Origin of the sequence: Streptomyces griseobrunneus (assembly GCF_046713465.1) — a bacterium.
In the GTDB taxonomy this organism is placed as follows: Bacteria; Actinomycetota; Actinomycetes; order Streptomycetales; family Streptomycetaceae; genus Streptomyces; species Streptomyces microflavus.
Window position 1 is genome coordinate 958,774 of the sequence record NZ_CP177080.1, and the last position, 111,849, is coordinate 1,070,622.

Genomic DNA, 111,849 nt, shown 5'->3' on the forward strand with positions numbered 1-111,849 from the left:
GACGCGTCTGCGGCGCGTAGTCGACGGCCCTGACGAACTCGTCGACGCTGAACCCGATCTCCTCCGGCAGGACCGGCAGACCGTGGCGGCGCAGTATCGATGCCATCAGGAGGGACTCCTGGCGGGCACCGCGCAGATGCATGGCGAAGCAGGCGCCGAGGCCGACCTGCTCGCCGTGGCTCGCCGCCCGCTGGGGGTACAGCAGGTCGAAGGCGTGGTTGATCTCGTGGCAGGCGCCGGACGCCGGACGGGAGTCGCCCGCGACCGACATCGAGATGCCGGTGAGCACGAGCCCCTCGGCCAGCACCTTGAGGAAGGCGTCGTCGCCGACCCCGCCGGGGTGGCGCAGCACGGCCTCGCCGGCCTGGCGGGCCATCGCGGCGGCCAGGCCGTCGATCTCCTCGCCGTTGACCTCGTGGGCCAGCTCCCAGTCGGCGACGCAGGAGATGTTCGAGATCGCGTCGCCGATGCCGGAGCGGACGTAGCGGGCGGGCGCCTCACGGATCACGTCGAGGTCGATGACCACGGCGATCGGGGTGGGCACCCCGTAGGAGCCGCGCCCGTTGTCGTTGTCCAGGGTGGCGACCGGTGAGCACAGGCCGTCGTGCGAGAGGTTCGTCGCGACGGCGACCATGGGCAGCCCGACCCGCGCCGCGGCGTACTTCGCCACGTCGATGATCTTGCCGCCGCCGAGGCCCACCACCGCGTCGTACCGGTTGCCCTTGATGCCGTCGGCGAGCTTCACCGCGGAGTCGATCGTGCCGTCGGAGACGGCGTACCAGTCGGCACCCGGCAGGACCGGGGCGAGCCTCTCCCGCAGGGCGCGCCCGGAGCCGTCGCTGATCGCGATGGCGAGCTTGCCCGAGGAGGAGATCCGCTGATCGGCCAGGAGACCCGCCAGATCGTCCATGGCGCCGCGCCGGATGTCGACGACGACCGGGGACGGAATGAGCCGGGTCAGTACTGGCACGCGATCTCCCGGCCCTTCTTGAGGTCGTCGTGGTTGTCGATCTCGACCCAGGTCACGGTGCCGATGGGGGCCACGTCGACGGTGAAGCCGCGGTTGACGAGCTCCTGGTAGCCGTCCTCGTAGTAGAGGTCGGGGTCGCGCTCGAAGGTGGTCTTCAGCGCGTCCGCGAGCTCCTCGGCGGCCTCGGCCTCGATGAGGGTGACGCCGATGTACTCACCGGTCGCGGTGGCCGGGTCCATCAGCTTGGTGATGCGCTGGACGCCCTTGCCCTCCTCGGTGATGACCTTCATCTCCTCGTCGGCGAGGCTCTTCTCGGCGTCCAGGGCGAGGATGATCTTCTGGCCCTTGCCGCGGGCGTCCAGGAGGGTCTTCTCGACGGAGACCGGGTGCACGGTGTCGCCGTTGGCGAGGATCACACCGCGCTTGATGACGTCACGGGCGCACCAGAGGGAGTAGGCGTTGTTCCACTCCTCGGCCTTGTCGTTGTCGATGAGCGTGAGGGTGACGCCGTACGTCGCCTCCAGCTCGGCCTTGCGCGCATAGACGGCTTCCTTGCGGTAGCCGACGACGATCGCGACCTCGGTGAGCCCGACCGCCGCGAAGTTGGCCAGCGTGAGGTCGAGGACCGTCTTGTCGCCGTCGACAGGGACGAGCGCCTTGGGGAGCGTGTCCGTGTAGGGGCGCAGACGTCGTCCTGCACCGGCTGCCAGTACGAGGCCGATCATGCGAGTTCTCCTTCGTCGTGTACGGCGGGGGCCGAGGAGGACACCCAGAAGCGGATGGACTCCACGAGCACCACCAGAGCCACGGCCACCGCGAGGGCGGTGAGAGCCGTGGTGAAACCTGAGGTGTGGGTGAGTACGGCGGCGAGGACGGCCACCAGCGCGGTGCGGCCCTCGTGTCCACCGATCGTCCGCACCAGCCACTGGGGCGGCGCGCCGGTGCCTCCGCGGATGCGGTACACCGTGTCGTAGTGATGGTAGGCGACGGCCGAAACGAGCCCGAAGGCTGCCGGAACGGCGTGCGGGACGTCGCTGCGGGCCGCCAGCACGAGGACCGTGACGTACTCCGCGGCCCGGAACAGCGGCGGCACCAGCCAGTCGAGCGCGCCCTTGAGCGGGCGGGCGACGGCGAGGCCGGAGAGGACCACGTACACCGCGGCGGCGGCGACGGTGAGCCGGCTGCCGTACGGGAGGAAGAGGGCGGCGCCGACCATCACGAGGGTGCCGAGCAGGGCGACCACCGGGGCCGTGAAAGCGCCCCGGAGTCCCGGTGCGACCGCCGCGACGGCCTGGGCGAGCGGGCCGGAGTCGGCGAGGTCCGCCAGGGCCTGCGCGGCGCGGTCGGTGCGGCTCGCCCTGCGGGTCAGCGAGCGCAGGAGGCGGCCCGCCGTGGTGTAGCAGGCGGCGAGGGCGCAGCCGACGAGCAGGGCGTAGAAGACGATGCGGGGGGTGGTGAACGCGGTGAGCACCGCGATCATGGCCCAGCGCTCGCCGATCGGCAGCACGATCATCCGGCGCGCCCAGACCGTCCAGCCGACGCTGTCGAGCTTGTCGGAGAGGGCGGCGGTGGGGCTGGTGTTGGCGACCGCGTCGTGGTTGGCCTCGTTGAACGAGAAGTCCACGACATGGCGGCAGGCCTGTAGGACCATCGCGCCGAGCGCCAGGACCCAGACGTCATCGCCGCCGCGGACGGCGCCGATGGCGAGCCCGGCGTAGTACGCGTACTCCTTGGCCCGGTCGAAGGTGGCGTCCAGCCAGGCGCCCATCGTGGAGTACTGCAGCGAGTAGCGGGCGAGCTGCCCGTCGGTGCAGTCCAGCACGAAGGAGACCAGGAGCAGGATCCCGGCGGCGACATAGCCGCCCCGGGTGCCGGTGGCCGCGCAGCCGGCCGCGATGAGCGCGGTGATCAGCGAGGCGGTGGTGACCTGGTTCGGGGTGAGGTTGCGGCGGGCGCACCAGCGCGCGATGTAGCGGGAGTAGGGGCTGATCGCGAAGGTGGTGAAGAAGCCGTCGTGCGCCTTGACCGCGCTCCGCAGCCGTACCGCCTCGTCGTCGACCGAGGCGACGGCGGCCGCCGCTGCGGCCTCCTGCTCCGGGTCGGTCGGGACGGCCGCGACCAGCGAACCGAGGGCGGGGCGCTGTACGGCGGTGCCCTCGGCCTCCAGTGCGACCGCGATGCGGCCGGGGACGGTGCGGTCCTCGGGTGCGGGGTCGGTGTCCGGGTCGACGACGGGGGCGCCCGCGCCGACGGCGGCCGCGGTGCGGTGCAGCGCGCGCAGCAGGGCCCCGCGGGCCTCGGGCCGGGCGGTGAGCGCGCCGGGGACGGTGGCGGCGGGGAAGCGCGGGTCGGTCAGTCCGAGCCGCAGTGCGTGGACGTGGCCCACGAAGCGCGGGTCGACGAGGGCGACCCGGCGGCCGGCCGGGACGGCGGCGAGGAGTGCTGCGGCGTCACCTGCGTCGACGGCGGTGAGCACGTCGAAGCCCAGGGACCTCAGATCGTCCGTGAGCGACGAGCCGGGTGCCGGCGTACCGGTGAGGATGGCGGTCGACAGACGAACTCACTCCTTGGCACTGACGGTGGACGACACACGGCAGCACGGCCACGAGACGGGCCGGCGGCGTGTCGGCTGAGGCTATCGGATGAACGGAAGGCCGAGTTCACCACCCGTTTGTGCGCCGTTCGGGTGGACCTGATCGGGCCGGTTCCGTCTCCGGTCATCATGATCGATCGGTGCCCCGGCCCACAAACCGCCGGTCGGGCGGGGTGGACGCGAGCCTTAGGCTGACGGCCATGACATGGCTGATCACAGGCGGGGCGGGATACATCGGGGCACATGTGGCGCGGGCCATGGCCGGGGCGGGAGAGCGGGTCGTGGTGCTCGACGACGGCTCGACGGGTGTCGTGGACCGGCTGCCGGACTCCGTCACGCTGGTGGAGGGCTCGGCCTCGGACCGGGCGCTGCTGGACCGGGTGCTGGCCGGTCACGCGGTGAGCGGTGTGGTGCATCTCGCGGCGAAGAAGCAGGTCGGCGAGTCCGTGGAGAAGCCGCTGCTGTACTACCGGGAGAACATCGCCGGGCTGGGCGTGCTGCTGGAGGCCGTGGTCGCTGCGGGTGTGCGGCGCTTCCTCTTCTCGTCGTCGGCGGCGGTGTACGGCGTACCGGATGTGGAGCTCATCACCGAGGAGACGCCCTGCCTGCCGATCAACCCGTACGGCGAGACCAAGCTCGCCGGGGAGTGGCTGGTGCGGGCGACGGGGAAGGCGCACGGGCTCTCCACCGCCTGTCTGCGGTACTTCAACGTCGCGGGTGCGGCCGGGCCCGAGCTGGCCGACACCGGGGTCTTCAACATCGTCCCGATGATCTTCGACCGGCTGACGCGCGGTGAGGCGCCCCGGATCTTCGGGGACGACTACCCGACGCCCGACGGCACTTGTGTCCGTGACTACATCCACGTCGCCGACCTGGCCGACGCCCACCTCGCCGTGGCCCGGAAGCTGGCGGTGCGCGAGGGCGGCGATCTGACGCTGAACATCGGCCGGGGCGAGGGCGTCTCGGTACGGGAGCTGGTCGACGTGATCGGGGAGGTGTCCGGGCACCCCGTGGAGCCGGTCGTGGAACCGCGCCGCGCGGGGGACGCGGCGAAGGCCGTGGCGTCGGACGCCCGGATGGTCCGGGAGCTGGGGTGGACGGCCCGCCGGGACGTCCGCTCGATGGTGGAGTCGGCCTGGGAGGGCTGGTGCCTGCGCCACCCCGAGGCCCGCGCCGGGGCTCGTCCGTGATCACGGCCGGCCTTCGCTCCGAGCAGCGTCCGTGATCACCTGAGGGCTCTGACCTGCGGAACGTTTCCGCAGGTCAGAGCAGACGACAACGGTGTTCAGTGCCGTGTTGCCCGATACCCCCCACCCGTAGTTCACTGGCCCTGGTCGGGCGGTTTCGCCCCGGCGCCGTCGCACGGACCTGGAGGCGTTTCCCATGGGGGCTGGCCACGATCACGGGCACACACACGGCGGGCCGCCCCCGACGGGCACCGCGGCCGCCGCGTACCGGGGCAGGCTCCGGGTCGCTCTGGGGATCACGCTGAGCGTGATGGTCATGGAGATCGTCGGCGGGGTGCTCTCCGACTCGCTGGCCCTGATCGCGGACGCCGCCCACATGGCCACCGACGCCCTGGGGCTCGGGATGGCGCTGCTCGCCATCCACTTCGCCAACCGGCCCGCCGGGCCGAACCGCACGTTCGGCTTCGCCCGCGCCGAGATCCTGGCGGCGCTCGCCAACTGTCTGTTGCTGCTGGGGGTCGGCGGCTACCTGGTCTTCGAAGCGGTCGAGCGGTTCATCACCCCGGCCGAGACGAAGGGCGGCCTGGCCATCGCGTTCGCCGCCGTCGGTCTGGTGGCCAACATCGTCTCGCTCTCCCTGCTGACCCGCGGGCAGAAGGACAGCCTCAACGTGCGGGGCGCCTATCTGGAGGTGCTGGCCGACACCCTGGGCTCGCTCGCCGTGATCATCTCGGCGGGCGTCATCATGGCGACCGGCTGGCAGGCCGCCGACCCGATCGCCTCCCTGGTGATCGGCCTGATGATCGTCCCCCGGACGGTGAAGCTGCTGCGGGAGACCCTGAACGTGCTGCTGGAGGCGGCGCCCAAGGGCGTGGACATGGCGGAGGTACGGGCCCACATCACGGCGCTCCCCGGTGTGCTGGACGTCCACGACCTGCACGCCTGGACGATCACCTCGGGGATGCCGGTGCTCTCCGCGCATGTGGTGGTGCGCCAGGAGATGCTCGACTCGATAGGGCACGAGAAGGTGCTGCACGAGCTGCAGGGGTGCCTCGGGGACCACTTCGACGTGGAGCACTGCACCTTCCAGCTGGAGCCGAGCGGTCACGCGGAGCACGAGGCGCGTCTCTGCCACTGAGCGCCACCGGGCGGGGCGCGGCGGCGGTGCTAGGGTGATTTCGCTGAGACGTTCGAGTCTCGCGGTGGACGGCCCCGGTGGACCGGGACCCTTTCGAGAGGAGCTGAGGTTGATGACGGTCGCGACGACGCCTTCCCGGCGCGGCAATCGGTCCTTCCTCATCTCCCGGGTTTCCGGCTAGGTCCACCTCTTTTTTCCCCGGATCGGGCCGGAGCCCTCACACCCAAGGGTTCCCACGTTGACCGACCACACCGACGCCTCGCGCACCGAGGCGTTCTTCACCCTGCACCACCGTCTTCCCCGGCAGAGCGCCGGCTCCGACGCGACCACGCGCCGGCTGCTCGCTCCAGCCGGTCCCCTGCGCGACCGTCCGCGCGTCCTCGACCTGGGCTGCGGCCCCGGCCGTGCCGCCCTGCTGCTCGCCGCCGAGGCGGGCGCCGAGGTGACCGCGGTCGACCTGCACCAGCCGTTCCTGGACGAGCTGCGCGAGGCGGCCGAGGCGCGCGGCCTGGGCGACCGTATCCGTACGGTCCGCGCCGACATGGGCGACCTCACCGGCCGGGAGTTCCCGGCCGGCTCCTTCGACCTGGTCTGGGCCGAGGGGTCCGCGTACTGCATCGGGTTCGCCACCGCCGTACGCGACTGGCAGCGGCTGCTCGCCCCGGGCGGCGCGATGATGATCTCCGAGTGCGTCTGGACCACGGACACGCCGTCGGCCGGGGCGCGCGGCTTCTGGGACCGCAACGGCTCCCTGCGCACCCTGCCGGAGACCACCGCGGTGGCCGTCGCCGCGGGCTGCACGGTCGCGGAGGTCCTGGTCCAGCCCGACAGCGACTGGGACGAGTACTACGTCCCGCTCGCCGAGCGGGTCCGGAGCGCCGACCCGACGGCTCCCGGCATGGAGTGGGCGCTCGCGGCCACCCGTGAGGAGCTGGCGGTGCGGCGTGATCACGGCGCGGAGTACGGCTATGCCGCGTACGTACTGCGCCCGGCCGATCCCCGCTGGGCCACCCGGCCGGAGACGGCGGCGGACCGGGAGGCCGTGCACGCGGTCAACACGGCCGCGTTCCCGACCCGGGAGGAGGCCGACCTCGTGGACGCGCTCCGGGCCGACGCCGATGCCTGGCTGCCGGGTCTCTCGTACGTCGCCGAGGCGCCGGACGGTTCCCTGGCGGCGTACGCGCTGCTGACCCGGTGCCGGGTCGGTGACGCCCCGGCGCTCGCGCTGGCCCCGGTGGCCACCTCGCCCGCACATCAGCGGCAGGGGGCCGGGCAGGCCGTGGTGCGGGCGGTGCTCGATGCGGCCCGGGTGCGCGGCGAGGCCCTGGTGGTGGTGCTCGGGCATCCCGGTTACTACCCGCGCTTCGGCTTCGGACCGGCCTCCCGCCACGGGATCCGGCCGGGATTCGAGGTGCCGGACGAGGCGATGATGGCGCTGGTGCTCGACGGTTCCGTCCCGGTTCCCGCGGGCATGATCCGTTATCCGGCGGCCTTCGGGGTCTGACGCCCCGTCCGCCCCGCCGCGCTCACGGGCGCGGCGGGGCGGACATGCCCGGACCCGCAGTGCGGACAAGCGGCTTTTTTACGGCAGACTTGACCGGACTCCAGGGGTCCGACGCACGAGGCCGGGGACCACAGACAAGGATGGGTATGCCGACCACACCAGCCACCGCGACGCACAGCTCGTCGAACGGCACCGCAGAAGCGATCATGCTCGAACTGGTCGACGAGAACGGCACCACCATCGGCACCGCGGAGAAGCTGGCGGCCCACCAGGCCCCCGGGCAGCTGCACCGCGCGTTCTCCGTCTTCCTCTTCGACGAGCAGGGACGGCTGCTGCTCCAGCGCAGAGCGCTCGGCAAGTACCACTCCCCCGGTGTCTGGTCGAACACGTGCTGCGGGCACCCCTACCCGGGCGAGGCGCCCTTCGCGGCGGCCGCGCGGCGTACGTACGAGGAGCTGGGGATCGCGCCCTCGCTGCTCGCCGAGGCGGGCACGGTCCGCTACAACCACCCGGACCCGGCCTCGGGCCTGGTGGAGCAGGAGTTCAACCACCTGTTCGTGGGGATGGCGCAGGAGGAGCTGAAGCCGGACCCGGAGGAGGTCGGCGGGACGGCCTTCGTGACGGCGACGGAGCTCGCGGAGCGGCATGCGCAGGCGCCGTTCTCCGCGTGGTTCATGACGGTGCTGGACGCGGCGCGGCCGGCGATCCGTGAACTGACGGGGCCGTCCGCAGGCTGGTGACCCCCTCTGCGGACCGTGTACGGGGCGGTCAGAGCTGCGTCTTCAACGGCAGCGCCGCCCAGATGATCTTGCCGCCGCTCGCGGTGTGCTCCACGTCGCAGGTCCCGCCCGCCTCCGCGGTGATCTCCTTGACCAGCAGCAGCCCGCGTCCGCCGGTCTGCGCGTAGTCCGTCTCCAGGGCCGTGGGCCGGTAGGGGTGGTTGTCCTCGACCGACACCCTGACCCAGTCGGCACCGATGGCCACCTCGACCGCCAGTTCGGGCGAGAGCAGCGCCGCGTGCTTGACGGCGTTGGTGACCAGCTCCGAGACGATCAGCAGCAGACCCTGGAGGATGTCCTCCTCGATCGGCACGCCCTGGCGGCCCAGGAGGTCGCGCACGGCGTGCCGGGCCTGGGGCACGGACACTTCGACGGCGGGGGCGGTGAAGCGCCACACCCCCTCGTAGGACACGGGATCGGCAGGGGCACTCCCGAGGCTCTCCATCGTCCGGCACCAGCTCTCACTCGCACTGCACTGACCGTCGAGTAAAGAGTGTTGGGAATGGCTTGGTCCATACCGTGCCACTGATCGGAAATAGCTGTGTATCGGCGCTATTTGACCGAAGGTGCACGATGACGCCAGGTGGTGGACTACTTCTGCCCGTCTTCCGGGGCCTTGGGCGGACTGTCCGTAGCCGGGCCGGGTGCATCGAGCCGATCCGAGACCATGCTGACGATGCGGCGCCCGCCGATCCCGACGGCGATGAGCCCGAGGCCGTCGAAGAGCAGGGCCAGCGAGAAGAAGGTGCCCAGAACGTACAGGCTGCTGTGCGGCCAGTCGAACAGCACCAGCAGGCCCAGCAGCAGCCCGAAGGCCCCTTGCAGCAGCGTCCACCCCATCTGCGGACCTCGGACGACGACGCTGCCGACCAGCCGGAACACCCCGCCCGTCAGGAAGAGCAGCGCGGCGAACATGGTCAGCGCCTCCGCGGTGCCCTCCGGGTGGCGGATCACCACCACTCCCGCGGCGAGGTTCAGGGCGGCGACCACGACACCCAGCCAGAAGTAGTTGGTGCCGCGCGACTCGATCGCGTGCGCCAGGCCGACGACACCTCCGATCAGCAGCAGCCAGCCGAAGAGCAGCATCGAGGTGAGGGTGGCGACGCCGGTGTAGATCAGGCCGACGATCCCCGCGATCACCAGCAGCGTGCCGAGCAGGGCGAGCCAGCTGAAACTGCGGGTGAGCTTCCTGCCCTCGGCGGAGGTTCCGCGTCTCCCGCCCTGGGCGGTGCGTCCGTGCTCCCTGCCCTCGGCGGTGGGTCCGTTCATCGACAGCTCCTCACGGTGCGTGTCCGCTTCGCGACCCCTTCTTGATCATAGGTTCGAACCCTGCGGATAGCATCCGGCGCATGGACCGTACGGAACCCCAGCTGCTCTGCTCCGTCGACGGCGGTGTCGCCACCGTCGTGATCAGCCACCCCGCCAAGCGCAACGCCATGACCGCCGCGATGTGGCGGAGCCTGCCCGAGCTGCTGCAGAGGCTGGCCGCCGACCCGGCGGTCCGGGTGCTGGTGCTGACGGGGGCCGGGGACACCTTCTGCGCCGGGGCGGACATCTCCACGCTGCGGGAGACCGCGGGGGACGCCCAGGCCCTCGCGGTGGCGGCCGAGGAGGCGCTGGCCGCCTTCCCCCGGCCGACGCTCGCCGCCGTGCGGGGCTACTGCGTGGGTGGCGGCAGCCAGCTCGCGGCCGCCTGCGATCTGCGGTTCGCCCAGGAGGGCGCCCTGTTCGGCGTCACCCCGGCCAAGCTCGGCATCGTCTACCCGTCCTCCTCCACCCGGCGGCTGGTCGCCCTCGTCGGCCCGGCCGCGGCCAAACACCTGCTCTTCTCCGGCGAGCTGATCGACACGGAGCGGGCCCTGCGCACCGGCCTGGTGGACGAGGTGCTGCCGGCCGGCGGCCTGGACGGGCGGGTGGCGGCGTACGCGGGGGTGCTGGCCTCGCGCTCCCAGCTGACGCAGGCGGCGGCGAAGGAGTTCGCGGCGGGGCGGCGGGACCGGGACGCGCACTGGGCTGGCCAGGCGCGCTCCAGCGGCGACACCGCGGAGGGGGTCGCCGCCTTCCTGGAGCGGCGGGCGCCGCACTTCACGTACACCACCCCCGCCGAGGGCCCTACCGGGTGACGTGGCGGCTCCTGGCCCGCCACTCCTCGACCAGCGCCGCCGGGGCCTTCTCGGGGGACCCGCAGTCGTAGGGCGGCTGCGGGTCGTACTCGGTCAGCAGCTGCACCGAGCGCGCGGTGTCGTCGCCCGCGATCCGGCCGAGCAGGGTGAGGCCCATGTCGATGCCGGAGGAGACGCCGGCGGCCGTGACGTACTTGCCGTCGAACACCACCCGCTCCCCCGTCGGCTCGGCGCCGAACTCCTTCAGGGCCTCCAGCGCCAGCCAGTGGGAGGTGGCCCGCCGGCCCGTCAGCAGCCCGGCCGCCGCCAGCAGCAGGGAGCCGGTGCAGACGGAGGTCGTCCAGGTGGTGGTGGCGTCGGCCGTGCGCACCCAGCCGAGGAGCGTCCCGTTCTCCATCTGGTCGCCCTGTCCCGGACCGCCCGGCACGATCACCAGATCGGGTGACGGGACCTCGGCGAGGGTCTTGTGGGCGACGAGCTGGAGGCTGCCGCTGTCGTTGGTCACGGGACCGGTCCGTTCGGCGACGAAGACGACCTCGGCGCCGGGGGTGCGGCTGAGGATCTCGTAGGGCCCCACGGCGTCCAGGGCGGTGAAGCGGTCGAAGAGCGGGATGGCGATCTGCACGGGGCTGCCTCTCGGTCGGTACGGCGGTGGCTTCGGGTGCGGTCAGTCGGCAGCGGGGCCCACGGAGGCGGGCGTACGGAAACGGCGGCGGTACTCGGCCGGTGCCGTGGCGAGCACCTTCACGAAGGCCCGGCGCATGGCTTCCGGCGTCCCGTAGCCGCTGGCGCGGGCGATCCGCTCGACGGGGTCGGAGGTGTCCTCCAGGAGCCTGCGGGCGTGTTCCAGACGTACGCGGTCGACGTACCGCCCCGGGGTCGTACCGGTCTCCGCCCGGAACGCGCGGGCGAAGTGCCGGGGCGAGAGCCGGGCGCGGGCCGCGAGGGAGTCCACGGCGAGGTCCGCGTCGGGGTGCTGGGTGATCCAGTGCTGGACCTCGCGCAAGGGTTCGCGCCGTGCCGTCTGAGCACTGAGCTGGGCGCTGAACTGGGCCTGGTTGCCGGGGCGGCGCAGGAAGACCACCAGGTGGCGGGCGACGGTCAGGGCGAGGTCCCGGCCGTGGTCCTCCTCGACCAGGGCGAGCGCCAGGTCGATGCCCGCGGTGACACCCGCCGAAGTGGCCAGCCGCCCGTCCCGTACGAAGATCGGGTCGGGGTCGACCTGGACGGCCGGGAAGTCGTGGGCGAGCTGTGCGCAGTAGTTCCAGTGGGTCGTCACCCGGTGTCCGTCCAGGAGGCCCGCCTCGGCCAGCAGCAGGGCCCCGGTGCACACGGAGACCAGCCGCTCGGCCCGCGGCGCGTGGACCCGCAGCCAGGCGGTCAGCTCCGGGTGGGAGGAGCGGGTGCCTTGCCCGCCGGGGACCAGCAGGATGTGCGGTACGGGGGCCTCGGCGAGGCTGCTGTCGGGCATCAGGGTCAGCCCGCTGGAGGCCCGGACAGGTCCGCCGTCGAGCGAGGCGGTGCGCAGGGTGTAGGAGACGCCCGGCGCCCGGGAGGCCCCTGCGAAGACCTCCATCGGGCCGGTCGCGTCGAGGCTCTGGACGCCGTCGAAGAGGACGACGAGCACGGTTCGCTGGATCACGTCCGCCATCCTGGGCGGCGGGCGGTGGTGGCCGCAATGACGAATATCCCTCCTTTCCTGCCATCACCGTGTTCCCCGCGCTCGACCGCTCCCCGGGGTTCCCGCCGTACCGACCAGTCGGTAACGTGCGGGTATGAGTACTCTTCCGGCCCGCGCGGAACGCCGCTGTCACAACGCCGTCAACCCGCTGCACTCGTGCCTCTTCTTCTCCCCCGACCTGGGCACCGAGCTGGGCAAGCTCGGCGTCGAGGACCCGAGCGCCGTCTACTTCGCCACCCGGGCCGCCGCGTTCGGACCGGTGGGGGCGGGCACCGTCACCGCCACGTTCTACAACTTCAACCCCGCCCTGGTGGCAGAGCATGTGCCGGCCGTCTGGTCCGTGGCCTCGCCCGAGCAGGTTCTCGGGGCCCGGCTGCGGGCGGCGGACGCGACGCTGCGGCGGCTGCTCGGCGAGGAGATCATCGCCTCCGACGAGATGGCGGAGGCGGCCCGGCTCGCGCTGCGCGCCACCGAGGCCTGCACCCCGCACGCCCGGCCGCTGTACGCGGCGCACGCGGAGCTGCCGGTGCCCGACGAGCCGCACCTGGCGTTCTGGCACGCGGCGACCCTGCTGCGCGAGCACCGCGGTGACGCGCACCTCGCCGCCCTGCTCGCCGCCGGCCTGGACCCGGTGGAGTCGCTCGTCAGCCACACGGCCACCGGCAAGGGCATGGCGATCCGCTGGATCCTGTCCTCCCGGGGCTGGCGCCGCACCGACTGGGAGGCGGCCTCCGACCGGCTGCGGGAGCGCGGGCTGCTCGTCGCGGGCGAGGAGCCGGCGCTGACCGACGCGGGGACGGCGCTGCGCGCGGAGGTGGAGGAGGCGACTGACCGGATGGACACGGCCCCGTACGAACACCTGGGCGCGGAAGGCGTGGAGCGGCTCACCGAGCTGGGGCGCGGCTTCCTGTTCACGGCGGCCGCGGCGGGCGCGTTCCCGGACGAGGCGACCGGCCGGGGCTGATCCCCGCCGGTCCGGGGCTCCCGCATGTGGTGCGGGGGCTCCGGGCGTGTTCCCCGAGGTCGCGCGACATGGGCCCCGGCCACCCGGCAGAATGCAGGCGAAGGGGATGCCCCCGGTAAGAGCGTGCTCATCGCAACACGGGCACGGCCAGCACAGCCAGTACGAGAAGGCGAGTCGGGAAAACCGTGACGACGTCCATCGAAGGCAGGATCGCCGAGGAGCTCGGCGTACGTGAGCGACAGGTCAGGGCGGCCGTCGAGCTGCTCGACGGCGGTTCCACCGTGCCGTTCATCGCGCGCTACCGCAAAGAGGCGACCGAATCGCTCGACGATGCGCAGTTGCGCACGCTGGAGGAGCGGCTGCGGTATCTGCGGGAGCTGGAGGAGCGGCGTACGTCGATCCTGGAATCCGTACGCGAACAGGGCAAGCTCGACGAGGCGCTGGAGGCCGCGATCCGGGGTGCCGAGACCAAGGCGCGCCTGGAGGACATCTACCTGCCGTTCAAGCCGAAGCGGCGGACGAAGGCCCAGATCGCCCGGGAGGCGGGGCTCGAACCGCTGGCGGACGGCCTGCTCGGCGACCCGTCGGCCGATCCGCTCGCCGCCGCGGCCGCGTTCGTGGACGGCGACAAGGGCGTGGCGGACGCCGCCGCGGCCCTGGACGGCGCGCGCTCGATCCTCACCGAGCGGTTCTCCGAGGACGCCGACCTGACGGGCGAGCTGCGCGAGCGCATGTGGACCCGCGGCCGGCTGGCGGCGAAGGTGCGCGAGGGCCAGGAGGAGGCGGGCGCCAAGTTCGCCGACTACTTCGACTTCGCGGAGCCGTTCACCGCGCTGCCCTCGCACCGGGTGCTCGCGATGCTGCGGGGCGAGAAGGAGAACGTGCTCGACCTGGCCCTGGAGCCGGAGGAGCCGGAGGCCGCCGAGAAGCCGGGCCCCTCCACGTACGAGAACATGATCGCCCGTCGCTTCGAGATCGCCGACCGGGGCCGCCCCGGTGACAAGTGGCTGGCGGACACGGCGCGTTGGGCGTGGCGGACCCGGATCCAGGTGCACCTCGGCATCGACCTGCGGCTGCGGTTGCGCACGGCGGCGGAGGACGAGGCGGTACGCGTCTTCGCCTCCAACCTGCGCGATCTGCTGCTGGCCGCCCCGGCCGGCACGCGGGCCACCCTGGGCCTGGACCCCGGTTTCCGTACGGGGGTGAAGGTCGCCGTCGTCGACGCCACCGGCAAGGTGGTGGCCACCGATGTGATCCACCCGCATGTGCCCGCCAACAAGTGGGACCAGGCACTGGCCAAGCTCGCGCACCTCGCGAAGGAGCACGCGGTCGACCTGATCGCGATCGGCAACGGCACGGCGTCCCGCGAGACGGACAAGCTCGCCGGTGAACTGATCGACAAGCACCCGGAGTTGGAGCTCACCAAGGTGATGGTCTCGGAGGCGGGCGCCTCGGTGTACTCCGCCTCCGCCTTCGCCTCGCAGGAACTGCCCGACATGGACGTGTCGTTGCGCGGCGCGGTCTCGATCGCGCGGCGGCTGCAGGACCCGCTGGCCGAGCTGGTGAAGATCGACCCGAAGTCGATCGGCGTCGGCCAGTACCAGCACGACCTGTCCGAGGTGAAGCTGTCGCGTTCGCTGGACGCGGTCGTCGAGGACTGTGTGAACGGGGTCGGTGTGGACGTCAACACCGCCTCCGCGCCGCTGCTTTCGCGGGTCTCGGGGATCAGTTCCGGGCTCGCCGAGAACATCGTCACGCACCGCGACACCAACGGCCCCTTCCGCTCCCGCAAGGCGCTCAAGGACGTGGCGCGGCTGGGCCCGAAGGCGTACGAGCAGTGCGCGGGCTTCCTGCGCATCCGCGGCGGCGACGACCCGCTGGACGGTTCCAGCGTGCACCCCGAGGCGTACCCGGTGGTGCGGCGGATGGGGAAGACGGCGGGTGGCGAGGTCGCCTCGCTGATCGGCAACGCGGAGGCTCTGCGGTCGCTGCGGGCGGCGGACTTCGTGGACGACATGTTCGGTCTGCCGACCGTGACGGACATCCTCAAGGAGCTGGAGAAGCCGGGCCGCGACCCCCGTCCGGCGTTCCGAACGGCGACCTTCAAGGAGGGTGTCGAGAAGCTCGGCGACCTGGAGCCCGGCATGGTGCTGGAGGGCGTCGTGACGAATGTGGCGGCGTTCGGCGCGTTCGTCGACATCGGCGTCCACCAGGACGGTCTGGTGCATGTGTCGGCACTGTCGAAGACGTTCGTGAAGGACCCGCGCGATGTCGTGAAGCCCGGGGACATCGTGAAGGTCAAGGTCATGGATGTCGACATTCCACGCAAGCGGATCTCGCTGTCGCTGCGGCTGGACGACGAGCCGGGCGCGGGCGGCGGGTCCGGCGGCGGGCAGCAGGGCCGTGGTGAGCGGGGCGTCCGCCCGCCGAAGCAGCGGCAGAGCCAGGGCCAGGGGTCCGGTGGTGGACAGGCCCGTCAGGGCGGTCAGGGTGGCGGCCGGGACCGGCGCGGCGGCTCCGGTGGCGGTGGGTCCCGGCAGGGGCAGGGCGCTCCGGCTCCGGCTCCGGCGAACAGTGCGATGGCCGACGCGCTGCGGCGGGCCGGGCTGACCGACCCGAAGCAGGGCCGGGGGCGCTGAGGCGGAAAGGCGGTGGGGGCGGGTCGCCGCGTGCGGCCCGCCCCCGCCTGCGTGACTCCGCTCAGACTTCCTTGACCTGGCCGTCCGCGACTTCGACGCGGCGCGTGGTGCGGACCGCTTCGAGCATCCGCCGGTCGTGGGTGACCAGCAGCAGCGTGCCCGTGTAGCTCTCCAGGGCCGCCTCCAACTGCTCGATGGCGGGCAGGTCCAGATGGTTGGTCGGCTCGTCGAGCACCAGGAGGTTGACGCCCCGGCCCTGCAGCAGGGCGAGGGCGGCGCGGGTGCGTTCGCCCGGGGAGAGGCTGGTGGCCGGGCGCATCACATGGTCGGCGCGCAGGCCGAACTTGGCGAGCAGCGTGCGGACTTCGGCCGGTTCCGTGTCGGGCACGGCCGCGCAGAAGGCCTCCAGCAGCGACTGGGAGCCGAGGAAGAGCCTGCGGGCCTGGTCCACCTCGCCGACCACGACGCCCGAACCGAGGGTGGCGTGGCCGGAGTCGAGCGGGAGCCGCTCCAACAGGGCGGCGAGCAGGGTGGACTTGCCAGCGCCGTTGGCGCCGGTGATGGCGACCCGGTCGGCCCAGTCGATCTGGAGCGAGGCGGGGCCGAAGGAGAAGTCGCCGCGCACCACGCGGGCTTCGCGCAGGGTCGCGACGACCGAGCCGGAGCGGGGGGCGGTGGCGATCTCCATCCGCAGCTCCCACTCCTTGCGCGGCTCCTCGACGGTGTCGAGGCGCTCGATCATGCGCTGGGTCTGCCGGGCCTTCGCCGCCTGCTTCTCGCTCGCCTCGCTGCGGGCGTTGCGGCCGAGCTTGTCGCCGTCGGTGGCCTTGCGGCGGGCGTTCTTGACGCCCTTGTCCATCCAGGACCGCTGCATATGGCCGCGCGCTTCCAGGGCGGCCTTCTTGTCTGCGTACTCCTCGAAGCCCTCGCGGGCGTGCCGGCGCGCGGTCTCGCGCTCCTCCAGGTAGGCCGCGTAGCCACCGCCGTAGAGGTTGATCTGCTGCTGGGCGAGGTCGAGCTCCAGCACCTTGGTGACCGTGCGCATCAGGAACTCGCGGTCGTGGCTGATGACGACGGTGCCGGCCCGCAGCCCCGAGACGAAGCGCTCAAGGCGCTCCAGGCCGTCGAGGTCGAGGTCGTTGGTGGGCTCGTCCAGCAGGAAGACGTCGTAACGGGAGAGCAGCAGCGAGGCGAGTCCGGCGCGGGCGGCCTGGCCGCCGGAGAGCGCCGTCATGGGCAGGTCCAGGCTCACGGTGAGGCCCAGCTCGGCGGCGACCTGCGCGGCCCGCTCCTCCAGGTCCGCGCCGCCGAGGGCGAGCCAGCGCTCCAGGGTCTCGGAGTACGCGTCGTCGGCGCCCGGGGCTCCCGCGACCAGGCCCTCCGTCGCCTCGTCCATGGCGCGCTGGGCGTCGGCGACCCCGGTGCGGCGGGCGAGGAAGGCGGCCACGGTCTCGCCCTCCCGCCGCTCGGGCTCCTGCGGGAGGTGGCCGACGGTGGCGGTGGGCGGGGAGAGCCGCAGCTCGCCCTCCTCCGGGCGGTCGAGTCCGGCGAGCAGGCGGAGCAGGGACGATTTACCGGCGCCGTTGACTCCGACGAGACCGATCACGTCTCCGGGTGCGACGACGAGGTCGAGTCCGGCGAAGAGTGTGCGGTCGCCGTGTCCGGCGGCGAGGTCCTTGGCGACGAGGGTGGCAGTCATCAGGGTGCCGATCCTAGTCTCCGGCTCTCCGTGCTCTTCGCCCTGTGCCCCTGGCCTCCGGTTTCCGGCGTCCGTTAGCGTCCGTGCAGCGACGGGCGTGTTCCGTGCGGCGACGGGCGTGTACCGAGGGACGGGAGTGACCGTGATGACGGATGTGATCGTGGTGGGCGGTGGGGTCGTCGGGCTCACCACCGCTGTGACCCTGGCGGAGCGCGGGCTGCGGGTGCGCGTCTGGTCGCGCGATCCGGCCGGGGCGACGACGTCGGCGGTGGCGGGGGCGCTGTGGTGGCCGTACCGGATCGAGCCGGCGGAGCGGGTCGGCGACTGGTCGCTGGAGACGCTCGCGGTGTACGAGGAGCTGGCGGCCGGGCCCGGCGGAACCGGCGTACGGCTGGTGGCGGGGGTGCACGGCGGTGAGCGGTTCGCGGCGCTGGGGGCGTGGGCGGCGGAGCTGAAGGGTGCGGTGGAGGTGGCGGAGGGGCTGCGGGTGGTGCTGCCGCTGCTGGACATGCCGGTGCACCTGGCGTGGCTGGAGCGGCGGCTGGTGGCGGCGGGCGGTGCGGTGGAGCGGCGCGCGGTGGCCGGGTTCGAGGAAGCGGCGGCGCAGAGTCCGGTGGTGGTGAACTGCACGGGTCTGGGGGCGCGCGAGCTGGTGCCGGACGCGGGGGTGCGGCCGGTGCGGGGACAACTGGTCGTGGTGGAGAACCCGGGGATCACGGAGTGGTTCACCGAGGCGGATCCGGCGTCCGCCGCGACGACGTACTTCTTCCCGCAGCCGGCCGGCCTGGTGCTGGGCGGCACGGCGGAGGCGGACGACGAGCGCCGGGAGCCCGATCCGGGGACTGCGCGGGAGATCGTGGCGCGGTGCGCGCGGGTCCGGCCGGAGATCGCGGGCGCCCGGGTGCTGGGGCACCGGGTGGGGCTGCGGCCGGTGCGGGAGGCCGGGGTGCGGATCGAGGCGGAGGCCCTGCCGGGCGGGGGGCTGCTGGTGCACAACTACGGGCACGGCGGCGCGGGCGTGACCGTGGCCTGGGGCTGCGCGCGGGCGGCGGCCGCCCTGGTGGGCTGAGCCGCCGCCGTACGTGCGAGGTGCTTCCCGGGAACCCGGGTTCCCGGAACCCCGGGATCAGTCCTGTGGGCGCTTCCCGGCCGGGTCCTCCTTGTGGCGTTCGTCCGTGGTGACCGTCGTGCCGGGGCCGATACGGATCTCGAAGTCGCCGTCGTACTTGGCGTGCCCCTCGATCACCGCGGACTCGACCGCCTCCACGCCGAACTCCTGGCGGACGATCTGCGGGTCCTTGCGCAGGTCCCGCATCAGGGCCACGCACATGCCGATCATCACGATGACGAAGGGGGCGGCGACCAGGATCGTGAGGTTCTGGAGCCCCTCCAGCGCGTTCTCCTTGCCGTCACCGATGAGCAGCATGACGGCGGCCACGGCCCCGGTCACGACACCCCAGAAGATGACGACCCACTTCGCCGGTTCGAGGACGCCCCTCTGCGAGAGCGTGCCCATGACGATCGAGGCGGCGTCGGCACCGGAGACGAAGAAGATGCCGACGAGGATCATCACCAGGATGCTCGTCACGGTGGCGATCGGGAACTCCTGGAGGACGCCGAACAGCTGCGCCTCGGGCGTGTCGGCGCCGGTGAGCTTGCCCGCCTCGTCCAGCTTCATGGCCGTGCCGCCGAAGACGGCGAACCAGATCAGGCTGACCGTGCTGGGCACCAGGATGACGCCGCCGACGAACTGGCGGATCGTGCGGCCGCGGCTGATCCGGGCGATGAACATGCCGACGAAGGGCGTCCAGGAGATCCACCAGGCCCAGTAGAAGACGGTCCAGCCGCCGAGCCAGTCGGCCACCTCACCGCCGCCGGTCGCCTCGGTGCGGCCGGCGAGCTGTCCGAGGTCGCTGATGTAGGCGCCCAGCGAGGTGGGCACCAGGTCGAGCACGAAGATCGTGGGACCGGCGATGAAGACGAACACGACCAGCAGCAGGGCCAGCACCATGTTGATGTTGGAGAGCCACTGGATGCCCTTCTCCACACCGGACACCGCGGAGGCGACGAAGCCGACCGTCAGCACGGCGATGATCGCGACGAGGAGGCCGGTGCCGGCCTTCTCCAGCCAGTCCAGCTCCTGGATCCCGCTGCCGATCTGGAGCGCGCCGAGGCCCAGCGAGGCCGCCGAGCCGAAGAGGGTCGCGAAGATGGCCAGGATGTCGATGACGCGGCCGACGCCTCCGTACGCGTGACGCTTGCCGATCAGCGGCTCGAAGACCGCGCTGATCGTCTGCCGCCTGCGCATCCGGTAGGCGCTGTAGGCGATGGCGAGGCCGACCACCGCGTAGATCGCCCAGGGGTGCAGCGTCCAGTGGAAGAGGGTGGTGGCCATCGCCGTCTGCATGGCCTCGGCCGAGTCGGCGGGGTCGGTGCCGGGCGGCGGGGTACGGAAGTGGGCCAGGGGCTCGCTCACGCCCCAGAACATCAGCCCGATGCCCATACCGGCGCTGAACATCATCGCGACCCAGGAGATGGTCCGGAACTCCGGCGCCTCGCCCTCCTGGCCGAGGCAGATCTTCCCGTAGCGGCTGATGGCCAGCCAGAGGGCGAAGATGACGAAGCCCGAGGCGGCGAGCATGAAGGCCCAGCCACCGTTGTGGATCAGCCCGGTGAGCAGCTTGCCGGAGGCGGTCTCCAGCGATGAGGTGGAGGTAGCGCCCCAGATGACGAAGGCGAGGGTGAGGACCGCCGTGACGCCGAAGACCACCCGGTCGGTGGTCGGGGCCCGCGTGCTGACCGGTGCGGGGGGCAGGTCTGCCGTGACCGACAGTTCCTCCCGGTCCCCCGCCGGCTGGTCGTCCTGGGACACAAATGGCACCTTTCACCGAGTCCGAAAAACGCTCTCTGTAGGCAGTACCACACCTGCCCACGATCTCGAAGGATCAACAAGCGGTATCGGCTTGACCGTATGTGAGGGAATATGTCGCCCGTTGGTCGAGGAGCAGCGGAATCAAGTTTCTGGCCGACTGACGCAGGGGCACAAACCCGCCATCTCCATTCCGCTGCGACCGGACGCCGTGCAGGGCGAGCTCGTCCTGCACGGCGGCGTACTGGGAGGGGTCCAGCCGGTAGCCGCACGGCGGGTCGGTGAGGATCTCGGCGGGCTCGGCCGGATCGTTGTCGGCGCCTCCCAGATATACGGGGCCGCGGTCGGCGAACCCGGTCAGGCGCGAGAGCGCGGTGGCCGCCCGGATGCGGGCGCGCTGTTCCTCCGTGAAGTCGAAGAGACCGCCGAGCGCCGTCTGCTGGGAGTGGACCCTGCGGCGGTGGTTGAGGGCCGGATCGGCCTTCTCGGACTCGCTCAGGGCGTCGATGCGTGACTCGATGAGGAGGCCGACCGCGTGCTTGAGGCCGGAGGTGTTGCGCAGGATGCGTTCCTGGCCGTCCCCTGCGGTCTGCTTGATGGGGTCGCCGGAGACCGGATCGGTCCAGATTCCGTAGTGGCCGCTGGTGTAACCGCCCTCGGTCGCGGCGGGCCGTACGTACTGCTCCGAGAGGGTCCGCGAGACGTCGTGGACGCCGCGCGCGACGTTCAGGTTGCGGGGCCACAGGACGAAGAGGTCCTTGTCGTAGTACGGCGGCGTGGCACCGTACTCGTGCAAGTCGTAGATGACATCCGGCCGTTCGTCGCGGACGACGGCCGCGATCGCCCTGCCCTCCGCGGTCTTCAGGGCGATGTGGTCCCGGTTGACGTCGACGCCGTCGGCGTTGCCCCGGGTGTCGGCCGCGCGTCCGTCCGGGTTGGCGGTGGGCAGCACCAGCACCGTCGTACGGGAGAGGAAGGCGCGGGTGGCGCGGTCCTCGGCGAAGGCCAGGTCGCGCAGGGTGGTCAGACAGGCCTCGCGCCCGGCGGGCTCGTCCCCGTGCTGACTGCAGATCAGCAGGACCGTGGTGGCGGCGGGACGCTGCTTGCCGATGCGTACGAGCTGGAGCGGGCGGCCCTCCTTCGTGGTGCCGACGCGGTCCACGGCGACCCGGTCGCTCCCCCGGTCCACCGCTCCGAGGAAGGCCCGTTCCTCCCCCAGCCCGGTCCAGCGCGCCCCGTCGCTCGTCTCGAACCCGGTGCGCGGCGGGTGGGGCGCGGCCTCGGCGGGTGCGATGGCGAAGGGGACGGCCAGCGCGGCCAGCAGCCCGGCCACGACCGCGCTCCGGCGTCGGACCGCGGGGCCACGGCGGCGTACACCGGAGGGCGGGCGTCCGGGCTGTGCGACCGGTCCGAGCCACGGGTGCGGGCTGAGCATGCGGAGCGCGCGGGTGATGCGAGGGGTCATCAGCGGCTGCCTCCCGGAGTACGACCGGCGTGCGCGCTGAGCACGAGCGGGGCACGGGCGGAGCGCGAGTGGGGGTGCGCGCGGCGGACACCGCGTTGCACGCCGGTCTGTCGGTGGAGCGGACGTTACCCGGGTGAACTCCTGTGCAACAGGGGGCGATCACTACCGGTCGTGACGAGGGCATGGCGATCGTGTGACAGGAATGCCCGGAATCGACCGCCCTGCGCTGCGGGCTGCTTAGCCTTTTTCCTGACCGGCCGGAACCACCCTCCGACCGGTCCCGCGACCGGGCGGACCCATCCCCCGGTTGCACGACCGGACGGAACCATCCCCCGCCCGGTTGCACGACCGGGCGGCAACGACCTCCGCCCGGTCGACCGTCCCGACGACTTGGAGTATGCGTGCACCGCAGATTCATCGTCCCCAGCGCTCTCGCGGCCACCCTTCTGCTGGCGATCCCGGCATCGGCCTCCTCAGGCACCGCGGGCGCCCCGGGTATCGGCGACCCCTACTACCCGGCCAGCGGAAACGGTGGCTACGACGTCTCCCACTACGACCTGCGGCTGACCTACCAGCCGGCGACCGACCTGCTGGAGGGCACCGCGACGATCCTCGCCACCACCACACAGGATCTGACCCGCTTCAACCTCGACTTCGGGCTCGCCGTTTCCGAGGTGCGGGTCAACGGTAAGAAGGCCTCCTACACCAAGAGCGGTACCCAGGAGCTGGAGATCACCCCGGCGGGCCCCCTGGCGAAGGGCAAGGACGTCTCGGTGGTCGTCCGGTACGCCGGGAAGCCCTCCGAGCTGAAGATCAACGGCTGGACCGCCTGGGCGCGGACCCCGGACGGCGGCGTCGCCGCGCAGGAGCCGGAGTCGGCGGTCTGGTGGTACCCGAGCAACGACCACCCGCTCGACAAGGCCACGTACGACATCTCGGTCTCCGTGCCGGACGGCACGCAGGCGATCAGCAACGGGGTGCTCGTCTCGCAGAGCTCCAAGCTGGGCCGGACGCGCTTCAACTGGCGCTCCGACAAGCCGCAGGCCACGTACCTCTCGACGCTCGCGGTCGGGAAGTTCGACATCACGACCGACAGGACGGCCGACGGCCTGCCGGTGCTGAACGCGTACAGCAAGGATCTCGGCCCCAACGCGGGTGCCGCCCGCGCCAGCATCGAGCGGACCACCGAGGTCGCGGAGTGGCTGACGGAGGTCTTCGGTCCGTATCCGTTCAACGCGCTCGGCGGCTATGTGCCCAATGTGACGAGCGGGTTCGCGCTGGAGACCCAGACGCGGCCGTTCTACAGCCCGCGGCAGTTCGCGAACGGCGCCAACGTGTCGGTCGTCGTCCATGAGATCGCGCACCAGTGGTACGGCAACAGCGTGTCGGTCGACGGATGGAAGGACATCTGGATCAACGAGGGCTTCGCCCGCTACAGCCAGTGGCTCTGGTCGGAGAAGGAGGGCGAGGGCACCGCGCAGCAGCTGGCGGACTACGTCTACGCCCTGCACCCGGCCGACGACCCGTTCTGGAAGGTGAAGCCGGGTGACCCGGGTCCGGACAACCAGTTCGACATCGCCGTCTACGACCGGGGGGCGCTGGCGCTCCAGGCGCTGCGCAACAAGGTCGGCGACGAGACCTTCTTCGCCCTGCTGAAGGGGTGGCCGACCGAGAAGGCGCACTCCAACGCGACCGTGGGTGACTTCCTGCGGTACGCGGAGCGGATCTCGGGCAGCCCGCTGGCGACGCTCTTCGACACCTGGCTGTACCAGCCGAAGCGGCCCGCGCTCCCGGCGGCGTCTGCTGACGGGCTCGCCAAGGGCGCGCTGTCGTCCCGGGCGGCGGCGGTCGGTCCGGAGCGGCCGGCGTCCTGGAAGAAGATCGCGGCGACGAACACGATCCACGACCACGGGGAGCACGGGGACGGGGAGCACAGCGGTCACGGTCACCGCTGACCGTCGGACGCGCTGAATCGGGGGGCGTCGGACGGTGAGGTTCAGCCGTTCCGACGGCCCCCGGTGGCGTGCGCGGCGCGGGCCGCCCGTGCCATCGGCAGGTACCGCAGCCGCTCCGGGAGTACGGGGACGACGGCACGCAGCACCGCGCAGAGCCGCCGCAGCCGCTTCTCCTGGGCCGCCGTCCACGGCAGGCCGATCGCGGCGCGGGCGTCCGGCGGCATGAGTCCGATGGTGACGAAGCGGCGGAAGCGGGCCAGCGGCGGAAGCAGCACCGGCCACAGCGCCCGCAGGACCATCCGCAGGAGCAGGGGGCCGCGGTCCGGCGGCGGCACGGGCTGGTCGACGTCGACGAGTTCACGCACCACGGTCGTCGCCTCGATCTCCCCGGCGAGCATCTTCTCCCAGTACGGCCAGAACTCCTCGATCGTCTGCGGCATGTCCCGGTCGTGGATGCCGAGGATCCGGCCGACCTGGAGCCACTCCGCGTACAGGGCGCGCTCCTGCGCCGGGCTCATCGGCCGGATCAGATAGCGCGCCGCGTGCCGGTAGACGGGGAAGCCGGTGGCGTGCACCCAGGCGTAGTTGGCGGGCGTCAGCGCGTGGTAGGCGCGGCCCCGGGTGTCCGTGCCCTGGATGGTGCGGTGGAGCCGGCGCAGCCTGCGGCCCTCCTCGGCGGCCTCCGCGCCGCCGTACACCCAGAGCTGGAGCGAGCGCAGGGAGCGTTCGCCGCGCCCCCAGGGGTCGGTACGGAAGACGGAGTGCTCGTCGACGCCCGCACCGACAGCCGGGTGGGCGACCTGGAGGGTGAGAGCGGCGGGCAGCATGAGCAGGGCCCGGACATCCCCGGACAGGCTCCACAGGACGCCGCCGGGCGGGGGCGGCAGGGGGTTCACCGCGTCCTTCGCGCTGCTCATCAGGTGCTCCCGGCCGTCCGGCGGGCCTGCCGTACGCTGCCCGTCCCATCCCCCATGATCCCTCGCGGGCGGGAGGCCGTGTTGGCGGGGTCCCTGGCGGCCGGTGCCCCGGTCAGTCGTGGTCGTACACCGTCACGGGCACGCCTTCCCCTGTCAGGCGCCCCTGGACGATCGGCTCGACGCGCGACCACTTGCCGCCCGCGAGGCCGCAGCCTATGCGCGGCATGTGCACCGAGGCCCCGAGCTCGCCCGCCCGGACGGCCACCGCGCTGAGAGCCGTGTCGATGGCCTCGTACCGCACGGGCACACCCTTGCTGCCGGTGCGCATCCCCCGCTGGCCGACCATGTTGGCCACCCAGAGAGACGGGCCGACCTGCACGAACTGGGCCGCCCCCAGGGCGAAGTCGTTGCCCGCGCGATCCCGGTGCCAGCGGCGGTAGGCGGCCTCGGGCTCGGGCCAGCGGCGGGAGAGGGCCAGGACGAAGCCCTTGCCCCAGCCGCCCAGGTCGTTGCAGACGTGCGCTATCACCTTGACGCCCTTGCCCTGCGGCGCGGTGGCGTCCCCCCGTACATACGTGATCCCCGACATGGCTTCACCGTACGGCCCGGCACTGACAGCGGGCCGGGGTGGACGGCGGGGCGTCGGTGCCGGAGACTTTCACAGTAGTGGTGAGACAGCGGCACTGTCCGATACGAGGGTTCGACTGCGGGGAGCAGAGATGGCGACGGGGACCGACGGGCCCACGCTCACGGTGGACGAGCTGGCGGCGCGTGCCGGGGTCACCGTGCGTACCGTGCGGTTCTACAGCACCCGGGGTCTGCTGCCGCCCCCGGTCATCGGGCCGCGCCGGGTCGGGCACTACGGGGCCGATCATCTCTCCCGGCTGGCGCTGATCGAGGAGCTCCAGCACCAGGGCATGACGCTCGCCGCCATCGAACGCTATCTGGAGCAGCTGCCGCCCGACCTGAGCGCCCACGATCTGGCGATCCACCGGGCGCTGGTGGCGTCCTGGGCGCCGGACACGGCGGAGGACATGTCGTGGGCGGAGCTGGAGAAGCGGGCGGGGCGGGTGCTGGCGGAGCCGGATGTGGAGCGGCTGGCGGCGATGGGGGTGCTGGTGCGGCCGCAGGAGGAGGGCGGGGCGTACCGGGTGGACCTCGGGCTGCTGCGGCTCGGGGTGGAGCTGCTGGACGTGCCGATCGCACACGAGGCGATCCTGGCGGCGCGGACCGTGCTGCTGGAGCACACCCGTTCCGCGGCGCAGGAGTTGACGCGGCTGTTCCGGGACGAGGTGTGGAGCCCGTACCGGGAGCGCGAAGGGGATCCGGAGCATGTGGCGGCGATGAAGTCGCTGTCGGCACATATGCAACCGATCGTGGTGCAGGCCCTGGTGACGGCGTTTCAGCGGTCGTTGAAGGAGGAGCTGCGGAGCGCGTTCACCGCCGAGTGACGGTCAACGCGCTCCGGAACAGTCTCAGTCGTGGAAGGTCTCGCCCTTCCCGGCCTTCTCCACCAGCAGCGCGGGCGGCAGGAAACGGTCGCCGTAGCGCTCGGCGAGTTCCCGGGCGCGGGCCACGAAGCCGGGCAGGCCGCCCTCGTACCCGTTGATGTACTGGAGCACGCCACCGGTCCACGGCGGGAAGCCGATGCCCATGATGGAGCCGATGTTGGCGTCGGCGACGGAGATGAGGACGTTCTCCTCCAGGCAGCGGACGCTGTCCAGCGCCTCGGAGAAGAGCATCCGCTCCTTCATGTCCTCGAAGGGTACGTTCGCGTCCGGCTTGGTGAAGTGCTCGCGCAGGCCGGGCCAGAGGCCGGCGCGCTTGCCGTCCTCGTCGTAGTCGTAGAAGCCCGCTCCCCCGCTGCGGCCGGGGCGGCCGAACTCGTCGACCATCCGGTCGATGACCTCGTCGGAGGGGTGGCCGGGCCAGGTGCCGCCGGCCTCCTCCACCGCCCGCTTGGTCTCGATGCGGATCTTGCGCGGCAGGGTCAGGGTCAGCTCGTCCATCAGGGAGAGCACCTTGGCCGGGTAGCCGGACTGGGCTGCGGCCTGCTCGATCGAGGCGGGCTCGACGCCCTCGCCGACCATGGCGACGCCCTCGTTGATGAACTGGCCGATGACGCGCGAGGTGAAGAAGCCGCGCGAGTCGTTGACGACGATCGGCGTCTTCTTGATCCGGCGCACCAGGTCGAAGGCGCGGGCCAGGGCCTCGTCGCCGGTCCGCTCGCCCTTGATGATCTCGACCAGGGGCATTTTGTCGACCGGGGAGAAGAAGTGCAGGCCGATGAAGTCGGCGGGGCGCGTGACGCCTTCGGCGAGGGCCGTGATCGGGAGGGTGGAGGTGTTGGAGCAGAGCAGGGCGTCGGGCTCGATGATGTCCTGGATCTCCTGGAACACCTTGTGCTTGAGCGCGGTGTCCTCGAAGACGGCCTCGATCACCGCGTCGCAGCCCGCGAGGTCGGCCGGGTCGCCGGTCGGGGTGATCCGGGCCAGCAGCTCGTCGCGCTTCGCCTCCGTCGTACGGCCCCGGGAGACCGCCTTGGCCAGCAGCTTCTCGCTGTACGCCTTGCCCTTGGCGGCCGCCTCGGTGGAGACGTCCTTGAGGACGACGTCGATCCCGGCCTTGGCGCAGGAGTAGGCGATGCCCGCGCCCATCATCCCGGCGCCGAGTACGGCGACCTTGCGGACCGGGCGCTCGGGGATGTCCTTGGGGCGGTTGGCACCGGAGTTGACGGCCTGGAGGTCGAAGAAGAACGCCTGGATCATGTTCTTGGAGACCTGGCCGGTGACGAGCTCGGTGAAGTACCGGGCCTCGATGGTCAGGGCGGTCTCGAAGTCGACCTGGGAGCCCTCGACGGCCGCCGCCAGGATGTTGCGCGGCGCGGGCATGGGCGCGCCCGCGATCTGCTTCTTCAAGTTGGCGGGGAACGCGGGCAGGTTGGCCGCGAACTTGGGGTTGGAGGGGGTGCCGCCCGGGATGCGGTAGCCCTTGACGTCCCAGGGCTGCTGGGACTCGGGGTTGGCGTCGATGAAGGCGCGGGCCTTCTCGATCATCTCCTCGCGGGTGGCGGCGACTTCGTGGATCAGGCCGTTCTCCAGGGCACGCCGCGGGGTGTACTGGGTGCCCTGGAGAAGCACCTTGAGCAGCGCGTCCGCGATACCCATGAGGCGTACGGTACGGGTGACGCCGCCGCCCGCCGGAAGCAGGCCGAGGGTGACCTCGGGCAGGCCGATGCGGGAGCCGGGGGCGTCGAGGGCGACGCGGTGGTGGGAGGCGAGTGCGATCTCGTAACCGCCGCCGAGGGCCGCCCCGTTGATGGCGGCGACTACGGGCTTGCCGAGGGTCTCGATGCGGCGCAGTGAGCGCTTGATCTCGGTTCCGGTGTCGAAGGCGGCCTGGGCGTTCTCGGGGCCGACCTTGATCATGTCCTTGAGGTCGCCGCCCGCGAAGAAGGTCTTCTTGGCGGAGGTGTAGATGATGCCGCGGATGGAGTCCTTCTCGGCCTCGGCGCGGTCCGCGATGGCCGCGATGGAGTCCTTGAATGCCTGGTTCATCGTGTTGGCGGACTGGTTGGGGTCGTCCAGGACGAGGGTGACGACGCCGGTCTCGTCCTGTTCCCAGCGGATGGTGGTGCTCTCGGTCATGTCGGTGTCTTCTCCGTAAGAAGGGGTGGCCGGGGCAGGACGGTCAGATGCGTTCGACGACGGTCGCGACGCCCATGCCGCCGCCGACGCAGAGGGTGACCAGGCCGAACTGCTGGTCGCGGCGCTCCAGTTCGTCGATGACGGTGCCGAGGATCATCGCGCCGGTCGCGCCGAGGGGGTGGCCGAGCGCGATGGCACCGCCGTTGACGTTGACCTTGTCCAGGGTCAGGCCCATGTCCTTGACGAAGCGCAGGACGACCCCGGCGAAGGCCTCGTTGATCTCCACCAGGTCGATGTCGTCGATGGTGAGCCCGGCCTTGGCGAGCGCCTTGCGGGTGGCGGGGGCCGGGCCGGTGAGCATGATGGTGGGCTCGGAGCCGGAGACGGCCGCGGAGACGATGCGGGCGCGCGGGGTGAGTCCGTAACGCTCACCGACCTCCTTCGAGCCGATGGCGACGAGGGCGGCGCCGTCGACGATGCCGGAGGAGTTGCCCGCGTGGTGGACGTGGTCGATCTTCTCGACCCAGTGGTACTTCTGCAGCGCCACCGCGTCGAAGCCGCCCACGTCACCGATGGCGGCGAAGGACGGCTTGAGGCCGGCGAGGGAGTCGGCGGTGGTGCCGGGGCGCAGGTGCTCGTCGTGGTCGAGGACGACGAGGCCGTTGCGGTCCTTGACCGGGACGACGGAGCGGGCGAAGCGGCCGTCCTTCCAGGCCGCGGCGGCGCGCTCCTGGGAGAGGGCGGCGTACTCGTCCACATCGCGGCGGCTGAAGCCCTCGATGGTGGCGATGAGGTCGGCGCCGATGCCCTGCGGGGCGAAGCCGGTCTCGAAGCTGGTCATCGGGTCCATCGCCCAGGCCCCGCCGTCCGAGCCCATCGGCACCCGGGACATCGACTCGACGCCCCCGGCGAGCACGAGGTCCTCCCAGCCCGAACGGACCTTGGCGGCGGCCAGGTTGACCGCTTCCAGGCCCGAGGCACAGAAGCGGTTCTCCTGGACCCCGGCGACGGAGTCCGGCAGGCCCGCGGCGATGGCGGCGATGCGGGCGATGTCGGAGCCCTGGTCCCCGAGCGGGCTGACGACCCCGAGGACGATGTCGTCGATGGCGGCCGGGTCCAGGTCCGGGAAGCGGCTCTGGATCTCGTGGATGAGGCCGACGACCAGGTCGATCGGCTTGGTGCCGTGCAGGGCGCCGTTGGCCTTGCCGCGGCCGCGCGGGGTGCGGATCGCGTCGTAGACGAATGCTTCGGTACTCAAGACAGCTGCCTTTCGAGGGTGGTTGGGAGGAGGCGAAGAGGTGTTCAGGCGAGCAGCGAGCGGCCGATGATCTCCTTCATGATCTCGGTCGTGCCGCCGTAGATGGTCTGGATACGGCCGTCGGTGAACGCCTTGGCGACCTTGTACTCGCTCATGTAGCCGTAGCCGCCGTGGAGTTGGAGGCAGCGGTCGGCGACGCGCTTCTGCAGTTCGGTGGCCCACCACTTGGCCATGGAGGCGTGGACGGCGTCGAGGACGCCGTCGGAGTGGTCGACGATGCACCGGTCCAGGAAGGTCCGGGTGACGGCGCACTCGGTGGCCATCTCCGCGATCTCGAACCGGATGTGCTGGAGCTTGGAGAGCGGGCGCCCGAAGGCCTCGCGCTCCTTGACGTACCGCGTGGTGATCTCCAGCAGGTGTTCGGCGGCGGCGATCCCGGCGACCGCTATGCCCATGCGCTCCTGGGCCAGGTTGGTCATCAGGTGGATGAACGCGCCGTCGAGTTCACCGAGGAGGTTCTCCTTGGGGACGCGGACGTCGTTGAAGAACAACTCGGCGGTGTCCTGCGACTTCTGGCCGATCTTGTCGAGGTTGCGGCCGCGCTCGAAGCCCTCGGCCCCTCGCTCCACGACGATGAGCGAGAGCCCCTTGGCGCCGCCGTCCGGGGTGGTCTTGGCGACGACGATCACCAGGTCGGCGAGGATACCGTTGGAGATGAAGGTCTTCGAGCCGTTGAGCAGCCAGTGGTCGCCCTTGTCCTCGGCGGTGGTGCGGATGGCCTGGAGGTCGGAGCCGGCGCCCGGCTCGGTCATGGCGATGGCGGTGATGGTCTCGCCGCTGCAGAACCCGGGCAGCCAGCGGCGCTTCTGGTCCTCGGTGGCGAGGCCGGTGAGGTAGGGGCCGATGATGTCGTTGTGCAGGCCGATCGCGAGTCCGGGCGCCCCGGCCCGGGTGAACTCCTCGGCGAGGACGGCGCTGTAGCGGAAGTCGGTGGAGCCGCCGCCCCCGTACTCCTCGGGTACGGCGAGGCCGAGCAGCCCGGCGCGTCCGGCGGCGAGCCAGGCGTCGCGGGAGACGATGCCGTCCCGCTCCCACTGCTCGTAGTACGGGAGCACCTCCTTGGCCAGGAAGGCCCGGACGGTCTCGCGGAACGCGTCGTGCTCCTCGGTGAAGATCTGGCGTTGCACGGGGTCTCCTAGTCGTGAGGGTGGGGCCGGAGCCCCGGTACGTCCCAGTCGGCGGCGACCGCGTCCGTGTCGGCGCCCGGCCGCGCGGGGCCGCTGCGGACGGAGACGGGGGTGGCGGAAAAGCGCGGGGCCGGGGCGGGCTGGGTGATGCCGCCGTGCTCGACGAAGGTGGAGCGGGCGGCGAGGTGCGGGTGGTGGGGCGCCTCACGGAGGGAGAGCACGGGGGCCACGCAGGCGTCGGTGCCGTCGAACACCTCGGTCCACTCCGCCCGCGTACGGGTCGCGAAGCGCTCGGCGACAGCGGCGCGCAGCTCGTCCCAGCGGGCGAGGTCCCACCGGTCGGGGAAGTCGTCCGCGATGCCGAGGAGGCCGGCGAACTCGGCGTAGAACTGCCCTTCCAGCGGGCCGACCGCCATGTGGCCGCCGTCGGAGGTGGCGTAGGTGCCGTAGAAGGGGCAGCCGCCGTCCAGCAGGTTGGCGCCGCGCCGGTCCTGCCAGCTCCCGGCGGCCAGCATGCCGTGGATCATCGAGGCGAGGTGGGCGGCGCCGTCGACGATCGCCGCGTCCACCACCTGGCCCGCGCCGCCGGGGGTGCGGGCGTGCTGGAGGGCGGCGAGGACCCCGACGACGAGGTAGAGCGAGCCGCCCGCGTAGTCGCCGACCAGGTTGGCGGGGACCACGGGCGGCTCGTCCGGCTTGCCGATCATGGAGAGGGTGCCGGTGAGCGCGAGGTACGCGATGTCGTGCCCGGCCCGCTCGGCGAGCGGCCCGTCCTGGCCCCAGCCGGTCATCCGCCCGTAGACCAGCTTCGGGTTGCGGGCGAGGCAGGCGTCGGGCCCGACGCCGAGCCGTTCGGCGACGCCGGGGCGGTAGCCCTCGATCAGGATGTCGGCGCGTTCGACCAGGTCGAGGACGCGGCCGGCGCCGCCCTCGTCCTTGAGGTCGACGAGGACGGAGCGCTTGTTGCGGTTGGTGATGTCGTACGCGGGGTCGATGCCGAGCGCCGGGCCGCCGGGCCGGTCGACGCGTACGACATCGGCTCCGAGGTCCGCCAGGAGCATCGCCGCGAACGGTCCGGGGCCGATGCCCGCCAGCTCGACGACACGGACACCGGTCAGCGGACCGTGCCCGGGCCTTGGGCCTTTCGCCATCTGTGAGCCCCCATGGGTGTGACACAACCGATGTAACATCAACGATGCTAAGAACGCTCCCCCCTCGGCACAACCCCCCGGGCCGAGCAAGCGCTTAGTTTCTCCCCCGCGATCCTCTCGCATCCCGGCCGGACCTTCCATGCGCGGGCAGGACGCCCCGCCCGGCCGCACACCGGCCGGCCCCCTCCGCTAGCCTGCCTGCCACGTCTCCACCCGTCCCCGTGCCCGGAGGTACTCGTGAACAGCCAGAACGGGGCGGCACGCCCCCTGGACGTCGTCCTTTTCGGTGCCACCGGCTTCGTGGGGGTGCTCACGGCCGAGTACCTGGCGGCACACGCCCCCGAAGGGCTGCGCTGGGCGCTGGCCGGCCGCAGCCGCGCCAAGCTGGAACGGCTGCGTGAACGGCTCACCGCGATCGAACCGGGCTGCGCCGGGCTGCCAGTGCTGGAGACCGACGCGGACGACGAGGACGCGCTGCGCGAACTCGCCTCCTCCGCACGGGTGGTGGCCACGACGGTGGGCCCGTACATCCTGTACGGCGAGAAGCTCGTCGCGGCCTGTGCCGAGGCGGGGACGGACTACCTGGACCTCACCGGCGAGGCCGAGTTCATCGACCGGACCTTTGTGCGCCACGACGCGCGGGCCCGGGAGACGGGCGCCCGCATCGTGCACGCCTGCGGCTTCGACTCCGTACCCCATGACCTCGGGGCGTACTTCACGGTCAAGCAGCTGCCGGAGGGCGTGCCCCTGACCGTCGACGGCTTCGTCCGCAGCAACGCCGTGTTCTCCGGCGGTACGTTCGCCTCGGCGCTCACCGCGATGGGACGCGGGCCGCAGATGCTGCGGGCCGCCCGGGAGCGGCGGCTGTACGAGCCCCGCCAGGTGGGCCGCCGGGTCCGCACCCCCGCCGGCTCCCCGCACTTCAACGGGGCCACGGGCACCTGGGCGCTGCCGCTGCCGACCGTGGACCCGGCGATCGTGGGCCGCTCGGCACGGGCGCTGGAGCGGTACGGCCCCGACTTCCGCTACCGCCACTTCGCCTCGGTCAAGACCCTGCCGATGGCCCTCGGCGGCCCGGCGGCCGTAGGTGCGCTGGTCGCCGCCGCGCAGATCGAAGGCGTACGGGAGTGGCTGATGGGGCGGTACGAGGCGGGGCAGGGGCCGGACGCGGAGCGCCGCAGGCGGAGCTGGTTCACCATCCGCTTCGTCGGGGAGGGCGGCGGCCGGCGGGTCTTCACCGAGGTGTCCGGCGGCGATCCGGGCTACGACGAGACGGCCAAGATCCTCGCCGAGTCGGCCCTGTGCCTCGCCCTGGACAAGCTCCCGGAGACCTCCGGCCAGGTCACCACGGCGACGGCGATGGGCGATGCCCTGCTGGAGCGCCTGACGGCGGCGGGGCTGCGCTTCCGGGTGGCGGCGGTGCGGTGAAGGATTGCCGGGGCGGGGCGGTGAGCGGGCTCCGCTAGAAGATCCAGCCGGCCAGCGTGTAGAGCATCGCGCCCAGCCAGACGAGGCCGACGACCCCGCCGAGGGCCATACCGAGGGCCATGCGGCGCTGGGCGGGGTCGAAGGGCGCGGGACGGACGGCTGCGCGAGTGGCGTTCATGTGTTCAGCCTGCCCAGCAAGATCGCTTTATGCCATCCGTACAGATACTCAGTCGAATCCGGCAGACAGCGGTGCCCCTCAGGCGGTCGCTTCCCGCAGGGTCTGCCGGCACAGGGCGTCCGCCCGGCGGGTGCTCTCGGGCTGGCGGAAGCGGCGGGCCAGGCGCAGGGTGTGGGCGCAGGCGTTGTCGAGGCTGATCCGGTGGCCGACGGAGACGAAGACCGGGTTGGTGTTCTCCTGGGTGCGCAGCGCCCGGCCCACCACCTCTTCGCCGTCCACCAGCGGGGAGAAGTCACCGCGCCGGGGGCCGGGGGCTTCGTACGAAAAGGTGAACGGGTTCTTGCCGACGCCGATCACGGGCAGTCCGGTGAGCACGCCCAGGTGGCTGGCGAGCCCGAAACGGCGCGGGTGGGCGAGGCCGTAGCCGTCGCAGATGACGACGCCGGGGTCGACGCCCAGCGACTCCAGGGCTTCCAGCACGGTGGGCATCTCGCGGAAGGCCAGCAGCCCGGGGACGTAGGGGAAGGTGATCTTTCCGACCGCGGTGGCCTCGTCCACGGTCTCCAGTGTCTCGGCGTCCAGCACCACGGCCGCCGCGACGACGACATCCTTCTCGTCGTCGTACGCCACGTCGACCCCGGTCACCCGGCCGGTTCCGGGCGGCGGCCCCGGCTCGTCCAGCACCACCAGGCCGCGCAGGCGGTCCTGGATCGCCCGGCCCTCGGCTTCGTCTGCGGGGGTCTCATGGGCGGGAGTGGGCTGCGTAGTCATGACCAGCAGCTTAGGCGGTTTCGGGGCACCCCCTCTCCCGTAGCCTGGCGATCATGTTCGTACTCGAATTGACCTACACGGCCCCGGTCGAACGCGCGGACGCGCTGATGCGGGAGCACATCGCCTGGCTGGACGAGCAGTACGCGGCGGGCGTCTTCATCGCATCCGGCCGCAAGAACCCCCGGGACGGCGGGGTGATCCTCGCCGTCGGGGACGACCGGCAGCGGATCGAGGAGATCGCCGCAGCCGACCCCTTCGCCGCACACGGGGTCTGCGCCTACCGGATCACGGAATTCATCGCCACCAGAACCGCAGCCGAACTTGCGCCGTGCAAGCAGGAGTTGCCCGGCCGGTAGACCGGTCGGGCAACGCGCTCCCCGGCTTCGTCCCTGGCCGGAGCGCACGCCGGTCAGGATGCGCGGCCGAGAAGCGGGCAGGAGGGCGGGGGTGCGGGGAAGTGCGGAGGAGGGGCGGGGCGTGGGCGGTGACGCAGCTCACGCCACCCGCCGGTGCACGGATCGACGCGTTCCGTCGTCTACTCCAATGCCGGGAACCGTTCACCCAGCCGCGAGAGGGAGCAGGTCTTGTCCAGCGTTATCGAGCAGTCCGTGCAGGCCCGCATGGTCGCGTCCGCCCCGCGGATGGAAACCCTGCCCGCCACTCTGCAGTACGACCGCAGGGACCCCTTCGCCGTGCGGATGGCGTTCCCGGCCCCGGCGACCCTGGAGGGGACCGAGGTGTCCTGGGAGTTCTCCCGCGAGCTGCTGACGGCGGGGGTCGACACTCCCGCCGGGGAGGGCGACGTCCGGGTCAGGCCGTTCGGGTACGAGCGGACGGTGCTGGAGTTCCACGCGGCCGAGGGCATCGCCATGGTCCACGTACGCACGGCGGAGCTGCGCCGCTTCCTGGAGCGGGCGCAGGAGCTGGTGCCGGTGGGCGAAGAGCACCGCTATCTGGAGCTGGACCGGAACCTGACCGATCTGCTCGGCGGCACCTGCTGACCGGCGGACCACTGACGCCGTAGCCGCACAGCCGTAAAACGCGTTGCCGGGACGTGCGCCCCGGTTCTACCTTCGTGATGTTCCTGTTGTCGTCGGATCGGAGAAGGACGTTGCTGATCTGAGGTCCCCTGCACCGTGCAGCGCCGCCACGCCCCGTCGTGGCCGCAGGCGCCCGTGTGCGATCTCAGCTCGTCAGCCGTCCTCAGCTCATTACCCGACGTACCCGGGAGATCCGTATGTCTGCGTCCGACACCCATATCAGCTGCACATCCCTCTCCTTCTCCTGGCCCGACGGCACCGAGGTCCTCTCCGGCTTCGACCTCGCCGTGGGCCCCGGCCGTACCGGGCTCATCGGGCTCAACGGGTGCGGCAAATCCACCCTGTTGCGGCTGATCGCCGGTGAACTCGCCCCGCTGGAGGGTGAGATCAGGATCCGAGGCGGACTCGGGTACCTGCCGCAGACCGTGACCCCGGACACCGCGCTGCGGGTCGATCAGGTGCTGGGGATCGCGGACCGGCGCGCGGCGATCGACGCCGTCGAGGCGGGTGACGTACGCGAGGAGCTCTTCGCGGTGATCGGCGACGACTGGGACGTCGAGCAGCGCGCCCGCGCGACCCTGGACGGGCTCGGCCTCGGGCACATCGGGCTGGACCGCACCGCCGGGGAGATGTCCGGCGGCGAGTGCGTGCTCCTGCGGCTGGCGACCCTGCTGCTGGCCCGCCCCGGGGTGCTGCTGCTGGACGAGCCGACGAACAACCTGGACACGGTCGCCCGCGGGCGGCTGTACGACGCGGTCGACGCCTGGAGCGGGGCGCTGCTCGCGGTGAGCCATGACCGGGAGCTGCTGGAGCGGGTCGACCGGATCGCGGATCTGCGGGACGGCTCGGTCACCTGGTACGGCGGAAACCTGTCGGCGTACGAGGAGGCGCTGGCCGTCGAGCAGGAGGCTGCGCAGCGCATGGTTCGGGCCGCCGAGTCCGATGTGCAGCGGCAGAAGCGCGAACTGGCCGAGGCGCACATGAAGCTGGCCCGGCGCAGGCGCTACGGGCAGAAGATGTGGGACACCAAGCGGGAGCCCAAGGTGGTGATGGGCCAGCGCAAACGGTCCGCCCAGGAGTCGGCCGGCAAGCACCGGATCCTGCACACCGAGCGGCTGGCGGAGGCCAGGGGGCGGCTCGGTGAGGCGGAGCTGGCGGTGCGCGAGGACGAGGAGATCCGGATCGAGCTGCCGCGGACCCGGGTGCATCCGGGGAGCGAGGTGCTGTTCCTGCGTGATCCGGTACCGCCCTACGGGCCTCCGCTGCGCGGGGAGCTGGCGGTGCGCGGGCCCGAGCGGATCGCGCTGACCGGGCGCAACGGGGCGGGCAAGACCGCGCTGCTGCGGACGATCGCGGGCGAGCTCGCCCCGCTCTCCGGGGAGGCCACGACGCTGCTGCCGACGGGATTCCTCCCGCAGCGGCTGGACACGCTGGACGACGCCCAGTCGGTGACGGACAACGTGAAGCGGTCGGCCCCTGGGCTGACGGACAACGGCGTCCGGGCCCGGCTCGCGCGCTTCCTCTTCAAGGGGGGAGCCGCGGACCACCCGGCCGGGACGCTGTCGGGCGGGGAGCGCTTCCGGGCGTCGCTGGCGATGCTGCTGCTGGCGGATCCGGCGCCCCGGCTGCTGCTGCTCGACGAGCCGACGAACAGCCTCGATCTGGCGAGCGTACGGCGGCTGACCGAGGCGCTCGACGCGTACGAGGGGGCGCTGATCGTGGCGAGCCACGACGTGCCGTTCCTGGAGTCGATCGGGGTCACCCGGTGGCTGCGGCTGGACGGGGAGCTGCGGGACACCACGGCGGAGGAGGTCCGGGCGGGGCGGTGAGCGGCCGGGGAGGATCCACGGGAAAAGGCGACAGAAGCTGTCGGGTATCCCGCCTAGCGTCGTCGCCATGGATCACAGCACCGAGCGCGGCATCGTCATCACCGGGGCGCACGAGAACAATCTGCACGACGTCTCCCTCACCCTGCCCAAGGGACGGATCACCGTCTTCACCGGGGTCTCCGGGTCGGGGAAGTCGTCCGTCGTCTTCGACACGATCGCCGTGGAGTCCCAGCGGCAGCTGAACGAGGCCTTCACCTCGTTCCTGCGGAACCGGCTGCCGAAGTACGAGCGGCCACGGGCCGAGTCCATGGAGGATTTGTCCGTGGCCGTCGTCATCGACCAGAAGCCGCTGGGCGGCAACGTCCGCTCGACCGTGGGCACGGCGACGGACATCTGGTCGGTGCTGCGGGTGCTGTTCTCCCGGTACGGCACTCCGAGCGCCGGCGGGGCGACCGCGTACTCCTTCAACGACCCGGCGGGCATGTGCCCCGAGTGCGACGGGGTGGGGCGGACGGTCCGGCTCGACCTGGACCGGGCGGTGGACTGGTCGAAGTCGCTCAACGAGGGGGCGCTGCTGCTGCCCGGCCTCTCGGTGGGCAGCTGGGAGTGGAGCCTGTACGGCGGGTCGGGGCGGTTCGACAACGATCTGCCGCTGCGTGAGTTCGGCGAGGAGGAGCGCCAACTCCTGCTGTACGGATCCGGGTTCACCGTCCGGGTCGACATGCGGACCGGTTCGGCGGACATGCGGTTCGAGGGGGTCGTGGCCCGGTTCGAGCGGCTCTACCTCAAGCGCGACACCGCATCGCTGTCGGAGAAGCGGCGTGCGGCGGCCGACCGGTTCACCGTCGAGCGGGTCTGCGGCTCCTGCGGCGGGGCGCGGCTGAACGCGGCGGCGCTCGCCACCCGCGTCGACGGGCTCTCGCCCGCCGACTACGGGCGGATGGAGGTCGCCGATCTCGTCGGCGTGCTGGCGCGGATCGACGATCCCGTGGGCGGGCCGATCGCGGCGGCGGCCAGCGAGCGGCTGGAGCGGCTCGTGGGGATCGGGCTCGGCTATCTCAGTCTCGAACGGGAGACGACCACCCTCTCGGGGGGTGAGGGGCAGCGGCTCAAGATGGTGCGGCACCTGGGGAGTTCACTGACCGGGCTGACCTTCGTATTCGACGAGCCCAGTGTCGGGCTGCATCCGCGCGATGTCGGGCGGCTCGGCGATCTGCTGGTGCGGCTGCGGGACAAGGGCAACACGGTGCTGGTCGTCGAGCACGACCCGGATGTGATGGCGGTCGCGGATCACATCGTCGACATGGGGCCGGGCGCCGGGGCGGAGGGCGGGCATGTCGTCTTCGAGGGGCCGTTCGACCGGCTGCGCGAGGCGGACACGCTCACCGGGCGGTGTCTGCGCCGACGGACCCCGCTCAAGCGCGAGTTCCGCTCCCCCACCGGCCATCTCCCGGTCCGGGGCGCCGATCTGCACAACCTCAAGGGGCTGGACGTGTCGTTCCCCACCGGCGTGCTGACCGTCGTGACCGGTGTGGCGGGTTCGGGCAAGTCGACGCTGGTCTCGGAGGTGTTCACGGCGGCCCACCCGCAGGCGGTGGTCGTCGACCAGAGTGCGATCACCGCCTCCTCCCGCTCGACCCCGGCCTCGTACATCGGCGCACTGGACACCATCCGCAAGGTCTTCGCCCGGGAGAACGGTGTCGACGCCGGGCTGTTCAGCTTCAACTCCGCGGGCGCCTGCCCGGGTTGCTCGGGCCGCGGGGTGATCTCCACCGATCTGGCCTTCATGGACCCGGTCACCACGACCTGCCAGGAGTGCGACGGCCGCCGGTTCCACGACGACGTGCTGAAGCACCGGGTCGGCGGCCGGTCCATCGTCGACGTGCTGGAGATGACGGCGGCGCAGGCGGTCGGGCTCTTCGAGGACCGCGCACTGCTGCGGAAGCTGCGCACGCTCGACGAGGTCGGCCTCACCTACCTCACGCTCGGCCAGCCGCTCAGCACGCTCTCCGGCGGTGAGCGCCAGCGGATCAAGCTCGCCACCCAGTTGCACCGCGCCTCCAGCGTGTACGTCCTGGACGAGCCGACGACCGGGCTGCACCTGGCCGACACGGGCGCGCTGGTGGATCTGCTGGACCGGCTGGTCGACGCGGGAAACACGGTGATCTGCGTGGAACACAACCTGGAGGTGCTCAAGCGCGCGGACTGGGTGATCGACCTCGGTCCGGACGGCGGGAAGAACGGCGGCGAGCTGGTCTTCGAGGGGACGCCGGAGGGGCTGCTGGCGGACGGCGCCTCGGTTACCGCCAGGTACCTTCGCCGGGATCCGGGCCTTGACACGGTCCTGCCCGTGGGGCCCCGCTGACCTGCGAAGACCCGCCGGAGACCTCCTGAGGCCCGCCGGATCCGGCCGTGAGCTGCGCGCATAACGGTACGTAATCGGGTGCCCGCGGGGACGGGCTTGGCTTAGCCCTTACCGTCGCCTTAACCTACGGTCACGTAACCTACGAATCCGTAGGTAATTCCCGTCCCCCACTCCCGTCCCCAGGAGCTCCCCGTGACGATCACCTCTCCCCACCTCGGCAGTTCGAAGGCGTGGACCGACGCCCAGCTGCTGTTCGCGCTGGAAGAGGTGGTGGAGAAGGAACTCAACCGCCATCTCAATGTCGCCAAGGACTGGATGCCCCACGAGTACGTCCCCTTCTCCGACGGCCGGAACTTCCCCGGCATCTTCGAGGACGGCGAGGCGTGGTCGGCCGACCAGTCCAAGGTGACCGACATCGGCAAGATCGCCCTCGTGGTGAACCTCCTCACCGAGGACAACCTCCCCAGCTACCACCACGAGATCGCCTCCCTCTTCGGCCGCGACGGCGCCTGGGGCACCTGGGTGCACCGCTGGACCGCCGAGGAGGGCCGCCACGGCATCGTGATGCGCGACTACCTGCTCACCTCGCGCGCCGTCGACCCGGACAAGCTGGAGCAGTTCCGCATGACGCACATGGCGGAGGGCTTCGAGTCGGACAACCGGCACTCGATGCTGCACTCCGTCGCGTACGTCGCCTTCCAGGAGCTGGCCACCCGCGTCTCCCACCGCAACACCGGCCACCAGTCCGGTGACCCGGTCTGCGACCGGATGCTGGCCCGGATCGCCACCGACGAGAACCTGCACATGGTCTTCTACCGCAATCTGCTGGGCGCCGCCTTCGAGCTGGCCCCGGACCTCACCATGCAGTCCGTGCGCGATGTCGTCGTCAACTTCCGGATGCCCGGACACGGCATGCCCGGCTTCGAGCGGGCCGCCGCGCAGATGGCGATCGGCGAGATCTACAACATGCGCATCCACCACGACGACGTGATCCAGCCGGTGCTGCGCTACCTGAAGGTCATGGACATCGACGGGCTCGGCCCGGAGGGCATGAAGGCGCAGGAGGAGCTCGGCCTGTACATGAGCGGGCTGGACAGCGAGGCGTCGAAGTTCGACGAGAAGCTCGCCGCCCGCAAGGCGCGGATGATCGCGCGCGGCCGCGCCTGACACCGTCGCCCCGCCGCCCTGCCGGGCACTCGTCTGCCGTCGTTCCGCCCTGTCATCCCCCCGTGTCATTCCACCGCCGTGACCTCCGCGTACGCCATATCGCGCACATCGCCGCAGGGGTGCTGGCGCAGCATCCGCAGCTGGGTGCGCCACGGTCCGGTCCACGCTGTGCGCCGGCCGCAGGCCACCGTCAGTTCGGCGGCGAGCAGCCCCTCGGCCAGGTCTTCGGTCCCCGCCAGCCGTGCGACGACGACCAGCAGGGTCTCCGGGTCACCGGCGTACGCGCCACGGGTGAAACAGGCACGGCGGCCGACGGCGGCCGCGGTCCGGGCGGCGAGCGCGGGACGGCCGGTGTGCAGGGCCGCCAGCTCCACCAGGGCGGCCTGCAGCGCGTCGGCGTCCGTACCGTCCAGTTCGATTGACTCGGCGAGCAGGGACACGGCCTGCGGTACGAGGTCGCGGTGGCCCGCGAGGACCCGCCCGGCCTCGCCGAGCACGGCCCGGCCCTGCGCGTCGTACGCCTGCGGCCAGCCCGTCAGCGCCCCGGTCAGCCGGCCGATGCGCTGACGGGCGGGCCGGTCGCGTTCCGCCCCGGCGTCGTCCGCCGTCTCCCCGGTCGCCAGCAGCATCAGCGCGCGCCGCAGCGCCGTGGCAGCCTGCGGTGTGACCGGGGCGGCCGCGGCGAGCGCGTCGGCGGCGGAGCTCCAGGTCCCGCGCCGGTCCATGTCGGTGAGCGCCTCGACCAGGACCGTGGCCGCTCCGGGTGCCCAGGGCAGCCACGGGACCAGTGCCCGGTGCCCGAGGGCGGCGAGTCCGTCGTCATCCGATCCGCACACCTTCTGGACCAGCCTGGCGTAGCGCGGCCGGTGGCCGGGGTCCAGCTCGTTCGGGTGCGTCCGCAGTACGGCGGTGCGCAGCGCGCGCCCGCCCGTCGCCGCGTCCGCCATCACCTCCCACATCCGCTCGTCACCGAGCAGCGCCGTACCGGAGGCGACGCAGGCGGCCCGCACGTCCGGGTGCTGGTCCGGCTCCGCGTACGCGTCGGCGAGGAGGGCGGCCGCGTCCGGCAGGGGCAGCAGGGCGGCGGCCAGCCGGACCGTCTCCTTGCGGCTGGTCACCTTGCCCGTGCCGGGTGCGGTGCGGGCGGCGAGCAGCACGCGGAGCCGGGAGGGGCGGGCGTGGGCGGCGGCCCGCCCCGCCGCGTACAGCGCGACCCGGGCACGGTCGTCCCCGGCGTGGGCGAGCAGGTCGGGCAGGGCGTCGGCGGGCCGGTCGGTGTGCGCGAGGGCGGCCAGCGCGGCTTCCGCGAGCACAACGTCCGGGTCGTCCACCCATCCCCGTAGGGCGTCGGCGCCCCGCCCGGGAAGCCCGGCGAGCAGGCCGAGTGCCGCCCCGCGTGCGTACAGCGGCAGCTTCCCGTCCGCCACCGTGCGTTCCAACTCCCCCTGCACGGCGCGCTGCTGGCGGGGAACCCAGCGGGTCCCGGCGTATTCGGTGCCGACGGTCCAGACCGTGCCGGGGGTGAGGAAGCGGCCCCAGGGCGGGGTCCCGCCGAGGTACCCGTCGAGCAGGTCGGTGCGCCGGGTCGTCAGAACCCGCTGCACGGCGGGCAGGGCGGCGGCGGACGGGTCGCGGGTCAGTAGACGCTCGACCCGTGCGTCCCGGTCCGCCGGCTGCCGGAGCCAGAGCTCGACGGCGCTGCGGGCGGTGGGGTTGGCGCCGTAGCTCACGGCCTGCCAGAGGAGGTCCTGGAGGCCGGGCATCGTGTCGGCGCGGCGCCCGAGCGCCCGGGCGAGGGCGAGCACGAGGTCGTAGTCGGAGCGTTCGGCGCCCGCTTCCAGCCAGGGCAGCAGCGCTTCGAGGACGGTGTGCTCCTGGCCCCGGCGCAGGGTCCGGTCCAGGCGTCCGAGGTCGGCGCTGCCGCTGTTGCCGGAGATCCGGACCAGGGTGCGCAGCGACCAGTTGAGCAGGGCGCGCTCGCCGGTGACCGCGTGTTCGCGCAGGACGGCGACAGCCAGCGAGCTGAGGGCCGAGCGGGTCCCGGCGGAGGAGTCGCGGGCCTCCACCGCGTCGGCGGCGATGCGGTCGAGCAGCGGTTCCACGGCGTCGGTGAAAAGGACGGGCGGGACGGTGAGCAGGGCCCGCAGGGCGGTGGAGCGCACGGGGTCCTGCTCGTTGCGCAGCCGCTGCAGGTCCTCCAGCACGGCGGCGACGGTGGCCCGGTCGCCGGAGCGCCCCGCGTTGCGGACGAGCAGCGACCAGGCGGCGGCGCGGTCGGCGGCGGCGGGTTCGCGGGTGGCGGCCAGGAGCCGTTCCCGTACCTCGTCGAAGGGGAGGTAGGACTCGGCGCGCAGGACGGTGGCCCGGTCGGCGCCACGGCTCCGGGCGCGGTCGGCCAGGCGCCGCGCGACGGATGCCACATGGGTACGGGGCAGGGCGTCCAGCAGGTCGGTGTCGACGGCGGCTTCGACGCCCTCGCCCTGGCCCGCGGTGACCGCTTCGTGGACGGCGGCGCGGCGGTGGGGTGCCAGGGCGCGGAGGAGGCGGGGCAGCAACTCCGGTGAGCTGCGCCCGAGTTCAGCTATGAGGTCGTCGGGAAGGTCGCCCACGAGTCGGTGGACCAGGGTGCGGCTGAGTGCCCGCTCGGGTATCGCGCAGGTGTCGGGGGCGAGGAGCAGGCGGGCGAAGCGGGTGGGGCCGGCGCCGGCGAGGTGTCCCAGGCGGCGGAAGAGCGACCCCGGGAGCCGGGCGGGGCCGTACCGTTCGAGCAGGTCGAGCACCCGGTGCGGGAGGGCCCTGGTCGCTGCGGCGATGCCCCGGTCGTGGCCGTACCAGTGCCACCAGCCGTCGCGTTCGGCGGCGGGCAGGGCGGCCAGCTCCGCTTCGGCCGTGTCGAGCAGCGGGCCGGGGTGGTGGTGGCCGAGCGAGGACCAGCAGCCCACCGAGCGCAGCAGTGCGGGCAGCAGCTCCGCCGCCGTGGCGGCCGAGCACCCGGGCAGCAGGCGGGCCGCCTCCGGGTCGCCCCAGGTCGTACGCAGGGTGGGGACCAGCCGGTCGGCGAGCGCGGTGCGGCCGTCCAGGACGATGGCGCGGACGAGCTGGCGCCGTACGGCGGCGGGCGCGTCGGCGAACGCCTCCTCGTACACCTGGTCCGGCACCCCGAGGCTCCGGGCCGCGCGCAGGGCCTGCCCGCGTACGACGCCGTCCTCGTCGGCGATGTGCGCACCGATCCACTCGGCGTCCCGGCCGACGGCGGCCGCGACCACGGCGATCCGCCGCTCGTACGGATCGCCGTCCTCCAGCTCCTCCAGCACCGGGCGCAGCAGCCCTTCGGCCGCCAACCGCTTGGCACGGGCGGCGAGTTCGCGGGTGCGGCGGGGGTGGGGCAGGGGGTCGAGCGCGTCGAGGAGGACAGCGGCGAGGACGAGTGGCTGGGCGTCGGTCATGGGGGGATTGTGCCGTGCCGGGTGGTGCCCGCCCCACGGGTTTACGGAGCCGGGGCCTGCCGACGGTGTGCGAGCGGGACCGGTGGGCCAGGGCGTGTCCGGCCCTGATCCGGCGGACAGGCCCTAGCGGACCGCCGCCACCCGGGCGTCCGCGCGGATGAGTTCGGCGGCGCGCTCGGCGAGGGCCACGGTCGGGGCGTGGGTGTGGCCGCGCGTGATCCTCGGCATCACCGACGCGTCGACGACGCGCAGTCCCGTCACGCCGCGCACCCGGAGCCGGGGATCGGTCACGGCGCCCTCGTCCTCGCCCATGCGGCAGGTGCCGACGGGGTGGTAGAGGGTCTCGGCCGCGCCGCGGATCGCCCGCGCCAGCTCCGTGTCGTCGACCACTCCCGGGTAGAAGCCCATGGGTTCGCCGGTGTGGGCGGCGAGGTGCGGGGAGGCGAGCAGGGTCTCCGCACGGCGGACGCCCGCGATGAGGCGGCAGAGGTCGGACCCGTCGGTGAGGTATCCCGGGTCGATACGGACCCCGGTGCCGTCGGGGGCGAGGGTGATGCGGCCGGTGCTCCCGGGCTGGAGCAGGATGACGCCGAGGGTGATGCCGTGCTCGGTGGGGGCGGCCAGTCCGTGGTTGATGAAGGGCGCCGGGGCGAAGATCAGCTCAAGGTCGGGGGCGGTCTGTTCCGGGGTGGAGCGGACGAACGCCACGGCCTCCCCCACGTTCGAGGTCAGCGGCCCGCGGCGGGCGAGGAGGTAGCGCGCGAGGTTGGCGGGTGTGTCGGCGCCGGTCAGAGTCACCGGATGCGGGCAGCGGACCGTGACGGCGAAGGAGAGATGGTCCTGGAGGTTCCGGCCGACGTCCGGGGAGGCGGCACGCACCTCGATCCCGGCCGCGCGGAGCTTCTCCGGGTCACCGATGCCCGAGCGGAGCAGCAGTTGGGGCGAGCCGATCGCGCCCGCGCTCAGGATCACCTCGCGGCGGGCGGTGAGGCGGCCGGTACCGGCTTCCGTCTCCACGCCGGTGACGCGGGATCCCTCGAAGGTGAGGGAGCGGACCCGGGCGCCGGTGAGGATGTGGAGGTTGGGCCGGCGGGCGGCCCGTTTCAGATAGCCGTCGGCCGCACTCCAGCGGCGGCCCCGGCGCTGGTTGAGCGGGGAGAGGGCACAGCCGCTGTGGTCCGGCGCGTTGAGCTCGGGCAGCTCCGGCAGTCCGTCGGCCCGGCAGGCGGCGAGGAACGCGGCGCTCAGCGGGCTCGGGTCGCGGGGCGGCGAGATGAAGAGCGGCCCCTCGGTGCCGTGGACGGTGCCGTCGGTGGTGGGTCCTGTCCACTGCTCCGCGCGCCGGAAGTACCGTACGAGGGCGTCGTGGGACCACTCCCCGCCCGCGCTCCGGGCCCAGGTGTCGTAGTCGTCCCGGTGTCCGCGCACCCACATCATCGCGTTGATGGACGAGGAGCCGCCGAGGCCGTGGCCGCGCGGCCAGTACAGCTCGCGGCCGCCGAGGCCCGGCTGGGCGACGGTGTGCAGATCCCAGTCGTACGGGGTCTTGAACAGCTTCGGGAAGGCGGCCGGAATGCGGATCTCCGGCTTCCGGTCGGGTCCGCCGGACTCCACGAGCGCGACGCCGACCGTCGGGTCCTCGGAGAGCCGGGCGGCCAGGACGCAGCCCGCCGATCCGGCGCCGACGACGATGTAGTCGTAGGTGGTGGTCATCGCGACTCCCTGCCCGGTGCGGATGCCTGCGGCGGACAGCGGAATTCTGGCATGTACGGGGGTGGTTCAGCCCTGGTCGCGCTCTTCCCGGCGCAGTTGTTCGCGCTCCTTCTCGGAGAGCCCGCCCCAGACGCCGAACCGCTCGTCGTTGGCGAGTGCGTACTCCAGGCAGGCCACGCGCCCCTCGCAGGCACCGCACAACTGCTTGGCCTCGCGCGTCGAACTGCCCGGGGCCGGGAAGAAGAACTCGGGTCCGGCCTGCGCGCACAACGCGGTCTCCTGCCAGTCGAGCGCGTCCTCGGTCACCATATTCATCAGCATGGGACATACGGTGCCCGGCCGCGATAAACGACTGATCAACGATTCATCAACCGGCCGTCGCGGCGACCGTCGAGGGCCCTGACGCCGCCCCGCTACTGCCTCGGCTGGGGCTTCATCACCGCGAAGACCGCCCCGTACGGATCGGTGACGTTGGCCATGGTGCCGACGCCCGGCACCTCCATCGCAGGAAGCGCCTCCGCGCCGCCGAGCCGCTTGGCGGCGGCCACCGCGGCCTCCACGTCCTCGACCGCGAAGTAGGGCATCCAGTGCGGGCCGCGCGCGGCTTCGGCCGGGACGTCGCTCATCGTGACCAGGCCGCCGAACGACAGCTCCGGGCCGGTGCCCGCCGGGTGGACCGTGGTGTAGACGTACTCGGTGCCCTCCACCTTCAGCGCCTCGGTCCTCCAGCCGAAGACGTCGGCGAAGAAGGCGGCCGCCGCCGGGACGTCCGGGGTGTACAGCTCGGCCCAGAGGAGCGAGCCCGGCTGCTGGATGATGCCGAGGCCGGGATTCCGCCGCGGCTGCCAGACGCCGAAATAGGCTCCGCCCGGGTCGGTGAAGCCGCCCATCCGGCCGTGGTCGAGGACGTCCATCGGCTCGAACGCGGAGCGCCCGCCCGACCGGGTCACCAGCTCGGCGGTGGCGCTGATGTCGGGCGACTGGAAATAGACCGACCAGGCGCTGGCGGACTGCTCCTCGGGGACCGTCATGACTCCGGCGACGGTGTGGCCGTCCAGGGTGAACATCCCGTATCCCCCGACCTCTGGGCCGCCGGGGACGAGCTCCCAGCCGAGGAGAGCGCTGTAGAAGGCGGTGGCCCCGTCGAGGTCGGGCGTACCGAGATCGACCCAGTTGGGTGCTCCGTCGGGGAAGGCGGGGTTGAGCATGGTGTGCTCCTTCAGCGGATCCCGTGGCCCCGCGCGCACGGCGGTACGGGGCTGTTCCCTGTCCCGCCGAGTCTCGCACCGGCCACTGACAACCGCAGTCCACACAGGGCCGACCGGGGGCCGCGGCCCCGCTCCTTCGCAGGTCAGCGCCGCAGCCCCAGGGCCGGGAGCACGGTCTCGGCGACCCGGTGGGCCTCCTCCAGGAGCGGGTTGCCGGAGAGGATGAAGGTGTCGACACCCAGCTCCTCGTACTCCTTCAGCCGCTCGATCACCTGAGCTGTCGAGCCGACGACGGCGGTGCCGGGGCCCGGGCGGAAGAGGCTCATGCCGGGCCACAGGTTGGGGTGGGCCTCCAGCTCGCGGGCGCGGGCCGGGACCCTGCCGCCGTGCTGGCGGAACTGGCGCTGCCAGCCGACGCCGTCCTCCCCCGCCCGGTCGCCGAGCTGCCGGGCGTACGTCGCCTCGCTGGTGACGTCCAGCAGCCGGTCGGCCGCCGCCCACGCCTCATCCTCGGTGTCCCGGACGATGAGGTGGAGCCGCAGCCCGATGCGCAGCGTACGGCCGTGGGCGGCGGCCCGGGCCCGGACCTGTTCCAGCTTCTCCTTCAGCAGGTGCGGGGGCTCGCCCCAGGTGAGGAAGACGTCCACGTGCTGGGCGGCCATCTCGATGCCGGGCGCGGAGGAGCCGCCGAACCAGAGCGGGATGTGCGGTTCCTGGACGGGCTTCAGCTCGCGGAACGAGGCGCCCGCGTTCTTCAGGTCGTAGAAGCGGCCCCGGTGGTCGAAGACCTCGCCCGCGGTGAGCCGTTTGACGATGGACCAGTACTCGGCGCTGAGTTCGTACCGCTCGTCGTGCTCGACGTGGAGCCCGTACTCCTGGAGGGACTTGGTGGATCCGTTGACCACGTTGAAGCGCAGCCGTCCGCCGAAGAGCTGGTCGAAGCTGAGTGCCATCTTGGCCAGCAGGGTGGGGGAGATCAGTCCGGGGTGGACGGCGAGCAGCGGCTTGAAGCGGGTGCTGGTGGCGGCGGACAGTGCGCTGCCGAGCGGCCAGACGTCGTACAGGTCGGTGGCGAGCAGCGCCCCGCTGTAGCCGAGGTGTTCGACCGCTCCGGCGAGGCGGGTGAGATAGCCGAGGTCGGTGCTGCGGCGGCCGGCGGGTTCCCACGGGTAGGCGCCTTCGCGCGGGATGATGTACCAGAGGACTTCGGGGGCCATGGGGCTCAGACCGCCTTCGGGGCGGAGGCCGGGTCGGTCGCGGAGGTGTGGGCGACGGCGCGGGCCACGGTGACCGGGTGCTCGATGAAGCCGGTGCGGTGGAAGATGTCGGCCGCTTCCTGCTGCTCGGCGAGGAACTCCTCGCTCACCGGCTCGATCCGCCAGGGCAGGGCGGTGAGCGCGCTCTCCCAGTCGTCCGCCTCGCCGCCGAGGTCGGCGGCTGCCAGCTGGGCGGCCTCACGGGGGTGGGCGGCGGCCCAGTCGTCGGCGCGTCGCAGGGCGCGGGTCAGGGCTTCGACGATCTCGGGCCGCTGCTCGGCGAGTTCGCGCCGGGTGAAGAACACCGACCGGTCGCTGATGACGTCGCCGGTGGGGATGAAAGTGCGCAGTCCGCCGATGCGGCGGGCGGCGGCGAGCTGGGGTCCCTGGGCGACCCAGGCGGCGATGGCGCCGGTCCGCAGGAGCTGCTCGCTCTGCTCGGTGGAGCGTACGGCGGTGATGTCGTGGGCGTAGGAGAGTCCGGCGTCGTCGAGGGCCTTGGCGACGAGGTGGGTCTGCCAGGAGCCGATCGCCAGGTGGACGGTGGTGCCCTTGAGGTCGGCGACGGTACGGACCGGGCTGTCCTCGGGGACGAGCAGGGCGCCGTGTTCGGGGCGCGGGGCGGAGACGGCGGTGTAGACGAGGTCGTGGCCCGCGGACTGGGCGGTGACGGGCGGGGTGGAGCCGGTGCCGCCGAAGTCGATGACGCCCTGGGTGAGGAGTTCGCCGGTGCGGACGCCGTTGCTGTACGGGTGGAAGGCGACGCTCTCGCCGAGGGGTTCCAGCTCCTGCTGGGCGAAGCCGAGCCGGGTCAGGTGGTAGAGGTGGAAGAGGGACGGGTTGCTGGCGTGCACACCGATGGTGATGGTCATTCAGATCACTCCGACACGGTCGAGTTCGGGGGTTTTTACGGGGTGGGACGCGGCCGGGACGCCGAGGTCGTCGAGGAGGCGGCGGCGCAGGGCGGCGAAGGCGGGATCACCGGGGTCGCGGGGGCGGGCGACGGTCACTTTCTCGTCGGTGACGAGCTTTCCGTCGCGCAGGACGGCGACCCGGTCGGCGAGGCGTACGGCCTCCTCCACGTCATGGGTGACCAGGAGGACGGCGGGCCGGTGCCTACGGCACAGCTCGTCCACCAGGTCCTGCATCTTCAGCCGGGTCAGGGCGTCGAGCGCGGCGAACGGCTCGTCGAGCAGGAGGAGTTCCGGTTCCCGCACGAGCGCCCGGGCCAGGGCCACGCGCTGGGCCTCGCCGCCGGAGAGGGTGGCGGGCCAGGCGTCCGCGTGCCGCTCCAGGCCCACTTCGGCGAGGGCCCGCAGCCCGTCCTCGCGCCGGCCGCGCGGTAGGGCGACGGTGACGTTGGCGAGGACCCTCTTGGACGGTACGAGGCGGGGCTCCTGGAAGACGATGGTGCGGGCCTCGGGGACGAGCACCTCTCCCCCGTCGGCACCGTCCAGTGCACCGAGGATCCGCAGCAGGGTCGTCTTCCCGCTGCCGCTCGCACCGAGCAGGGCGACGAACTCACCTCGCGCGATGTCGAGTTCGAGGCCGTCGAGCACGGCCCGGGTGCCGAAGACCCGGCGCAGCCCCCGTACCCGTACAGCTGCCTGATGGTGAGCGTTCTCGGTCATCGGCGGGCTCCCTGCGGGGTGCGCCACGGCATCAGGACGCGTTCCAGCAGCCGTACGAGGATGTCGGCGGTGAGACCGAGGAGCCCGTACACGAGGATGCAGACGGCGAGGATGTCGGTGCGGGCGTAGCTCTGGGCCTGGGACATCAAGTAGCCGATGCCGGCGGTGGCGTTGATCTCCTCGGCGGCGATGAGGGCGATGACGCTGAGGGTCATCGAGAGCCGCAGTCCGGCCAGCAGCGAGGGCAGGGCGCCGGGCAGGACGACCTCGCGGACGATGGCGAGGCGGTTCATGCCGAAGGAGCGCATGGCCTCGACGAGTTTGGGGTCGGTGTTGCGGACGCCGCTGGAGGCGGAGACGTACATGGGGAAGGTGGTGGCGACCGCGATGAGGAGGATCTTCGCGGTCTCGTTGATGCCGAACCAGACCATGAACAGCGGGACCAGGGAGAGGAACGGAATGGTGCGCAGGGTCTGGAGGGAGGAGTCGAGCAGCTCGTCACCGAGCCGGGTGAACCCGGTGGTGATGCCGAGGGTCAGTCCGGCGGCGAGACCGATGAGCAGCCCGAGCCCGGAGCGGGTCAGGGAGGTGGTGAGCGCGTCGGGCAGCTGGCCGTTGCCCCACACCTCGCCTACCGCGCGCAGCACTTCGGCGGGCGAGGCGAGGACGTCCGGGGTGAGCAGGCCGGTCGCGGAGGCCGCCCACCAGAGGCCGAGCAGGGCGAAGGGGCCGAGGGCGCGGACGGTCAGGGCGTAGGGGCGGCTGCGGGGTCTGCGGAGCTGGGGACGCGGGGTGACGAGCCCCGGGGGTGGCGGGGAGTCGATGGCCTTCACACGGGTGTCGCTCATGTCAGCTTGTCGACGTCGAGGAGGTGCGCGGCGACATCCACCTTCTCCTTGGTGACCTTCTGCTCGGCGTAGAAGGCGGCGACGGACTCGAAGCGGGCGATGTCCTCGGGACCGATCGGGTCCACGGTTCCGGACTGCGCGGTGATCTCGGTCTGGACCTCCTCGGCCTTGCCGGTGACGGCGGTCGGGCCGACGTCGGTGAAGACGTTGAGGTAGGCGGCCGGGTCCTTCTTCTCCTTGGCGCTGGCCGTGTGCAGGTAGTCGTAGAGGGCCTTGAGGACGTCGGGGTGCTTCTCCGCGAAGCCCGTACGGACGGCGTTGAGGCTGTAGTTGTCGGAGCCGATCGCCTCTCCGTCGGCGAGGAAGTGGGCCTTGCCGCTGCCGATCTCCGCGACCGCGTAGGTGGCCCAGACGGCCCAGGCGTCGACCTGTCCGGCGTTGAAGACGGCGGCGGTCTGGTCGGGGCGCAGGTAGACCCGCTCCACCTTGTCGGCCGGGATCTTCTCCTTGGCCAGCGCCTTGAGCAGCAGGTACTCGCCGGTGCCGCCCTGGTTGACGGCGACCTTCTTCCCCACCAGGTCGGCGACCGAGTCGATGCCGGAGCCGTCGCGGACGAGGATGCCCTCGCCCTTCGCGTCGGGGTCGACGGCGGTGAAGAACTTGAAGCCGGGGCGCTGCGAGAGCGAGGTGATGCCGGAGGTGACGGAGCCGGTGGCGATGTCGAGCTGGTCGGCGTTCATCGCCTGGGCGGCCGGGGCGAACGGGCCCGCGCTGCCGGTCCACTTGACCTTGGCGCCGACCTTGCCGAGGGCCTTGTCGAGACTGCCGTCCTTCTTGGCGAGGGCGAGGATGCCGGAGTTGCCGGGGTCGGGGATACGGACGTCGACGGTCCTGCCCGAACTGCCTGCGGGTGCGCTGTCGTTGTCGGTACCTGCGGTGGAGCAGGCGGAGAGGGCGAGGAGGGCGGCGGCCGCGAGGAGAGCGGTCGGTACGGTCGTACGGAGACGTGGTCGGGTGAGGTTCATGGTGGTGGTCCTCGGGCTCAAGGGGCGGCGGGCTGGTGGGATTTCGGGTGGGCGGCGTTCAGCGCGGCGGCTCGGCGGAGCGGCCCGGGGTCGGCCCAGGAAGTGACCTGGACCGGCTCGGGCAGGAAGCCGTGGGCGCGCAGGGCGCTCTCCTGCTCGGCGAGCAGGGCGAGGCGCTCCGGTGAGAGGTCGGGGTGGAGGGTGCGGTGGGTACCGGGGCGGTAGGCGCCGGCGACCCCCTCGGCCCCGGCCCCGGTCTCGGCGCCGAGGATCCGGTCGACCTCCGCCGGGCTGCCCGCCGCCCAGTCGGCGGCCCGGAGCAGTACGGCGAGGAAGCGGTCGACGAGCGCGGGGTGTTCGTCCAGGAGGTCCTGGTGAACGGTGATGGGGCGCGGGGTTCCGTTGTTGATGCGGAAGCGGCGGTCCGGCAGTTCGTCGAGCTCCACCGCGACCTCGGCCCCGGACCTGCGGGCCGCTTCGACGGCGAGGGCCCCCTTGACGTACACCGCGTCGACGTCGCCCCGGCGCAGTGCGGCCAGTTCGGCGGCCCACTGCCCCGCGTGCCCGTCCGCCGGTACGTCGACCGGGACGGTGTCCGCCAGGGAGAGGCCCGCCGAGGCGAGGGCGCCCTCGAAGCCGCGCAGCGCCATGGCCCGCCAGAAGTCGATGGCGATGGAGTGCGCCGGCAGCGCGATCCGCCGCCCCCGCAGGTCACCGGCCGATCGGATGCCGGAACCAGGGGCGACCAGGACGACCTGGCGCTCCTCGATCCAGGTCAGGCCGACCAGCCGGGTCCGCTCACCGCGCGAACGGGCCCACAGGGCAGGCACGTTGCCGCCCTCGCGGAAGAGTCCGGGCAACGCGTGGGTGAAGTGGGCCTCCCGGTCCGCGTCCGGTTCGGCGTCCTGGAGGGAGCGGACCGTGATCCCGTCGGGGGCGAACTCGTCGGTGAGCCAGTGCCGGTCGGCCGCGATCCCGGTGGCGGTGGGCACGGGACAGCGGGTGAACCAGAGCGTCGGGGGCAGGGCAGGAGCAGACGTCATGGGGGTGTGTCTCCACAGAGGTCGGGGTGGGGTGGCGCGTGGGGTGGCGGGGGCGGCCCCGCGGCCTCCCGCGATCGGCAGGTGCCCCCAGTGGCGCGTACGGCGGCACACGGGGGGAGGTCGCGGCCCACCGTGGCCCGCATGGAGATCAGCGGTGGCGGAGCGGGTCCACTGCGGCGCGGGGGGCGGCCGGTGAGGTACGGGAGGGGATATCGCGAGGGGTCAGCGACAGGCTGCGCTGGAGACGCGCGCCAGGTCGATGTGGCGGCGCACGGTGAGGGCGAGCGGCACGGGAGCGCCCGGGGCGGAGGGAGCGTGCACGGCGGTACGTCGGGCCATGGTTCGCTGCTCCTTCCCGCTCGTCGGTGGTGATGGCCGCAGCCTGCCACGACCGTGCGGGGTGCGACAACTCGCTTCCCATGATGTGGGATTGCATGTGAACGGAGTGTTTCTCAGCAGGGTTGAACCCTTTTCCAACTCCCGTAATGTGGCAACCGAACGCAGCCCAGTGACCCCTTCGACGAGCGGAGAGTGACGCGACATGACCGAGGCCGTGACAGCACGCGCACCGGGCGGTGCCCAGGCCGTCCGGCGCGCGCTGGACGTCCTGCACTGCTTCCACGACAACGGGCCCGACCTCAGCGCCTCCGACCTCGCCCGGCGTCTGGAGCTCTCGGTGTCCACGGCCCACCGGCTGGCGCGCACGCTTCTGGGTGCGGGGTTCCTGGAGCAGGATCCGCGCACCGCCCGCTACCGCCTGGGGCCCGCCGTGACCGAGCTGGGCCGGCTCTCCTACCACCAGCGCGGGCTGCATCTGGCCGCTCCCGAACTGGCGGACCTGGCCGAGCGGACGGGCGCGACGGCGGACCTGGCGCTGCGCAGCGGGCCGCACGCGGTGATCGTGGCGGGCGGTTCCGTGACGCCGAAGGTGGGGCTGCGCCGGCCACTGCACTCCACCGCGCTGGGCAAGGTGCTCCTCGCCTGGGCGCGTCCGGGCGACGGGGGTCCCGAGTCGCTGCCGCCGCTGCCCGCTTTCACCGACCGGACCATCGTCGAACCGGCCGCACTGGAGGCGGAGTTGGTACGGGTGCGGGCGGAGGCCTACGCGCTCAACGACGGGGAGTCGGCGCACGGGGTGCGGACCCTGGCCGTGCCGGTCCTCGACGGTGCGGGGTATGCGCGCTTCGCCCTCGCCGTACGGGCCACACCGTCCCTGATCACCGCCGAGCGCACCGAGTGGCTGCTCACCGAGGCCCGGTCCTGCGCGCGGGCCCTGGAGGTGCTGCTGCTCTCCCCGGCGGAGCGGCGGCCGCCCGCCCGGTAGCGGACCCCACGCGCCGGGACCGTCGCCGGGGTGGGGCTGCCCGTGGGCCGGGGACTGTCGGTGGGCCGTGGGACGATGGCGGCGTACAGCGAACGGGCCACCACTGGCCATCGCGGCGCACGGCGGAGGGACCCCTTCCGGCGGCGGCGCACGGCGAGAAGACCACATTCCGACGGCGGCGAGAGCGACGATGACGGACACGGGGGCAAAGGCCCGCCCGGCGGCCACGGGCCGGGCCGCCCGTGAGCTGCTGGCCGAGGCGGAGGCCCTGCTGGGCCGAGCCCGCGCGGTGCGGGAGGACCACACCCGGGCCGTCGACGCCGTACGGGCCGTCCTCGACCCGCTCCTGTCCTCCCTGGTCGACCGGGAGCTGGCCGCCATCCCCGTCTCCCGCCTCAAGGACGTCACCGAGGGCCGGCTGCGCCTCACCGCCCTCGAACAGGCCGGATTCGCCACGGTCGGGCAGGTCCACGGCACGGCCCGCCACGAGCTCCGGCTGATTCCCGGGGTCGGGGCCCACACCGCCGACCAGGCTCTGGCGGCCGCCGGGCAGATCGCCGAGGCGGTGCGCGAGACCGTCTCCGTACGGATCGACATGGACGCCCCGGACGACCCGGCCACCGCGCTGGTCGTCGCCCTGCACCGGCTGGTCGAAGCCGGTCCGGACGCGCGGCGGGCGGTGGAGGCGGCCCGGCGGCTGGCCGAGCGGCTCGACCCCCTGACGGCCGCCGCCGCACCGGCCGGGAGCCGGCTGCGGATGCTGTTCACCGGCAAGGAGTCCCGGACCCGGGCGCTCGACGCCGTGGCCGCCCTGCGTACGGCGCTCATGGAAGCGGCGGACCAGGACGTGCCGCTGCTGTTCGGCCAGGTCTCGGTCGACCTGCTGCGGGCGCCGGAGTCGGCGCCGGGGGCGTGGGTGGACTTCGAGCTGCGGTCCGCCGAGTACTACAGCCTGCTCGCCGGGCTGTCGGGCGGCGGCCCGGACCGTGACGCCGCCGAGGGGTTCCTGCCCGCCGGGATCGCGGACCGGGTGCGGGCGCTCCGGCTCGACGACTCGCGGCTACGGGTCTCCCTGCGCGGCTACCAGTCGTTCGGGGCGCGCTTCGCCCTGACGCAGAAGCGGGTCGTCATCGGGGACGAGATGGGGCTCGGCAAGACCGTGCAGGCGATCGCCGCCCTGGCCCATCTCGCCGCGCGGGGCGAGAGCCACTTCCTGGTGGTGTGCCCGGCGAGCGTCCTGATCAACTGGAGCCGGGAGATCCGGGCCCGCTCCACCCTGCGCGCGCTGCCGGTGCACGGGGCGGAGCGGCTGGACGCGTTCGCGGAGTGGCGGGCGGGCGGCGGGGTCGCCCTCACCACCTTCGACGCGCTGCGCGCCCTTCCCGATGACGTCGCGACCACCGTCGCCCCGGCGATGCTGGTGGTGGACGAGGCCCACTTTGTGAAGAACCCCGCCACCCGGCGGTCGCAGGCGGTCGCATCGTGGGCGGAGCGCGCGGACCACGTCCTGTTCCTGACCGGGACACCGATGGAGAACCGGGTGGAGGAGTTCCGCAGTCTCGTCCGCCGGCTCCGCCCGGATCTGGCGGACGCGGTGAGCACGACGCACGGGGCCGCCGGTTCGCAGGCCTTCCGGCGGGCCGTCGCCCCCGCCTATCTCCGCCGCAACCAGGTGGACGTCCTCGCCGAACTCCCCGCGCTGGTGCACGTCGACGAGTGGGAGGAGTTCAGCGCGGGGGACCTGGAGGCGTACCGCGAGGCGGTGTCGTCGGGGCAGTTCATGCGGATGCGCCGGGCGGCCTACGCCGTGCCCGCCACCTCCGCCAAGCTGGAGCGGCTGCGCGAACTGGTGGACGAGGCACGGGACAACGGGCTCAAGGTCGTGGTCTTCTCCTACTTCCGCGAGGTGCTCGCCACGGTCGGCGAGGCGGTGGGCCCGGACGCGCTGGGACCGGTCTCGGGCAGCGTCCCGGCCGCCCGGCGGCAGGAGCTGGTCGACACCTTCTCCGCCGTGGACGGCCATGCGGTCCTGCTGAGCCAGATCCAGGCCGGAGGCACCGGGCTGAACATGCAGGCGGCGTCGGTGGTCATCCTCTGCGAGCCGCAGATCAAGCCGACGCTGGAGCACCAGGCCGTCGCCCGCGCCCACCGCATGGGCCAGGTCCGCACGGTGCAGGTGCACCGGCTGCTGGCTGCGGACAGCGTCGACCAGCGCATGGTGGACCTGCTGACCCGCAAGGACCGGCTCTTCGACGCGTACGCCCGGCGCAGCGACCTGGCGGAGGCCGCGCCGGACGCCGTGGACGTGTCCGACGCCGAGATCGCCCGGCGGATCGTCGAGGAGGAGCAGCTGCGGCTGGCCCGCCCGGAGTGACCGGCGGTCAGTGCTGGTGCTCCGCCGTGCCCTTGTCCTCGGCCGCCGCCTTCTCCGCCGCGCCCTTCGCCTTCGTGTCCTTCGCCTTTGTGTCCTCGGGCTCGGACGCGCCTGCCACATGGTGGGGTTCGTAGCCCGGGATCGTGCCGTCCGGCTTCTTGATCAGCAGCAGCCCGGCCATCCCCATGTCGGAGTGGCTCTGTACGTGGCAGTGGTACATCCAGGCGCCCGCGCCCACCCGTTCACCCGCGATGAACTGGAGGCCGAAGGAGTCGGCGGGCCCGCAGATCTTGTTGTCGATGACCCGGCTGGGATCGTCGGGGCCGGTCAGTATCCCGGTCCGGTTGTCGGCCCAGCGATGCCCGTGGATGTGGAAGGTGTGGTAGTACTCGCCGTGCGTGATCATCACGACTTCGAGCCGGTCGCCCACCGTGGCCTCGAAGTTGGTGCTGTTGTGCTCGGCCTTGTTGTTGATCGTCATGTCGTTGAAGACGATCGTGAACGTCTTGTCGGGCAGGATGTCGCCCTTGCGGCGCACGATGACCGGCCCGTAGAGCCCCTTGCGGATGCCCCCGGTGCCGTGGTCCGTGCCGACGACATGGTCGTGGTAGTGCCAGTAGCCCGCGCTGCCCGGCTCCCAGGTGCCGTCCTTGCGACGGCCCGGGGCATGGGTGCGCCAGGTGTACGTACGGGTGCCGCCGGGCTCGACGTGGCTCTTGTTCATCCGGGTGCCGTCGTTGGCGATGTCGTAGTCCACGCCATGGACATGGAGGCTGGCGTCCACGTCGGTGAGGTTCTCGAACTCGATGTGGACCGTGTCGCCCTCGTTGAGCTCGATGAGGGGGCCGGGGATCGAGGCCTTGCCCTTCTCGAAGCCGTAGCCGAGCTGACCGTTCGGCAGCTTCTCGGCGTACATCTTCAGTCGGCGCACCACTCCCCCGGCCGGGGCCGTGCGGGGCGGGTTCTCCGCCGAGCTGGCCTCCACAGCCCCCAGGGACAACGATGTCACGCCGGTCGCTGCCGCGGCCGCGCCGCCGACCAGCATCCGCCGGCTGAAGGTCCTTCGGTCCATGTCGAACTCCCCACTGCGATACGAGACTGGCGGAGGCCGAACGGGCCTCGATGCTTCCAGGAAGGGGCCTGGGTGCGCCCCGGAACGGGCCACACCGTAGCCGGGGGCCGACCGTTTATCCACACCCAGGACAAAGTTGGTGCGATTGCTGCCATAGCTATTGGCGGACCGCGAAAAGAGGTCTAGCTTCGTGCGCTGTCACAGTCGACACAGAGGAATCGCGGTCAACACAGAGGCAGCGAAGAAGAGTTAGCGACCCACAGTCACCGAGAGGTGCAGTGACCACGAAGGGGTGGGTGACCACATGCAGCGCGCATCACATCACCGGTCCAGATCACGACGCGGCCTCGCGGCGGCCGTGGCGGCCGGCGCACTGACCGCGTCCATGCTGGGCAGCGGAGGACCGGCCAGCGCGGGTACGTCGCCGGACCGGGATCTGGTCGAGAAGATGGCGACAACGTTGTCCTTGCCATCCCCGCCGGGTGCGAAGAACCAGGTCAAGGTGCTGGTCTTCCACGCCTCGGCGGGCGACGAGGCACCGTACACGGACGCCGGGATCGCGGCGATCGAGAAGATCGGGCAGACCGGTCCGGAGGCCGGGCGGTTCACCACCGTGGCCACCGCCGACCCGAACGTCTTCACCAACGGCAAGCGGCTCGGCTCCTTCCAGGCGGTCGTCTTCCTCACCGGCGGCGGTGACGTCCTGGACCCGGAGCAGGAGGCGGGCCTGGAGGCGTACATGGAGGCGGGCGGCGGTTTCCTCGGCGTCCATGACGCGGCGCGCACCGAGCCGTACTCGGACTGGTTCACCGGCCTGGTGGGCGCCCGTCCGGCGGCGAACAGCCCGGCCACCGTGCAGCGGGCGACCGTGGAGATCGGCGACCGGGTCCACCCGGCGACCAAGAGTCTGCCGCTGGAGTGGAAGCGCCCCGACAAGTGGCTGAACTGGACGAAGAACCCGTCCGGTGATGTGCACACCGTGGCGCGCGTAAGGGAGTTGACGTACAAGCCGGGTGCGAGCGCCAACGGCTGGGACCACCCGGTCTCCTGGTGCCGCGACTACGACGGCGGGCGCTCCTTCTACACGGCGATGGGCGGTACGGCGGACAGCTTCGCCGAGACCGACTTCCGCGACCATCTGCGCGGGGCCCTCGCCTGGACGAACCGGACCTCGCAGGCCGACTGCAAGGCGACGATCACCTCCAACTACACGGCCGAGCGCCTGACCCAGCCCAACCAGCCGGGCCAGAACGACCAGATCGGTGAGCCGCACGGTCTGGTGACCGCGCCGGACGGGCGGGTCTTCTACATCGGGCGCGGCGGCTCCGCCGCGGGCGTCCCGGTCGTCATCGACTGGAACAACCCGAACATCGGCAAGGGCAAGGGCGAGATCCACGTCTACGACCCGAAGACCAAGAAGGTCACCCTCGCCGGTGCGCTGGACGTCTTCGGCAACAAGGGCGGCGGCGACGAGCTGGTGAAGGTCGAGGAGGGGCTGCTCGGCATCGAGCTCGACCCGGACTTCGCCTCCAACGGCTGGGTCTATCTTCACTACACCCCGCACGCGAAGATCGACCGCGACAAGCGCATGGCGGTCCGCCAGGTCTCCCGCTTCACCTTCGACTCGGCCACCAACAAGCTGGACCTGGCCTCGGAGAAGGTGCTGCTCGGCTGGCCGGTGCAGATCCACAGCTGCTGCCACGCGGGCGGCGGCATGGCGTGGGACTCGAAGGGCAACCTGTACATCGCGACCGGTGACAACAACTCCTCCGGTTTCAGCAGCGGTTACTCCGGCAACAACCCGGAGCCCAACTACAAGGGCGTCTCCTTCGCCGACGCCCGGCGCACCTCGGGCAACACCAACAACCTCAACGGGAAGATCCTCCGGATCCACCCCGAGGACGACGGTACGTACACCCTCCCGTCCGGCAACCTCTTCACCGGCAAGGAGCCGGACGAGGGCGGCGGGAAGACCCGGGGCGAGATCTATGTGATGGGTGTGCGCAACCCGGCCCGGATCTCCATCGACACCTCCACGGACACGCTGTACGCCGGCTGGGTCGGCCCCGACGCGGGCTCGGCCTCCACCACCTGGGGCCCGGCGAAGTACGACACGTTCGCCGCGATCACCAAGGCGGGCAACCACGGCTGGCCGTACTGCATGGGCAACAACCAGCCCTACCGCGACCGCAATCTGCCCGACCCGAGCAAGCCGCTGGGCTGGTACGACTGCAACGCCCCGAAGAACGAGTCGCCGAACAACGACGGCCTGGTCAAGCTGCCGCCGGTGACCCCGAACACCATCTGGTACTCACCGCAGGGCGGCGGGGTCGACTACCCGCGCGACGCCAACGGCGTCCCCAGCTACAAGGCCGAGGAGCAGAAGGAGCTGCTGCCCTGGCTGAAGGGCGGCGGGCAGGCGACCATGAACGGCCCGGTCTACCGCTACGACGCGCAGAGCGACTCGGCGGCCAAGTGGCCGGCGTACTGGGACGGCAAGTGGTTCGTCGGTGACTTCTACGACGACACGCAGCCGCGCCACGCGGTGATCACCGACCCGAAGACGGTCGGGAAGGGCGGACTGCCCACGCACGCCGAGTCGTTGAAGAAGATCATCCCGGTCGGCGCGGACGGTATCCGCAACCTCATGGACTGGAAGTTCGCCCCGGACGGTTCGCTCTACGTGCTGGACTACGGGCGCGGCTTCTTCACCTCCGACTCCAAGTCCGCGCTGTGGCGCGTGACCTACAAGGGCGGCGCGGCAACTCCGTCCGTCAAGGACCTGGTTGGAAAGGCGGCAGCGCAGTGAGACAACCCCTGTACCTCGCCCGGCGGCGGCACCGGCCGCCCAGCTTCTGGGTGGCCCTGCTGGCCTCCCTGCTCATGGTCCTCGGGCTGACCTCGACAGCCGCGTACGGCAAGGGCGACGACCGGTCCGCCCTGAAGGCAGCCGCCGACCAGGTGCTGACCTGGACCGCGGGCGACCCGATCGACCGCTATCTGACCGCGCCGACGACGGCGGTGGCCGGCAAGGCGACCATCGTCTTCGAGAACAGCACGGCGACCGGCAACACGACGAGCATGCCGCACACGCTGACGTTCAGCGTGTCGGATCCGGAGTTCAACAACGACGTCCAGCTGAACGTCCTGGCCAACCCCGGTGACGCCGAGGGCGGCAAGCACAGCGTGGAGGTCACGCTGTCGCCCGGCCGGTACTTCTACCACTGCACGATCCCCGGCCACGGCCAGATGCAGGGCATCCTGACCGTCACCGAGGGCAGCGGGGAGGACACCGAGGCTCCCGCGACCTCGGCGAAGGTCGACGGCGACAAGAACGGCGACGGCGCCTACATCGGTCAGGCCACGGTCACCGTGGCGGCGACCGACGAGGGCTCCGGCGTCGACACCGTGGAGTACGCCCTGGGGGCGGACGGCGAGTGGCAGCCGTACACCGCGCCCGTCGTGGTGAGCGAGGTCGGCGACCACACGGTCCGCTACCGGGCCACCGACAAGGCCGGCAACACGGCGGCGGAGAAATCCGTCGACTTCGCGGTGGCGGCACCGCCGACGGACGACGAGACCCCGCCGGAGACCTCGGCGACCGTCTCGGGTGAACAGAACTCCGACGGGGCCTACTTGGGCATGGCCACGGTCACCGTGACCGCGTCCGACACCGGGTCCGGTGTCAACACCATCGAGTACGCGATCGGCGCGGCCGGTGAGTGGAAGCCGTACACCGCACCGGTGATGGTCCACGAGGTGGGCGAGCACACCGTCCGCTACCGGGCCACCGACCGGTCGGGGAACGTCGCGGCCGAGAAGACCGTCGAGTTCACCGTCGTCGAGCCGCCGTCGCAGGACAAGACGGCTCCGGAGACCTCGGTGAAGGTCGAGGGCGACAAGAACTCCGACGGCGCGTTCATCACCAGCGCCAAGGCCACCGTCACCGCGACCGACGACGACTCGGGCGTGGACAAGGTGGAGTACTCCCTCGACGGTGGTCCCTATCTCGCGTACACCACCCCCGTCATCGTCGACCGGGTAGGCCACCACACGGTGGCGCACCGGGCCACGGACAAGGCGGGCAACACCTCCGAGGCGAAGAAGGTGTCGTTCACCATCGCCCAGGGCGGCGGGGTCCCCGCGCCGAACTGCGCGGAGTTCGACGAGCGGCCCAGCGTCTTCGTCGGCACGGTCGACACAGGCGTCCCGAACCGGATCACCCGTAACCGCTGCACGATCAACGAGCTGATCGAGGACGAGAAGGACTGGTCCTCCCACGCGCTGTTCCTCAAGCACGTGACGGCGGTCCTCGACAAGCTGAAGACCGACGGCGTCATCGACCAGCGCGAGCGCAAGGCGATCAACCAGGCCGCCAAGCAGTCGGGCATCGGGAAGCCGGGCCAGTCGGAGGGGTACACCAAGCTCTTCGACGGAACGGCGGCCTCGCTCGCCAGGTGGAGCCACGTGGGCGGCGGCAAGTTCGGCCTGAACGAGGAGGAGGGGTCCATCACCAGTTCCACCACGGTGGACGGCATGGGCATGCTCTGGTTCCCGACCCGTGCGTACGGTGACTTCTCGCTGAAGCTCCAGTGGCGGGACGACGCCCCGGGCTCGGGCAACGCCAACGGCGGGGTCTTCGTCCGCTTCCCGAAGGTCCACGACCACCCGGAGGAGTCCCGTCCGGAGTGGGTCGCCATCAAGTACGGCCATGAGATCCAGGTCAACGACCGGCCGGACGGCGACATGTACAAGACCGGTTCGGTGTACGGATTCGACCGGGTGGGTCTCGGGGGCGCCGGGGTCACACCCAAGGGCACCTGGAACGACTACGAGATCAAGGTGGTCGACCAGCACTACGCGATCTACCGCAACGGTGTCCTGATCAACGAGTTCGACAACACCGGCGGCCGGCTCTTCGAGCCGCCCCGGGGCGACGACCCGGGCACCGACGGCCGGCGGTTCGCCTCCGGTTACATCGGGCTCCAGGTGCACGGCGTCTCGGACGTCATCTCGTACCGCGACATCCGGATCAAGGAGCTCTGACCCGCGTACGAAACGCTCTCAGGAGGCCGTGGCCGCATGCTCAGGCGTGCGGGCGCGGCCTCCTGGGTGCCGGTGGCGCCATACCCAGAAGACCGTGCAGGAGACCAGCGCCCAGGCGGCGAGCACCAGGTACGGGAAGAGGAACTGGTGGCCCTGGTAGTACACGGCGGTGTGCTGGGCGTTGACGGAGGCGCCCGGCGGCAGCCAGCGGCCGATGTGCCCGAGCGCCGAGGGCAGCAGCGGCCAGGAGACCGCGCCGCCGGACGACGGGTTCCCGAGCAGCACCATGACGCCCCAGGTGGGGATCATCGCCCACCGGCCCATCAGGGTGTTGAACATGGTGAAGACCATGCCCGAGGTGAACATCGTGAACGCCAGGATCAGCCAGGACTGCACGAACGGCAGGTCGACCGCCCCGAGCCACCAGTCGACGGCCGCGGCGATGGCGAAGCCGCCGAGCAGGGCGTACGCGGCGGTGAACGCGATGCGTTCCGCCGGGTTGAGGCCGTGGGCGTGGACGCTCAGCTGGATCGCGCCGAGGAAGCCCATGATGACGGCGGCCAGCGAGATGTAGAACAGGGCGAGCCCGCGCGGGTCCCCCTGCTGGAGCGGCTTGATGTCCCTGACCGTGACATCGACCCCGGTGGCGTCGCCGACCTCAAGACCCGCCTTGCCGAGCAGTTCGGCCACGGACGCCCCCGATGCCCCGGCCACATCCAGCGCCACCCCGCCCTCGGACGCGCGCACGATCGCGAAGACCTTCTGCTCGTCGAGGGCACGGCGGGCGTCGGCGACGTCCGGATAGTCGCGCAGTTCGAGCGAGGCGTCGAGCGCCTTCTCCATCCCGGCGACGAACGCCTCGCCGCGCTCCACCTCCGGCTGGGTGACCAGCGCCGCCGGGATGCGGTGCGGGGTGGGGTCGGCCATCGCGTACGTGTAGGAGCCGGCGAAGAGGCCGGCCGCGGCGGCGACGATGAGGACGAGGACTGTCGCGGGGAGGAACGGGCTGTTCTTGTACGCCTCCCAGCGCTCGCGGAGGGTGAGGGGCCGCCCGTGGGCACCGTGCTTCTCGCTCCCGCCCTTTTCGCCGCTCCCGCTCACGCCATCTCGCCGTCGTCGTCATCGTGGCGGGCGCGGCTGGGCTGGACGCGCTTGGGCTCGCCGGGCATCTTCGGATACTCCGGCGGATAGGGCATGTCGCCGAGCCCGCGCTCCTTCTCGTCCCGGTCGGCCAGCTCCAGCAGCCCGTCGAGCCGGAACGCCTCCTGGTGCATGTCGGCGTGGACGTCGCCGAGTTCGGCGTACCGCACCGGCAACGTACGGATGTCGAAGTCGCGCGGCTCCGCGTCGTCGATCTCCTCCCAGCGCAGCGGCGCCGAGACCGGGGCGTGCGGGAAGGGTCGTACGGAGTAGGCGGAGGCGATCGTGCGGTCGCGGGCGGTCTGGTTGAAGTCGACGAAGATCCGCTCGCCGCGCTCCTCCTTCCACCAGGCCGTCGTCACCCGCTCGGGCATCCGGCGCTCCAGCTCGCGCCCGGCGGCGATGGCGGCGCGCCGGACCTCGGTGAAGGTCCAGGCGGGCTCGATGGGAACGAAGACGTGCATCCCGCGCCCGCCGGAGGTCTTGGGCCAGCCGCGTACGCCGTGGTCCTCCAGGACCGAGCGCAGCTCGTGGGCGGCGGTGACCGCGTCGGCGTAGTCGGTGCCGGGCTGCGGGTCCAGGTCGATGCGGAGCTCGTCCGGGTGGTCGGTGTCCCCGGCCCGCACGGGCCAGGGGTGGAAGGTGAGTGTGCCGAGGTTGGCGGCCCAGATCACGGCGGCGAGCTCGGTGGGGCAGAGCTCGTCGGCGGGGCGGCCGCTGGGGAAGGCGATCCGGGCGGTGGGGATCCACTCGGGAAGGTTCTTCGGGGCGCGCTTCTGGTAGAAGAAGTCGCCCTCCACCCCGTCCACGAAGCGCTGGAGAGTGGTCGGCCGGTGGTTCAGGGCGCGGGTGATCCCGGGCCCCACGGCCAGGAAGTACTCGGCCACGTCCCTCTTGGTGTAGCCCTTCTCCGGGAAGTACACCTTGTCCGGGTTGGACAGCCGCACCGCTCGTCCGCCCGCGTCCAGCTCCACCGCTGCTCCCATGTCGGCCACCGTAGGCCGGTCGCACATATGCCGCACATCGGGAGACATGGGCGGGGCGGCGGGCCAGAATCGGGCCATGGACCTGCCGGTGATGCCGCCCGTGAAGCCGATGCTCGCCAAGTCGGTGTCCAAGATCCCGCCGGGCATGAGTTACGAGGCGAAGTGGGACGGCTTCCGCGCGATCGTCCACCGGGACGGCGACGAGGTCGAGATCGGCAGCCGTACGGGCAAGTCGCTGACCCGCTACTTCCCCGAGATGGTCGACGCCGTACGGGAGAACCTGCCACCGCGCTGTGTCATCGACGGTGAGCTCGTCATCGCGCACGAGGGGCGGCTCGACTTCGAGCGGCTCAGCGAGCGCATCCATCCGGCCGACTCCCGGGTGCGGATGCTCGCCGAGCGGACCCCGGCGAGCCTCATCGCCTTCGACGTCCTCGCGGTCGACGACACCTCGCTTCTGAGCACCCCGCAGGTGGACCGGCGGACGGTGCTGACGGCCGCCCTGTCCGGCGCATCCGCGCCCGTGTTCCTCGCCCCGTCCACCACGGACATCGAGGTCGCCCAGGAGTGGTTCGAGCGGTACGAGGGCGCGGGGCTCGACGGGATCGTGGCCAAGCCGCCGGATCTGCCGTACCGGCCCGACACCCGGGTGATGTACAAGATCAAGCACGAGCGGACCGCCGACGTCGTGGTGGCGGGGTACCGCGAGCACAAGAGCGGCCCGGTCGTCGGCTCGCTCCTGCTCGGCCTGTACGACACCGGGGGCGTGCTCCAGCACGTCGGGGTCTGCGCGGCCTTCCCCATGAAGCGGCGCGCCGAGCTGGCCGAGGAACTCGCCCCGCTGCGGTGCGAGTTCGCCGACCACCCCTGGGGGGCGTGGGCGGACGCGGCGGCGCACGAGACCTCCCGGCTGCCGGGGACGCAGAACCGCTGGTCCGGCAAGAAGGACCAGTCCTGGGTGCCGCTGCGGCCGGAGCGGGTCTGCGAGGTGGCGTACGACCACATGGAGGGCGACCGGTTCCGCCATACGACACAGTTCCGGCGGTGGCGCCCGGACCGGGCCCCGGCCGGTTGCACGTACGCGCAGCTGGAGGAGGTCGTCTCCTACGACCTGGCCGAGGTGCTGTCGGGGGGCGGCTGAACCGGCGGCCCGCGACAGCCGTCGGCTCCGGCGTACATGGGCGGCGGCGACGGGGGCACCAGGCTGCGGGCGGGGACATGGCGAGGAGAAGGGGGACACACCGATGAGTGACGGTGCTCAGGACGACCCGGCGGAGTTGCTGAAGGGGCTGACCGTCGACGGACGGCGGCCCGAGCAGCCGGTGCTGCTCGACGAGCGGGGCCGCCCGCTGGAGACCTGGCGGGAGAACTATCCGTACGAGCGGCGGATGCGGCGCAGGGAGTACGAGCAGGAGAAACGCATCCTCCAGATCGAGCTGCTGAAGATGCAGCGCTGGGTCCGGGAGAGCGGGCAGCGGCTGGTCGTCCTCTGCGAGGGCCGGGACGCGGCGGGCAAGGGCGGAACCATCCAGCGGTTCACGGAGCGTCTCAACCCCCGCGGGGCGCGCGTGGTCGCCCTGGAGAAGCCGACGGAGCGCGAGGCCGGGCAGTGGTACTTCCAGCGGTACGTGGCCCATCTGCCGACCGTCGGCGAGATCGTCTTCTTCGACCGCTCCTGGTACAACCGGGCCGGGGTCGAGCGCGTGATGGGGTTCTGCACGCCGGAGCAGCACGCACACTTCCTGAAGCAGACACCGCAGTTCGAGCAGATGCTGGTGGACGACGGCGTGCTGCTGGTGAAGTTCTGGTTCTCGGTCTCCCGCAACGAACAGCGGACCCGGTTCGCGATCCGGCAGGTCGACCCGGTACGCCAGTGGAAGCTGTCGCCGACCGATCTGGCCTCGCTCGACCTCTGGGACGACTACACCGCGGCGAAGGTCGACATGTTCCGGGCCACGGACAGCGAACACGCCCCGTGGACCGTGGTGAAGAACAACGACAAGAAGCGCGGCCGCCTGGCGGCGATGCGCAGCCTGCTGGGGCGGTTCGACTACGACAGCAAGGACGAGAAGGCCGTCGGCACCCCGGACCCGCTGATCATCGGTCCCGCCGACACCTTGCTGGAGCCGGGCGAGGAACCCGCGGACCTCTCCCCCACCCCGCTGGCCACCCGGACCCACGGTCCGGGCGACCACCCCGAGCGGAGCTGAGCGGAGCCGGCTGTGGAATTCCGCCTCACGGCCCCGGTTCTTCTTTCCGGCTCACAGGAATGAATCCGGGGTCATGGGGCGGAATTCCGGTGGCGTGCCGTACCGTCACGCCTTCGCCACGCGGAAGGAATTACCGGAGGACGACCTCACCCGGTTCGAATTTCGTCCACTTGCCCTGGAGCTTCTCGTCACCGCGGACGTGGACCGTCCGGGCCACCGGCGAATCCAATAGCCGGAGCAAACGGAATATCACCCCCGTATTCAGCTCCCGGTCGAATCCGGCGAGATGATGGAGTTGCGCCAGGTGTGGACACCGCGCCAGGGGGAATGCGGTGGTTCCGACGGCAGGAGAAAATCCACGAGGCCAAGGAACACCAGGCCAAGGAAAGGGAGGTACGGGCGTGCACAGCACCCCTCCCGAACGTCACGCGGAGACCTCGCCGGCCGGCGGCGCGGCCGCGCAGGTGCCGCGGAGCGCGGGCGAGGCGCGCGATGCCGTGACACGGCTGCTGGCAGCGGAGTTCAGCGAGTTGTCGGACGAGATCCTCTCGAACGTGGTCGTGGCCGACGCCCTGCTGGTGACCTCGGAGATCGTGACCAACGCACTGCGGCACGGTGGGGGCCTCACCGGCTTCTCGGCCCGGGTCACCGACGGCGGGCTCCGCCTCGTCATCGACGACGCGGACCCCCGGCATCCCGTCCTGCAGGAGCCTGCCCCCGGGTCGGTCGGCGAGGGCGGTTACGGCTGGTCCCTGGTCCACCGGCTCACGGCACGGCTGTCCGTGACGCCCCATGAGGGCGGCAAGCGCATCGTCGCCCTGGTGTCCCTGATCTGAAAGGCCGGCCTCTCGGCCCGGGGGCAGCACCTCAGCGCCTCAGCGGGAGGGTGACGGACGCTGCTCGGTGGACACCGCCTCTTCGCCGGCGCCCCGGGCGGGCGGCTGGTCCTCCTGGCGGGCGAAGAGGTGCTGGATTCCGGTGATCCGCATGATCCGGTCGAGGAAGGGCGGCGCGTCCTCGACGTGCAGGTACATGCTCCGGGCCGCCGTGTCCCGGTGGACCTGCAGCAGGGCGGAGACCCCCATGGAGTCGCACAGTCTCAGCTTCGCGCAGTCCAGGTACAGGTCGCGCAGGTCCGGTCGGTCGGCCAGCCGTTCCGCCGCCCTCGCAACGAGCTCGTGGCTGGTGTCGTAGTCCAGGTCGCCGGTGAGCCGCAGCCGGACCCAGCCCCGGCCCCCCTCGGCGGTGACGGTGAAGAACGGACTCGGCAGGGCGGTCATGCGGAAGCTCCGGGGTGCTGGTCGGTGGTGGGCACTGCCTTGTCCAGGTGCCCGCACGCCCGGTCGAGCATGCGCGTGGCCCGCGGGAAGTCCTTGAGCTCGACGCCCAGGGCGTCCAGTGCGGGGCGCAGTGAGCGGGCGGGGACCTTGCGGGCCAGGCCGTCGGTCTCCCGGCGGCCCACGGCCAGGCCGGGGGCCGGGATGCCGTCGGCCAGCCGCCGGGCCGCGGCGCGCACGTCGGGGGCCCAGGCGTCGGCGCCCAGCAGCCGGGCGTAGCGGCCGTCCGCGCCGAACGCCGCGCCGCCCGCCAGGACGGGCACTCCCACGGCCTGGCACGCGGTGATCGCGGTGTGCGCGGTGGGCAGCCGCGTGGCGATGGACGACGAGAGGGCCACCGCGTCCGCGCCGGTGCTGTGCAGATGTGCCACGAGGTGCGGCGTCGGCACCTGGGCGCCGAGGAAGTCGACCTTCCACCCGCGCAGGGTGAGGACTGAGGACAGCAGGACGTTGGACGCCTCGGCGAGGAACCTGGTGCGTTCCCGTTCGGCGGTCAGCGCCTCCTCGGCGGCGTACCGGGCGGTGTGGTCGACCAGCCACCACACCACGGCGTCGTCCGCATGCCGGGTCGGATGGGCCTCGAAGCGGCGGCCCCGGAACTCACCCGTGACGGCGGGAGGCTCCGGGTCGCCCCGGTGCACGGCATCGGCGGCGGTCTCCACCGTCGCCCGGGCCAGCCAGGCGAGGCCGTCCGGCAGCGGTATGCCCTGTTCCACGCCCGGGAGCAGGCTCATCTCCCCGTCGACCCGTGCGGCGGTACCGGCCAGGTCGACGACGACCACCACGTGCGGTGGCCTGCCCCAGGAGGCCGGAGCGAACCGCTCCTTCGTGTTCTTCGTGTTCTTCGTGGGCGTGACGGTCTTTCCTTCGGGTGGAACCATGCGGGGAACACGCCTGCGGCGAGTCCCACCACCTTCCGGCTGGACGAACTGTTTCCCTCAGGCAAACATCTCGGAGGGCGTCCGAAATATCAACCCGATCCGGGCCTCGTCCCCTGAGCGGGTGCCCTGTGACACAGGATGATCACGTCACTCTTCCGAGGTCTCCACACGATCGGCTCAAGCGTTCACTCCGTCGGCCGGTGCGCACGGATCGTCCTCCTCGCCCTCGGCGGAGGCCCGGATCCCGGCCTCCGCCGAAGGCTCGGGCGGGGTGGGGTCGCCGCTCGGGCAGCCGGGGTCGGTGGTTCCGGGGTCGGGGCTCGGGCCGGGTGTCGGGTCCGTCGGGTCGGGTGTCGGGGTGGGGCCGGGGTCGGTGGGGCCCGGGTCGGTCGGACCGGGGTCGGTGGGGTCGGGGCTGGGGCCGGGCGTGGGATCCGTCGGGGTCGGGGTCGGGCTCGGGCCCGGGTCCGTGGGGCCGGTCGGGTCGGGGCTCGGGCTCGGTGTACCGGGTTTCGTGGGGCCCGGCGTGGGCGTGGGGCTCGGCGGGCGCGTGGGCTGCGGGCCGATGACGATGCCGCCGCCGCCCTTGCCCGGCGCGGCGGGGGCGCCCGAGCCGACCGGCGCCTCGGGGCGGTCGGGGCCACCGGGTCCGGGGCTGGTGGGCAGGACGCCCTGGCCGTCGGCGACCGGGTGGGTGCCCTTGCGGTAGAACTCCAGCCAGGACAGCACCGTACGGAGGTAGGCGTCGGAGCGGTTGTAGCTGAGGACCGCCCGGTCCAGATCGGCCCGGACGCCCAGATCCCGGCCTCCGGCGCACAGGTAGTGCCCGGCGGCGAGGGCCGCGTCGTAGATGTTGTCCGGGTCCTTGCGGCCGTCGCCGTTGCCGTCCTTGGCCCAGTTCACCCAGGTGGACGGGATGAACTGCATCGGCCCGACGGCCCGGTCGTACGTGCGGTCGCCGTCGTACACCCCGTTGTCGGTGTCCCGGATCAGCGCGAAGCCCACTCCGTCGAGCGCGGGCCCCAGGATCGGGGTGAGCGTGGTCCCCCGCGCATCGACGCGGCCGCCCGCCGCCTGCCCGGACTCGACCTTGCCGATCGCCGCTAGCAGCTGCCACGGGAGCCGGCAGCCGGGGTCGCTGCGGAGTAAGGACCGCTCGGCGTTCCGGTACGCGGCGAGCACGGTCGCCGGGATGCCCGCCTCGGACCGGACGCGGTCGAGCAGCGGGGGCGACGGCTTCGCCCCCGCGCGTGGCGGCTTCAGCGGTGCCGGGGGTTCCGGGCTCTCCAGCGGCGGCAGTTCGGTGTGGTAGGAGTCGTCGCCCGGCACCTCGCTCCACACCACGTCGTCCGTGTCCGACTCGGCCCGCTCCGCCCGCGAGGCCGCCACCGCGTCCGCGAAGCCGGGCGCCTGGGACGCGGTGAGCGCGGCCATCGCGGCCACCGCCGTGACCGTACCGGTGAGCTGGCGGCGTACCGTGCCGTTGAACCTCATAGCTGGTCCCCTCTCCCTGTTGTCCGGGCCTGACGGTTCAGCGGGTGAACGTGTCGATGGCGGCGATCCGCCAGGTGTCCCCGTTGCGGACGGCGTCCACGGCGAACATGGCCGCCGCGTAGGTGGTCTCCTCGTCCTTGCCGGTACGGGTGTTGCTCTGGTCGGCGAAGATCAGCAGCCGGGCGCGGTCGCCGTCCAGATACTCCACCCCGCTCCCCGTCACGGTCGTGGTGAGGACGAGCTTCTGCTTCGGCGCCTGCGCCCGTACCTCGGCGAGCATGTCCTTGTGCTGCTGCACGGCTCTGCCGGTCAGATAGGTCTTCGCCGCGCGGTCGGAGCGGGCGGGCGAGGCGTAGTCGTACGAGAAGACCGCGCCGACCGCCTCGCTGATCCGCCCCTTCACCTCGCTGGTCGCGGCGATGTCGGTGAGAGCGGTGTTCTGCCGGGTGGGCTCGTCGCGCAGGCTCGCGGCCGAGGCGAACGCCCAGGCGGCGAAGGCCCCGAGGAGGACGGTGAGGACGCAGAGGACGGCAGGAAGCCGGGGTCGCCTCGGGGGCGTGGTCAGAGCGTCCGCTTCGGGCTCGGGCTCGGGTGCGGGGTCCGGCTCGCGCTCGGGCTCGTTCTCGGCTTCCGGCTCCGGCTCCGGCAGGCCCCGTGGTGCGGTGGTCTCCTCCGTCACCTCCTCGCCCGCCACCTCCTCATGCGCTGCCGGGGCGACCGTCGTGCGTGAAGGAGAAGTGGCCAGTCTGCGGCGGCGGTTGACGAGATGACGGGTCGTCGACATGGGAGGGGTCCTCTCGGGTGCGGGGTGGGAAGAGGGGCCGGGGCGCGGGTTCAGCCGGCCGTGGAGCCGACGGGCGCCTGGCCGAGCGCACTGAGCTTCCACCCCTCGGCGGTCCGGGTGAGGGTGCCGAGCATCCGGCTCTCCTTCACCGCCGGTTCGCCCTTGGGCGCGGCGACGGTGACCCGCAGAGCCACCATGACCCCGGCTCGGCCCGCCCGTTCGTCCAGTTCGGTCACCGCGCCGGAGAGGACCTTCGCGGTGCTGACCGTCTTCGCCGCCACGATCTGTTCCGCGAATGCGTCCCGGCCTTCCACCAGTTGGCGGCGCAGGTCACCGGTGGTGGACTCCTCCCAGCTGTCGAGCCCCTTCTCCAGCGTGCGGTGGTCCAGGGTGTTCATGTTCTGCACCGCCTGCTCCCCCGCCGCCAGGGCGTCGTCCCGCGCCTGCGCGTAGGAGGCCGCGTCGTCGTGGGAGGCGTCGTAGCGCTCCCAGCCGCCCCAGCCCGCCGCCGCGGCGGCGACGACCGCGAGCGCCGTCGCCGCGATCACCAGCGGGTTCCTCGTCGTCCCTGCCCGTGCCATGTGCTGCCTCTCCCCTGCCGTCATGTGGAGCCGATCTCGACGATCCGCCACTGTCCGTCCCGCAGTTCGGCGGTGACGGAGAGCTGTGCGGAGGCGGTGGTGGCGGGCCGGCCCCGGCGCTCGTAGACCTGGTCGAGGAAGACCAGGAGGTGGGCGCTGCTGCCTGTCAGCCTGGTCACTCCGGCCCGTACGACGTGGGTGGTGAGCGTCAGCTTCTGGTCGGCGGCCTGCTTCTCGACCTGGCCGAACAGTGCCGCGTACTGCTGGAGGGCCTTGCCCGCGAGGACCTGCTGCGCCGCGTCCTTGGTGAGGGCGGTGGCGTCGGGGCCGTACGAGAAGATCCTGCCGAGCGCGTTGCTGACGTCGCCCGTCACCCGGGTGGTCGCCTCGGCGTCCGTGAGGGCGAGGTTGGCGGTCGCCGGGGTGTCGCGCAGCTGCTGCCCCTCGGCGAAGAGGACCCCGCCGGTCGCGAGCAGGGCGACCGTCAGAAGGGCGCCGAGGATGCGGGGCCACCGGGGGCGGCGACCGGGCTCATCGGTGCCGTCGGTGCGTCCGGTGCCGTCCGGACTGTCCGGCTCGGCGTCGTCCACGCGGTCCTCGTCCACGCGGTCCTCGTCCACGCGGTCCTCGTCCGCAACGGGCTTGCTCTCCAGCGCTGTTCGCTCGCTCATCCACCGTCTCCCGCCGTCATCGCCGTGAGCGCCTTGACCTTCCAGCCGTCCCCGGTGCGGGCGAGCGTCGCGGTGAAGCGCTTGCGCTGGGTACCCGGGGCGCCGGTGCGCGGGGTGACCTGGACGTCCACGGTGGCGATCAGCTCCGCCGTGCCGGTCCGGTCGTCCAGGGCGGTGAGCGCCGCCGATGTGACCTTGCCGCGGGCGGTGTCACCCGCCGTGGTGAGCGTCCTCGCATCGGCGGCCGAGGTCCGCTTCAGCTGGTCGTGGAGCGGTCCGGTGGAGGAGTCGCGCCACGCGCGCAAGCCGGTCGTCACGCTGGTGGCGTCCTTGCCGTCCAGGCTGTTCAGCGTGGCGAGGTGCCGCTTGCCCTGCGCCAGGGCCGTGTCGCGGGCCTTGGCATAGGAGAGGGTGCGGTCGCCACGGGCCTGCGCGTACGACCAGGTGCCGAGGGAGCAGACAAGGGCGGCGGCGAGCAGGACGGCCCAGCCGCCGAGGTGCCGGGTCCGGAGCGTCATGAGCCGCCTCCCAGGCCGAGGAGCCCGGCCATGCCAGGGGCGGGCGGCGCGGTGCGGGGCGCGGTGCCCAGCGCTCCGGGCAGCCGGTCCTTCGCGTCCGCGCTGCCGCCGCTGTCACCGTCGCCACCGAGCAGCATCGAGCCGGGCTTGGCGGGTGTGGGGACCGGGCCGCCCTTCGGGGCGTTGGCGCTGCCCCGGACGTTGATGCCGGTGCCGGGTGAAGAGGCGCACCGGGCACCGGTGTTGAGGTTGGGGGCGGGTGAGGTGTCGAGTCCGTTGCGGTACGTCGTGGCGCCGTACCCGGCGGTGCAGGGCAGCGGCTCGAAGAAGGTGACGGACATCCCGAACCGGGCGCCGTCCTCGTCGACCGCGCTCGATCCTGCCGCCACCACCGCCGGCAGCTTCACCAGCAGTTCCTCCAGGCCTCGTTGGCGGGTGACGGCGACCTCCGATGTGGTGAGCAGGTTGGCGACGACGACGCCGAAGCCGGGGTCGAGGTCGCGCAGCAGTCCGCTGATCTGTACGGCGGCGTCCGGCGTGGTCGCGATCAGCCGCCGCAGGTCGGCGTCGGATCCCTTCAGTTCGGCGGCCAGTTCCTTGGCCCCGGACGCGAACCCCTTGAGCGCCGCGCCCTGTTCGGCCTGGGTGCGCAGCACGGTCTCGCCGTCGGCCATCAGCCGGGTGGTCACCGGCAGGGCCCGGTCGGCCGCGCCGATGAACTCGGATCCGCTGTCCAGCAGCACCTGGAGGTCGTCGCCGCGCCCTTCGAAGGCGGTGCCGAACTCCTCGACGACCGTGCGCAGATGTTCCAGGTCGACCGAGCTCGCGAAGTCGTTGACGCTGGTGAGGACGGTGGTGGGCGGGGCCGGGAGGGTGGTGTCGGCCTCGTCGATCACCGAGCCGTCGCCCAGGTAGGGGCCGTCGGAGCGGGTCGGGCGCAGGTCGACGTACTGCTCGCCGACCGCCGAGAGGTTGGCGACTACCGCCTGGAGGCTGTCCGGGATGGGCGGGGTGTCCTTCTCGATCCGCAGCTCGGCCTCCACCCCGTCGCCGGTCAGCTCGATGGGGCCGACCCGGCCCACCGAGACGCCCCGGTAGGTGACGTTGGAGTGGGTGTAGAGGCCGCCCGTCTGCGGGAGCTGGACCGTGACGGTGTAGTAGCTGCGCAGCCCGACGTAGTGGCCGAGACCGGCGTACCGCACGCCCAGATAGCCGAGGACCAGCACGGCGACGACGAGGAAGGCTATGTTCTTGAGCCGGATGGCGGGAGTGATCACGGGGTGCCGCCCTTCTCCGGCGCCTCGGGCCCCGAGGTGCGCGAGACGGCCGGCAGCGGGAGCGGAAGCGCGTTGCGGGCCGCCGCCGCGCCCTCCGCGCCGGGCTCGTGCGGCGGCGGGGGCTGGTTCGGGTCGTCCGGGGTGAGCGCCGGGATGATGCGGGTGCCGGGTGCGGCCGTGACGTCCAGATAGACGTTCAGGTAGTCGCCCTTCACTCCGCGCAGCACCTCGTCCGTGAAGGGGTAGGTGAGCGAGGCCTGGAGGGCGTCGGGAAGGTCCTTGCCGGAGTCGGCGAGCGCCTTGAGGGTCGGGGCGAGCGCCTTGAGGTCGGCGATCATGTCGGCTTTGCTCCGGTTGATGGTGTCGACGGCCACGGTGGAGAGGGTGTCGAGGGAGCGCAGCATGGTGAGCAGTGAGCCGCGCTGTTTCTCCAGGACCTTGAGTCCGGGGCTGAGCCCGGTGAGGACCGTTCCGACGTCCTGCTCACGGGTGGCGAGGGTGGCGGCGAGCCGGTTGACGCCGTCGAGGGCCCGGGTGATGTCGCCCTTGTTGGTGTCCAGGTTGGTGACGAGGGTGTCGACCCGGTTCAGCATCGAGCGGATCTGCGGTTCGCGGCCGGTGAGCGCCTTGTTCAGCTCGGTGGTGATGGTCTTCAGCTGGTTGACCCCGCCCCCGTTGAGGAGCAGGGACAGGGCGCCGAAGACCTCTTCGACCTCGGGGTTGCGGTTCGTGCGGGTGAGCGGGATGCGGCCGGCCTCCGCCAGGGAGCCGCGGGCGGTGCCCTCGGCCGGCGGGGAGAGCTGGATGAACTTCTCGCCGAGGAGGCTGGACTGTTCGAGGCGGGCGTAGGCGTTGGCGGGGAGGTCGATGTCCCCGTTGACCCGCATGGTGACCCGGGCGCTCCAGCCGTCCGCGGCGAGGGCGATGCCGGTGACACGCCCGACGGACACGTCGTTGACCTTGACCGAGGACTGCGGGGCCAGGCTGAGGACGTCGCCGAACTCGGCGGTGATCTCGTACGGGCGGTCGCCGAGGTCGGCGCCGCCGGGCAGCGGTATCTGCTCGATGCCGGTGAAGGCGGGGCCGTCGGTACGGACCACGACCAGGGCGATCAGGGCGCCGGTGGCGAGCAGGGCGACCGCTCCGGTGGCCGCCCGGGCTCCGGTGGTGCGCAGGGAACCGCTCATCGTTCCGCTCCCTCCTTCCGCTGCTTCGGACTCTTCTCCGCGGGCTGTTTCTCCGGGGTCCCGAAGACCGTCCCGACCGCCGGCAGCGGCAGGACGGGCAGAGCCTTCCGGCGGTTCGCGTCGACGGGTGCGAGGCCGGGCGGCGGGCCGGAGGCCGCGTCCGGGTCGACGAGGGGGCCGCCCATGGAGAGTTCGTTGAGGTTGGCCCGGCCGTTGAGGGTCCGGTTGGCCGGGTCGTACGCGTTCAGGACGTTGCCCGCCGCGAGCGGCAGGGTGTCCATCGCCTCGGCCAGCGAGGCCCGCTGGTCGACCAGGGCCTGGGTGATGGGGACCAGGGCATCGACGTTCTTCTTCAGCGCGCCCCGGTTCTTCGCGATGAACGTCTTGACCTGGCCGAGCGCGGCGCCGAGCTCCTTGAGTGCCGCGCTGAGGTTCTTCTTGTCGTCCGCGAGGAACGAGGTGACCGAGTTGAGCTGCTGTTCGGCGGTGCGGACCTCGCTGTCGTTCTCCTTGAGCATGGTGGTGAAGGACTGGAGGTAGGCCAGCGTGTCGAACAGGTCGCCGCTGCTCTTGTCGAGGGTCTTGGCGGCCTTGCCGAACTGTTCGACGGAGTCCCCGATGGCCTTCCCGTTGCCGTCCATGTTCTTCGCCCCGGTCTCCAGGAGCCGGGCCAGTGCCCCGTCGGCGTTGGCCCCGTTCGGGCCGAGCGCCGTGGTGATCTCGGTGATCGACGCGTACAGCTGGTCGACCTCGACGGGGGTGGCGTTGCGGGCGGCGGGCAGTTCGGCGCCGTCCGCGAGGAGCGGTCCGCCGTCGTAGGCGGGGGCGAGCTGGATGTACCGGTCGGCGACGAGGCTGGGGGCGACGACGACCGCGTGCGCGTCCTTGGGCACCTTGACGCCCTCGTCCAGGCGGAGGACGACCTCGACCTCCTCGCCCTTGGGGGTGACGGATGCGACCGTGCCGACCCGGACGCCGAGGACCCGCAGGTCGGACCCGGCGTAGACGCCCGTCGCCCGTTCGAAGTAGGCGGTGACGGTGGTCCTGGAGTCCTCCTCCAGGGCGCTCACCCCGGTGGTGGCGGCGACGGCGACGACCGCGAGTCCGGCGCCGATGCCGATGATGCGTGTGCGTCTCATGTCAGCGGCCGCCTTGCTTCGGTGGCATGCATCCGGTCGCCGGGGGCGTGCCGGCGGGGAGGTAGTTCCTGGGCACGACCCCGCAGGCGTACGTGTCGAACCAGCGGCCGTTGCCCAGGGTGTTGCCGACGAGCCGGCTGTACGAGCCGGTCATGGCGAGCACCTTGTCCAGGCTCTTGCGGTTCTTCACGAGGACGGCGGTGACCCGGCCGAGGGAGGCCAGCGTCGGGCCCAGCTGCCGGTCGTTGTCCTCGACGAGTCCGGTGAGCTGGGTGCCGAGGTCGCGGGTGCCGGTGAGCAGCAGGTGGATGGCGTCGCGGCGGGCCTTGATCTCGCCGAGCAGCAGGTTCCCGTCCTCCAGGAGGGTCTCGAAGCTGCTCTTTTTCCCCGCAAGGGTTTTTGTGAGGCGTTTGCTGCCCTGGAGCAGGGTGGCGAGCTGGGCGTCGCGCTGGGACACCGTACGGGAAAGGGCGGAGAGCCCTTCGGCGGCGCTGCGGACGTGGGGCGGGGAGTCCTTGAAGGTGGCGGAGATCGTCTCGAAGCTCTTGGCGAGCTGCTCGGTGTCGATCTCCCCGATGGTCTCCCCCAGCCCGTCGAACGCCTGGGTGACGTCGTACGGGGAGGTCGTGCGGCTCGCGGTGATGCGGGAGCCGGGGTCCTGCGGGGCGTTGCCGAGCGGGTCGACGGCCAGGTATTTCTCGCCGAGGAGGGTCTTGATGGCGATGCCCACGGTGGAGGCGTTGCCGATCCAGGCGTCCTCGACCTTGAAGTCGACCTTCACCCGGGGGCCGTCGAGGGAGACCCCGGTGACCTCGCCGACCTTCACTCCGGCGACCCTCACCTCGTCACCGTCGGAGAGCCCGGCGGATTCGGTGAAGTCGGCGCTGTACGTGGTGCCGCCGCCGATGAAGGGCAGGGAGTCGGCGCGCCAGGCGGTGAGGGCGAGGAGGGTGAGGACGAGGAGTCCGACGAGGGCGACGGCGACCGGGTTGCGTTCCCGGATGGGGGTGAGGGTCATGCCAGGCACCTCGGCTGGGTGATGGCGATGCCGGTGGGGGGCGTGGAGCCGTCGTCGGTGGCCACCCCGCCGACCTTGGCCTCGCAGAGGTAGAGGTTGAGCCAGGACCCGTAGGAGGTGAGGCGGCTGATCGCCGCCATCTTGGCCGGGGTCTTGATCAGGAAGTTCTCGATCTGCGGAGTGTTCTTCCCCAACTGGTGGCTGAGCCGCCCCAGTTGGCGAATGTCGTCCTTGAGTGGCTTGCGGCCGTCCTGGAAGAGGTCCGCGGTGACCGTGGTCAGGGCGCCCATCGCCGTCACGGCCTCACCGAGCGGTCTGCGGTCGCCGGAGAAGCCGGAGACGAGCTTCTCCAGGGTGACGACGAGGTCGTCGAATCCGGCCTCCCGGTCGTTGACCGTCTTGAGGACCGTGTTGAGGTTCTTGATCACCTCACCGATCACCTTGTCCTTGGCGGCGACGGTGGTGGTGAGCGAGCCGACGTGGCGCAGGATGGAGTCGACGGTGCCGCCCTCGCCCTGGAGGACCTGGACGATGGAGCCGGCGAGCTGGTTGACGTCGGGCGGGGACAGCCCCTCGAACAGGGGCTGGAAGCCGTTGAAGAGCTGGGTGAGGTCGAGCGCCGGAGTGGTGCGGGAGAGCGGGATGGTGGCCCCGGCGGCGAAGGTCCGGCCGACCGGTCCGGCGCCCCGGTCCAGGTCCACATAGCGCTGGCCGACCATGTTGAGGTACTTGATGGACGCCGTCACCGAGGCGGGGAGCGTACGCCCCCTGCGTACGCCGAAGGTGACCTCGGCGACCCTGCGGTCGGCGACCCGCACGGACTCGACCTGGCCGACCTTCACCCCGGCGATGCGGACGCTGTCGCCGGGGATGAGCCCGGTGGCGTCGGTGAACCGCGCCTTGTACGTCGTGGTGTCGCCCACGCCCGTGTTGGCGATGGAGAGCCCTAGGACGGTGGTGGCGAGGACCGTCACCAGGACGAAGACTAGGGACTTGGTGAGCGGTCCCGCGAGGGAGCGGCGTTTCACTTGAGCTTCACCTCCGCACCGCGGAAGGCCGGACCGATGAGCACGCTGCTCCAGTCGGGCAGGGTCTGCGGCTGGACTTTCAGTGAGGGGGCGACCAGCTCGTTGACGAGCTGGGACTCCTGGGGCGAGTTGGGCAGGCCGAGCGCGGTGTCCTGGGCGGTGGGGGCCGGAGCGGTGACGTCGGCGGCGCGGCGGGTGTCGGCGGTCGGGGCGCCCTTGCCGACGTACGGCACCGAGTAGCAGCGGGGGCCGCCGGTGGCGTCGTAGACCGGGGTGTCCTTGCCGGGGACGTACTTCCCCTTGGCGGGCACGGACTTGACCGTGACGTGCAGCCCCGGCTCATTGGTCCCCTTGCCGAGCGCCTTGTCCATGGCGGGCACGAACCCGGCGACCGTGCGCAGCGTGCAGGGGAACGAGTCGGCGTACTTCGCGAGGAGTTCGAGCGTCGGCCGGCCGGAGGAGGAGAGCCGGATGAGGTTGTCCTTGTTCTCCCGCAGGAAGGAGGTGACATCGCGCGCGGAGGCGGTGGTGGTGCCGTACAACGCGGCGAGCTGCGCCTCCTGTTCGGCGATGGTGGAGCTCGTGGTGGTGGCGTCGGTGAGGGCGTCGAGCACGTCCGGGGCCGCGTCCGCGTAGAGCGTGCTGACCTTGACGAGCTGCTTGATGTCCTCGTTGAGCGTGGGGAGTTGGGGGTTGAACTTCTTCAGGTGGGCGTCCAGCGTGGTCAGCGTCTCGCCGAGCTTCTCGCCGCGTCCTTCGAGCGCCTGGGAGACGGCGCCCAGGGTGGCGGAGAGCTTCTCGGGCCTCACGGCGGTCAGCAGCGGCAGGACGTTGCCCAGCACCTCTTCGAGTTCGATGGCGTTGCTGGAGCGGTCCTGCGGGATCACCGCTCCGGCGCTCAGGGTCCGCGCGGAGGGGATGCGGGGCGGGACGAGAGCGACGAACCGCTGGCCGAAGAGGGTGGTGGGCAGCATCTGCGCGGTGACGTCGGCGGGGATGTGCTCCAGCTCGTCCGGGTCGATGGCCAGGGTGAGGCGGGCCCCTTCGCCGTCGGTGGCGATGGAGCGGACCTGCCCGATGACGACTCCGCGCAGCTTCACATCCGCGTTGTCGTGCATCTCGTTGCCGACCGCGCCCGTCTGCACGGTGACGGTGGCGTCGTCGGTGAAGTCCTTGTCGTACACCGAGACCGAGACCCACACCAGGACGGCGGGGACCAGGAGGAAGGCGACTCCGGCGGCTCTGCGGCGGACGGTTCGTGCGGTGCGTGGACTCATCAGCCGGCCACCTTCACCGTCGTCGTGGCGCCCCAGATGGCGAGCGAGAGGAAGAAGTCGGTGACGCTGATGATGACGATCGCGTTGCGCACCGACCGGCCGACGGCCACGCCCACTCCGGCGGGGCCGCCGGTGGCGTGGAAGCCGTAGTAGCAGTGGGCGAGGATCACCAGCACGCTGAAGATCAGCACTTTGAGCACCGACAGCAGCACGTCGGTCGGGGAGAGGAAGAGATTGAAGTAGTGGTCGTAGGTGCCCGCCGACTGCCCGTTGAAGAAGATGGTGATGTAGCGGGAGGCGAGGTACGAGGAGAGCAGCCCGATCGCGTACAGCGGGATGATCGCGACGACCCCGGCGATGATCCGCGTGGTGACGAGGTAGGGCATGGACCGCACGCCCATCGCTTCGAGGGCGTCGACCTCCTCGTTGATCCGCATCGCGCCGAGCTGGGCGGTGAAGCCGGCGCCGACGGTGGCGGAGAGGGCGAGCCCGGCGACCAGGGGCGCGATCTCCCGGGTGTTGAAGTAGGCGGAGATGAACCCGGTGAACGCCGAGGTGCCGATCTGGTCGAGGGCCGCGTACCCCTGGAGTCCGACGACCGTGCCGGTGAAGAGGGTCATAGCGACCATCACGCCGATGGTGCCGCCGATGACACCGAGGCCGCCGCTGCCGAAGGCGACCTCGGCCAGCAGCCGCTGCACCTCCCTGAGGTAGCGGCGCAGGGTGCGTGGGATCCAGACCAGTGCCCTTACGTAGAAGGTGAGTTGGTCACCGGACCGGTCGAGCCAGCTGAGCATCGCCATCTTCCTCAGCCCCCCTTCGCGGGGACGATCTGGAGGTAGATCGCCGTGAGGACCATGTTGACGAAGAACAGCAGCATGAAGGTGATGACGACGGACTGGTTGACCGCGTCGCCGACGCCCTTGGGGCCGCCGCGCGGGTTCAGGCCGCGGTGGGCGGCGACGATGCCCGCGATGAAGCCGAAGATGAGGGCCTTCAACTCGCTGACGTACAGGTCGGGCAGCTGGGCGAGTGCGGAGAAGCTCGCGAGGTAGGCGCCCGGGGTGCCGTCCTGCATGATCACGTTGAAGAAGTAGCCGCCGAGGGTGCCGACCACGGAGATCAGGCCGTTCAGCAGGACGGCGACGAGCATGGTGGCCAGGACGCGGGGGACGACGAGGCGCTGGATGGGCGAGACGCCCATGACCTCCATCGCGTCGAGCTCCTCGCGGATCTTGCGGGATCCGAGGTCGGCGCAGATCGCGGAGCCCGCGGCGCCGGAGATGAGCAGCGCCACGATGATGGGGCTGGCCTGCTGGATCACCGCGAGGACGCTGGCGCCGCCGGTGAAGGACTGGGCGCCGAGCTGCTGGGTGAGGGAGCCGACCTGGAGGGCGATGACCGCGCCGAACGGGATGGAGACGAGGGCGGCGGGCAGGATCGTGACGCTGGCGACGAACCAGAACTGCTCGATGAACTCGCGTAACTGGAAGGGCCTGCGGAAGATGGCTCGGGCCACCGCGATGCCGAGCGCGAACAGCTTCCCGGTCTCCCGGAGCGGGGCGAGCAGCCGGCTGGGGCGCCGCTGTTCGGGGGCCTGGGATTCCACGGGCGGGCGGGCCGCCGGTGCGGGCCCTTCGGGCGGCTCGGGCGGTCGCACCGGCATCGGGGCGGTCACGCTCTCACACCCCCCGCGGCCGGGGCGTAGCTGTTGAGGATGGCCGTACGGGCGGCCTCCGGCAGTTGGCCCATCATCGCCATGACCCGCTCGCGGCGGCGCAGCGCCCCCTGGCGTACGGGCATCCCGGGCGAGGGCTCCAGCTGCGGGACGACGGTCCGGGGTGCGGCGATCGTACGGGCTCCGCCGAGGGAGTCACTGAGCTGCTGTTCAGCGGCGAGGGTAGCCGCGTCCTTCTCCTCGGACATCCCGATGGGCCCCTCGCGGCGTCCGGCGAGGAACTGGGAGACGACCGGGGTGTCGCTGGTGAGCAGTACCTCGCGCGGGCCGAAGGTGACGAGGTTGCGGCAGAACAGCATCCCCATGTTGTCGGGGACGGTCGCCGCGATATCGAGGTTGTGGGTGACGATCAGCATCGTCGCGTCGATCTGCGCGTTGAGGTCGATGAGGAGCTGCGAGAGGTACGCGGTGCGCACCGGGTCGAGACCGGAGTCCGGTTCGTCGCAGAGGATGATCTGCGGGTCCAGGACGAGGGCGCGGGCGAGGCCGGCCCGCTTGCGCATGCCGCCCGATATCTCGCCCGGGAGCTTCCCCTCGGCGCCGAGCAGTCCGACGATGTCGATCCGCTCCATGACGATCCGGCGGATCTCGGATTCCTTCTTGCGGGTGTGCTCACGCAGCGGGAAGGCGATGTTGTCGAAGAGGGACATCGAGCCGAAGAGGGCCCCGTCCTGGAACATGAGGCCGAAGAGCTTCCGCGTCTCCATGATGTCGCGCTCGGAGCTGTTCACCATGTCGACGCCGTTGATGAGGACGCGTCCCTGTTCGGGCTTGAGCAGTCCGATGATGGATTTCAGGAACACGGTCTTTCCGGTACCGGAAGGACCGAGCATGACACTCACTTCACCGGCGGGCAGGGTGAGGCTGACGTCCTGCCAGATGTTCTGCTTGCCGAAGGACTTCGTCAGGCCCTCGACGACTACTTCGATGCCCATCGGCCCTCCTTCGAAGTGGTGGTGACTTTGGTCATCTGTCAGCGCTCCGGCTGTCGGAAAACAAGCAGGTACGGAAGGGTTTCGGGCCGCTCACCCGGGACGCTACGGCTCGGTAACCTGACTTCGCAATACTGGATACAGAACTTTCTGCGGCGTGATCGCGGCGTCCGGATTACTTGTTTCCGAGTGAGTGATCGGCGCGCCAAACCTGTTAATTGATGATGAGTTCCGGCGCGGTGGCCGGTGTCTTTGCGTAGCAGTGGCCGGTGTCTTTGCGTACCAAGGAGCCCTCCCGGTCGGGCGACGACCGGAAGGGCTGCGGGGGCCGGTTCACCTCACCGCCGACGCGGTCACCGCTCGGGCTTCGGCACCTTCGGCGGGCAGTCCGGGCCCTCGGGGTTGGTCGCCACGCAGAGCGGCGCCTGCGTCATCTTGGTGTAGTTGTCGGCCTTCTTGCCGACGCTGGAGATGGCCGAGGTGAAGAGCGGGTCGAGGTCCTCGCCGACCCCGCACCCCTTGAACGGCGGGATGTGCGCGTAGCCGGTGAGATTTCCGCCGTACGCGACGAGATAGCCGGCCGGCGGATAGCTCTGGCCGTACCCCTTCAGGACCTGCTCGAAGGGCCGTTCGGTGCGGCAGTCGGGGCCCACGTCCAGGGGTACGCCGTTCACCTTCACGTCGTACAGGCGCATGGAGAGCTGGGCGGTGACCGTCGATTCCTCGGGGTAGGTCGGGGTGTTGGTGACCGTGTGGGTCTGGACGACGGCCGGTGGCCCCACCTGTTCCAGCACCATCGTGGCGGTGGTCGGCATGAACCCGTAGCTGAGGAAGGTCGCCTTCGTCGGCGGGAGCTGCCGTTTCCCCTGGTACTCGAACTCCACCTCGGAGGTGACGTCGACGGTCGAGGCGCAGGAGTCGTTGATGTACCGCTTGTTCAGGACCACCTTCATGAACGCGGGCCCGAGCCCTGCTGCCCCGTCCAGCTTCACGGCGTTGGCGTACCCGGCGGCGTACGTCTCCGCGGTGGTCATCACCCACTCGGGCGGGATCTCGATCGGGCAGCTTCCGGGGTCCTCGTCGTCGAGGGCTTCGAGCCGCGCCTCGGTGAGGTCGTCGATCTTCCGGTGGGCGTCCGGGTCGAGGCCGGGGGCCGGCCGGGCGGGCTTCGCGGGAGGTTCCGAGGTGCCTTCCCCGGGGGCGGGGCCGCCAGGCGAAGGGGCCGTCGGGCCGGCGCTGTCGCGGACGGTGATGCGGGCGAGCGGGCGTTCCTCGTCGTCGGCGGGCTCACAGGCGACGGTGAGCTCCGGGGGCGAGGTGGGGGTGCCGTCCTGGGTGAAGGAGGCGAAGGTGAGGCCCAGCCCGGCGGGAGTGATGGTGGCACGGCCGGGGCTGCCGAACGCGACGGTGGGGACGTCTCCGGTGGCGGTCAGCACCACGCCACCGCCGCTTTCCCCTGCGCCTTGGCCGTCGCCTTCGCCTTGGCTGTCTCCCTGCTCTTCGTCCTCGGCAGGCAGGTCGACCGCGGGGGCTTCGAGCTGCTGCCACGAGGCGTCGGCGGCGTGGTCGCCGACGGAGTTGCGTACGGTCAGCTCGGCGACGGCCGACAGGCTGGTCGCCTCCAGCGCGGTGAACCGGACGAGCGCCGACCGCTCCAGGCTCACTTCGACGGAGATGTCAGCGGGGCGGATCACCTCCCCCGCCCCGGCCGAGACGGGCAGTACCGCCTTGATCGTGACGTCCGCCTTCTCCGCGCCGGAGGGAAATTGGCACGTATAGGGGATGGTGACCTCGGACGTCTGATCGGCCGCCACCGATTCGGCGCTCGGAATGAGCGCGGTGGCGACGACGAGCGCCCCGCCCACGGCCAGATGGAGCGGTCGTCTCGCCGCGACGCGTGCATCGACGGTCATACGGATGGTGTCCTTCCGGCGCGCGCGGGCCCATCGGTTCGATGGCTGCGAAATGGGGTCCACTTCTCGGCAACGGCCTTTCGGGCGGACTCGGAATGATCCTCCTACCGACCGGTACGCTACGCACACCATCGGGCACCTGGGAAGAGCCGGGAATTCCGCCGTGTCACGGGAGCAAGGTTTTTGGCACGCGATGACAATTCCGCCCTGCGGAGTTGTCATCGCGTGAGTGGAGAAAAGCGGTGGTGCCCGGCCGCCGAGGGCGCACGGCCGGGCACCACGCTCATCTGTCGCTCATCACCGGCTTGGATCAGCCGCTGATGACCGGGGACTTGCCGGTGGCCGTGTTCTTGATGGTGTACATGCCCTGGAAGCTGGCGGTGGTGCCGACGATGCCGCAGCCGCCGCCGACCTTGTTGGCGATGGCCAGCGTGAGACCGCCGCCCGCCGTGTTGAGCGTGCCGTTGCTCCCGCCGGTGCTCGGGTTGTTGTACTTGGCCGCCACCTTGCCGGTGACGTCGAAGGTGCAGGGGCCCAGCAGGCTGCTCCCGGTCACCTTCGCCTTGATCGCCCGGATCTCACCGGTCACCTGGCCGGTGGAGTTGGTGCCGGCGCCCGCCGTGTAGTCGAGACCCCAGATCTGCCACGGAGGCGTGGTGGTCACGGTCCACGTCGAGCTGAACGGCCCGGTGCACGGCGAGTTGAACGAGATCGCCGAGATGGACGCGAGCTGTGCCGGGCTGCCGGCCACCGGGGAGGTGGGGGCGGAGCCCGACGCCGCGGAGGTCGCACACTGGATCTTGTTGCCGTTGTTGTCGGTCAGGACGGTCACGCCGGCGCTGCCGGTGAAGGCGCCGGTCGGCGTGATGGTCCAGCTGGTCGGCGCGGCGACGGCCGACGGAACGGCCAGGGCGACGGATGCCACAGCGGCACCGATCGCGGTCAGTACACCGGATCGCTTGATCATGGAATTACTCCCTTTTCTTGTCCCGTTGGGGATACGAGTGGACGTGCGCGCCGGGAATCCGGGCGGCACGCTTCGAACTGGACCGGAGAAGGCGCGGCTCGTTCCGGTTCGCCTTCTGTCAGGAGCGGTCAGGCGGCTGTCGCACCACCTCCTTCTTCCGGTTCCGCAATGCCCTCGGGGGGTTCGGGGGCATCGGCCGCTACCGCACCGCGGAGTGCCAGAATTCGGACAGCTTCCTGCCCTCGTTCGGCGCCAGGCCGGCCGGGTCGTAGGGGCTGCCGAAATAGGTCGAGGTGTCGTTGAGCTTCACGCTGTTCTTCCCGGCGGCGGACGGGAGACCGGTCTTGAGGTTGACCGCCCAGTCCAGGAGTCCGGCTCCGCAACCGCTCGCCCCCGGGACGGCGAACGTGGCATCGCCCTGGTCGGCGCCGGCGAAGGTGTACCGGCCCATCTCCCCTTCGTCGTCGTCGCGGGTTCCGTCGGCCGCGAACCGCTGGAGCGAGAGGCTCGGGGCGTTCAGATTCTGCGGCTTGAGGAGCACGGGATTGGCGGTGGTGCCGATGTAGCACTTGTCACCGAGGAACGGGTTCCTGAGATGGATGCGGACCGGAATGGTGAGAATGGGCTCACCGGTGGAGAAGGCCGCCACCATATTGAAGTCTCTCGGCGCACCCGCGGGTTCGATGGTGGCCGTGATCCGGTTGAGGTTGTTGTCCGTCAACTGGCGGCAGATGGCGGTGACGAAGGGAATTGCGCTGGGGCACATCAGCCCGAGCAGCCCGCCGGGAACGACGGCCGGGTCGGCGGTGAGCGCTCCCTCGGGGGGTGCCACCAGCGTGCTGGTGCCGTTGTTGTGCTGGATGACACCGAGCTGCAGATCGCTGTTGCCGGTGGGAACCACACTCTTGCCGAGCGTGATGGAGCCGGTGACCGAACTCGAAGAGATGCAGGTGGCGATATCGGTGATGCCGTCCGCCGCGAGCATGGCGGGCGCGTCCACCGGGCAGCGGTCGAACGGCGCCCAGTCGCCGTTGAGCTCGGTCGCCGCGGCGGCCGAGCCGGTGGAGAGCACGGCGCTGAACGCCGTGAATGCCGCGAGCAGCCCTATACGGGTGCGGTTGGAAACGGATCTCATGTCGTCCCCTCTTGTGGCCGCCGGGTTGCGGCCTCGTGCGCGAAGTTGACCGGTTCTCCGACGCATGCCCGCACCGCGGCACAGACGCCGGCAGTGGTGGAGCCGCGGGGTGGACCCGGGGGAGGAAGATCTGAGCGTCAAATTTCGGGCAGATTTCATGTCCGAATTGAACGAAGCGTGATGTTACTCGCGGGAAACACAGCGACACAATCCGTCCGTACAAGAATTTTTGCGCGGCCCTGTTTTTGATCCGTAAATGAGTAACCGCGGGTCACCCCTTTATCAAGGAATGCGCATCCGAAGGCTCCGGAATACGGGCCGGCTGCCGCAACCCGGCCTCCCGCGTCCACCGGGAACGCCCTCCGGCCTGGGTCCGCACCCTTGTCACCGCCGGAGCAGGCGGCCGAAATTCATTGTCCGAAAGCGCGTAGTACCGCCCGACCTGCACGGAAGTCCCGCCGCACGGACACGATGCGTGCCCCCTGCACTCCGATCTTGTCCAAGTGGTGTGCAGTGCCTGTTCCGTGGTCTATCTTCGTCGCGGACTTGGTCCGCACCTGTCGGTTCGTGGGAGCGCTTTCCCCCACCGTCTCACCCCACCACCGGGCGCCGAGAGCAGAGGGGACATGGCATGGCACACCTCATACAGCCGTTGGACACCGATGACCCCCTGGGGCCGCTCCCCCAGGAATTCGCCGCGATCATGCGGCCCGAACTCCCCAGTCTCATCAAGGAAATCGGTGTGGAGGTCACCCGCGCCTATCCGGAATACGCCCGGCTGCTGGACGGACCGAACGGCCAGGCCATCCGGGTCGGCGTGGAACAGAGCCTCTCCTCGTTCGTCGACCTGGTGGCCGAGCCCACCGCTCCCACCACGCTGCGGGACGACATGTGCCGGCGCTTCGGGCGGTTCGAGGCGTACGAGGGCCGGACGATGGACACCCTCCAGGGCGCCTACCGGCTCGGCGCGCGGGTGGCGCTGCGGCGGGCGAAGAAGGTGGGGCAGAGCTACCACCTCTCTCCCACCCTGATGCTCAGCTTCGCCGACGCGCTCTTCGCCTATGTCGACGAGCTGGAATCGCTCTCCCGCGAGGGCTTCCTGGAGGTCCAGTCGCAGTCCGGGGAGCAGAGCGAGGCGCTGCGCCGCCGTCTGCTCCATCTCATCCTCGCCGGGCGGCCCGCCCCCCGCAGCGCCATCGCCGACCTGTGCGAACAGACCGGCTGGGCACTGCCCGACGAGGTCACCCTGGTCGCCGTACGTGCCCCGGCCGGTCTGGACCGGCTCAGCGCGGACCGGGACATCCTCCTCGATCTCAGCGACCCGCAGCCGCACTTACTCATCCCCGGGCCCCTGGACACCGCGCGAAGATCCATGCTGGAGCAGGCCCTGCCGGCCAGCCACGCGGCGATCGGACTCACCGTCCCGACCGCCCAGGCCTGCGACTCGATCCGCTGGGCCCGCCGGGTGCTGGAGCTCGTCGACGCCGGCGTGATCGACGACGCCCCGCTGATCCGCTGCGAGGACCACCTCATCACCCTGTGGCTGCTCTCCGACCCCGCCCTGCTGGACCAGCTCGCCCAGCGGGAACTGGCCGCCGTGGCGGGGATCAGCGCCACCCGCCGCGAGCGGCTGATCGAGACGCTGCGGATCTGGCTCGACACCCGGGGCACGGCGGCCCAGATGGGCGAACTGCTCGATGTGCACCCACAGACCGTGCGCTACCGCATGCGCAGCCTGGAGACCATTTTCGGTGATCAACTCGTCGACCCGGAGAGCCGTTTCGCAACCGAGGCCGTGCTGCGCGCGCTGCGGTTGCGCGCCCGCTCGGCCGGCACATCCCCCTGATCCGGATCACGTTCGGCGCGACAGGTCAACTTACCCGCGCGTAAGGCGAAATAGACGGTCAGTCCCAAACGGTTGCGACACGGAGACGTATCCGACGAGAAATCCGGAACCGCGTCCCGTACACAGGGAGGAGTCTGCCGCTCATCCGGCGGCAGCACTCACGTACCGCCTCCTGGCCAACCATCCGAGAGGGAACACCCCATGACCGCCTCGCACCTCCTCGTCCCCGTGCCGATCCCGGACCGGGTCGCCGCGCTGATCGGCTCGTGCATCCCGCCGCACATCCTGGAGGCGGAGTTCGAGGCCGACTGCGCGGCCCGTGAGGTCCGCAGGTTCCGGGGACCCCGGCTGGGCATCGAGGACCAGGCGGACCGCGAGCAGGCCCTGTCCGAACTGGCCCGCGCCAACAAGATCCTGGCCGCTCACCACCCCCGGCTGGCGGTGGGTCCCGGCTCGTTCTCCTGACCTGACGCGGGGGCACCGGACCGCTCGGTGTCGGAGCCGGGCCCGGCGGGGGCCCGGGCGGGGCCGTCAGGGATAGTGATCCTCCCTCCCCGACCACACCGGAGATCCCCATGTCCCCCGTGCTCCTCACCGGCAGCGAAGGCCACCGCCTCTCCCTCCTCCTCGTCACCGATCTCGCCTACGAGGCCCGCGGGCGCCGCTACTGCGACGAGGACATCTTCCTGGCCTCCCGGCTGCGCGAGGAGTTCGACGTCGCGCTCTGCCACCCCCGGGACGCGGCCGCGCTGCTGGACCGCTTCGACATCGCCCTCGTACGCAACAGCGGGCCCGTCCTGCACTACCGGGAGGCGTACGACGCGTTCCGCGCTCGCGCCCTGGAGCTGCGGGTGCCGGTCTGCAACCCGCTGGACGGGCGCGGGGACATGGCGGGCAAGGAGTATCTGGTGGAGCTGAGCCGGGACGGGTTTCCGGTGATCCCGACGGTGGACCGGGCGGCGGATCTGGGGCTGCTGCCGGAGGCCCGGGAGTACGCGGTCAAGCCGAAGCTGGGGGCGGACTCGGTCGGGCTGCGGTTCGTCGCGGGGGCGGGGATCGGGGCGGAGCTGGGGCGGGAGGACGAGGGGGCCCTGCTGGTACAGCCGAGGATCGACTTCCGGTACGAGGTGTCCTTCTACTTCGTCGACCACGACTTCCAGTACGCGCTGTACGCGCCGGACCCGGAGCGGCGGTGGGTGCTGGAGCCGTACGCGGCCGACGCGGCGGACCTGGCGTTCGCCCGGCGTTTCATCGAGTGGAACTCCCTCGCGCACGGCATCCAGCGGGTCGACGCCTGCCGGACGACGGAGGGCGAGCTGCTGCTCGTGGAGCTGGAGGACCTCAATCCGTTTCTCTCGCTGGACCGGGTGGACGAGGAGGTCAGGAAGGCGTTCGTCGTGCGGCTCAAGAGTTCGCTGGCCTCGCTGACCGGCTGACCCCCGTCCGGACTGCCCCCGCATGCGGGCGGCGGGGGGCGGTGTGAGGGTGCAGAGGTGACCACTGCCAGCGAGCAAGCCCCCGCCGCGCAGAGTTCCGCCGCGCCGCCGCCCCTCCTCGACCGGCGACGACGCAACATCGTCTTCGCCACCATCGTGCTCGGCATGCTGCTGGCGGCGCTGGACCAGACGATCGTGGGCACGGCCCTGCCGACGATCGTCTCGGAGCTGGGCGGCGCCGCGCATGTGTCGTGGGTGGTCACCTCCTATCTGCTCGCCGAGACGGTCGCCACCGTCCTGGTCGGCAAGTTCGGTGACCTGTTCGGACGGAAGCTGATCTTCCAGATTTCGGCGATCGTCTTCATCACCGGCTCGTTCCTCTGCGGTCTCGCCTCGGACATGCTGCTGCTGATCATCTGGCGCGGTATGCAGGGCATCGGCGCGGGCGGCCTCATGGTCACGTCGATGGCGCTGATCGCGGATGTGATCCCGCTGCGTGAGCGCGGCAAGTACCAGGGGGCGATCGGGGCGGTCTTCGGTATCTCGACGGTGATCGGGCCGCTGCTCGGCGGGCTGTTCACCGACCATCTGACCTGGCGCTGGGCGTTCTACGTCAATGTGCCGATCGCGATCGTGGTGGTGATCGCCGCCGCCCGCAACATCCCGTCGGTGAAGGCCGTCGGACGGCCGGTCATCGACTACACCGGCATCGCGCTCGTCGCCGTCGGGGCGAGCGCGCTGATCCTCGCGACGAGCTGGGGCGGGAACGAGTACGCCTGGGGCTCCCCCATGATCATCGGGCTGTTCGTCGCCGGGCTCGTCGCGCTTGCGCTGTTCCGCCGGGTGGAGACGCGGGCGAAGGAACCGATGCTGCCGATGCGACTCTTCCGGAACCCGGTGTTCACCGTCTGCTCGATCCTCAGCTTCATCGTCGGATTCGCGATGCTGGGCTCGATGATCTTCCTGCCGACCTATCTCCAGTACGTGGACGGGGACTCGGCGACGCTCTCGGGCGTGCGGACCCTGCCCCTGGTGGTGGGCCTGCTGGTCGCCTCCATCTTCAGCGGCAACGTGGTCAGCAAGACGGGCCGCTACCGCATCTTCCCCATCGTCGGGACGCTGGTCATGGCGGCCGGGCTGTTCCTCCTCTCCCGGATGGGGCCCGGCACCGGGGTCTGGGTGGAGTCGCTCTACATGGTGGTGCTGGGGCTAGGCATCGGGCTCGCGATGCAGGTGCTGACGATCGCCGTGCAGAACACCGTCGAGTACGCGGACCTGGGTACGGCGACCTCGGGCGTGACGTTCTTCCGTACGCTCGGCAGCGCCTTCGGCACGGCTGTCTTCGGGACGATCTACACCAACGCGCTGGGGCCCAACCTCGCCGACGGGATCGCCCAGGCCGTGGCCGCGGGCGGTGACCCGGCGGTCCTGGCCCGGGCCTCGCAGAGCCCGCAGGCCCTGCACGCGCTGCCCGCCGCCCAGGCGGAACCGCTGGCACAGGCGTACGCGCAGACGCTGCACACCGTGTTCCTCTGGACGGTTCCGGTGGCGCTGATCGGCTTCGTCGTCGCGCTGTTCCTGAAGGAGGTGAAGCTGCGGGACTCGGCCCGGCTCGCGTCGACGGACATGGGTGACGGCTTCGCCCAGCCCGGCAGCGGCGACTCAGAGAAGCTCCTGGAGATCGCGGTGGCCACGATCCTGCACAGCGCCGGCCCGGACACCGCCCGGCGGATCACCGCGGGGTCCGACACCCGGCTCGACATGGCGGGGGCCTGGGCGGTGATGCAGGTGGACCTCTTCACCCGGATGGTCGGCCACGCGGGCCTGAGACTGATCGCGGCCCGGCACCGCCTGCCACCGGAGGTCCTGGTACCGGTATTCGACCGGATGATCGAGGAGGGCTACCTCACCGGGGACGGCCGGATCTTCTCCCATACGGCGGCGGGGCGGCGCGAGGCGACGGTGATCTCCGACGCCTGGGGCCGCTGGCTCAACGAACGGCTGGCCGAGGACGGGGCCCCGCCCGACGACGGCCGGCTCCGGGGCGCCGTGGACACGATCGCGAAGCGGCTCCTGGCGGAGGACCTGGCCCAGGAGCTGTCGCCGGCGCCCCACCCGGGCGGTTCGACCCGGGTGGGGGCACCGGCCTGACTCCTCGGATCAGACGTGGTCCCAGGACCGGGGGCGGGTCTGCGCCTCCCACTCCGCACGGAGCAGGGAGAGGAGCGCGTTGTCGTGGCGGCGGCCCCGGTGCAGGCAGGAGGACCGGCGTACGCCCTCCTGCGTGAACCCCGCTCTCTTCAGGGTGGCGAGGGCGGCCGCGTTCCCGGTGTGGGTGAGGGCTTCGACTCGCTGCAGGGGCAGTTCACCGAAGGCCAGGTCGGTCAGGGCGGCGAGGGCGTCGGCGGCGTGGCCCTTGCCCCGGTGCTCCGGGGCGAGCAGGAGGTAGGCCTCGGCGGTGCCAGCGACGAAGTCCTCGTCGGTGAGGGCTATGTGGCCGATGGGGGTGTCGTCCGGGAGCAGGACGATGAAGTCGTCGCGGGTGCGGTCCTCGACGTAGGAGACGAGCCGTTCGCGGAGATCGTGGAGCGGGCCCGGCCAGATCCCGATCTCCTGGGCGGCGACCGGGTCGGCGCGCCAGTGCTGGAGCAGCTCGGCGTCTTCCGGCTCCATGGGGGTGAAGGCCACGTGCTCGCCGCGCCAGAATCGTTCCCGCGCGGCGTACGGCGCTTCGCTTTCGTCCTCGTTCATGCGCGGATCGTACGGGTCCTCCCGCCTTGGTGGGAAAGGGTTTTCAGTCCACAAAGACGGCCGTCGCGTAGACCCAGGCGCCCTCGTGGCGGACGAAGCGGCTGTGCTCGTGGAGGGAGTCCGGGCGCCCGTCGTCGGTGTAGTGGGCGCGGAAGGTGACGGTCCCCGTGATGTGGAAGGTGCTGCCCTCGGTGGTCGCCAGGATCTCCAGCCCGGTCCAGCGCATCGCGGGGTCGAAATCGACGCCCGGCGGCCGGGTCTCGGGGTGCCAGGTGCGCAGCAGGTACGCCGCGTCCCGGACGACGAAGGCCGCGTACCGGGAGCGCATCAGGGCCTCGCAGGTCGGGGCGGCGGCGCTGCCGGAGTGGAAGCGGCCGCAGCACTCCCCGTACGTCGCGGTGAGGCCGCAGGGGCAGGGTGAGGCGGGAGTGATGCGGGGGGCCTGCGGGGCGGCGGGCTGCCGGGGGCGGGATGTGCGTCGTGACATGGGTCCATTGTGACCCGGGGGCACGTGCACCCTGTGCCCCGTGCCCCGCGTACGCCCCGTCGCTCAGCGGTTCGGCTGCCCGCCTCAGCTCCCAGCTGCGAACCGGCGGCGGTACTCCGTGGGCGTCAGCCCCGTGCGGCGGCGGAGCTGGGTGCGCAGGTTGGTCGGCGTACCGAGGCCGCTGGTGCGGGCGATCACGTCCAGGCGATCCTCGCCGCGTTCCATGAGGCGGCAGGCGAGGGTGGTGCGCTGCTCGGTCAGCCAGGCCAGCGGGGTCGTGCCGAGCTGGGCCCGGAAGCGGCGGTGGAGGGTGGCGGGGCTGACGGCCGCGCGGGCGGCGAGGCCCGACACGTCCAGGCCCTCGGCCAGGTGTCCGGCGGCCCAGTCCAGGAGCGGGGCGAGCGAGGCGTCGGCGACCTCGGGCAGCGGGTGCTCGATGAACTGGCGCTGGCCGCCGTCCCGGTGCGCGGGGTGGACCAGTCTCCGGCTGACTGCCGCCGCGATCTCGGCCCCGTGGTCGGCGCGGACGAGGTGAAGGGCGGTGTCCAGGGCGGCGGCGCTGCCCGCCGCGGTGATCACCTGGCCGTCGTCGACGAAGAGGACGTCGGGCCGGAGGTCGACCTGCGGGTACCGGGCGGTGAAGGCCGAGGCCCAGCGCCAGTGCGTGGTGGCGCGCCTGCCGTCCAGGACGCCCGCGGCGGCGAGTGTGAACGTCCCCGTGCAGAAGCTGACCAGCCGGGCGCCCCGCGCGGCGGCCCGCCGGATCGCCGCCAGGACCTCCGGTCCGGGGTCCTCCAGCGGGTCGGGCCGGTTGGGGACGATGACGGTGTCGGCGCGGTCCACGGCGTCGAGCCCGGACACGTCGGAGAGCTGGAAGAAGCCCGCGTGCATCCGGACCGTGGGGGTGGGCGAGCAGAGCGTGAAGTCGTACCAGTCGACGGGCAGCTCGGGGCGGCGCAGGCCGAAGAGTTCGGTCGCCACGCCCATCTCGAAGGGGTTCGAGCCCGCCGAGACGATCATGACCACCCGGTGCGAGGATTCTTTCGCCATGTGCGATTCGTAGCACTCACGCACGCGTCGGTCCACTGGCGACCATGGGCACATGACCACGGACACGGCACGACCTGCCACCGAACCGATCCTGCTCGGCGACGCGCTGGGCTCCTTCGACGCGTTGTGGAGCCCGCGCATCCTGACCCGCGTCAACGACTACGACGTACGCGTCGCCAAGGTTCTCGGCGAGCACGTCTGGCATGTGCACGAGAACACGGACGAGTTCTTCCTGGTGGTGGAGGGGGTGCTGGACATCGCCCTGCGCGACGGGGAGGCCCCGGAGGACGAGCGGACCGTGACACTCCACCGCGGTGCGGTCTTCGTCGTGCCGAAAGGCACGTGGCACCGCCCGCGCTCGGCGGAAGGTGCCTCGCTGATGCTCTTCGAACCCTCGGGTACGTCGACGGTGGGCGACGCCCACGACCCCGTACCGGACCATGTGGACGCGACGACGGGCCACGCGCTCACCCGGTGAGGCGGGCCGTTCAGGGCTTGCGGGCGACTCCCGCGTAACCGGGGATCGGCTCGCCACCCGGTACGTCGATGACCTCGCCGAGCTCCGGACGCCAGTCGGCGGAGAGCGAGACGCCCGGGTCCACGAGTTCCAGGCCGTCGAAGAAGGCGGTCAGCTCGGCGCGCGAGCGGGGGCGCAGGGTCATCCCGCGCTCCTTGTACATGGCCCGGGCCTGCTCCGCGCCCTCCGGGTTGAAGTCGCCGGTGGTGTGCGAGAGCACCAGATAGCTGCCGGACGGGAGCTGCTCCACCAGCTTGTCGACGAGCTCGGCCGCGCCGTCCTCGTCGTCGATGAAGTGCAGCAGCGCCAGCAGGGAGAGCGCGATCGGCCGGTCGAAGTCCAGGACCTTCCCGGCCTCGGCCAGGATCGTCGCGGGCTTGCGCGCGTCTGCCTGGATGTACTCCGTGGCGCCCTCGGGCGTGGAGCGCAGCAGGGCCGCCGCGTGGGCGAGGACGATCGGGTCGTTGTCGCAGTACACGATCCGTGCGTCGCGCGCGGTCTGCTGGGCGACCTGGTGGAGGTTCGGCTCAGTGGGTATGCCGGTGCCGATGTCCAGGAACTGGCGCACCCCGTTCTCGGCGAGCCAGCGGGTGGCCCGGTGCATGAACGCCCGGTTGACCCGCGCCATGTCCCGGCCCCGGGCGTCCAGGGCGAGCAGCTGGCGCGCCATCTGTTCGTCGACCGGGTAGTTGTCCTTGCCGCCGAGGAACCAGTCGTACATCCGGGCGGGATGCGGCTTGCTGGTGTCGATCTCGGTGGTCTGGGGGTCTTGCCCGGTCATGGCGCACTCCATGGGTAGTGGTCCGAGGGCCGCCGATCAGCGGGCGATCGGCCGGCGGTCAGGGGAAGGAACAGAACGCTGGTACTGGCTGGGACGAGCCCAACTGCCCCGAGAGGCCGGGTCCTTCGGTGCGGGACAGGATAAGTGGTGGTGCGTCAGGTGAGAAGGAAATCCGCCTGGCCCGCCTTGGCACCCTGGATGAACGCGGCGATCTCGCCGTTGGAGTAGATGAGCGCGGGGCCGTCCGGATCGGCGGACTGGCGCACCGCGACCCGGCCGTCCTCCAGCTTCATGGCCTCGATGCAGTTGCCCCCGTTCCCGCCGCTCCAGGGCTTGTACCAGCCTTCGGAGCCGAGGTCGGCGGCCGGCATGCCGTTGTATATGTGGTTCATCACAGCTCCTTGCGGAAGTCCCGGAGGATTTCCTTCGTGCGTTGTGCAGTTGCGGCCTGAGCCGCCATGCGGTCCATGACTTCGAGGTACGAGGCCACCTCGGGGCGGGCGTCGAAGTAGACCGCTCCGGTGAGGTACTCGCTGAAGACCATGTCCGGAAGTTCGGGTACGGCGAACCGGAAGAGGACGAACGGCCCGTAGGTGCCCGGGTGGTGGCCGCTCGCGAACTCCGCGATCTGCAGGGTGACATGGGAGAGCTCGGTGGATTCGAGCAGCTTGTCGATCTGGGCGCGCATCGCCTGCGTGCTGCCCACCGGCCGCCGCAGGACGGTCTCGTCCATGATCACCCACAGTCGGGGGGCGTCGTCCTTGGCGAGCAGGGACTGGCGCTCCATGCGCAGGGCGACATGGCGTTCGATGTCCTCGGGCCGGGTCTGGCCGACGGCTCCGGTGCGCATCACGGAGCGCGCGTAGTCCTCGGTCTGGAGCAGTCCGGGGACGAAGTGCGGCTCGTACATGCGCAGCAGACTCGCGGCGCCCTCCAGGCTGACGTACATGCTGAACCAGTCGGGCAGGACGTCGTGGAACCGCTGCCACCAGCCGGGCTTGTTCGCCTCCTCGGCCAGTTCGACGAAGGCCTCGGCCTCGTCGTCGGCGATGCCGTACGCCTTCAGCAGCAGCTGGACGTAGGGGATCTTGAGGCCGACCTCGGCCGTCTCCATCCGTCGTATCGTCGCAGGAGCGACCCTGAGCACCTTCGCCGCCTGGTCCCGGGTCAGGCCGACGCGCTCCCGCAGATCCTGCAGGCGCTTGCCGAGCACGACCTGGCCCACGGTCGGGGCGGACCGCGGTTCGCTCACTTCAGACCTCCCCATGCGCTGTTTTGCGAGCAGTGTGCCACGCGTGCGCCCCCAACGACACAGCCACTCTGAAAATTTCAGAGTGCCCCTTGCCAAGTGTCCTCGGCAGGGGGAGAGTTGGCTGTCGAACCAGTTCGCTCAGTCATGACCGCTCCTCGCAACGCCGGGGAACGAAGCGTGACGCAGCCCCCACTGTGAGGAATCGGTCGTGGCACCTGGCAGTGCGCTCATCCCCCGGCTCATGGATCTCAGCCCCGGGACGGAAGCGCTCCGATACTGCTTCGCGCTGCCCGCGCACCCGGAGTCGGTGGCCGGCGCACGGCAGCTGACCCGGGCCAGGCTGGAGACCTGGAAGGTGGGCGGCGATGTGTACGACGCGGCCGTTCTCATCGTGTCCGAGCTGGTCACCAACGCGGTCGTGCACACCGCGAGCACCCGTGTGGTGTGCGAACTGCGCTGTCTCGGCAGACGTCTGCGGATAGCCGTCCAGGACCAGGGGCACCAGCCCGGCGGCCCGCGGTTGCGCCGCTGTTCCGACGACGAGCACGGGCGCGGTCTGCTGCTGGTCGACACGATGAGCAGCGCCTGGGGATCCCATGACGCCGGGGACGACTCCGGCCGCATCGTATGGGCGGAGCTCCCGCACGGCATGGAGCAGCCATGCTGAGGAACGCGCTGTCCCGGCTGCGCGGTGCGCACCGCTCGCGCCCGTCCGAGGACGGCCGCGGCGGCCGGGTGCAGCTGTCGCTGCCGCCCTCGATGTCGGCCAGCCTGGGCTGCGACGCGGTCGGCGTGCCCGCCCGGCACGGCTTCCGCCTGATATCCCATCTCCCGCGCACCGGCTGCGTGTTCGCCGACGCGGACCGCTGGTGGTGGATCGTCCCGGCCGGCTCCGACCTGGATCTGGACTGGCCCGAGCAGGTGATGTACGCACGGGGCGCCGATGTCCCCGCCGTGCGCCCCCGCCTGATCCACTCGCCGGACAGCCTCACTCCGTACACCCCGCCCATCCCGCTTTTCCTGATGGTCTGTCAGGTCGCGGGGGTCGTACCGACCTGGGCCAGGAGCGTCGTCCCCGCCCCCTGAAGCGAGCCTGCCTCTAGGGCCTGTCGAGGTAGGCGAGCTGCGGGTGGACCTCGGTGTATCCGTCCACCAGCCGCCGGGCGACCGCGACGGAGTCGACCAGCGGGTGCAGCGCGAAGGCCTGTACGGCCGCCGCCCGGGACCCGCTCTCCGCCGCCTCCAGCACCGCGCGCTCCACGGCCTTCACCGCCGTGACGAGGCCGACGGCGTGGTACGGGAGTGGCGAAACGGCCACCGGGTGGGCCCCGTTGGCGTCGACGAGGCAGGGCACCTCCACGACGGCTTCCGCATCCAGGACCGAAAGGGCCGTGCGGTTGCGGACGTTGAGGATCAGCGAGGTGCGTTCGTTGCGGGCGACGGCCCGCATCAGCGCGAGGGCGACCTGTTCGTAGCCGCCGGACTCCAGATCGCTCTCCTCCCGCTCCCCCGCCCCGGCGACGTCCCGGTTCTCCGCCATGTAGGTGGCCTCGCGCTCGGCGCGGGTGCGGTCCCAGGTGGCCAGGGCCGGGGTGCCGGGCTCCCGCATCCGGGCGTAGAAGCCCTCCTGCTGGTCGCGCAGGAAAGCGCCCCGGGTCTGTTCGGCCTCCTGGTAGGCGGTGACGGCTTCGCGGTTGAAGTAGTAGTAGTGCAGGTACTCGTTGGGGATCGCGCCCAGCGACCGGAGCAGTTCCGCGCCGAAGAGCCGGCCCTCCTCGAAGGAGCCGAGCAGGGCGGGGTCGGCGAGCAGCCGGGGCAGTTCGTCCCGCCCGTCGACGTACAGCCCCCGCACCCAGCCGAGGTGGTTGAGTCCGGCGTAGTCGATCCAGGCCCGGTCCGGGTCGGCGCCCAGGACGCGGGCGATGCGGCGGCCGAGCCCGACCGGTGAGTCGCAGATGCCGATGACCCGGTCGCCGAGGTGGCGGGACATCGCCTCGGTGACCAGCCCGGCCGGGTTGGTGAAGTTGATGGTCCAGGCGTGCGGGGCGAGCCGGGCGATGCGCCGGGCCAGGTCCACGGCGACGGGGACGGTACGCAGCCCGTACGCGATGCCTCCGGCGCCGACCGTCTCCTGGCCGAGCACGCCCAGGTCGAGGGCGACCCGTTCGTCGGCCGCCCGGCCTGCCAGGCCGCCGACGCGGATCGCGGAGAAGATGAAGTCGGCGCCGCGCAGCGCCTCGTCCAACTCGGTGGTGGCGACGACGGCGGGCGCGTCCGGGACGCCCTCGGCCTGTTCGTCGAGGACGCGGGCGACGGCGGTGAGCCGGTCGGCGTCGGTGTCGTACAGGGTGACCCGGGAGACGCGGCCCTCGGCGTGATCGCCGAGCAGGGCCCCGTACACGAGAGGCACCCGGAATCCGCCACCGCCAAGAATTGTCAGCTTCACGCTGCTCGATGGTACGGGGGTGGCTCGGCGTGGTTGCGGTGGCTCGCGTACAGCAAGGCCCCGGACCCCACATACGGGCCCGGGGCCACCAGCAGGGTCAGTAGCCGTTCCACCAGCGGGAGACCGCCTGCCAGAGCCGGGCGGGCGCGGCCGGCCGGCGCTGCTGCGGGATCACCGCCGTACCCGGGGCCGGCTCGCCGGTCGCCGGGGCGGGGGCGTCCGCGGGAGCCGCGGCCGGGCGGTGCTGCGGCGCCGCGCCCGGGGCGTGGGCGGGCTGCATCCCCGCGATGGAGTGGGCGGGCTCGGGGACCGGGCGGGCCGGGGAGGAGATCTCCCAGCCGCCCGCCGGGCGGACGGCGCGGGCCATCACCGAGAGCGGATCGGAGTCCAGCTTCTGCTGCGGGCTGGGGGCGAACTTCACCGGCAGCTCGACCAGGTGGCGGGACATGATGTTGCCCACCCAGCGCAGCTCGCTCTCCTCGGTGCCGAGCTCCAGGTCCGGCAGCCGCATCAGCAGGGCGTCGACACCCACGTCGGCGATGGCTCGGCCGATGTCCTGGCCGGGGCACTCGTGCGGGCCGCCGCTGAACGCGAGGTGGGCGCGGTTGCCCTCCATGTTGGCGGTGAGGTCCGGGCGCACCGTGGGGTCGGTGTTGGCCGGGGCGATGCCGACGAGCAGGGCGTCGCCCGCCTTGATCTGCTGGCCGCCGAGCTCGGTGTCGCCGACCGCCCAGCGGCCGAAGACGGCGGTGAAGGGCGGCTCGTCCCAGAGGGTCTGCTCCACCGCTTCGGGCACGGTCATGTGGCCGCCGCTGAGCCGGGCGCGGAAGCGCGGGTCGGTGAGGACCATGCGCAGCACGTTGGCGATGAGGTTGGCGGTGGACTCGTACGCGGCGATGAGGATGAGCCGCAGGTGCTCGACGACCTCGATGTCGGTCATCGTGGCGGGGTGTTCGACCAGCCAGCTGGCGAAGTCGGGGGCGGGTTCGGCGCGGCGGCGCTCCACCAGACGCGTCAGCACGGAGACGATGTGGGCGTTGCTGGCGACGGCGGTCTCGGTGCCGCGGGTCATGTCGCGGGCCGCCTGGACGAGCCGCTCGTCGTACTCCTCGGGCATGCCGAAGATCGCGCACATCACCATCATCGGCAGATGCTCCGCGAACTGGCCGACCAGGTCGGCGCTGCCCTTCTCGGAGAAGTCGTTGACCAGCCGGTTGCTGAAGCGGTTGATGTGGCGGCGGACGCCGCGGGTGTCGATGCGCTCCATGCTGTCGGTGACCGCGCCGCGCTGCCGCTCGTGCTTGGCGCCGTCGGCGAAGACGCAGACGGGCTGCCAGGTGAAGATCGGGGCGAGCGGGTGGTCCGGGGCGACGCTGCCGTCCTGGAGGGCCCGCCAGCGCCGGGAGTCCCGGGAGAACTGGGACGGGGTCCGGGTGAGGTGGAGGTTCTCGCTGTGGCCGAGGACCAGCCAGGCGGGTACGTCGCCGTGGAGCAGGACCGGGGCGACCGTGCCGTGTTCGGCGCGGAGCTTGTCGTAGAGGCCGGCGGGGTCGTTCTCCGCCTCGGGGCCGTAGAGCCGGCGCAGTCCGCCGGGGCCGGTGCCGAGGTTGTGGGCCGGGCACTGGGGCGGCGGGACGGCGCCGGGTTCGTGGTGGAAGGGGGTTGTCACAGTGGCTCCAGGGATCAGGACGGCCAAGGATCGAGCACAGGCGGGCAGGGGTGTACGGGGCGCGCGTCGGGGGAACGGCGTGCGCCCCGCCTTCGGGACGGCCGGGAACCGTCCCGAAGGCGTCAGGCGAGCGGGACGGCCAGGCTGTGCAGATAGCGCATCAGGGTCATCAGCACATCGCGGCTGGAGGCCCGCAGCCGGGCGTCGCAGTCGATCATCGGGACCTCGTCGGGCAGGTCGAGGGCTCTGCGCAGGGCCTCGACCGGGTGGTGCGGTGCGTCGGGGAAGGTGTTGACGGCCACCACGAACGGCACTCCGCGCTCCTCCAGCCGCCCGATGACGTCGAAGCTGACTTCGAGCCGCCGGGTGTCGATGAGGACGACGGCGCCGAGGGCTCCTTCGAAGAGGCCGTTCCACAGGAACCAGAAGCGTTCCTGGCCGGGGGTGCCGAACAGGTAGAGGATCAGCTCCTCGCTGAGGCTGATCCGGCCGAAGTCCATGGCGACGGTGGTGGCGGTCTTCGTCTCCACCCCGGCGTTGTCGTCCACGCCGACGCCGGCCTGGGTCATGGTCTCTTCGGTGGTCAGGGGCCGGATCTCGCTGACCGAGCCGACCATGGTCGTCTTGCCGACCCCGAACCCGCCGACGATCACGACCTTCACCGCGGCGGTGGCCGTGGTGGGGAGGACGTCCTCGCTGCGGGGTCCGGTGATCGTGTCAGAGCTTCTGAAGTCCATGCATCACCGCTTCGAGAAGGGACCTGTCGGGGAGTGTGGCGCGGACGATCGGCGCACGCGACTCGATGAGTTCGGTCGCGAGCAGATCGCTCAGGAGCGAGGTGACCACGCTGAACGGCAGGCTGAGGTAGGCGGAGATCTCGGCGACCGACAACGGGGCCTGGCAGAGCCGCAGGATCGCGGCCTGCTCCGGCTGGAACGTCGGGGACGGCTCGGCCTGGGCCACGACCATCGTGACCAGGTCGAGGGCGGCCCGTTCACTGCCGTCGAGATCACCGGTGATCACGTACAGCCGTTCCGGGTCGCTGAGCGCCGGATCGGTCTTGCGGCGTTCTCGTCGGGGTCCGCTCATCCGGACTGCCCGCCGTGGCGGGGCGGACTGGTCAGGTGGGCGCCGATCCGCACGACCATGTCCCGCATCCTGGCGCCGACAAGCCCCGCGTCGACGGTCTCGCCCGCCAGCACGGCGAGATAGGCGCCGGTTCCGGCCGCCATCAAGTAGAAGAAGCCGCCGGTGACTTCGATGACCACCAGCTTCATCAGGCCGTCGCTGTAGGGGATTTCGGTGGCAACCGCGGCGGCCAGGCTCTGCAGCCCGGCGCAGGCCGCCGCCAGCCGGTCGGCGACGTCGGGGTCGCCGCCGTGCATGGCGATGCGCAGCCCGTCCGAGGAGAGCACCACGATCTGGTGGATGCTCGGCACGTCGTCGGCCAGTTCCTTGAGCATCCAGTCCATGTTTCCCCGCTGCTGGATCACTTGAGGTCTCCCTTGTCCCACGCGTCATCGGAGTCTTCGCCGTGCTTCGGTTCCTGCGGTACGCCGTTGACGGCCTTGGTGAAGGCCTCCAGCCAGAGGCCGGGGGGCTTCTCGCCGCCGTGTCCGGCGTCGGGGGCCCCGCCCCTGTTCGGCAGTCCCCCGTTGACGGGTGCGGGCGCCGGCGGGGGCTGCTGCGGCAGGTTGTGCGAGCCGAGCGGGGCGCGGCCCCGGCTGCGGCGCTGCGGCAGTCCGTTCTCGGTCCACTCGGTGACCACCGGAAGGTCGTCCTCCATGGGCGCCGCCGGCACCGCCGGACGCGCGGTCGCGGCAGGGGCCCCGGCGGGGGCCGGTGCGACCACGGAGGGCACGGGGCCGGTGGCGGCGGGCTTGGGCTTGCGCTTGCCGGGCGGCGGCACCACGTGCTGGAGCTGCGACATGTCCAGCGAGCTGGTGGGCCGCGAGGTGGCGCCGATGCCGTGAGCGATGCCCGGGGCGGGCCCGGTGGTGATCATGTCGCGCGGCACGATCAGGACGGCGCGGACCCCGCCGTACGCCGACTGACGCAGGGACACCTGGAGCTGGTACATCCGCGAGAGCCGGCCGACGACGGCCATGCCGAGCCGCGGGGACTCCCCGAGGTCGTTCATGTTGATGCCGGCCTGGGCCTGGGCGAGCATGTTCTCGGCGCGGGCGCGGGCCTCCTCGCTGAGGCTGACGCCGCCGTCCTCGATCTCGATGGCGATGCCGGTCTGCACCTCGACCGCGGTGACGTGCACCCGGGTCTGGGGAGGCGAGTAGCGGGTCGCGTTGTCGAGGAGTTCGGCGCAGGCGTGGATGAGCGGCTCGACCGAGGTGCCGACGATGGCGACCTTGGCGATCGAGTGCAGATCGACGCGCTGGTACTCCAGGATGCGGGACATCGCACCGCGCAGCACGCTGAACAGCGGTACGGGCTTGGGCCACTGGCGGCTCGGACGGGCACCGCCGAGGACGGCGATGGAGTCGGCGAGCCGGCCGATCAGCGCGGTGCCGTGGTCGATGCGGAGCAGGTCGTCGAAGACCTCGGGGTTGCGCCCGTAGTGGTCCTCCATCTCCCGCAGCTCACTGGCCTGGCGGTGCACGATCGCCTGGACGCGGCGGGCGACGCTGACGAAGGCGCGCTGCGCGGAGTCACGCCGGGCCTCCTCGTTGTCGATGACTTCGAGGACCTGGTAGATCTGCTCGCGCAGCGCCTTGGGCAGATGCCGGTTGGCCGCATCCGCGTCGACGATGTCGCGCATGACCTCCTCGGGCGAATTGCCCACCCGCAGGCGCCGGATGGCGGCGGGCATGACCTCCTTGGTGAGCCGCACGGTCTCGGAGTCGTGCGAGAGGATGCGGTGCTCCAGGTAGGCGATGCGCCGTTCGTACTCCGCGCGCTGGGCGCCCATGGCGCGCCGGCGGCGGTGCAGCGCCACGGTGAGCACGGCGACCACGAGCGTGGTGATCGCGCCGCACACGGCGACTGGTATCCGCGCGGCCGGGACCACCAGGACCGCACCGGCGGCGGTGGCGCCGGCCAGCAGGACCACGGGCGGCAGGACTACGCGGACGACGGGGACTTCTCTGTCGGTCGGCGGTGATTCAACACGGACCATCTAAAACCCTCTGGCGGTTGATTCCGGGATGTATACGCACGTGTGCGGAGACTCATGAACAAGTGCTCGAATTCACATCAACTCGACTTCACTGCGCGTGAGCTTAGCCAGATCAGAACAGGGGATCGGCATATTCACCCAACCCTCTGCGGGAGCCCGCGAAGAGGAATACACTCGCCAGTTTTCGCACTCAGCGCTGCGGAGCGTGTGCATGGAGTGACGGTGGCCGGAAAGCGGCCGCCCTTCTCTTCCCGTGTACTGGAGAGCGGGACGGAGTCCATCCACAAAAGGCTGATACCCGATCAATTGACCTGCCCTGGACTCGATTTCGTACCGCAGAACAGGACAGAGGCACAGATGATCGAACCGGATCGAAAGGAACAGATTCCTGACCACTCAAGGGGTGACCCGGAAAATCGCTGGGCTGACGCGTATACGGCCGCAGTTTGCACGGGCCCCTTGAGCACCCGGCGCGGACGGTGCGGCAGCGGGGATCATGGCGGTCGGCACCGCCGTGCGGGGGCGTCGGCGGCATACCCGGAGTGACGAGAGGGAGCGGGCGGAAGCATGACTGCGACAGGTGACTACACGATCGGCTCGCTGGATACGGGGCTCCGCGCCATGCGGCTCTTCCTCACCCATGACACCCTCACCGTCACCGAGGCCGCCGAGCGGCTCTCCGTCGGACGGTCCACCGCGCACCGGGTGCTCAGCACGCTGGAGAGCCGGGGGTTCGCGATCCGGGACACATCGGGGCGCGGCTACGCGGCGGGCCCGGAGCTGGTGCGGCTGGGCCGGCCCGCGGGGTTCGGCCGCGCGGCCCGCGAGCGACTGGGGCCCGTGCTGGAGGACGCGGCCGGGCGGACCGGTGAGACGGTGTGGAGTGTGGCGCTCATCGGCGACCAGGTCATCGTCACCGACGGCCGTGAGTCACCCCATCCGGTGCGCGTGGCACTGGAGTTGGGGCGGACCGGCCCGGCCCACGCGGGGTCGGGCGGGCTTCTGCTGCTCTCCCGGATGACGGCGGACCAGGTGTGCGCGCTGTATCCGTACGAGGAGCTGGAGCCGGTCACCCCGGCCACGCTCACCTCGCGGGCGGCCCTGCTGGACGAGCTGGCGCTGATCCGGCGGAACGGCCACGCGGTCAGCCGGGGCACGTCCGTCCCGGGCATGGCCACGGTCGCCGTCTCCCTGGCCGGGTCCAGCTGGCGGGACCGGCTCGCCCTGGTGGCCGCGGCCCCGGCGGACCGGTCCGGCGACGCGGCACTGGCCGAACGCGCGGAGCGGCTGGGGGAGTCGGCGGCGCTGCTGGCGCCCGCGCCCCCATCCTGACCCCGTCTGTACGGCTCGCTCAGCGCCGCGCCCCGCCGAGCCGCCCCTCCAGCTGTACCAGCAACTCGCTGAGCCGTGAGCTGAGTTCACCGCTTCGCTCGTCGTCGAGCCCCGAGAGGACCGCCCGCTCGTACGCGAGCTGTTCGGGCAGCAGCCGGTCGACCAGGGCCCGGCCCTCGTCGGTGAGGCGGACGTGGGCGACCCGCCGGTCGCGCTCGTCGCCCCGGCGGTCCATCAGGCCGCGTTCCTGGAGTGCCCGCAGCCGCTTGGTGACGGCGGCGCCGGAGGAGAAGGTCTCCCGGGCCAGCTCGCCCGGGGTGAGTTCCCGGTCGGTACGGCGTAGGGCGCCGAGGAGGTCGAACTCCGCGCGGGTCAGTCCGGCGGATCGCAGCGGGGCGTCCTCCGCCTGCCGGAGCAGGGCGGCGCAGCGGTTGATCCGGCCGATGAGTTCCATCGGGCCGGTGTCGAGCCCGGGGTTGACGGCCTGCCACTGCCGCACCACCGAGGCCACGATGTCGTCGGTCACTCCGCTCCGTTCTCCGGGGCGTGGGCCGCCAGTCCGCACCCGCTCTCCGGGGCGCGGGCCACCGGGCCCAGCCGTTGTGCTGTCGCGGCGAGCGTACGGTGCCCGGCCTGCTCGGCCGCGAGAAGCTTCTGCTCGGGCAGGGCGCGTTGCCACCACTCCCCCGCCGCGGTGTCACCGGCCTCACGCAGTTCGACGAGGCTCGCGGTCAGCGCGCGGCGCGCCCGGTCGAGCTCGGCGGAGGGGGCGGCGTACGCCGTTTCGGCCTCGGTGCGGGCCCGGGCGGTGGCTTCCAGGGCGCGCTCGACGCGGCCCGCCGCCCTGCGGTTGGTGACGAGCATCGCCGCGAGGAACCCGGCGAGCGCGCCGAGGACGGTGTCCAGGACCCGGTCGCCGATCAGCTCCACGGCCGGGTGGGCACCGCCGAACTCCAGGACCAGGAGGGCCATCGGGGTGACGGCGACGGAGCCGAGCCAGTAGTTCCGGGTGATCAGGGCCTCGGCGGCGAAGCTGAAGAAGAGGCAGCACAGGACGAGGGCGAGCGGCCCGGTGCGGGAGAGCGGCAGGACGGCGGCGAAGACGAGGACGCCCAGGAGGTTGCCCAGGGTGCGCTGGAGGGCCCGGTTCCAGGTCAGGGTGACATTGGCCTGGTAGAGGGAGGCGGCGGTGACGATCGCCCAGTAGGGGCGGCCGACCCCGAGGGCGGCGCAGAGGTACCCGGCGAGCGCGCAGCCGATCAGTGTGCGGGCGGCGACGGGCAGCAGGTGCGATCCGGGGCCCAGGCTCCGCAGCAGCGTGCGGCGGGCGGCGCGGCGGCCGCCGGATCCCCGCAGCGCGGCGCGTTCGGCGTCGATGCCGTACAGCGCGGCCCGCTCGGCCTCGGTCCCGTACAGCGCGGCGGCCGCGCCGGGGGCGGGCGGCGGTACGGGGACCGGCCCCCGCGCGCGGACCAGTGCGGCCAGTGCGCGCAACCGGTCGGGGTCGGGAGACGGGGCGGCGAGGGCCTCTTCGGCGTGCACCACCAGCCGTTCCAGGGAGCGTCGTACGGGGGTGGGGCGGCCGGAGACGAGCAGGCACTGCCAGGTGGTGTGCACCGCGGCGGCCGCGGCGTTGCGGCTACGGGGGCCGGGATCGGCGGCGCAGTCGGCGGCGGCTTCGAGGGCGCGGGCGACGGCCCGGCGCTCGGGTCCCTCGCGGCGGATCAGCGCGGGCCCCACACAGACGAGCCAGGCGAACGTCCCCGCGGCCAGGGTCAGGGCGAGATGGGCCGGGACCTGCCCCAGGCGCTGCGGGGCGAACAGCGCGGCGGAGCTGACGAAGGTGAGGATCACATGGCCGGGCGGCCCGATCCGGGTCGCGTCGCACAGGACCTTCTGGGCGGCGGCGAGGAGCGCGCCGATCGCGACGAGCACGGCGGTCGAGTGCGTGAGCGAAGCGGTGACCAGCGCCGTCGCGAGCCCGGCGGACATGGAGAGCACGACGCCCGCCACGGTTCGGGCGCGCTGGGCGTACGGCAGGGTGTGGCCGTACAGCGCACAGAGCGAACCGGCCATCGTGTACATCACGAGGTCGAGCCGGCCGGTGGCCAGGAGCGTCAGATGCGGTACGGCGGAGGCGACGACCACGCTCAGCGCGGGCTTGAACCAGGTGTCCGAGGGGCGGCCGAGCCGGAGCGGGGCGGCCAGGGGGAGGCCGCGGGCGAAGGGCTGCCGGACCCGGGTGGATGTATCACTCACCCATATACGTTAACAGGTATTACACCTGTAAATGATATGGCGGCAGGAGCCCGGACAGCACAGCGCCGCCACCCCCGAAGGGGCGGCGGCGCCGGGCCGGTCGTACGTCGTGCGCGGATCAGCCGAGGCCGCGGGCGTCCTGCTTGAGCGCGGTGTCCACCGTCAGGGCCGTGGCCACGACGAGGCTGAGCAGCGGCTCGGGCAGCCGCTGGTGGATCTGGAGCACATAGTTGTCGGCCGTCGTGAACATGGTCTTCGCGAGGCCTTCCCAGGTCTTGGTGATCCGGGCGACCTCGGTGCCGTGCTGGTCGACGATCGCGAAGTTCCAGGCGCGCCAGTTCTCCGCCCTGATCGCGCCGACCTGCACACCCCCGGCCGTCATCGCGAAATTGATCTTGCCGATCGCGTTCTGCTGGACGATCTCGCCGACCGGCTGCCCGTCCGGGCGCTGGACGATGACACGGGACTTGATGAACTTCGCCGGACGGGTCAGCAGGAGCTGGGGCCGGCCGTACGCGTCGCGGATCTCCAGCCGGTGCGTCAGGTACTGGTCGATGCTGGAGACGAAGCGGATCACCTTGCGCAGCGCGCTCTGGCCGACCTGGACGACCGAACCGACGGTCGCACCATGCTGGTCGAACACCCGGTACTCGTTCGTCACCTCGATCAGCTTGGCCTTCTGGTTCACCACCAGGACCGGCTGGTCGAAGAGCGAGCCACCGGAGACGGCCTGCTGACCGGCGGGCTGCTGGGCGACCGGCTGTTGCGGGGCGGCCTGCTGGGCGGGGATCCCAGCGGCGGCCGGTGCCTGCTGCCCGTCGGCCGGATGCGTGTGCTCGGTCCAGCGGCCGCCGTCCCAGTAGCGCAGCAACTGGGGTGCTCCATGAGGATCCGGGAACCAGCCCGCAGATATGTTCGATTGCGTGGTCACTGAGGCACACTATCCCGCGGAATCGGTGACCCATATTCTTTCAATCTTCATGCAGCTACTACGATGACGGGCCATGACCAGGGTGAGCGCTCGGACCGACCGGCAGCGGTGCCGCTCACGTGTGCCCACCTCGCTGGGCTGGGTGTTCGCCCTGCTGTCCCTGCTCTTCTGCTGCTCGGTCACCACCTCGGCCGCCGCCGCAGTGCCCGTGACGGTGGCGGCTCAGGCCCCCGTACGGACGCTGACACCGGTGCCCGGTCTGACCATCGAGCCGGTTGTCATGGCCACCCCCGCGGACCGGGGGCTCGGAACCTCGTGCCACGGCGGCTCGACCCACTCGGCGGCCATCGTGCTCCCGGTGTCGTCCGCACCCGTGGCGCTCCCCTCCCCCGTGGCCCTCGCGCCCGTCGCCCCGCTCACCGGGGCGGCCGCCATCCGGGGGCCCTCCCACGACGCTGCCCACTCCGTCGATCAGCTGCGTCTTCAGGTCCAACGGATCTAGAGCCGGGTCCGCTCCCCTCTCCGCGCCTCGTGCCGGAGCCCGGGAGCGGCTGCCCGTGTGCCCTGTTTTCCCTTGCTTTCCTGCACGACCGTCTGCATCCCCCGCATCCGCTGAACGACGAGGACCTTCCATGGCTTCCGCCAAGAACCAGAACTCCCCCGCCAACGCACGTCGCGCCAAGCTCGAAGAGGCCCGCCGCAAGGAACGCGCCCGTGAGCGCCGGGTCCGCATCATCACCATCAGCGCGTCGGTCGCCGTGGTCGCCGCGCTGGTCGCCGGGGGCGGCTACCTGATGTCCCAGGCGAACGAGAAGGAGGAGAAGGAGCAGCAGGCCAAGACCTCCCAAGTCACCGGTGAGCGCAGCTGGGACGACCTGGGCCGGGAGCACGTGGCGACGAAGGTCGACTACCCGATGAACCCGCCCGTCGGCGGCGACCACAACCAGGTCTGGATGAACTGCAACGCGGACGTCTACACCGCCGAGATACCGAAGGAGAACGCCGTCCACTCCCTGGAGCACGGCGCCGTCTGGATCTCGTACAACGACAAGGCCCCGGAGGCGGACGTCAAGGCCCTCACGGAGAAGGTCAAGTCCACCCCGTACTCCTTCATCAGCCCCGTCAAGGACCAGAAGGAACCGCTGATGCTCAGCGCCTGGGGCAAGCAGGTCACGGTCAAGAGCGCCACCGACGCCCGGGTCGCGCAGTTCCTCACCAAGTACATCCAGGGCCCGCAGACCCCTGAGCCCGGTGCCGCCTGCACCGGCGGACTCGACAAGTGACCTCCGTGACGGGCCCGTTCTCCTCCACCCGCCGGATGGTGCTCGCGGGCGCCGCCGTGCTGCTGCTGGCGGTGGGCCTGGTGCTGCTGATGGTGGGACCGCCGTCCGCCGCGTCCCCGTCCGCGAAGGCTGCGCGGTCCGCTCCTGCGGAGGAGTCCGCGGACGCGGGGTTCGCCCGGGACATGGCGATCCACCATCAGCAGGCGGTGGAGATGTCGTTCATCGTGCGGGACCGCACCGATGACGAGGACGTGCGGCGCCTGGCGTTCGACATCATCAACACCCAGGCCAACCAGCGCGGCATGATGCTGGGCTGGCTGGAGATGTGGGGCCTGCCCAAGAGTTCGGCGAAGCCGCCGATGGCGTGGATGGGACACACTGTCGAGCCGACCGGCGACGGTTCGCTGATGCCGGGCATGGCCACCGACGCCGAGCTGGCGGCGCTGGAGGCCGCCGAGGGCAAGGCGGCCGAGGTGCTCTTCCTGCGGCTGATGACCGTGCACCACCGCGCCGGTGTGGACATGGCGCGGGCCGGGGCCGAAGCGGCCGGGACGGATGTCATCCGCAACCTGGCGAAGGGCATGGTCAGCGGCCAGCAGTCCGAGATCGGGCTGATGGCGGACATGCTGAAGGCCCGGGGCGCGAAGCCCTGAGCGCGGGTGGCCCCTTCCACCGGGACCTTCCCGGAAGCGGAAGGTTCCCGGAACCGGAAGGGGCCGCCTCCGCCCTGCTGACCACGGTGTCCGCCATCGCATAGGCTCGGCGACGATATGAAGAGCATCCTCACTCCGCTGGGGCCCAAGGCCGACAAGGACACCGTGCGACGGCACAATCTGAGCCTGGTACTGCGAGCCGTGCGGGACGAGGGCGAGAGCGGGGAGGCGACCCGCGCCGGCGTGGCCGCCCGGGTCGGACTGACCCGCGCCGCGGTCTCCTCGCTGGTCGAGCAGCTCATGGACAGCGGGTTCCTCACCGAGTCGGGCAAGACGTTCAGCGGGCAGGCCGGGCGCCCCGGCACCGCGCTCAAGGTGGCCCGCACCGGTCCCGCCGGCCTCGGCGTGGAGATCAACATCGATTACGTCTCCGTCTGCGTCGTCGACCTGGCGGGTACCGGCCGGGTCCGGCAGACCGAACACCTCGACAACCGGGGCGCACCCGCCGGGGAGGTCCTCGCCCGCGCGGCCGCGATCGCCGCGCGGACCCTGGACTCGGCGCGCGAGCAGGAGCTGCGCCCGGTGGGCGCCGCGCTGGCGCTGCCCGGTCTGGTCTCCGGCGGAGCGGTACGGCAGGCCCCCAACCTCGGCTGGAACGAGGTCCCGGCGCAGGATCTGTTCGCCGACGCGCTCGCCGCGCTCCGCCCCGGGCAGGGGGTGCTGCCGGTCGCATCGGAGAACGAGGCCAATCTCGCGGCGCTGGCCGAGCTGTGGTTCGGCGGCCTCGGTGACGTACGCAGCTTCCTGTATCTGACCGGTGAGATCGGGGTCGGCGGGGCGCTCGTGCTGGGCGGCGAACTGCTGCGCGGTGCGCACGGGTTCGCCGGGGAGATCGGGCATGTGGTGGTGGACCCGGACGGGCCGGAGTGCCGGTGCGGGTCCCGGGGCTGCCTGGAGCAGTACGCCGGGCAGACGGCGCTGCTGCGGGCGGCCGGGATCGAGGGGGCCGGGGGCGGCGCCGGAGTGCTGGAGCTGGAGCGGCGCGCCCGGGCCGGGGACGCGCGTGCGGTGGCGGCGATCGCCGAGGCGGGCCGGATGCTGGGCCGGGTGGTGTCGGGGGCGGTGAATCTGGTCGACCCGGACGCGGTGGTGCTCGGCGGGATCTACCGGGGCCTGATGCCGTGGCTGTCGCCGCCCGCCGACGAGGAGCTGACCGGCCGGGTGGTCTCGGGGCTCTGGTCCACGGGCAGCGGCCGGCTCCGCGCGTCGTCGGTGGCGGGGGACGCGGCGCGGGGCGCGGCGGCGCTGGTGGTGCAGGACGTA

101 protein-coding genes (2 of these 101 cut by a window edge) are annotated in these 111,849 nt (G+C 71.6%); 35 read left to right on the forward strand and 66 right to left on the reverse strand.

Features of this window, described 5'->3' with window-relative positions; genetic code table 11:
• The 3 genes in view from ACK8N7_RS04510 to ACK8N7_RS04520 are tightly spaced (each overlapping or abutting the next) and all read right to left on the reverse strand, a layout consistent with a single transcriptional unit that may run on beyond the window.
• Positions 1–970 carry the 5' portion of an iron-containing alcohol dehydrogenase family protein gene (locus tag ACK8N7_RS04510; RefSeq protein ID WP_403210514.1) on the reverse strand. 92 nt of this gene lie to the left of the window's left edge, so 970 of the gene's 1,062 nt are visible here — the first part of the coding sequence; it begins with the start codon at positions 968–970; its stop codon lies beyond the left edge, outside the window.
• A complete protein-coding gene (locus ACK8N7_RS04515) occupies positions 958–1,695 on the reverse strand; it encodes a phosphocholine cytidylyltransferase family protein (RefSeq protein WP_403210512.1) in 738 nt (245 codons plus the stop codon). Before ACK8N7_RS04515 ends, ACK8N7_RS04510 begins: the two co-directional genes overlap by 13 nt.
• The gene (locus tag ACK8N7_RS04520; RefSeq protein ID WP_403210510.1) at positions 1,692–3,446 is read right to left on the reverse strand and encodes a DUF5941 domain-containing protein; all 1,755 of its coding nucleotides are present in this window, start codon (positions 3,444–3,446) and stop codon (positions 1,692–1,694) included. The genes ACK8N7_RS04515 and ACK8N7_RS04520 overlap by 4 nt, the downstream gene beginning before the upstream one ends.
• 317 nt (positions 3,447–3,763) lie before the next feature.
• On the opposite strand from ACK8N7_RS04520, the gene galE reads away from it, so the two are divergent.
• The 4 genes from galE to idi all read left to right on the forward strand — a co-directional run bounded on the left by galE (position 3,764) and on the right by idi (position 8,132).
• Positions 3,764–4,753 (forward strand): UDP-glucose 4-epimerase GalE, encoded by a 990-nt coding sequence (gene galE / locus ACK8N7_RS04525; RefSeq protein ID WP_403210505.1) that lies wholly within the window; start codon positions 3,764–3,766, stop codon positions 4,751–4,753.
• 193 nt (positions 4,754–4,946) lie between these two features.
• A complete protein-coding gene (locus tag ACK8N7_RS04530; protein WP_403210503.1) occupies positions 4,947–5,888 on the forward strand; it encodes a cation diffusion facilitator family transporter in 942 nt (313 codons plus the stop codon).
• A 238-nt stretch (positions 5,889–6,126) separates the two neighbouring features.
• Positions 6,127–7,392, forward strand: coding sequence for a GNAT family N-acetyltransferase (locus tag ACK8N7_RS04535; RefSeq protein WP_500441050.1), 1,266 nt, complete (start codon positions 6,127–6,129; stop codon positions 7,390–7,392).
• A gap of 146 nt (positions 7,393–7,538) precedes the next feature.
• Positions 7,539–8,132, forward strand: coding sequence for an isopentenyl-diphosphate Delta-isomerase (idi, locus tag ACK8N7_RS04540; protein WP_403210499.1), 594 nt, complete (start codon positions 7,539–7,541; stop codon positions 8,130–8,132).
• A 28-nt stretch (positions 8,133–8,160) separates the two neighbouring features.
• On the opposite strand, the gene ACK8N7_RS04545 is transcribed toward idi, so the two are convergent.
• On the reverse strand, positions 8,161–8,616 hold the full coding sequence (locus ACK8N7_RS04545; protein ID WP_015612691.1) for an ATP-binding protein: 456 nt from the start codon (positions 8,614–8,616) through the stop codon (positions 8,161–8,163).
• A gap of 146 nt (positions 8,617–8,762) precedes the next feature.
• On the reverse strand, positions 8,763–9,440 hold the full coding sequence (locus ACK8N7_RS04550; protein WP_403210497.1) for an HdeD family acid-resistance protein: 678 nt from the start codon (positions 9,438–9,440) through the stop codon (positions 8,763–8,765).
• 80 nt (positions 9,441–9,520) lie between these two features.
• Here ACK8N7_RS04550 and ACK8N7_RS04555 point away from each other — a divergent pair, with 80 nt between their 5' ends.
• The gene (locus tag ACK8N7_RS04555) at positions 9,521–10,294 is read left to right on the forward strand and encodes an enoyl-CoA hydratase/isomerase family protein (protein ID WP_500441051.1); all 774 of its coding nucleotides are present in this window, start codon (positions 9,521–9,523) and stop codon (positions 10,292–10,294) included.
• Here ACK8N7_RS04555 and ACK8N7_RS04560 read toward each other — a convergent pair.
• Positions 10,284–10,919 (reverse strand): DJ-1/PfpI family protein, encoded by a 636-nt coding sequence (locus tag ACK8N7_RS04560; RefSeq protein ID WP_403210493.1) that lies wholly within the window; start codon positions 10,917–10,919, stop codon positions 10,284–10,286. The two genes, ACK8N7_RS04555 and ACK8N7_RS04560, sit on opposite strands and share 11 nt — an antisense overlap.
• A 42-nt stretch (positions 10,920–10,961) precedes the next feature.
• Positions 10,962–11,936, reverse strand: coding sequence for a GlxA family transcriptional regulator (locus ACK8N7_RS04565; protein WP_457810824.1), 975 nt, complete (start codon positions 11,934–11,936; stop codon positions 10,962–10,964).
• Positions 11,937–12,069: 133 nt separating this feature from the next.
• On the opposite strand from ACK8N7_RS04565, the gene ACK8N7_RS04570 reads away from it, so the two are divergent.
• Positions 12,070–12,939, forward strand: a complete 870-nt coding sequence (locus tag ACK8N7_RS04570) for an SCO6745 family protein (RefSeq protein WP_403210489.1) — start codon at positions 12,070–12,072, stop codon at positions 12,937–12,939.
• A 185-nt stretch (positions 12,940–13,124) separates the two neighbouring features.
• Positions 13,125–15,578, forward strand: coding sequence for a Tex family protein (locus ACK8N7_RS04575; RefSeq protein ID WP_500441053.1), 2,454 nt, complete (start codon positions 13,125–13,127; stop codon positions 15,576–15,578).
• Between the two features lie 61 nt (positions 15,579–15,639).
• Here the strand turns inward: ACK8N7_RS04575 and ACK8N7_RS04580 are convergent, their stop codons facing one another.
• A complete protein-coding gene (locus ACK8N7_RS04580) occupies positions 15,640–17,277 on the reverse strand; it encodes an ABC-F family ATP-binding cassette domain-containing protein (protein WP_356167979.1) in 1,638 nt (545 codons plus the stop codon).
• A gap of 145 nt (positions 17,278–17,422) precedes the next feature.
• On the opposite strand from ACK8N7_RS04580, the gene ACK8N7_RS04585 reads away from it, so the two are divergent.
• On the forward strand, positions 17,423–18,346 hold the full coding sequence (locus ACK8N7_RS04585; RefSeq protein WP_500441055.1) for an FAD-dependent oxidoreductase: 924 nt from the start codon (positions 17,423–17,425) through the stop codon (positions 18,344–18,346).
• A gap of 57 nt (positions 18,347–18,403) precedes the next feature.
• Here the strand turns inward: ACK8N7_RS04585 and ACK8N7_RS04590 are convergent, their stop codons facing one another.
• A complete protein-coding gene (locus ACK8N7_RS04590) occupies positions 18,404–20,149 on the reverse strand; it encodes a BCCT family transporter (RefSeq protein WP_403210483.1) in 1,746 nt (581 codons plus the stop codon).
• A gap of 73 nt (positions 20,150–20,222) precedes the next feature.
• Entirely contained in the window at positions 20,223–21,611 is a 1,389-nt protein-coding gene (locus tag ACK8N7_RS04595) for a M14 family metallopeptidase (RefSeq protein ID WP_500441057.1), read from the reverse strand.
• 401 nt (positions 21,612–22,012) lie between these two features.
• On the opposite strand from ACK8N7_RS04595, the gene ACK8N7_RS04600 reads away from it, so the two are divergent.
• Positions 22,013–23,566 carry a M1 family metallopeptidase gene (locus ACK8N7_RS04600; RefSeq protein WP_500441059.1) on the forward strand — a complete coding sequence of 518 codons (1,554 nt, stop codon included), beginning with the start codon at positions 22,013–22,015 and terminating at the stop codon, positions 23,564–23,566.
• Between the two features lie 41 nt (positions 23,567–23,607).
• Here the strand turns inward: ACK8N7_RS04600 and ACK8N7_RS04605 are convergent, their stop codons facing one another.
• Together ACK8N7_RS04605 and ACK8N7_RS04610 are read right to left on the reverse strand one after the other, a co-directional pair.
• Positions 23,608–24,483, reverse strand: a complete 876-nt coding sequence (locus ACK8N7_RS04605) for an oxygenase MpaB family protein (protein WP_500441061.1) — start codon at positions 24,481–24,483, stop codon at positions 23,608–23,610.
• A 112-nt stretch (positions 24,484–24,595) separates the two neighbouring features.
• The gene (locus ACK8N7_RS04610) at positions 24,596–25,072 is read right to left on the reverse strand and encodes a macro domain-containing protein (RefSeq protein WP_403210475.1); all 477 of its coding nucleotides are present in this window, start codon (positions 25,070–25,072) and stop codon (positions 24,596–24,598) included.
• Positions 25,073–25,202: 130 nt separating this feature from the next.
• On the opposite strand from ACK8N7_RS04610, the gene ACK8N7_RS04615 reads away from it, so the two are divergent.
• Positions 25,203–25,934, forward strand: a complete 732-nt coding sequence (locus ACK8N7_RS04615) for a MerR family transcriptional regulator (RefSeq protein WP_500441063.1) — start codon at positions 25,203–25,205, stop codon at positions 25,932–25,934.
• 24 nt (positions 25,935–25,958) lie between these two features.
• On the opposite strand, the gene ACK8N7_RS04620 is transcribed toward ACK8N7_RS04615, so the two are convergent.
• Genes ACK8N7_RS04620 through ACK8N7_RS04635 form a run of 4 tightly spaced genes read right to left on the reverse strand, consistent with a single transcriptional unit; the run spans position 25,959 to position 31,726 of the window.
• Positions 25,959–28,130 carry a 3-hydroxyacyl-CoA dehydrogenase NAD-binding domain-containing protein gene (locus tag ACK8N7_RS04620; RefSeq protein WP_403210472.1) on the reverse strand — a complete coding sequence of 724 codons (2,172 nt, stop codon included), beginning with the start codon at positions 28,128–28,130 and terminating at the stop codon, positions 25,959–25,961.
• A 43-nt stretch (positions 28,131–28,173) separates the two neighbouring features.
• Entirely contained in the window at positions 28,174–29,388 is a 1,215-nt protein-coding gene (locus ACK8N7_RS04625) for an acetyl-CoA C-acetyltransferase (RefSeq protein ID WP_403210470.1), read from the reverse strand.
• Positions 29,389–29,432: 44 nt separating this feature from the next.
• Positions 29,433–30,575: an acyl-CoA dehydrogenase family protein gene (locus ACK8N7_RS04630; protein WP_403210468.1), complete on the reverse strand. Its 1,143-nt coding sequence runs from the start codon at positions 30,573–30,575 to the stop codon at positions 29,433–29,435.
• A gap of 8 nt (positions 30,576–30,583) precedes the next feature.
• Positions 30,584–31,726: a CaiB/BaiF CoA transferase family protein gene (locus ACK8N7_RS04635; protein WP_500441066.1), complete on the reverse strand. Its 1,143-nt coding sequence runs from the start codon at positions 31,724–31,726 to the stop codon at positions 30,584–30,586.
• 237 nt (positions 31,727–31,963) lie between these two features.
• On the opposite strand from ACK8N7_RS04635, the gene ACK8N7_RS04640 reads away from it, so the two are divergent.
• Positions 31,964–33,154 carry a saccharopine dehydrogenase family protein gene (locus ACK8N7_RS04640; RefSeq protein WP_500441068.1) on the forward strand — a complete coding sequence of 397 codons (1,191 nt, stop codon included), beginning with the start codon at positions 31,964–31,966 and terminating at the stop codon, positions 33,152–33,154.
• 34 nt (positions 33,155–33,188) lie between these two features.
• Here the strand turns inward: ACK8N7_RS04640 and mmpA are convergent, their stop codons facing one another.
• Both mmpA and ACK8N7_RS04650 read right to left on the reverse strand, forming a co-directional pair.
• On the reverse strand, positions 33,189–33,332 hold the full coding sequence (gene mmpA, locus ACK8N7_RS04645) for a morphogenic membrane protein MmpA (RefSeq protein ID WP_403210462.1): 144 nt from the start codon (positions 33,330–33,332) through the stop codon (positions 33,189–33,191).
• Positions 33,333–33,410: 78 nt separating this feature from the next.
• Positions 33,411–34,103 (reverse strand): endonuclease V, encoded by a 693-nt coding sequence (locus tag ACK8N7_RS04650; RefSeq protein ID WP_015612670.1) that lies wholly within the window; start codon positions 34,101–34,103, stop codon positions 33,411–33,413.
• 53 nt (positions 34,104–34,156) lie between these two features.
• On the opposite strand from ACK8N7_RS04650, the gene ACK8N7_RS04655 reads away from it, so the two are divergent.
• The 5 genes from ACK8N7_RS04655 to ACK8N7_RS04675 all read left to right on the forward strand — a co-directional run bounded on the left by ACK8N7_RS04655 (position 34,157) and on the right by ACK8N7_RS04675 (position 40,504).
• Positions 34,157–34,459, forward strand: coding sequence for a YciI family protein (locus tag ACK8N7_RS04655; RefSeq protein WP_500441070.1), 303 nt, complete (start codon positions 34,157–34,159; stop codon positions 34,457–34,459).
• Positions 34,460–34,687: 228 nt separating this feature from the next.
• Complete coding sequence (gene ssgD, locus ACK8N7_RS04660; RefSeq protein WP_403210458.1) at positions 34,688–35,104, forward strand: spore wall synthesis regulator SsgD; 417 nt, start codon at positions 34,688–34,690, stop codon at positions 35,102–35,104.
• Positions 35,105–35,340: 236 nt separating this feature from the next.
• A complete protein-coding gene (locus ACK8N7_RS04665; protein ID WP_500441072.1) occupies positions 35,341–36,972 on the forward strand; it encodes an ABC-F family ATP-binding cassette domain-containing protein in 1,632 nt (543 codons plus the stop codon).
• A 67-nt stretch (positions 36,973–37,039) separates the two neighbouring features.
• On the forward strand, positions 37,040–39,337 hold the full coding sequence (locus tag ACK8N7_RS04670) for an ATP-binding cassette domain-containing protein (protein WP_500441074.1): 2,298 nt from the start codon (positions 37,040–37,042) through the stop codon (positions 39,335–39,337).
• Positions 39,338–39,529: 192 nt separating this feature from the next.
• A complete protein-coding gene (locus tag ACK8N7_RS04675) occupies positions 39,530–40,504 on the forward strand; it encodes an acyl-ACP desaturase (protein ID WP_403210452.1) in 975 nt (324 codons plus the stop codon).
• Between the two features lie 65 nt (positions 40,505–40,569).
• Here the strand turns inward: ACK8N7_RS04675 and ACK8N7_RS04680 are convergent, their stop codons facing one another.
• The 11 genes from ACK8N7_RS04680 to ACK8N7_RS04730 form a co-directional block, all read right to left on the reverse strand.
• Positions 40,570–43,950: a hypothetical protein gene (locus tag ACK8N7_RS04680; RefSeq protein WP_500441076.1), complete on the reverse strand. Its 3,381-nt coding sequence runs from the start codon at positions 43,948–43,950 to the stop codon at positions 40,570–40,572.
• A 123-nt stretch (positions 43,951–44,073) separates the two neighbouring features.
• Positions 44,074–45,663, reverse strand: coding sequence for a GMC family oxidoreductase (locus ACK8N7_RS04685; protein ID WP_500441078.1), 1,590 nt, complete (start codon positions 45,661–45,663; stop codon positions 44,074–44,076).
• 66 nt (positions 45,664–45,729) lie between these two features.
• Positions 45,730–45,984 carry a WhiB family transcriptional regulator gene (locus ACK8N7_RS04690; protein WP_403210446.1) on the reverse strand — a complete coding sequence of 85 codons (255 nt, stop codon included), beginning with the start codon at positions 45,982–45,984 and terminating at the stop codon, positions 45,730–45,732.
• 92 nt (positions 45,985–46,076) lie between these two features.
• Complete coding sequence (locus ACK8N7_RS04695) at positions 46,077–46,871, reverse strand: VOC family protein (RefSeq protein WP_403210444.1); 795 nt, start codon at positions 46,869–46,871, stop codon at positions 46,077–46,079.
• 143 nt (positions 46,872–47,014) lie between these two features.
• On the reverse strand, positions 47,015–48,088 hold the full coding sequence (locus ACK8N7_RS04700; protein ID WP_403210442.1) for an LLM class flavin-dependent oxidoreductase: 1,074 nt from the start codon (positions 48,086–48,088) through the stop codon (positions 47,015–47,017).
• A gap of 5 nt (positions 48,089–48,093) precedes the next feature.
• Entirely contained in the window at positions 48,094–48,999 is a 906-nt protein-coding gene (locus ACK8N7_RS04705) for an ABC transporter substrate-binding protein (protein ID WP_403210440.1), read from the reverse strand.
• A complete protein-coding gene (locus ACK8N7_RS04710; RefSeq protein ID WP_403210438.1) occupies positions 49,000–49,758 on the reverse strand; it encodes an ABC transporter ATP-binding protein in 759 nt (252 codons plus the stop codon).
• On the reverse strand, positions 49,755–50,606 hold the full coding sequence (locus tag ACK8N7_RS04715; protein WP_403210437.1) for an ABC transporter permease: 852 nt from the start codon (positions 50,604–50,606) through the stop codon (positions 49,755–49,757). The genes ACK8N7_RS04710 and ACK8N7_RS04715 overlap by 4 nt, the downstream gene beginning before the upstream one ends.
• The gene (locus ACK8N7_RS04720; protein WP_500441082.1) at positions 50,603–51,631 is read right to left on the reverse strand and encodes an NrtA/SsuA/CpmA family ABC transporter substrate-binding protein; all 1,029 of its coding nucleotides are present in this window, start codon (positions 51,629–51,631) and stop codon (positions 50,603–50,605) included. Before ACK8N7_RS04720 ends, ACK8N7_RS04715 begins: the two co-directional genes overlap by 4 nt.
• Positions 51,632–51,648: 17 nt before the next feature.
• Positions 51,649–52,674 carry an ABC transporter substrate-binding protein gene (locus tag ACK8N7_RS04725; RefSeq protein WP_500441084.1) on the reverse strand — a complete coding sequence of 342 codons (1,026 nt, stop codon included), beginning with the start codon at positions 52,672–52,674 and terminating at the stop codon, positions 51,649–51,651.
• Between the two features lie 222 nt (positions 52,675–52,896).
• Complete coding sequence (locus ACK8N7_RS04730) at positions 52,897–53,013, reverse strand: putative leader peptide (protein WP_319173181.1); 117 nt, start codon at positions 53,011–53,013, stop codon at positions 52,897–52,899.
• Between the two features lie 202 nt (positions 53,014–53,215).
• Between ACK8N7_RS04730 and ACK8N7_RS04735 the strand changes: the two genes are divergently transcribed.
• Both ACK8N7_RS04735 and ACK8N7_RS04740 read left to right on the forward strand, forming a co-directional pair.
• A complete protein-coding gene (locus ACK8N7_RS04735) occupies positions 53,216–53,998 on the forward strand; it encodes an IclR family transcriptional regulator (protein ID WP_015612654.1) in 783 nt (260 codons plus the stop codon).
• A 190-nt stretch (positions 53,999–54,188) separates the two neighbouring features.
• The gene (locus ACK8N7_RS04740; RefSeq protein WP_403210426.1) at positions 54,189–56,372 is read left to right on the forward strand and encodes a DEAD/DEAH box helicase; all 2,184 of its coding nucleotides are present in this window, start codon (positions 54,189–54,191) and stop codon (positions 56,370–56,372) included.
• A 7-nt stretch (positions 56,373–56,379) separates the two neighbouring features.
• Here ACK8N7_RS04740 and ACK8N7_RS04745 read toward each other — a convergent pair whose 3' ends face one another.
• Positions 56,380–57,444, reverse strand: a complete 1,065-nt coding sequence (locus ACK8N7_RS04745) for a multicopper oxidase domain-containing protein (protein ID WP_403210424.1) — start codon at positions 57,442–57,444, stop codon at positions 56,380–56,382.
• A gap of 304 nt (positions 57,445–57,748) precedes the next feature.
• Here ACK8N7_RS04745 and ACK8N7_RS04750 point away from each other — a divergent pair, with 304 nt between their 5' ends.
• Positions 57,749–60,253: a ThuA domain-containing protein gene (locus ACK8N7_RS04750; protein WP_500441087.1), complete on the forward strand. Its 2,505-nt coding sequence runs from the start codon at positions 57,749–57,751 to the stop codon at positions 60,251–60,253.
• A complete protein-coding gene (locus ACK8N7_RS04755; RefSeq protein WP_500441089.1) occupies positions 60,250–62,490 on the forward strand; it encodes an OmpL47-type beta-barrel domain-containing protein in 2,241 nt (746 codons plus the stop codon). Before ACK8N7_RS04750 ends, ACK8N7_RS04755 begins: the two co-directional genes overlap by 4 nt.
• Positions 62,491–62,508: 18 nt before the next feature.
• Here the strand turns inward: ACK8N7_RS04755 and ACK8N7_RS04760 are convergent, their stop codons facing one another.
• On the reverse strand, positions 62,509–63,591 hold the full coding sequence (locus ACK8N7_RS04760) for an ABC-2 transporter permease (protein ID WP_403210418.1): 1,083 nt from the start codon (positions 63,589–63,591) through the stop codon (positions 62,509–62,511).
• The gene (gene ligD / locus ACK8N7_RS04765; protein ID WP_403210416.1) at positions 63,588–64,616 is read right to left on the reverse strand and encodes a non-homologous end-joining DNA ligase; all 1,029 of its coding nucleotides are present in this window, start codon (positions 64,614–64,616) and stop codon (positions 63,588–63,590) included. Before ligD ends, ACK8N7_RS04760 begins: the two co-directional genes overlap by 4 nt.
• A gap of 76 nt (positions 64,617–64,692) precedes the next feature.
• On the opposite strand from ligD, the gene ACK8N7_RS04770 reads away from it, so the two are divergent.
• The 3 genes from ACK8N7_RS04770 to ACK8N7_RS04780 all read left to right on the forward strand — a co-directional run bounded on the left by ACK8N7_RS04770 (position 64,693) and on the right by ACK8N7_RS04780 (position 67,662).
• Positions 64,693–65,757, forward strand: coding sequence for an ATP-dependent DNA ligase (locus ACK8N7_RS04770; RefSeq protein WP_403210414.1), 1,065 nt, complete (start codon positions 64,693–64,695; stop codon positions 65,755–65,757).
• Between the two features lie 103 nt (positions 65,758–65,860).
• A complete protein-coding gene (gene ppk2, locus ACK8N7_RS04775) occupies positions 65,861–66,826 on the forward strand; it encodes a polyphosphate kinase 2 (RefSeq protein ID WP_403210412.1) in 966 nt (321 codons plus the stop codon).
• 401 nt (positions 66,827–67,227) lie between these two features.
• On the forward strand, positions 67,228–67,662 hold the full coding sequence (locus tag ACK8N7_RS04780) for an ATP-binding protein (RefSeq protein ID WP_403210410.1): 435 nt from the start codon (positions 67,228–67,230) through the stop codon (positions 67,660–67,662).
• 39 nt (positions 67,663–67,701) lie between these two features.
• On the opposite strand, the gene ACK8N7_RS04785 is transcribed toward ACK8N7_RS04780, so the two are convergent.
• The 19 genes from ACK8N7_RS04785 to ACK8N7_RS04875 form a co-directional block, all read right to left on the reverse strand.
• Complete coding sequence (locus ACK8N7_RS04785; protein WP_403210408.1) at positions 67,702–68,106, reverse strand: STAS domain-containing protein; 405 nt, start codon at positions 68,104–68,106, stop codon at positions 67,702–67,704.
• Positions 68,103–69,044 carry a cobalamin B12-binding domain-containing protein gene (locus ACK8N7_RS04790; protein WP_500441093.1) on the reverse strand — a complete coding sequence of 314 codons (942 nt, stop codon included), beginning with the start codon at positions 69,042–69,044 and terminating at the stop codon, positions 68,103–68,105. Before ACK8N7_RS04790 ends, ACK8N7_RS04785 begins: the two co-directional genes overlap by 4 nt.
• Positions 69,045–69,221: 177 nt before the next feature.
• Positions 69,222–70,538 (reverse strand): lytic transglycosylase domain-containing protein, encoded by a 1,317-nt coding sequence (locus ACK8N7_RS04795; RefSeq protein WP_500441095.1) that lies wholly within the window; start codon positions 70,536–70,538, stop codon positions 69,222–69,224.
• Positions 70,539–70,575: 37 nt separating this feature from the next.
• On the reverse strand, positions 70,576–71,322 hold the full coding sequence (locus ACK8N7_RS04800; RefSeq protein WP_403210402.1) for a hypothetical protein: 747 nt from the start codon (positions 71,320–71,322) through the stop codon (positions 70,576–70,578).
• A 50-nt stretch (positions 71,323–71,372) separates the two neighbouring features.
• The gene (locus ACK8N7_RS04805; protein WP_500441097.1) at positions 71,373–71,903 is read right to left on the reverse strand and encodes an Rv1363c family protein; all 531 of its coding nucleotides are present in this window, start codon (positions 71,901–71,903) and stop codon (positions 71,373–71,375) included.
• A 20-nt stretch (positions 71,904–71,923) separates the two neighbouring features.
• Positions 71,924–72,574: a hypothetical protein gene (locus ACK8N7_RS04810; protein WP_500441099.1), complete on the reverse strand. Its 651-nt coding sequence runs from the start codon at positions 72,572–72,574 to the stop codon at positions 71,924–71,926.
• Entirely contained in the window at positions 72,571–73,092 is a 522-nt protein-coding gene (locus tag ACK8N7_RS04815; protein ID WP_403210396.1) for a hypothetical protein, read from the reverse strand. The genes ACK8N7_RS04810 and ACK8N7_RS04815 overlap by 4 nt, the downstream gene beginning before the upstream one ends.
• A complete protein-coding gene (locus tag ACK8N7_RS04820; RefSeq protein ID WP_500441101.1) occupies positions 73,089–74,369 on the reverse strand; it encodes an MCE family protein in 1,281 nt (426 codons plus the stop codon). Before ACK8N7_RS04820 ends, ACK8N7_RS04815 begins: the two co-directional genes overlap by 4 nt.
• Complete coding sequence (locus tag ACK8N7_RS04825) at positions 74,366–75,556, reverse strand: MCE family protein (protein WP_500441103.1); 1,191 nt, start codon at positions 75,554–75,556, stop codon at positions 74,366–74,368. Before ACK8N7_RS04825 ends, ACK8N7_RS04820 begins: the two co-directional genes overlap by 4 nt.
• On the reverse strand, positions 75,553–76,695 hold the full coding sequence (locus ACK8N7_RS04830; protein ID WP_500441105.1) for an MCE family protein: 1,143 nt from the start codon (positions 76,693–76,695) through the stop codon (positions 75,553–75,555). Before ACK8N7_RS04830 ends, ACK8N7_RS04825 begins: the two co-directional genes overlap by 4 nt.
• 1 nt (position 76,696) lies before the next feature.
• Positions 76,697–77,713 (reverse strand): MCE family protein, encoded by a 1,017-nt coding sequence (locus ACK8N7_RS04835; RefSeq protein WP_403210388.1) that lies wholly within the window; start codon positions 77,711–77,713, stop codon positions 76,697–76,699.
• A complete protein-coding gene (locus tag ACK8N7_RS04840; protein ID WP_500441107.1) occupies positions 77,710–78,741 on the reverse strand; it encodes an MCE family protein in 1,032 nt (343 codons plus the stop codon). Before ACK8N7_RS04840 ends, ACK8N7_RS04835 begins: the two co-directional genes overlap by 4 nt.
• Complete coding sequence (locus ACK8N7_RS04845) at positions 78,738–80,018, reverse strand: MCE family protein (RefSeq protein WP_500441109.1); 1,281 nt, start codon at positions 80,016–80,018, stop codon at positions 78,738–78,740. Before ACK8N7_RS04845 ends, ACK8N7_RS04840 begins: the two co-directional genes overlap by 4 nt.
• A complete protein-coding gene (locus ACK8N7_RS04850) occupies positions 80,018–80,821 on the reverse strand; it encodes an MlaE family ABC transporter permease (RefSeq protein ID WP_031123484.1) in 804 nt (267 codons plus the stop codon). The genes ACK8N7_RS04845 and ACK8N7_RS04850 overlap by 1 nt, the downstream gene beginning before the upstream one ends.
• 5 nt (positions 80,822–80,826) lie before the next feature.
• Positions 80,827–81,696 (reverse strand): MlaE family ABC transporter permease, encoded by an 870-nt coding sequence (locus ACK8N7_RS04855; RefSeq protein ID WP_403210382.1) that lies wholly within the window; start codon positions 81,694–81,696, stop codon positions 80,827–80,829.
• On the reverse strand, positions 81,693–82,691 hold the full coding sequence (locus tag ACK8N7_RS04860) for an ABC transporter ATP-binding protein (RefSeq protein ID WP_403210380.1): 999 nt from the start codon (positions 82,689–82,691) through the stop codon (positions 81,693–81,695). The genes ACK8N7_RS04855 and ACK8N7_RS04860 overlap by 4 nt, the downstream gene beginning before the upstream one ends.
• A 350-nt stretch (positions 82,692–83,041) precedes the next feature.
• Positions 83,042–84,601, reverse strand: a complete 1,560-nt coding sequence (locus tag ACK8N7_RS04865; RefSeq protein WP_500441112.1) for a DUF6801 domain-containing protein — start codon at positions 84,599–84,601, stop codon at positions 83,042–83,044.
• A gap of 310 nt (positions 84,602–84,911) precedes the next feature.
• Positions 84,912–85,568, reverse strand: coding sequence for a hypothetical protein (locus tag ACK8N7_RS04870; RefSeq protein WP_403210377.1), 657 nt, complete (start codon positions 85,566–85,568; stop codon positions 84,912–84,914).
• Between the two features lie 199 nt (positions 85,569–85,767).
• Positions 85,768–86,703 (reverse strand): hypothetical protein, encoded by a 936-nt coding sequence (locus tag ACK8N7_RS04875; protein ID WP_403210375.1) that lies wholly within the window; start codon positions 86,701–86,703, stop codon positions 85,768–85,770.
• 631 nt (positions 86,704–87,334) lie between these two features.
• Here ACK8N7_RS04875 and ACK8N7_RS04880 point away from each other — a divergent pair.
• The 4 genes from ACK8N7_RS04880 (at position 87,335) to ACK8N7_RS04895 (ending at position 92,136) form a co-directional block, all read left to right on the forward strand.
• Entirely contained in the window at positions 87,335–88,549 is a 1,215-nt protein-coding gene (locus ACK8N7_RS04880; protein ID WP_500441114.1) for a PucR-like N-terminal domain-containing protein, read from the forward strand.
• Between the two features lie 201 nt (positions 88,550–88,750).
• Positions 88,751–89,014: a hypothetical protein gene (locus tag ACK8N7_RS04885; protein WP_015612623.1), complete on the forward strand. Its 264-nt coding sequence runs from the start codon at positions 88,751–88,753 to the stop codon at positions 89,012–89,014.
• A 110-nt stretch (positions 89,015–89,124) separates the two neighbouring features.
• Positions 89,125–89,985 carry a hypothetical protein gene (locus ACK8N7_RS04890; RefSeq protein ID WP_500441116.1) on the forward strand — a complete coding sequence of 287 codons (861 nt, stop codon included), beginning with the start codon at positions 89,125–89,127 and terminating at the stop codon, positions 89,983–89,985.
• 57 nt (positions 89,986–90,042) lie between these two features.
• The gene (locus ACK8N7_RS04895; protein WP_403210369.1) at positions 90,043–92,136 is read left to right on the forward strand and encodes an MDR family MFS transporter; all 2,094 of its coding nucleotides are present in this window, start codon (positions 90,043–90,045) and stop codon (positions 92,134–92,136) included.
• A 9-nt stretch (positions 92,137–92,145) separates the two neighbouring features.
• Here ACK8N7_RS04895 and ACK8N7_RS04900 read toward each other — a convergent pair whose 3' ends face one another.
• The 3 genes from ACK8N7_RS04900 to ACK8N7_RS04910 all read right to left on the reverse strand — a co-directional run bounded on the left by ACK8N7_RS04900 (position 92,146) and on the right by ACK8N7_RS04910 (position 94,273).
• On the reverse strand, positions 92,146–92,736 hold the full coding sequence (locus ACK8N7_RS04900) for a GNAT family N-acetyltransferase (protein ID WP_403210367.1): 591 nt from the start codon (positions 92,734–92,736) through the stop codon (positions 92,146–92,148).
• A 43-nt stretch (positions 92,737–92,779) separates the two neighbouring features.
• Positions 92,780–93,223: a YchJ family protein gene (locus ACK8N7_RS04905; RefSeq protein ID WP_500441119.1), complete on the reverse strand. Its 444-nt coding sequence runs from the start codon at positions 93,221–93,223 to the stop codon at positions 92,780–92,782.
• 84 nt (positions 93,224–93,307) lie between these two features.
• Entirely contained in the window at positions 93,308–94,273 is a 966-nt protein-coding gene (locus ACK8N7_RS04910; protein WP_403210363.1) for a GlxA family transcriptional regulator, read from the reverse strand.
• Positions 94,274–94,325: 52 nt separating this feature from the next.
• On the opposite strand from ACK8N7_RS04910, the gene ACK8N7_RS04915 reads away from it, so the two are divergent.
• Positions 94,326–94,751, forward strand: a complete 426-nt coding sequence (locus tag ACK8N7_RS04915; RefSeq protein ID WP_500441121.1) for a cupin domain-containing protein — start codon at positions 94,326–94,328, stop codon at positions 94,749–94,751.
• Positions 94,752–94,761: 10 nt separating this feature from the next.
• Here the strand turns inward: ACK8N7_RS04915 and ACK8N7_RS04920 are convergent, their stop codons facing one another.
• The 3 genes from ACK8N7_RS04920 to ACK8N7_RS04930 form a co-directional block, all read right to left on the reverse strand.
• Positions 94,762–95,571 (reverse strand): SAM-dependent methyltransferase, encoded by an 810-nt coding sequence (locus ACK8N7_RS04920; protein WP_403210359.1) that lies wholly within the window; start codon positions 95,569–95,571, stop codon positions 94,762–94,764.
• A gap of 155 nt (positions 95,572–95,726) precedes the next feature.
• A complete protein-coding gene (locus ACK8N7_RS04925; RefSeq protein ID WP_019765343.1) occupies positions 95,727–95,963 on the reverse strand; it encodes a DUF397 domain-containing protein in 237 nt (78 codons plus the stop codon).
• Positions 95,963–96,823, reverse strand: coding sequence for a Sco1979 family transcriptional regulator (locus ACK8N7_RS04930; protein WP_403210357.1), 861 nt, complete (start codon positions 96,821–96,823; stop codon positions 95,963–95,965). Before ACK8N7_RS04930 ends, ACK8N7_RS04925 begins: the two co-directional genes overlap by 1 nt.
• Positions 96,824–97,031: 208 nt before the next feature.
• Here ACK8N7_RS04930 and ACK8N7_RS04935 point away from each other — a divergent pair, with 208 nt between their 5' ends.
• Positions 97,032–97,490 (forward strand): ATP-binding protein, encoded by a 459-nt coding sequence (locus tag ACK8N7_RS04935; RefSeq protein WP_355079627.1) that lies wholly within the window; start codon positions 97,032–97,034, stop codon positions 97,488–97,490.
• Positions 97,484–97,909 carry a hypothetical protein gene (locus ACK8N7_RS04940; RefSeq protein WP_403210355.1) on the forward strand — a complete coding sequence of 142 codons (426 nt, stop codon included), beginning with the start codon at positions 97,484–97,486 and terminating at the stop codon, positions 97,907–97,909. Before ACK8N7_RS04935 ends, ACK8N7_RS04940 begins: the two co-directional genes overlap by 7 nt.
• Positions 97,910–97,922: 13 nt before the next feature.
• On the opposite strand, the gene ACK8N7_RS04945 is transcribed toward ACK8N7_RS04940, so the two are convergent.
• From ACK8N7_RS04945 to ACK8N7_RS04970, 6 genes are all read right to left on the reverse strand, one after another.
• A complete protein-coding gene (locus ACK8N7_RS04945) occupies positions 97,923–99,269 on the reverse strand; it encodes a 6-phospho-beta-glucosidase (protein WP_500441123.1) in 1,347 nt (448 codons plus the stop codon).
• A gap of 97 nt (positions 99,270–99,366) precedes the next feature.
• Positions 99,367–100,938, reverse strand: a complete 1,572-nt coding sequence (locus ACK8N7_RS04950; protein ID WP_403210351.1) for a cytochrome P450 — start codon at positions 100,936–100,938, stop codon at positions 99,367–99,369.
• A gap of 122 nt (positions 100,939–101,060) precedes the next feature.
• A complete protein-coding gene (locus tag ACK8N7_RS04955) occupies positions 101,061–101,675 on the reverse strand; it encodes a GTP-binding protein (protein WP_003964952.1) in 615 nt (204 codons plus the stop codon).
• Positions 101,656–102,027, reverse strand: a complete 372-nt coding sequence (locus tag ACK8N7_RS04960) for a DUF742 domain-containing protein (RefSeq protein ID WP_015612609.1) — start codon at positions 102,025–102,027, stop codon at positions 101,656–101,658. The genes ACK8N7_RS04955 and ACK8N7_RS04960 overlap by 20 nt, the downstream gene beginning before the upstream one ends.
• Positions 102,024–102,431: a roadblock/LC7 domain-containing protein gene (locus tag ACK8N7_RS04965; protein ID WP_006128841.1), complete on the reverse strand. Its 408-nt coding sequence runs from the start codon at positions 102,429–102,431 to the stop codon at positions 102,024–102,026. The genes ACK8N7_RS04960 and ACK8N7_RS04965 overlap by 4 nt, the downstream gene beginning before the upstream one ends.
• A complete protein-coding gene (locus ACK8N7_RS04970; RefSeq protein ID WP_403210349.1) occupies positions 102,428–104,068 on the reverse strand; it encodes a sensor histidine kinase in 1,641 nt (546 codons plus the stop codon). Before ACK8N7_RS04970 ends, ACK8N7_RS04965 begins: the two co-directional genes overlap by 4 nt.
• 567 nt (positions 104,069–104,635) lie before the next feature.
• Between ACK8N7_RS04970 and ACK8N7_RS04975 the strand changes: the two genes are divergently transcribed.
• Positions 104,636–105,400 (forward strand): IclR family transcriptional regulator, encoded by a 765-nt coding sequence (locus tag ACK8N7_RS04975; RefSeq protein ID WP_403210347.1) that lies wholly within the window; start codon positions 104,636–104,638, stop codon positions 105,398–105,400.
• Between the two features lie 19 nt (positions 105,401–105,419).
• Here ACK8N7_RS04975 and ACK8N7_RS04980 read toward each other — a convergent pair whose 3' ends face one another.
• From ACK8N7_RS04980 to ACK8N7_RS04990, 3 genes are all read right to left on the reverse strand, one after another.
• Entirely contained in the window at positions 105,420–105,926 is a 507-nt protein-coding gene (locus ACK8N7_RS04980) for a MarR family winged helix-turn-helix transcriptional regulator (protein WP_403210345.1), read from the reverse strand.
• Positions 105,923–107,659 (reverse strand): FUSC family protein, encoded by a 1,737-nt coding sequence (locus tag ACK8N7_RS04985; RefSeq protein WP_500441126.1) that lies wholly within the window; start codon positions 107,657–107,659, stop codon positions 105,923–105,925. The genes ACK8N7_RS04980 and ACK8N7_RS04985 overlap by 4 nt, the downstream gene beginning before the upstream one ends.
• A 118-nt stretch (positions 107,660–107,777) precedes the next feature.
• On the reverse strand, positions 107,778–108,590 hold the full coding sequence (locus tag ACK8N7_RS04990; protein ID WP_500441128.1) for an LURP-one-related family protein: 813 nt from the start codon (positions 108,588–108,590) through the stop codon (positions 107,778–107,780).
• A gap of 73 nt (positions 108,591–108,663) precedes the next feature.
• Between ACK8N7_RS04990 and ACK8N7_RS04995 the strand changes: the two genes are divergently transcribed.
• The 4 genes from ACK8N7_RS04995 to ACK8N7_RS05010 all read left to right on the forward strand — a co-directional run.
• Positions 108,664–109,092, forward strand: coding sequence for a hypothetical protein (locus ACK8N7_RS04995; protein ID WP_403210339.1), 429 nt, complete (start codon positions 108,664–108,666; stop codon positions 109,090–109,092).
• Between the two features lie 130 nt (positions 109,093–109,222).
• A complete protein-coding gene (locus tag ACK8N7_RS05000) occupies positions 109,223–109,873 on the forward strand; it encodes a thioredoxin-like domain-containing protein (RefSeq protein ID WP_500441130.1) in 651 nt (216 codons plus the stop codon).
• Positions 109,874–109,908: 35 nt separating this feature from the next.
• Positions 109,909–110,526, forward strand: coding sequence for a DUF305 domain-containing protein (locus ACK8N7_RS05005; RefSeq protein WP_500445689.1), 618 nt, complete (start codon positions 109,909–109,911; stop codon positions 110,524–110,526).
• 117 nt (positions 110,527–110,643) lie between these two features.
• Positions 110,644–111,849 carry the 5' portion of an ROK family protein gene (locus tag ACK8N7_RS05010; RefSeq protein ID WP_500441132.1) on the forward strand. 42 nt of this gene lie beyond the right edge of the window, so only the first 1,206 of its 1,248 coding nucleotides appear in the window; the start codon lies at positions 110,644–110,646; its stop codon lies off the right edge, out of view.

What these genes read in the sequence shown, in the direction of transcription:
- ACK8N7_RS04515 (WP_403210512.1), bottom strand. Translation starts at nt 1,695, where the DNA reads ATGATCGGCCTCGTACTGGCAGCCGGTGCAGGACGACGTCTGCGCCCC.
- galE (WP_403210505.1), top strand. Translation starts at nt 3,764, where the DNA reads ATGACATGGCTGATCACAGGCGGGGCGGGATACATCGGGGCACATGTG.
- ACK8N7_RS04530 (WP_403210503.1), top strand. Translation starts at nt 4,947, where the DNA reads ATGGGGGCTGGCCACGATCACGGGCACACACACGGCGGGCCGCCCCCG.
- idi (WP_403210499.1), top strand. Translation starts at nt 7,539, where the DNA reads ATGCCGACCACACCAGCCACCGCGACGCACAGCTCGTCGAACGGCACC.
- ACK8N7_RS04545 (WP_015612691.1), bottom strand. Translation starts at nt 8,616, where the DNA reads ATGGAGAGCCTCGGGAGTGCCCCTGCCGATCCCGTGTCCTACGAGGGG.
- ACK8N7_RS04550 (WP_403210497.1), bottom strand. Translation starts at nt 9,440, where the DNA reads ATGAACGGACCCACCGCCGAGGGCAGGGAGCACGGACGCACCGCCCAG.
- ACK8N7_RS04555 (WP_500441051.1), top strand. Translation starts at nt 9,521, where the DNA reads ATGGACCGTACGGAACCCCAGCTGCTCTGCTCCGTCGACGGCGGTGTC.
- ACK8N7_RS04570 (WP_403210489.1), top strand. Translation starts at nt 12,070, where the DNA reads ATGAGTACTCTTCCGGCCCGCGCGGAACGCCGCTGTCACAACGCCGTC.
- ACK8N7_RS04580 (WP_356167979.1), bottom strand. Translation starts at nt 17,277, where the DNA reads ATGACTGCCACCCTCGTCGCCAAGGACCTCGCCGCCGGACACGGCGAC.
- ACK8N7_RS04585 (WP_500441055.1), top strand. Translation starts at nt 17,423, where the DNA reads ATGACGGATGTGATCGTGGTGGGCGGTGGGGTCGTCGGGCTCACCACC.
- ACK8N7_RS04595 (WP_500441057.1), bottom strand. Translation starts at nt 21,611, where the DNA reads ATGACCCCTCGCATCACCCGCGCGCTCCGCATGCTCAGCCCGCACCCG.
- ACK8N7_RS04605 (WP_500441061.1), bottom strand. Translation starts at nt 24,483, where the DNA reads ATGAGCAGCGCGAAGGACGCGGTGAACCCCCTGCCGCCCCCGCCCGGC.
- ACK8N7_RS04610 (WP_403210475.1), bottom strand. Translation starts at nt 25,072, where the DNA reads ATGTCGGGGATCACGTATGTACGGGGGGACGCCACCGCGCCGCAGGGC.
- ACK8N7_RS04615 (WP_500441063.1), top strand. Translation starts at nt 25,203, where the DNA reads ATGGCGACGGGGACCGACGGGCCCACGCTCACGGTGGACGAGCTGGCG.
- ACK8N7_RS04620 (WP_403210472.1), bottom strand. Translation starts at nt 28,130, where the DNA reads ATGACCGAGAGCACCACCATCCGCTGGGAACAGGACGAGACCGGCGTC.
- ACK8N7_RS04635 (WP_500441066.1), bottom strand. Translation starts at nt 31,726, where the DNA reads ATGGCGAAAGGCCCAAGGCCCGGGCACGGTCCGCTGACCGGTGTCCGT.
- mmpA (WP_403210462.1), bottom strand. Translation starts at nt 33,332, where the DNA reads ATGAACGCCACTCGCGCAGCCGTCCGTCCCGCGCCCTTCGACCCCGCC.
- ACK8N7_RS04650 (WP_015612670.1), bottom strand. Translation starts at nt 34,103, where the DNA reads ATGACTACGCAGCCCACTCCCGCCCATGAGACCCCCGCAGACGAAGCC.
- ACK8N7_RS04655 (WP_500441070.1), top strand. Translation starts at nt 34,157, where the DNA reads ATGTTCGTACTCGAATTGACCTACACGGCCCCGGTCGAACGCGCGGAC.
- ACK8N7_RS04665 (WP_500441072.1), top strand. Translation starts at nt 35,341, where the DNA reads ATGTCTGCGTCCGACACCCATATCAGCTGCACATCCCTCTCCTTCTCC.
- ACK8N7_RS04670 (WP_500441074.1), top strand. Translation starts at nt 37,040, where the DNA reads ATGGATCACAGCACCGAGCGCGGCATCGTCATCACCGGGGCGCACGAG.
- ACK8N7_RS04680 (WP_500441076.1), bottom strand. Translation starts at nt 43,950, where the DNA reads ATGACCGACGCCCAGCCACTCGTCCTCGCCGCTGTCCTCCTCGACGCG.
- ACK8N7_RS04685 (WP_500441078.1), bottom strand. Translation starts at nt 45,663, where the DNA reads ATGACCACCACCTACGACTACATCGTCGTCGGCGCCGGATCGGCGGGC.
- ACK8N7_RS04690 (WP_403210446.1), bottom strand. Translation starts at nt 45,984, where the DNA reads ATGCTGATGAATATGGTGACCGAGGACGCGCTCGACTGGCAGGAGACC.
- ACK8N7_RS04695 (WP_403210444.1), bottom strand. Translation starts at nt 46,871, where the DNA reads ATGCTCAACCCCGCCTTCCCCGACGGAGCACCCAACTGGGTCGATCTC.
- ACK8N7_RS04700 (WP_403210442.1), bottom strand. Translation starts at nt 48,088, where the DNA reads ATGGCCCCCGAAGTCCTCTGGTACATCATCCCGCGCGAAGGCGCCTAC.
- ACK8N7_RS04705 (WP_403210440.1), bottom strand. Translation starts at nt 48,999, where the DNA reads ATGACCATCACCATCGGTGTGCACGCCAGCAACCCGTCCCTCTTCCAC.
- ACK8N7_RS04710 (WP_403210438.1), bottom strand. Translation starts at nt 49,758, where the DNA reads ATGACCGAGAACGCTCACCATCAGGCAGCTGTACGGGTACGGGGGCTG.
- ACK8N7_RS04715 (WP_403210437.1), bottom strand. Translation starts at nt 50,606, where the DNA reads ATGAGCGACACCCGTGTGAAGGCCATCGACTCCCCGCCACCCCCGGGG.
- ACK8N7_RS04720 (WP_500441082.1), bottom strand. Translation starts at nt 51,631, where the DNA reads ATGAACCTCACCCGACCACGTCTCCGTACGACCGTACCGACCGCTCTC.
- ACK8N7_RS04725 (WP_500441084.1), bottom strand. Translation starts at nt 52,674, where the DNA reads ATGACGTCTGCTCCTGCCCTGCCCCCGACGCTCTGGTTCACCCGCTGT.
- ACK8N7_RS04730 (WP_319173181.1), bottom strand. Translation starts at nt 53,013, where the DNA reads ATGGCCCGACGTACCGCCGTGCACGCTCCCTCCGCCCCGGGCGCTCCC.
- ACK8N7_RS04735 (WP_015612654.1), top strand. Translation starts at nt 53,216, where the DNA reads ATGACCGAGGCCGTGACAGCACGCGCACCGGGCGGTGCCCAGGCCGTC.
- ACK8N7_RS04740 (WP_403210426.1), top strand. Translation starts at nt 54,189, where the DNA reads ATGACGGACACGGGGGCAAAGGCCCGCCCGGCGGCCACGGGCCGGGCC.
- ACK8N7_RS04745 (WP_403210424.1), bottom strand. Translation starts at nt 57,444, where the DNA reads ATGGACCGAAGGACCTTCAGCCGGCGGATGCTGGTCGGCGGCGCGGCC.
- ACK8N7_RS04750 (WP_500441087.1), top strand. Translation starts at nt 57,749, where the DNA reads ATGCAGCGCGCATCACATCACCGGTCCAGATCACGACGCGGCCTCGCG.
- ligD (WP_403210416.1), bottom strand. Translation starts at nt 64,616, where the DNA reads ATGGGAGCAGCGGTGGAGCTGGACGCGGGCGGACGAGCGGTGCGGCTG.
- ACK8N7_RS04770 (WP_403210414.1), top strand. Translation starts at nt 64,693, where the DNA reads ATGGACCTGCCGGTGATGCCGCCCGTGAAGCCGATGCTCGCCAAGTCG.
- ppk2 (WP_403210412.1), top strand. Translation starts at nt 65,861, where the DNA reads ATGAGTGACGGTGCTCAGGACGACCCGGCGGAGTTGCTGAAGGGGCTG.
- ACK8N7_RS04785 (WP_403210408.1), bottom strand. Translation starts at nt 68,106, where the DNA reads ATGACCGCCCTGCCGAGTCCGTTCTTCACCGTCACCGCCGAGGGGGGC.
- ACK8N7_RS04790 (WP_500441093.1), bottom strand. Translation starts at nt 69,044, where the DNA reads ATGGTTCCACCCGAAGGAAAGACCGTCACGCCCACGAAGAACACGAAG.
- ACK8N7_RS04795 (WP_500441095.1), bottom strand. Translation starts at nt 70,538, where the DNA reads ATGAGGTTCAACGGCACGGTACGCCGCCAGCTCACCGGTACGGTCACG.
- ACK8N7_RS04800 (WP_403210402.1), bottom strand. Translation starts at nt 71,322, where the DNA reads ATGTCGACGACCCGTCATCTCGTCAACCGCCGCCGCAGACTGGCCACT.
- ACK8N7_RS04805 (WP_500441097.1), bottom strand. Translation starts at nt 71,903, where the DNA reads ATGGCACGGGCAGGGACGACGAGGAACCCGCTGGTGATCGCGGCGACG.
- ACK8N7_RS04810 (WP_500441099.1), bottom strand. Translation starts at nt 72,574, where the DNA reads ATGAGCGAGCGAACAGCGCTGGAGAGCAAGCCCGTTGCGGACGAGGAC.
- ACK8N7_RS04815 (WP_403210396.1), bottom strand. Translation starts at nt 73,092, where the DNA reads ATGACGCTCCGGACCCGGCACCTCGGCGGCTGGGCCGTCCTGCTCGCC.
- ACK8N7_RS04825 (WP_500441103.1), bottom strand. Translation starts at nt 75,556, where the DNA reads ATGAGCGGTTCCCTGCGCACCACCGGAGCCCGGGCGGCCACCGGAGCG.
- ACK8N7_RS04830 (WP_500441105.1), bottom strand. Translation starts at nt 76,695, where the DNA reads ATGAGACGCACACGCATCATCGGCATCGGCGCCGGACTCGCGGTCGTC.
- ACK8N7_RS04835 (WP_403210388.1), bottom strand. Translation starts at nt 77,713, where the DNA reads ATGACCCTCACCCCCATCCGGGAACGCAACCCGGTCGCCGTCGCCCTC.
- ACK8N7_RS04845 (WP_500441109.1), bottom strand. Translation starts at nt 80,018, where the DNA reads ATGAGTCCACGCACCGCACGAACCGTCCGCCGCAGAGCCGCCGGAGTC.
- ACK8N7_RS04850 (WP_031123484.1), bottom strand. Translation starts at nt 80,821, where the DNA reads ATGGCGATGCTCAGCTGGCTCGACCGGTCCGGTGACCAACTCACCTTC.
- ACK8N7_RS04860 (WP_403210380.1), bottom strand. Translation starts at nt 82,691, where the DNA reads ATGGGCATCGAAGTAGTCGTCGAGGGCCTGACGAAGTCCTTCGGCAAG.
- ACK8N7_RS04865 (WP_500441112.1), bottom strand. Translation starts at nt 84,601, where the DNA reads ATGACCGTCGATGCACGCGTCGCGGCGAGACGACCGCTCCATCTGGCC.
- ACK8N7_RS04870 (WP_403210377.1), bottom strand. Translation starts at nt 85,568, where the DNA reads ATGATCAAGCGATCCGGTGTACTGACCGCGATCGGTGCCGCTGTGGCA.
- ACK8N7_RS04875 (WP_403210375.1), bottom strand. Translation starts at nt 86,703, where the DNA reads ATGAGATCCGTTTCCAACCGCACCCGTATAGGGCTGCTCGCGGCATTC.
- ACK8N7_RS04880 (WP_500441114.1), top strand. Translation starts at nt 87,335, where the DNA reads ATGGCACACCTCATACAGCCGTTGGACACCGATGACCCCCTGGGGCCG.
- ACK8N7_RS04885 (WP_015612623.1), top strand. Translation starts at nt 88,751, where the DNA reads ATGACCGCCTCGCACCTCCTCGTCCCCGTGCCGATCCCGGACCGGGTC.
- ACK8N7_RS04890 (WP_500441116.1), top strand. Translation starts at nt 89,125, where the DNA reads ATGTCCCCCGTGCTCCTCACCGGCAGCGAAGGCCACCGCCTCTCCCTC.
- ACK8N7_RS04900 (WP_403210367.1), bottom strand. Translation starts at nt 92,736, where the DNA reads ATGAACGAGGACGAAAGCGAAGCGCCGTACGCCGCGCGGGAACGATTC.
- ACK8N7_RS04905 (WP_500441119.1), bottom strand. Translation starts at nt 93,223, where the DNA reads ATGTCACGACGCACATCCCGCCCCCGGCAGCCCGCCGCCCCGCAGGCC.
- ACK8N7_RS04910 (WP_403210363.1), bottom strand. Translation starts at nt 94,273, where the DNA reads ATGGCGAAAGAATCCTCGCACCGGGTGGTCATGATCGTCTCGGCGGGC.
- ACK8N7_RS04915 (WP_500441121.1), top strand. Translation starts at nt 94,326, where the DNA reads ATGACCACGGACACGGCACGACCTGCCACCGAACCGATCCTGCTCGGC.
- ACK8N7_RS04920 (WP_403210359.1), bottom strand. Translation starts at nt 95,571, where the DNA reads ATGACCGGGCAAGACCCCCAGACCACCGAGATCGACACCAGCAAGCCG.
- ACK8N7_RS04925 (WP_019765343.1), bottom strand. Translation starts at nt 95,963, where the DNA reads ATGAACCACATATACAACGGCATGCCGGCCGCCGACCTCGGCTCCGAA.
- ACK8N7_RS04940 (WP_403210355.1), top strand. Translation starts at nt 97,484, where the DNA reads ATGCTGAGGAACGCGCTGTCCCGGCTGCGCGGTGCGCACCGCTCGCGC.
- ACK8N7_RS04955 (WP_003964952.1), bottom strand. Translation starts at nt 101,675, where the DNA reads ATGGACTTCAGAAGCTCTGACACGATCACCGGACCCCGCAGCGAGGAC.
- ACK8N7_RS04960 (WP_015612609.1), bottom strand. Translation starts at nt 102,027, where the DNA reads ATGAGCGGACCCCGACGAGAACGCCGCAAGACCGATCCGGCGCTCAGC.
- ACK8N7_RS04970 (WP_403210349.1), bottom strand. Translation starts at nt 104,068, where the DNA reads ATGGTCCGTGTTGAATCACCGCCGACCGACAGAGAAGTCCCCGTCGTC.
- ACK8N7_RS04975 (WP_403210347.1), top strand. Translation starts at nt 104,636, where the DNA reads ATGACTGCGACAGGTGACTACACGATCGGCTCGCTGGATACGGGGCTC.
- ACK8N7_RS04995 (WP_403210339.1), top strand. Translation starts at nt 108,664, where the DNA reads ATGACCAGGGTGAGCGCTCGGACCGACCGGCAGCGGTGCCGCTCACGT.
- ACK8N7_RS05000 (WP_500441130.1), top strand. Translation starts at nt 109,223, where the DNA reads ATGGCTTCCGCCAAGAACCAGAACTCCCCCGCCAACGCACGTCGCGCC.
- ACK8N7_RS05005 (WP_500445689.1), top strand. Translation starts at nt 109,909, where the DNA reads ATGGTGCTCGCGGGCGCCGCCGTGCTGCTGCTGGCGGTGGGCCTGGTG.